82 protein-coding genes and 3 tRNA genes (1 of these 85 only partly in view) are annotated in these 115,343 nt (G+C 73.8%); 49 read left to right on the top strand and 36 right to left on the bottom strand.

Features of this window, described 5'->3' with window-relative positions; translation table 11 throughout:
• From ACIQUR_RS23620 to ACIQUR_RS23590, 7 genes are all read left to right on the top strand, one after another.
• Positions 1-17,673, top strand: the 3' portion of a protein-coding gene (locus ACIQUR_RS23620; RefSeq protein ID WP_403667528.1) for a non-ribosomal peptide synthase/polyketide synthase. 5,961 nt of this gene lie to the left of the window's left edge; the window shows 17,673 of its 23,634 coding nt (coding positions 5,962-23,634); the start codon falls outside the window, past its left edge; it ends in the stop codon at positions 17,671-17,673.
• A 77-nt stretch (positions 17,674-17,750) separates the two neighbouring features.
• Complete coding sequence (locus ACIQUR_RS23615) at positions 17,751-18,725, top strand: ornithine carbamoyltransferase (RefSeq protein WP_403667526.1); 975 nt, start codon at positions 17,751-17,753, stop codon at positions 18,723-18,725.
• A complete protein-coding gene (locus ACIQUR_RS23610; protein ID WP_403667523.1) occupies positions 18,722-20,158 on the top strand; it encodes an MFS transporter in 1,437 nt (478 codons plus the stop codon). Before ACIQUR_RS23615 ends, ACIQUR_RS23610 begins: the two co-directional genes overlap by 4 nt.
• A complete protein-coding gene (locus tag ACIQUR_RS23605; protein ID WP_403667520.1) occupies positions 20,155-21,099 on the top strand; it encodes a TauD/TfdA family dioxygenase in 945 nt (314 codons plus the stop codon). Before ACIQUR_RS23610 ends, ACIQUR_RS23605 begins: the two co-directional genes overlap by 4 nt.
• 57 nt (positions 21,100-21,156) lie before the next feature.
• Positions 21,157-21,954 (top strand): thioesterase II family protein, encoded by a 798-nt coding sequence (locus ACIQUR_RS23600; protein ID WP_403667517.1) that lies wholly within the window; start codon positions 21,157-21,159, stop codon positions 21,952-21,954.
• Positions 21,955-22,032: 78 nt separating this feature from the next.
• The gene (locus tag ACIQUR_RS23595; protein WP_403667515.1) at positions 22,033-22,830 is read left to right on the top strand and encodes a 4'-phosphopantetheinyl transferase family protein; all 798 of its coding nucleotides are present in this window, start codon (positions 22,033-22,035) and stop codon (positions 22,828-22,830) included.
• A 144-nt stretch (positions 22,831-22,974) separates the two neighbouring features.
• On the top strand, positions 22,975-23,469 hold the full coding sequence (locus ACIQUR_RS23590) for a hypothetical protein (RefSeq protein ID WP_403667512.1): 495 nt from the start codon (positions 22,975-22,977) through the stop codon (positions 23,467-23,469).
• Between the two features lie 68 nt (positions 23,470-23,537).
• Here ACIQUR_RS23590 and ACIQUR_RS23585 read toward each other — a convergent pair whose 3' ends face one another.
• Together ACIQUR_RS23585 and ACIQUR_RS23580 are read right to left on the bottom strand one after the other, a co-directional pair.
• The gene (locus tag ACIQUR_RS23585; RefSeq protein WP_403667510.1) at positions 23,538-24,248 is read right to left on the bottom strand and encodes a DUF4097 family beta strand repeat-containing protein; all 711 of its coding nucleotides are present in this window, start codon (positions 24,246-24,248) and stop codon (positions 23,538-23,540) included.
• A 109-nt stretch (positions 24,249-24,357) separates the two neighbouring features.
• Positions 24,358-26,181 (bottom strand): BTAD domain-containing putative transcriptional regulator, encoded by a 1,824-nt coding sequence (locus tag ACIQUR_RS23580; protein WP_403667507.1) that lies wholly within the window; start codon positions 26,179-26,181, stop codon positions 24,358-24,360.
• A gap of 240 nt (positions 26,182-26,421) precedes the next feature.
• On the opposite strand from ACIQUR_RS23580, the gene ACIQUR_RS23575 reads away from it, so the two are divergent.
• Both ACIQUR_RS23575 and ACIQUR_RS23570 read left to right on the top strand, forming a co-directional pair.
• Complete coding sequence (locus tag ACIQUR_RS23575; protein WP_403667504.1) at positions 26,422-27,204, top strand: ABC transporter ATP-binding protein; 783 nt, start codon at positions 26,422-26,424, stop codon at positions 27,202-27,204.
• Between the two features lie 168 nt (positions 27,205-27,372).
• A complete protein-coding gene (locus ACIQUR_RS23570) occupies positions 27,373-27,600 on the top strand; it encodes a hypothetical protein (RefSeq protein WP_403667501.1) in 228 nt (75 codons plus the stop codon).
• 99 nt (positions 27,601-27,699) lie between these two features.
• Here the strand turns inward: ACIQUR_RS23570 and ACIQUR_RS23565 are convergent, their stop codons facing one another.
• Entirely contained in the window at positions 27,700-30,699 is a 3,000-nt protein-coding gene (locus ACIQUR_RS23565; protein WP_403667498.1) for a BTAD domain-containing putative transcriptional regulator, read from the bottom strand.
• A gap of 256 nt (positions 30,700-30,955) precedes the next feature.
• On the opposite strand from ACIQUR_RS23565, the gene ACIQUR_RS23560 reads away from it, so the two are divergent.
• Positions 30,956-31,435 carry a phospholipase gene (locus tag ACIQUR_RS23560; RefSeq protein ID WP_403667495.1) on the top strand — a complete coding sequence of 160 codons (480 nt, stop codon included), beginning with the start codon at positions 30,956-30,958 and terminating at the stop codon, positions 31,433-31,435.
• A gap of 62 nt (positions 31,436-31,497) precedes the next feature.
• Complete coding sequence (locus ACIQUR_RS23555; RefSeq protein ID WP_403667493.1) at positions 31,498-31,818, top strand: hypothetical protein; 321 nt, start codon at positions 31,498-31,500, stop codon at positions 31,816-31,818.
• Positions 31,819-32,102: 284 nt separating this feature from the next.
• Here the strand turns inward: ACIQUR_RS23555 and ACIQUR_RS23550 are convergent, their stop codons facing one another.
• The 3 genes from ACIQUR_RS23550 to ACIQUR_RS23540 all read right to left on the bottom strand — a co-directional run bounded on the left by ACIQUR_RS23550 (position 32,103) and on the right by ACIQUR_RS23540 (position 33,659).
• A complete protein-coding gene (locus ACIQUR_RS23550) occupies positions 32,103-32,327 on the bottom strand; it encodes a hypothetical protein (RefSeq protein WP_403667490.1) in 225 nt (74 codons plus the stop codon).
• A gap of 32 nt (positions 32,328-32,359) precedes the next feature.
• The gene (locus ACIQUR_RS23545) at positions 32,360-32,947 is read right to left on the bottom strand and encodes a glycine-rich domain-containing protein (protein WP_403667487.1); all 588 of its coding nucleotides are present in this window, start codon (positions 32,945-32,947) and stop codon (positions 32,360-32,362) included.
• A 163-nt stretch (positions 32,948-33,110) separates the two neighbouring features.
• Entirely contained in the window at positions 33,111-33,659 is a 549-nt protein-coding gene (locus ACIQUR_RS23540; protein ID WP_403667484.1) for a hypothetical protein, read from the bottom strand.
• Between the two features lie 191 nt (positions 33,660-33,850).
• Between ACIQUR_RS23540 and ACIQUR_RS23535 the strand changes: the two genes are divergently transcribed.
• On the top strand, positions 33,851-35,080 hold the full coding sequence (locus tag ACIQUR_RS23535) for a transcriptional regulator (RefSeq protein WP_403667481.1): 1,230 nt from the start codon (positions 33,851-33,853) through the stop codon (positions 35,078-35,080).
• Here ACIQUR_RS23535 and ACIQUR_RS23530 read toward each other — a convergent pair.
• On the bottom strand, positions 35,061-35,726 hold the full coding sequence (locus tag ACIQUR_RS23530) for an HAD family hydrolase (protein WP_403667478.1): 666 nt from the start codon (positions 35,724-35,726) through the stop codon (positions 35,061-35,063). The two genes, ACIQUR_RS23535 and ACIQUR_RS23530, sit on opposite strands and share 20 nt — an antisense overlap.
• A 260-nt stretch (positions 35,727-35,986) precedes the next feature.
• A tRNA-Arg gene (locus ACIQUR_RS23525) sits at positions 35,987-36,059 on the bottom strand.
• Between the two features lie 333 nt (positions 36,060-36,392).
• Here ACIQUR_RS23525 and ACIQUR_RS23520 point away from each other — a divergent pair.
• The 7 genes from ACIQUR_RS23520 (at position 36,393) to ACIQUR_RS23490 (ending at position 44,606) form a co-directional block, all read left to right on the top strand.
• Positions 36,393-38,012 (top strand): dynamin family protein, encoded by a 1,620-nt coding sequence (locus ACIQUR_RS23520; RefSeq protein ID WP_403667476.1) that lies wholly within the window; start codon positions 36,393-36,395, stop codon positions 38,010-38,012.
• Between the two features lie 13 nt (positions 38,013-38,025).
• A complete protein-coding gene (locus ACIQUR_RS23515) occupies positions 38,026-39,813 on the top strand; it encodes a GTPase (protein WP_403667935.1) in 1,788 nt (595 codons plus the stop codon).
• Between the two features lie 118 nt (positions 39,814-39,931).
• A complete protein-coding gene (locus ACIQUR_RS23510) occupies positions 39,932-40,336 on the top strand; it encodes a single-stranded DNA-binding protein (RefSeq protein ID WP_403667473.1) in 405 nt (134 codons plus the stop codon).
• A gap of 161 nt (positions 40,337-40,497) precedes the next feature.
• On the top strand, positions 40,498-41,691 hold the full coding sequence (locus ACIQUR_RS23505; RefSeq protein WP_403667470.1) for a TQXA domain-containing protein: 1,194 nt from the start codon (positions 40,498-40,500) through the stop codon (positions 41,689-41,691).
• 121 nt (positions 41,692-41,812) lie between these two features.
• Positions 41,813-43,477, top strand: coding sequence for an energy-dependent translational throttle protein EttA (ettA, locus tag ACIQUR_RS23500; RefSeq protein ID WP_403667467.1), 1,665 nt, complete (start codon positions 41,813-41,815; stop codon positions 43,475-43,477).
• A gap of 2 nt (positions 43,478-43,479) precedes the next feature.
• Complete coding sequence (locus tag ACIQUR_RS23495; protein ID WP_399950550.1) at positions 43,480-43,911, top strand: acyl-CoA thioesterase; 432 nt, start codon at positions 43,480-43,482, stop codon at positions 43,909-43,911.
• The gene (locus ACIQUR_RS23490) at positions 43,908-44,606 is read left to right on the top strand and encodes a hypothetical protein (RefSeq protein WP_403667464.1); all 699 of its coding nucleotides are present in this window, start codon (positions 43,908-43,910) and stop codon (positions 44,604-44,606) included. The genes ACIQUR_RS23495 and ACIQUR_RS23490 overlap by 4 nt, the downstream gene beginning before the upstream one ends.
• Positions 44,607-44,666: 60 nt before the next feature.
• On the opposite strand, the gene ACIQUR_RS23485 is transcribed toward ACIQUR_RS23490, so the two are convergent.
• Entirely contained in the window at positions 44,667-45,068 is a 402-nt protein-coding gene (locus tag ACIQUR_RS23485) for a globin (RefSeq protein ID WP_403667461.1), read from the bottom strand.
• A gap of 90 nt (positions 45,069-45,158) precedes the next feature.
• On the opposite strand from ACIQUR_RS23485, the gene ACIQUR_RS23480 reads away from it, so the two are divergent.
• Positions 45,159-46,178, top strand: a complete 1,020-nt coding sequence (locus ACIQUR_RS23480) for a methyltransferase domain-containing protein (protein ID WP_403667458.1) — start codon at positions 45,159-45,161, stop codon at positions 46,176-46,178.
• Positions 46,179-46,353: 175 nt separating this feature from the next.
• Positions 46,354-47,100: a cytochrome c biogenesis CcdA family protein gene (locus ACIQUR_RS23475; protein WP_403667932.1), complete on the top strand. Its 747-nt coding sequence runs from the start codon at positions 46,354-46,356 to the stop codon at positions 47,098-47,100.
• A gap of 103 nt (positions 47,101-47,203) precedes the next feature.
• On the opposite strand, the gene ACIQUR_RS23470 is transcribed toward ACIQUR_RS23475, so the two are convergent.
• The 14 genes from ACIQUR_RS23470 to ACIQUR_RS23405 all read right to left on the bottom strand — a co-directional run bounded on the left by ACIQUR_RS23470 (position 47,204) and on the right by ACIQUR_RS23405 (position 66,753).
• Positions 47,204-48,409 (bottom strand): FHA domain-containing protein, encoded by a 1,206-nt coding sequence (locus tag ACIQUR_RS23470; RefSeq protein WP_403667455.1) that lies wholly within the window; start codon positions 48,407-48,409, stop codon positions 47,204-47,206.
• 47 nt (positions 48,410-48,456) lie between these two features.
• Complete coding sequence (locus ACIQUR_RS23465; protein WP_403667452.1) at positions 48,457-49,812, bottom strand: VWA domain-containing protein; 1,356 nt, start codon at positions 49,810-49,812, stop codon at positions 48,457-48,459.
• Between the two features lie 12 nt (positions 49,813-49,824).
• A complete protein-coding gene (locus ACIQUR_RS23460) occupies positions 49,825-51,225 on the bottom strand; it encodes a PP2C family protein-serine/threonine phosphatase (RefSeq protein WP_403667930.1) in 1,401 nt (466 codons plus the stop codon).
• Positions 51,226-51,708: 483 nt separating this feature from the next.
• On the bottom strand, positions 51,709-54,741 hold the full coding sequence (locus ACIQUR_RS23455; protein WP_403667449.1) for a tetratricopeptide repeat protein: 3,033 nt from the start codon (positions 54,739-54,741) through the stop codon (positions 51,709-51,711).
• Positions 54,738-56,042, bottom strand: coding sequence for a hypothetical protein (locus ACIQUR_RS23450; protein ID WP_403667446.1), 1,305 nt, complete (start codon positions 56,040-56,042; stop codon positions 54,738-54,740). Before ACIQUR_RS23450 ends, ACIQUR_RS23455 begins: the two co-directional genes overlap by 4 nt.
• A gap of 51 nt (positions 56,043-56,093) precedes the next feature.
• Positions 56,094-57,119, bottom strand: coding sequence for a glutamate ABC transporter substrate-binding protein (locus ACIQUR_RS23445; protein ID WP_403667443.1), 1,026 nt, complete (start codon positions 57,117-57,119; stop codon positions 56,094-56,096).
• A gap of 7 nt (positions 57,120-57,126) precedes the next feature.
• On the bottom strand, positions 57,127-58,497 hold the full coding sequence (locus tag ACIQUR_RS23440; RefSeq protein WP_403667440.1) for a hypothetical protein: 1,371 nt from the start codon (positions 58,495-58,497) through the stop codon (positions 57,127-57,129).
• 199 nt (positions 58,498-58,696) lie between these two features.
• Positions 58,697-59,683, bottom strand: a complete 987-nt coding sequence (locus tag ACIQUR_RS23435; RefSeq protein ID WP_403667438.1) for an N-acetylglucosamine kinase — start codon at positions 59,681-59,683, stop codon at positions 58,697-58,699.
• Positions 59,674-60,939 carry a 6-phospho-beta-glucosidase gene (locus ACIQUR_RS23430; RefSeq protein WP_403667435.1) on the bottom strand — a complete coding sequence of 422 codons (1,266 nt, stop codon included), beginning with the start codon at positions 60,937-60,939 and terminating at the stop codon, positions 59,674-59,676. The genes ACIQUR_RS23435 and ACIQUR_RS23430 overlap by 10 nt, the downstream gene beginning before the upstream one ends.
• 7 nt (positions 60,940-60,946) lie before the next feature.
• Positions 60,947-61,861, bottom strand: coding sequence for a carbohydrate ABC transporter permease (locus ACIQUR_RS23425; protein ID WP_403667432.1), 915 nt, complete (start codon positions 61,859-61,861; stop codon positions 60,947-60,949).
• A gap of 2 nt (positions 61,862-61,863) precedes the next feature.
• Complete coding sequence (locus ACIQUR_RS23420; RefSeq protein WP_403667429.1) at positions 61,864-62,805, bottom strand: carbohydrate ABC transporter permease; 942 nt, start codon at positions 62,803-62,805, stop codon at positions 61,864-61,866.
• Between the two features lie 5 nt (positions 62,806-62,810).
• On the bottom strand, positions 62,811-64,145 hold the full coding sequence (locus tag ACIQUR_RS23415) for an ABC transporter substrate-binding protein (RefSeq protein ID WP_403667426.1): 1,335 nt from the start codon (positions 64,143-64,145) through the stop codon (positions 62,811-62,813).
• 133 nt (positions 64,146-64,278) lie between these two features.
• Positions 64,279-65,511 (bottom strand): ROK family protein, encoded by a 1,233-nt coding sequence (locus tag ACIQUR_RS23410; RefSeq protein ID WP_403667423.1) that lies wholly within the window; start codon positions 65,509-65,511, stop codon positions 64,279-64,281.
• Between the two features lie 171 nt (positions 65,512-65,682).
• A complete protein-coding gene (locus tag ACIQUR_RS23405; RefSeq protein WP_403667421.1) occupies positions 65,683-66,753 on the bottom strand; it encodes a mechanosensitive ion channel family protein in 1,071 nt (356 codons plus the stop codon).
• A gap of 258 nt (positions 66,754-67,011) precedes the next feature.
• On the opposite strand from ACIQUR_RS23405, the gene ACIQUR_RS23400 reads away from it, so the two are divergent.
• The gene (locus ACIQUR_RS23400) at positions 67,012-67,542 is read left to right on the top strand and encodes an HNH endonuclease (RefSeq protein ID WP_403667418.1); all 531 of its coding nucleotides are present in this window, start codon (positions 67,012-67,014) and stop codon (positions 67,540-67,542) included.
• 89 nt (positions 67,543-67,631) lie between these two features.
• Here the strand turns inward: ACIQUR_RS23400 and ACIQUR_RS23395 are convergent, their stop codons facing one another.
• A complete protein-coding gene (locus tag ACIQUR_RS23395) occupies positions 67,632-70,601 on the bottom strand; it encodes a beta-N-acetylglucosaminidase domain-containing protein (RefSeq protein WP_403667415.1) in 2,970 nt (989 codons plus the stop codon).
• Between the two features lie 209 nt (positions 70,602-70,810).
• Here ACIQUR_RS23395 and ACIQUR_RS23390 point away from each other — a divergent pair, with 209 nt between their 5' ends.
• From ACIQUR_RS23390 to ACIQUR_RS23380, 3 genes are read left to right on the top strand one after another with little or no spacing between them, the layout of a single operon-like run.
• On the top strand, positions 70,811-71,032 hold the full coding sequence (locus tag ACIQUR_RS23390; RefSeq protein WP_403667412.1) for a hypothetical protein: 222 nt from the start codon (positions 70,811-70,813) through the stop codon (positions 71,030-71,032).
• Positions 71,033-73,114, top strand: coding sequence for a 4-alpha-glucanotransferase (gene malQ / locus ACIQUR_RS23385; RefSeq protein WP_403667408.1), 2,082 nt, complete (start codon positions 71,033-71,035; stop codon positions 73,112-73,114).
• 56 nt (positions 73,115-73,170) lie between these two features.
• Positions 73,171-73,410 (top strand): hypothetical protein, encoded by a 240-nt coding sequence (locus ACIQUR_RS23380; RefSeq protein WP_403667405.1) that lies wholly within the window; start codon positions 73,171-73,173, stop codon positions 73,408-73,410.
• Between the two features lie 145 nt (positions 73,411-73,555).
• On the opposite strand, the gene ACIQUR_RS23375 is transcribed toward ACIQUR_RS23380, so the two are convergent.
• Positions 73,556-74,077: a MarR family winged helix-turn-helix transcriptional regulator gene (locus ACIQUR_RS23375; RefSeq protein WP_403667402.1), complete on the bottom strand. Its 522-nt coding sequence runs from the start codon at positions 74,075-74,077 to the stop codon at positions 73,556-73,558.
• Positions 74,078-74,216: 139 nt separating this feature from the next.
• Here ACIQUR_RS23375 and ACIQUR_RS23370 point away from each other — a divergent pair, with 139 nt between their 5' ends.
• Genes ACIQUR_RS23370 through ACIQUR_RS23355 form a run of 4 tightly spaced genes read left to right on the top strand, consistent with a single transcriptional unit; the run spans position 74,217 to position 78,198 of the window.
• Positions 74,217-75,182: an EamA family transporter gene (locus tag ACIQUR_RS23370; protein WP_403667399.1), complete on the top strand. Its 966-nt coding sequence runs from the start codon at positions 74,217-74,219 to the stop codon at positions 75,180-75,182.
• Positions 75,183-75,238: 56 nt separating this feature from the next.
• Positions 75,239-76,165 (top strand): DMT family transporter, encoded by a 927-nt coding sequence (locus ACIQUR_RS23365; protein ID WP_403667396.1) that lies wholly within the window; start codon positions 75,239-75,241, stop codon positions 76,163-76,165.
• Between the two features lie 10 nt (positions 76,166-76,175).
• Complete coding sequence (locus ACIQUR_RS23360) at positions 76,176-77,090, top strand: LysR family transcriptional regulator (RefSeq protein WP_403667393.1); 915 nt, start codon at positions 76,176-76,178, stop codon at positions 77,088-77,090.
• Between the two features lie 46 nt (positions 77,091-77,136).
• Positions 77,137-78,198 carry a MerR family transcriptional regulator gene (locus ACIQUR_RS23355; RefSeq protein WP_403667390.1) on the top strand — a complete coding sequence of 354 codons (1,062 nt, stop codon included), beginning with the start codon at positions 77,137-77,139 and terminating at the stop codon, positions 78,196-78,198.
• Positions 78,199-78,306: 108 nt separating this feature from the next.
• Here ACIQUR_RS23355 and pepN (ACIQUR_RS23350) read toward each other — a convergent pair whose 3' ends face one another.
• A complete protein-coding gene (pepN, locus tag ACIQUR_RS23350; protein WP_403667387.1) occupies positions 78,307-80,883 on the bottom strand; it encodes an aminopeptidase N in 2,577 nt (858 codons plus the stop codon).
• A gap of 220 nt (positions 80,884-81,103) precedes the next feature.
• On the opposite strand from pepN (ACIQUR_RS23350), the gene ACIQUR_RS23345 reads away from it, so the two are divergent.
• Positions 81,104-81,601 (top strand): DUF1203 domain-containing protein, encoded by a 498-nt coding sequence (locus tag ACIQUR_RS23345; RefSeq protein ID WP_403667385.1) that lies wholly within the window; start codon positions 81,104-81,106, stop codon positions 81,599-81,601.
• Between the two features lie 58 nt (positions 81,602-81,659).
• On the opposite strand, the gene ACIQUR_RS23340 is transcribed toward ACIQUR_RS23345, so the two are convergent.
• A complete protein-coding gene (locus tag ACIQUR_RS23340) occupies positions 81,660-82,688 on the bottom strand; it encodes an aspartate-semialdehyde dehydrogenase (RefSeq protein WP_403667382.1) in 1,029 nt (342 codons plus the stop codon).
• A gap of 331 nt (positions 82,689-83,019) precedes the next feature.
• On the opposite strand from ACIQUR_RS23340, the gene ACIQUR_RS23335 reads away from it, so the two are divergent.
• A complete protein-coding gene (locus ACIQUR_RS23335) occupies positions 83,020-84,495 on the top strand; it encodes a M28 family metallopeptidase (RefSeq protein ID WP_403667379.1) in 1,476 nt (491 codons plus the stop codon).
• A gap of 117 nt (positions 84,496-84,612) precedes the next feature.
• Here ACIQUR_RS23335 and ACIQUR_RS23330 read toward each other — a convergent pair whose 3' ends face one another.
• Both ACIQUR_RS23330 and ACIQUR_RS23325 read right to left on the bottom strand, forming a co-directional pair.
• Positions 84,613-87,927 carry a S8 family serine peptidase gene (locus ACIQUR_RS23330; RefSeq protein WP_403667376.1) on the bottom strand — a complete coding sequence of 1,105 codons (3,315 nt, stop codon included), beginning with the start codon at positions 87,925-87,927 and terminating at the stop codon, positions 84,613-84,615.
• Between the two features lie 220 nt (positions 87,928-88,147).
• Positions 88,148-88,726 carry a CGNR zinc finger domain-containing protein gene (locus ACIQUR_RS23325; RefSeq protein ID WP_403667373.1) on the bottom strand — a complete coding sequence of 193 codons (579 nt, stop codon included), beginning with the start codon at positions 88,724-88,726 and terminating at the stop codon, positions 88,148-88,150.
• A 129-nt stretch (positions 88,727-88,855) separates the two neighbouring features.
• Here ACIQUR_RS23325 and ACIQUR_RS23320 point away from each other — a divergent pair, with 129 nt between their 5' ends.
• Positions 88,856-89,311, top strand: a complete 456-nt coding sequence (locus ACIQUR_RS23320) for a VOC family protein (protein WP_403667370.1) — start codon at positions 88,856-88,858, stop codon at positions 89,309-89,311.
• 69 nt (positions 89,312-89,380) lie between these two features.
• Positions 89,381-90,292: a pyridoxamine 5'-phosphate oxidase family protein gene (locus ACIQUR_RS23315; RefSeq protein ID WP_403667367.1), complete on the top strand. Its 912-nt coding sequence runs from the start codon at positions 89,381-89,383 to the stop codon at positions 90,290-90,292.
• Here ACIQUR_RS23315 and ACIQUR_RS23310 read toward each other — a convergent pair.
• Both ACIQUR_RS23310 and pepN (ACIQUR_RS23305) read right to left on the bottom strand, forming a co-directional pair.
• Complete coding sequence (locus ACIQUR_RS23310) at positions 90,268-91,314, bottom strand: hypothetical protein (RefSeq protein WP_403667365.1); 1,047 nt, start codon at positions 91,312-91,314, stop codon at positions 90,268-90,270. The genes ACIQUR_RS23315 and ACIQUR_RS23310 overlap by 25 nt on opposite strands.
• Positions 91,315-91,457: 143 nt before the next feature.
• On the bottom strand, positions 91,458-94,022 hold the full coding sequence (gene pepN / locus ACIQUR_RS23305) for an aminopeptidase N (RefSeq protein ID WP_403667363.1): 2,565 nt from the start codon (positions 94,020-94,022) through the stop codon (positions 91,458-91,460).
• Between the two features lie 132 nt (positions 94,023-94,154).
• On the opposite strand from pepN (ACIQUR_RS23305), the gene ACIQUR_RS23300 reads away from it, so the two are divergent.
• The gene (locus ACIQUR_RS23300) at positions 94,155-94,802 is read left to right on the top strand and encodes a DsbA family protein (protein ID WP_399950658.1); all 648 of its coding nucleotides are present in this window, start codon (positions 94,155-94,157) and stop codon (positions 94,800-94,802) included.
• Between the two features lie 129 nt (positions 94,803-94,931).
• Here the strand turns inward: ACIQUR_RS23300 and ACIQUR_RS23295 are convergent, their stop codons facing one another.
• The 3 genes from ACIQUR_RS23295 to ACIQUR_RS23285 all read right to left on the bottom strand — a co-directional run bounded on the left by ACIQUR_RS23295 (position 94,932) and on the right by ACIQUR_RS23285 (position 98,734).
• Entirely contained in the window at positions 94,932-95,588 is a 657-nt protein-coding gene (locus ACIQUR_RS23295; RefSeq protein WP_403667359.1) for a superoxide dismutase, read from the bottom strand.
• A gap of 171 nt (positions 95,589-95,759) precedes the next feature.
• Positions 95,760-97,166 (bottom strand): amino acid permease, encoded by a 1,407-nt coding sequence (locus tag ACIQUR_RS23290; protein ID WP_403667356.1) that lies wholly within the window; start codon positions 97,164-97,166, stop codon positions 95,760-95,762.
• Between the two features lie 173 nt (positions 97,167-97,339).
• Entirely contained in the window at positions 97,340-98,734 is a 1,395-nt protein-coding gene (locus ACIQUR_RS23285) for an amino acid permease (RefSeq protein ID WP_403667353.1), read from the bottom strand.
• A 233-nt stretch (positions 98,735-98,967) separates the two neighbouring features.
• On the opposite strand from ACIQUR_RS23285, the gene ACIQUR_RS23280 reads away from it, so the two are divergent.
• Entirely contained in the window at positions 98,968-99,552 is a 585-nt protein-coding gene (locus ACIQUR_RS23280; protein ID WP_403667350.1) for a biotin transporter BioY, read from the top strand.
• A gap of 95 nt (positions 99,553-99,647) precedes the next feature.
• Here ACIQUR_RS23280 and ACIQUR_RS23275 read toward each other — a convergent pair whose 3' ends face one another.
• The gene (locus ACIQUR_RS23275) at positions 99,648-101,078 is read right to left on the bottom strand and encodes an amino acid permease (protein ID WP_403667347.1); all 1,431 of its coding nucleotides are present in this window, start codon (positions 101,076-101,078) and stop codon (positions 99,648-99,650) included.
• Positions 101,079-101,308: 230 nt separating this feature from the next.
• On the opposite strand from ACIQUR_RS23275, the gene ACIQUR_RS23270 reads away from it, so the two are divergent.
• From ACIQUR_RS23270 to ACIQUR_RS23235, 8 genes are all read left to right on the top strand, one after another.
• On the top strand, positions 101,309-101,797 hold the full coding sequence (locus tag ACIQUR_RS23270) for a ribose-5-phosphate isomerase (RefSeq protein ID WP_403667345.1): 489 nt from the start codon (positions 101,309-101,311) through the stop codon (positions 101,795-101,797).
• Positions 101,798-101,956: 159 nt separating this feature from the next.
• Positions 101,957-102,766, top strand: coding sequence for an Fpg/Nei family DNA glycosylase (locus ACIQUR_RS23265; RefSeq protein WP_403667342.1), 810 nt, complete (start codon positions 101,957-101,959; stop codon positions 102,764-102,766).
• 117 nt (positions 102,767-102,883) lie between these two features.
• Positions 102,884-103,990, top strand: a complete 1,107-nt coding sequence (locus tag ACIQUR_RS23260) for a PP2C family protein-serine/threonine phosphatase (protein WP_403667339.1) — start codon at positions 102,884-102,886, stop codon at positions 103,988-103,990.
• Between the two features lie 112 nt (positions 103,991-104,102).
• The gene (locus ACIQUR_RS23255; protein ID WP_403667336.1) at positions 104,103-104,984 is read left to right on the top strand and encodes an ABC transporter ATP-binding protein; all 882 of its coding nucleotides are present in this window, start codon (positions 104,103-104,105) and stop codon (positions 104,982-104,984) included.
• On the top strand, positions 104,984-107,467 hold the full coding sequence (locus ACIQUR_RS23250) for an ABC transporter permease (RefSeq protein WP_403667333.1): 2,484 nt from the start codon (positions 104,984-104,986) through the stop codon (positions 107,465-107,467). Before ACIQUR_RS23255 ends, ACIQUR_RS23250 begins: the two co-directional genes overlap by 1 nt.
• A gap of 97 nt (positions 107,468-107,564) precedes the next feature.
• Positions 107,565-108,965: a pyridoxal phosphate-dependent decarboxylase family protein gene (locus ACIQUR_RS23245; RefSeq protein ID WP_403667330.1), complete on the top strand. Its 1,401-nt coding sequence runs from the start codon at positions 107,565-107,567 to the stop codon at positions 108,963-108,965.
• Positions 108,966-108,987: 22 nt separating this feature from the next.
• Positions 108,988-109,440 carry an HD domain-containing protein gene (locus ACIQUR_RS23240; RefSeq protein ID WP_403667328.1) on the top strand — a complete coding sequence of 151 codons (453 nt, stop codon included), beginning with the start codon at positions 108,988-108,990 and terminating at the stop codon, positions 109,438-109,440.
• Between the two features lie 161 nt (positions 109,441-109,601).
• Complete coding sequence (locus ACIQUR_RS23235) at positions 109,602-109,796, top strand: hypothetical protein (protein ID WP_399950698.1); 195 nt, start codon at positions 109,602-109,604, stop codon at positions 109,794-109,796.
• A gap of 45 nt (positions 109,797-109,841) precedes the next feature.
• On the opposite strand, the gene ACIQUR_RS23230 is transcribed toward ACIQUR_RS23235, so the two are convergent.
• A tRNA-Gly gene (locus ACIQUR_RS23230) sits at positions 109,842-109,915 on the bottom strand.
• A gap of 141 nt (positions 109,916-110,056) precedes the next feature.
• Between ACIQUR_RS23230 and ACIQUR_RS23225 the strand changes: the two genes are divergently transcribed.
• The 6 genes from ACIQUR_RS23225 to ACIQUR_RS23200 all read left to right on the top strand — a co-directional run bounded on the left by ACIQUR_RS23225 (position 110,057) and on the right by ACIQUR_RS23200 (position 115,207).
• A tRNA-Pro gene (locus tag ACIQUR_RS23225) sits at positions 110,057-110,133 on the top strand.
• 157 nt (positions 110,134-110,290) lie between these two features.
• A complete protein-coding gene (gene tig, locus ACIQUR_RS23220) occupies positions 110,291-111,673 on the top strand; it encodes a trigger factor (protein WP_403667325.1) in 1,383 nt (460 codons plus the stop codon).
• Positions 111,674-111,980: 307 nt separating this feature from the next.
• Positions 111,981-112,598, top strand: coding sequence for an ATP-dependent Clp protease proteolytic subunit (locus tag ACIQUR_RS23215; protein ID WP_403667322.1), 618 nt, complete (start codon positions 111,981-111,983; stop codon positions 112,596-112,598).
• Positions 112,599-112,645: 47 nt separating this feature from the next.
• Positions 112,646-113,314 (top strand): ATP-dependent Clp protease proteolytic subunit, encoded by a 669-nt coding sequence (locus tag ACIQUR_RS23210; protein WP_399950707.1) that lies wholly within the window; start codon positions 112,646-112,648, stop codon positions 113,312-113,314.
• Between the two features lie 152 nt (positions 113,315-113,466).
• Positions 113,467-114,753, top strand: coding sequence for an ATP-dependent Clp protease ATP-binding subunit ClpX (gene clpX, locus ACIQUR_RS23205; RefSeq protein WP_007264060.1), 1,287 nt, complete (start codon positions 113,467-113,469; stop codon positions 114,751-114,753).
• A 178-nt stretch (positions 114,754-114,931) separates the two neighbouring features.
• On the top strand, positions 114,932-115,207 hold the full coding sequence (locus tag ACIQUR_RS23200) for a hypothetical protein (RefSeq protein ID WP_403667319.1): 276 nt from the start codon (positions 114,932-114,934) through the stop codon (positions 115,205-115,207).
• Positions 115,208-115,343: the final 136 nt, after the last annotated feature.

Below are 115,343 nucleotides of genomic sequence, written 5' to 3'. Positions count from 1 at the left end.
AACGGCGACACATGGCTCGTGGGCTACGTGATCCCGGCCGACGGACCCGTCGGGCAGGCCGTTCTCCGCGCCCACCTGCGGGAGGAGCTGCCGGACTACATGGTCCCGGGCGCCTTCGTGGAGCTGGAGGCCTGGCCGCTGAACACCGCCGGGAAGCTGGACCGCACGGCCCTGCCCGCGCCGGCCGAGTCCGGCGGCGCGGCGGTCGAGCACGTCGCCCCGCGCAACGACACCGAGGCCCGCCTCGCCGCCGCCTGGGCCACCGCGCTCGGCCGGGACGAGATCAGCGTCGAGGACAGCTTCTTCGACCTCGGCGGCGACTCCATCCGCGCCATCTCCCTGGCCGCGGAGGTCCGCGCCGCGGGCTTCCAGGTCACCGTCCCCGACGTCTTCGCCCACAACAGCGTGGCCGCCCTGGCCCGCCACGTGGGGCAGGGCGCCCCCGGTCCGGTCGCCGAGGCCGCGTACGCCGCCCCGTTCGAGCTGATCACCGAAGCCGACCGCGCGGCCCTGCCCGAGGGCGTCACCGACGCCTACCCGGTCTCCCAGGTGCAGCTCGGCATGCTCGTCGAGATGGACCTGGACCAGGACCGGGCGGCGTACCACAACGTCGACGGCTTCGAGGTCCGCGACGACCAGCCGCTGGTCCCCTCCGCGCTGCGCGCCGCCGCCGAGGAGCTGGTGGCCCGCCACGAGGTCCTGCGCACCGGCTTCGACCTCACCGGCTACAGCACCCCGCTCCAGCTGGTCCACGCCACGGCCCCCGTGCGGGTGGCCGTCGCCGACCTGACCGCCCTCGGCGCGGAGGCCCGGCGGGCCGCAGTGACCGCCCACGAGCAGGCCGAGCGCAGGGCGGGCTTCGACACCGCGCGCCCCTCGCTGGTCCGCTTCTCCGCGCACCTGCTGCCCGGCACCGACTGGCACCTCACGATCACCTACGCCCACCCGGTCCTGGAGGGCTTCGGCTACCACGCGCTGCTCACCGAACTCCTCGCCGTCTACCGGGAGATCCGCGACACCGGCCGCCCGGCCCCGCTCCCGGCCGGACCGGCCCGCGGCGGGCGCTACGCGGACTTCGTCGCCGGCGAGCTGGCGGCCCTGGCCGACGGCTCCGACGAGGCCTACTGGCAGGACGTGACCGACCGGTACGCCGCCTTCGCCCTGCCCGCCGGCTGGGGAGGCGAGCCCGGCACCTTCCGGGTTCCTGTCCCGTACGGGGACCTGGAGGACCGGCTGCGCGAACTGGCCGCCACCGCACGGGCGTCGATGAAGAGCGTGCTCCTCGCCGCGCACCTCAAGGTGCTGAGCCAGCTCACCCCCGAGGCCCGTTTCCACAGCGGCCTGGTCGGCGACGCACGGCCCGAACTCCCAGGCTCCGAGCGGGTGCTGGGCATGCACCTCAACACCCTGCCGTTCGCCCACGACCGCACCGCCGGCACCTGGACCGAGCTGGTGGCACAGGTCTTCGCCGCCGAACTGGCCGTCTGGCCGCACCGCCGCTACCCGCTGCCGGCCATCCAGCGCCTCGCGGGCGGCCGCCAGCTGCTCGACGTGTACTTCAACTACCAGGACTACGGCCGCGTGACCTCCGGCGACCTGCACCACGCCGGCGCCAACGCCGACCTCGCGGACGCGCAGGAGGGCCCGACCGAGTTCCCGCTCACCGTCGCCACCCGGACCGGCCACCTGGTCCTCACGGCGAACGGCGCGGTCCTCTCCCGCGCCCACACCGAGCGCCTCGCGGCCATGTACCGGTCGGTGCTGGAGGCCATGGCGGCCGACCCGGCCGGCGACGCCCGGACCGTCCTGCTGCCCGCGGGCGAACGGACCCTGGCCCTGGAGGAGTGGAACCCCGCCCCGACCGCCGTCCCGGCGGGCACGGTGCCGGAGCTGTTCGCGGCCCAGGTCGCGGCCACGCCCGACGCCGCCGCGGTGACCGCCGCGGGCGGGACGCTCACGTACTGGCAGCTGGACGCGGCCTCGAACCGGCTGGCCCGCCGGCTGGTCGCCGAAGGCGTGCGCCCGGGCGACGTGGTCGGCGTCCTGCTGGAGCGGGGCGTGGAACTGCCGGTGGCGCTGCTCGCCGTACAGAAGACGGGCGCCGCCTACCTGCCGCTGGACGCGGCCCACCCGGCCGCCCGCCTCGCGGGCATCACGGCCGACGCACGGCCCTCGCTGCTGGTCACCCAGCAGTCCCTGGCCGCCGTGGCCGCCGAGGTGCACACCGGGGCGCGGGTGCTGGTGGACGGGCCGGACTCGGCGCTCACCGACCGCCAGGCCTCCGACGACCTGCCGGACGCCTACGCGGCCGCGCCCGGGGCGGTGGCGTACGTGCTGTACACCTCGGGTTCGACCGGCCGCCCCAAGGGCGTGCAGGTCACGCACGGGGCGCTGGGGAACCTGCTGACCGGCATTCGCCGCGTGCTCGGTGCCGGGCGGGACGAGTCCTGGCTGGCGTCCACGTCGGTGTCCTTTGACATCTCCGGGCTGGAGCTCTACCTGCCGCTGGTGGGCGGGCACCGGGTGGTGCTGGCGGAGACCGGTGCCGATCTGGTGGAGCTGGTGCGGGCGGAGGGCGTGACGCACGTGCAGGCCACGCCGTCGGGCTGGAAGCTGCTGCTGGAGGGCGGGTTCGCCGGGCCGGGCGTGACGGCCCTGGTGGGCGGCGAGGCGCTGCCGGTGGAGCTGGCGCGCGAACTGCGCTCGCGCGTCGGGCGCTTGGTGAACGTGTACGGCCCGACCGAGACCACCATCTGGTCCTCCGCCTGGGAGGTGCCCGAGGAGCCCGCGGCCGTCTCGATCGGGGCGCCGATCGACAACACCCGGTTCTACGTGGTGGACGCGCTGGTGCAGCCGGTGCCGCTGGGTGTGGTGGGTGAGCTGTGCATCGCGGGTGACGGTGTGGCGCAGGGTTACCTGGGCCGGCCGGACCTGACGGCGGAGCGGTTCGTGCCGGACCCGTTCGGGCCGGCGGGCAGCCGCCTGTACCGGACCGGTGACCTGGCGCGCCGCCTGGAGGACGGTGCGCTGGAGTTCCTTGGCCGGACCGACCACCAGGTGAAGATCCGGGGTTACCGGATCGAGCTGGGGGAGATCGAGTCGAGGCTGCTGTCCCACCCGGGGGTGCGCGATGCCGCGGTGGTGGCCCGTACCGAGGAGTCCGGCGACACCTGGCTGGTCGGGTACGTGATCCCGGCCGGCGGACCGGTGGAGCAGGCCGGTCTCCGCAGTCACCTGCGGGAGGAGCTGCCGGACTACATGGTCCCGGGTGCCTTCGTGGAGCTGGAGGCCTGGCCGCTGAACACCGCGGGCAAGCTGGACCGCACGGCCCTGCCCGCCCCGAGCCGGAGCACCGGAACGGCATATATAGCTCCCCGCACAGACGCCGAGGCGAGGATCGCCCGTGCCTGGGAATCCGCTCTCGGGCTCGAACGCGTGAGCGTCGAGGACAGCTTCTTCGACCTCGGCGGCGACTCCATCCGCGCGGTGTCGGTCGTCGGCTCGCTCAAGGCCCTCGGCCACCGCCTCTCCGTTCGAACGATCTTCACGTACCAGACCGTCGCCGAGCTGGCGGACCACCTCGCGGCGCAGGCACCTCAGGAGGACAACGTGTCACCGACGGACATCTCCAGCCGGACGGCCGGAGCCGACGCGGCGGAGGCGCTTGCCGGTGCCCTCCAGGCGGCGGGCCTCGACCTCTCGGGCGCCGGCATCACCGAGCAGACCTCGGTGGCCGACCTGCTGGCGCTGCTCCGCGCCCAGTCCGGGGCCGCCGCGCCGCAGCAGGAGCAGGAGCAGGCGCGGGAGGAAGCGGGCACCGCCCCTTTCGCCCTGATCTCCGATGAGGACAGGGAACGGATACCCGACGGGATCGCGGACGCCTATCCGCTGTCCCAGGTGCAGACCGGCATGGCCGTCGAGGCCCTGGTCGAGGACTCCGGGGACGACTACCACCGGGTCACCTGCTTCCGCGTCCGCGACGGACACCCCTTCTCCCTGACCGCCCTGGAGACCGCGGCCCGCACCGTGGTGGCCCGCCACGAGGTGCTGCGCACCTCCGTCGACCTGACCGGCTACTCGGTGCCGATGCAGCTGGTGCACGCCGACGCGGTGCCGCCCGTCGCCGTCGAGAACCTGTCGGGCCTCGACGAGGCCGGACTCAAGCGGGCCGTCGCGGAGTTCGCCGCCTGCGAGGAGGCCCGCCCCTTCGCCCCCGGCCAGGCCCCGCTGCTGCGCGTCGCCGGCCTGGTCGAGAGCGACGAGGCCTGGTGGCTGGGGCTCACCCACAGCCACCTGATCCTGGAGGGCTGGAGCCACCACTCCCTCCTGATGGAACTCCTCGACGTCTACCGCACGGTGCGGGACGGCGGCGACCCGGCCGAGGGCCACGAGCCCGTCCCGGCCCGGTACGCGGACTTCGTCGCCGGCGAGCTGGAGTCCCTGGCCGACGAGGCCGACCGCGGCTACTGGCAGCACACCGTGGGCACCTACCCCGCCCTGTCCCTGCCGGCCGGCTGGGGCGAGCCCACGGCCGCCGAGGGAGCGGCCTACCGGCTGCCCGTCGCCTACGCCGACCTGGAGCCCGGGCTGAAGACCCTGGCCGAGCGGGCCCGCACCTCCCTGAAGAGCGTGCTGATCGCCGCCCACCTGAAGGTGCTGAGCCAGCTCACCGAGGAGGCCCGGTTCTCCGTCGGCCTGGTCACCGACGCCCGCCCCGAGACGCTGGGGGCCGAGCGGGTGCTGGGCATGCACCTCAACACCGTGCCGCTCGCGTACGACCGGGGCGCCCGCACCTGGCAGGACCTGGTCCGGTCCGTCTTCGAGCGGGAGATGGAGCTGTGGGACCACCGCCGCTACCCGCTCCCCGCGATCCAGCGGCTGGCCGAGCCCGGCCGGCCCGTGGTCGAGGTGCTCTTCACCTACCAGAACTACCACCAGGTCGACACCGACCTGATCGACGTCGAGGACAGCCTCGGCGACGCGACCTCGCAGTTCCCCCTGGCCGTCACCACGCTCGCCGGGCACCTGGTGCTCACCGCGAACGAGCGGGACCTCTCCCGCGCCAACGCCGAGCGCGTGGCCGCCATGTACCGGTCGGTGCTGGAGGCCATGGCGGCCGACCCGGCGGGCGACGCGCGCGCCGTGCGCCTGCCCGGCGGGGAGGACGTGCTCGTCGTCTCCGGCTGGAACGACACCGCCACCGCCGTCCCGGCCCGTACGGTCCCGGAGCTGTTCGCGGCCTCCGTCGCGGCCGCGCCGGACGCTGTCGCCGTGACGAGCGGGGACGCGTCCCTCTCGTACGGGGAACTGGACGCGGCCTCGAACCGGCTGGCCCACCGCCTCGTGGCGGCGGGCGTGCGGCCCGGCGACGTGGTCGGCGTCCTGCTGGAGCGCGGCACCGGCCTGCTGGTCGCGCTGCTCGCCGTACAGAAGGCCGGCGGCTCGTACCTGCCGATGGACGCCGCCCACCCGGCGGCCCGGCTGGCCGGCATCACCGCCGACGCCCGGCCGGCGGTCCTGGTCACCCAGGACTCCCTGGCCGCGGTCGCGGCCGAGGTGCACTCCGGCACCCGGATCTCCCTGGACGGCGACGCCGCCCTCATCGCCGGCGAGCCGGCCACGGGGGAGTGGCGGGTGCCCGAGCGCGACGCGGTGGCGTACGTGCTGTACACCTCGGGTTCGACCGGCCGCCCCAAGGGCGTGCAGGTCACGCACGGGGCGCTGGGGAACCTGCTGACCGGCATCCGCCGGGTGCTGGGCGACTCTCCGGCCGGCACCGAGCACTGGCTGGCGTCCACCTCCGTGTCCTTCGACATCTCCGGGCTGGAGCTGTACCTGCCGCTGGCGGGCGGGCACCGGGTCGTCGTGGCCCGCTCCGGGGAGGACCTGGGCGCGCTGGTGGCGGCCGAGGGCCTCACCCACGTGCAGGCCACGCCGTCGGGCTGGAAGCTGCTGCTGGAGGGCGGGTTCGCCGGCCCGGCCGTCACCGCCCTGGTCGGCGGCGAGGCGCTGCCCGTCGAACTGGCCCGTGAACTGCGTGCCGGCGTCGGCCGGCTGGTGAACGTCTACGGCCCGACCGAGACCACCATCTGGTCCTCCACCTGGGAGGTCCCGGCGCTCCCGGCGTCCGTCTCGATCGGCGCCCCCATCGACAACACGCGGTTCCACCTCGTCGACTCCTTCATGGAGCCGGTGCCGCTGGGTGTGGTGGGCGAGCTGTGCATCGCGGGTGACGGTGTGGCGCAGGGTTACCTGGGCCGCCCGGACCTGACGGCGGAGCGGTTCGTGCCGGACCCGTTCGGGCCGGCGGGCAGCCGCCTGTACCGGACCGGTGACCTGGCGCGCCGCCTGGAGGACGGTGCGCTGGAGTTCCTGGGCCGGACCGACCACCAGGTGAAGATCCGGGGCTACCGGATCGAGCTGGGGGAGATCGAGTCGAGGCTGCTGTCCCACCCGGGTGTGCGGGACGCCGCGGTGGTGGCCCGTACCGAGGAGTCCGGCGACACCTGGCTGGTCGGGTACGTGATCCCGGCCGACGGACCGGTGGAGCAGGCCGGTCTCCGCGCCCACCTGCGCGAGGAGCTGCCGGACTACATGGTCCCGGGCGCCTTCGTCGAGCTGGAGGCCTGGCCGCTGAACACCGCGGGCAAGCTGGACCGCAAGGCCCTGCCCGCCCCCGCGGAGTCCGCCCCCGCCGCCGAGCACGTCGCCCCGCGCAACGACACCGAGGCCCGCCTCGCCGCCGCCTGGGCCACCGCGCTCGGCCGGGACGAGGTCAGCGTCGAGGACAGCTTCTTCGACCTCGGCGGCGACTCCATCCGCGCCATCGTGCTCGTCGGCGCCATCCGCGCCGCCGGGTTCGCCGTCTCCGTCCAGGACGTCTTCGAGCACCGGACCATCGCCGCCCTCGCCCTGGCCGTCGGCGGCCCGGCGGAGCCCGAGGCCGTCACCGAGCGGTACGCGGCCCCGTTCGAGCTGATGACCGAAGCCGACCGCGCGGCCCTGCCCGAGGGCGTCACCGACGCCTACCCGGTCTCCCAGGTGCAGCTCGGCATGCTCGTCGAGATGGACCTGGACGACCACCAGGCCGCCTACCACAACGTCGACGCCTTCGCGGTGCGCGACGAGCGCCCCTTCGAGCTCACCGCCCTCCAGGCGGCCACCGAGGAACTCGTCGCCCGCCACGAGATCCTGCGCACCGGCTTCGACCTCACCGGCTACGGCACCCCGCTCCAGCTGGTCCACGCCACCGGCACCGTCCCGGTCGCCGTCACCCTCACCGACCTCAGCGCGGTCGCGGCCGGCGAGTTCCCCGCCGCCCTGCGAGCGGTCAACGCCGAGGAGAGCGGCCGCCCCTTCGACCCGGCGCGGCCCCCGCTGCTGCGGGTCCGCGCCGTCCTGGAGGACGACAGCTCCTGGTGGCTCGTCCTCACCCACGCCCACCCCATCCTGGAGGGCTGGAGCTACCACTCCCTGATGGACGAACTCCTCGCCCTCTACCGGGAGTACCTCACCACCGGCGGCTTCGCCGACCCCGTCCGCCCGGCCGGGCGGTACGCGGACTTCATCGCCGCCGAACTCGCCTCCCTGGAGGACGAGTCCGACCGCGCCCACTGGCAGGGCGTCGTCGACGGCCACGCCGTCCTCGACCTGCCGGCCGCCTGGGGCGACCCGCTGGGCGACGCGGCCCCCGCGTACGAGCCCGTGCGCGCCAACGTGCCGGTGGCCGACCTGACGCCCGCCCTGCGCGAGCTGGCCACCGCCACCGGCGTCTCCCTCAAGAGCGTGATCCTGGCCGCCCACCTGAAGGTGATGAGCCAGCTCACCGAGGAGTCCGCCTTCCACACCGGCCTCGCCGTCGACGCCCGCCCCGAGACCGCGGGCGCCGACAAGGTCGCCGGCATGCACCTCAACACGGTGCCCTTCCCGCACACCCGCACCGCCGCCACCTGGCGGGAGCTGATCCGCGAGGTCTTCGAGCGCGAACTCGCCCTGTGGCCGCACCGCCGCCACCCGCTCCCCGCGATCCAGCGCGCCGCCGGCGGCCGCAGGCTGCTGGGCACCGTCTTCAACTACCTGGACTTCCACCAGGTCGACACGGAGGCCGTGGACGAGGAGGCCAGCACCGGCATCGGCTCCACCGAGTTCCCGCTCGCCGTGATCTCCCGCGGCGGCTGGATCGGGCTGCGCTCCGACACCCGCCACCTCACCCCCGGCCAGGCCGAGGGCCTGGCCCAGATGTACCGCCAGGTGCTCAAGGCCATGCTGGCCGACCCCGACGGCGACGCCCGCGCCACCTTCCTGCCGGCCGCCGACCGCGCGGTGGTGCTGCGCGCCCCCGCCCCGGCCCGCCGGAGCGGCACCACCCTGCACGCCCTCTTCGAGGAGCAGGTCGCCGGCCGGCCCACCGCCGGGGCCGTCACCGCCGCCGGCACCACCCTCTCGTACGCCGAGCTCAACGCCCGCGCCAACCGGATCGCGCACCACCTGCGGTCCCTCGGCGTCGGCCCCGAGGACGTCGTCGGCCTCTGCCTGGCCCGCGGCCCCGAGCTGGTCCCCGCGCTCCTCGGCGTCCTCAAGGCCGGTGCCGCCTACCTGCCGATGGACCCCGCCCAGCCGGCCGCCCGCCTCGCCTTCATGGCGGAGGACCTGGCCCCCAAGGCGGTGATCACCGAGACCGCCCACGAGGCGGCCGCGGCCGCCGTCTTCACCGGCCCCCTGCTCGTCACCGACGGCACCGGCGCGGCGCAGCTCGCCGCCGCCCCCGCCACCGACCCCGAGCCGCTGGCCGGCCCGGACAACCTCGCGTACGTCATCTACACCTCCGGCTCCACCGGCGTCCCCAAGGGCGTCGGCGTCACCCACGCCAACGTGGTCCGGCTGATGCGCGCCACCGAGGAGCGCTTCCCCCTCGACGCCGGGCACGTGTGGCCGCTGGTCCACAGCTACGCCTTCGACGTCTCCGTCTTCGAGCTCTGGTCCGCGCTGCTCTACGGCTCCCGCCTGGTCGTCGTCGACGCCGACACCGCCCGCAACCCCGACGAGCTGCTCGACCTCGCGCTCGCCGAGGAGTTCACCGTCCTGCTCAACAGCCCCTCCGCCTTCCGCGGCCTCGCCGCGGCCGTCGAGCAGGGCGACCCGCGGACCGACCGGCTGCGGCTGCGCGCCATGTTCTTCGGCGGCGAGAAGCACGACGGCGCCGCCCTGGCCCCCTGGACCGCCCGGTTCGGCCTGGACGCCCCCCAGCTCGTCGAGCTGTACGGGCCCACCGAGGCCACCGTCCAGGTCACCCACCACCGCATCACCGGGGCCGACCTGGACGACCCGCACGGCATCCCCCTCGGCCGCCCCCTGGCCGACACCCGCGTCCTCGTCCTGGACGAGGAGGGCCGGCCGGTGCCGGTCGGGGTCCCCGGCGAACTCTGCGTGGGCGGCCCCGCGCTGAGCCGGGGCTACCTCGGCCGCCCGGCGCTCACCGCCGAGCGCTTCGTCCCCGACCCGTACGGCGAGCCCGGCGCCCGCCTCTACCGCACCGGCGACCTGGCCCGGCTGCGGCCCGACGGCGGCCTGGAGTTCCTCGGCCGCACCGACAACCAGATCAAGATCCGCGGCTACCGCGTCGAACTGGGCGAGATCGAGGCCCTGCTCGCCGAGCACCCGGCCGTCCGGGAGACCGCCGTCGTCACCGACGACTCGGCCCCCGGCGACCCGCGCATCGCCGCCTACCTGGTGCCGGCCGACCCGGCGGCCGGGCTTCCCGCCCCCGCCGAGCTCGCCGAGTTCTGCCGGGGACGGCTCCCCGAGTACATGGTCCCGGCCGCCTTCACCGCCCTGGCCGCCATCCCGCTGATCTCCAACACCAAGCTCGACCGCAAGGCCCTGCCGGCCCCCGACTGGTCGGCCCTGGGCGCCGACCGTGCGTACGTCGCCCCGCGCACCCCGGACGAGGAGCGGATCGCCGCGGTCTGGGCCGAGGTGCTGGGCCTGGAGCGGGTCGGCGCCGAGGACGGGTTCTTCGACGTCGGCGGCGACTCCATCCGCGCGGTCTCCCTGGTCGGCGCCCTGCGCGCGGCCGGGTACGGGCTCTCCGTGCGCGACGTCTTCGACGCCCGCACGGTCGCCGGCCTCGCCGCGCTCGCCGCCGCCGGCGGCACCGGGCAGGCGTACCGGGCCGTCGAGCCCTTCGCCCTCGTGTCCGACGCCGACCGGGCCCTGCTGCCCGCCGGCCTGACCGACGCCTACCCCGTCTCCCAGGGCCAGCTCGGCATCCTCGTCGAGATGCTCGCCGAGCCGGCCGGCCACAAGTACCTCAACGTCAACGCCTTCCGGATCCGCGACGACCGCCCCTTCGACGCGGCCGCGCTCCGCCGGGCCGTGGCCGTCCTCGCGGAGCGGCACGAGGTGCTGCGCACCGGCTTCGCCCTCGACGGCTACGGCACCCCGCTCCAGCTCGTGCACGGGGCCGTCACCATCCCGGTCGACGTGCGCGAACTCGGCGGCCTCGACCAGTCCTTCGTGGACCTCGCCGTCTCCGCCTACCTGGAGGAGGAGCGGGCCACGCCCTTCGACCTGGCCGTGCCCTCCCTGCTGCGGGTCTCCGCGCTGGTCCAGGACCCCGCGGACGGCAACCACGTCTGGTGGCTCGGCATGGCCGAGTGCCACGCGATCACCGAGGGCTGGAGCCACCACTCCATGCTCATGGAACTCCTGGGCCTCTACCGCGACTTCCGCGATCACGGCACCACCGCCGACCGGACCGCGCCCGAGGTGCGGTACGCCGACTTCGTCGCCGGCGAGCTGGAGTCCCTGGCCTCCGACGCGGACCGCGCGTACTGGCAGGACGTCACCGCCCGCCACGAGCCCTTCGCCCTCCCCGAGGGCTGGGGCGCGGCCCCCGGCGGCACCCCCGAGCCCTACCTGGTCCGGGTGCCCTTCGCCGACCTGGAGCCGGGCCTGCGCGAACTGGCCCGGCGCGCCCGGGCCTCCATGAAGGCCGTCCTGCACTCCGTGCACCTCGCGGTGCTGGCCCGCCTCACCGACCGGCGGCAGTTCGCCACCGGCCTGGCCACCGACGCACGCCCCGAGGCGCTGGGCGCCGAGCGGGTGCTGGGCATGCACCTCAACACCGTGCCCTTCGCGTACGACGGCACCGCCCGCACCTGGCGCGAGCTGGTGGCCTCGGTGTACGCCCGGGAGGCGGAGATCTGGCCGCACCGCCGGTACCCGCTGCCCGCCATCCAGCGCCTCGCCGACGGCCGCAGGCTGGTCGACGTCGCCTTCAACTACCAGGACTACAAGCAGCTCGACACCGACCTGGTCGACGTCGGCGCCAGCGCCGGAGCGGCCGCAACCGAGTTCTCGCTGATCGTCACCACGCTCAACGGGCACCTCAGCCTGGCCACCCACACCGGCGTGCTGCGCCGCGAGGAGGCCGAGCGGATCGCCGCCATGTACCGCGCGGTCGTCGAGGCCATGGCCGCCGACCCGGAGGGCCCGGCCCTCGCCCCGCTCCCCGCGGGCGAGACCGAGCTGCTCACCGCCCGGGGCACCGCGGGACCGGCCGCCCGGGAGGACGGCGAGCCGCCCGTCACGGGCACCCTCACCGAGCTGTTCGCCGCCCGCGTCGCGCAGACCCCCGACGCCGTCGCCGTCTCCCACGCCGGGCTGACCCTCACGTACGCCGAACTCGACGCCCGCGCCGGGCGGCTGGCCGCCCGCCTCACCGCGGCCGGCGCGGGCCGCGGCTCCGTCGTCGCCGTCGGCCTCGACCGCAGCGCCGAACTCCCGGTCGCCCTCCTGGGCGTCCTCAAGGCCGGCGCCGCCTACCTGCCGCTCGACCCGGCCTACCCGCCCGACCGGCTCGCCTTCATGCTGGCCGACTCCGGGGCCACGGCCCTGGTCAGCACGGGGCGGCTGGCCGACGGCCTGCCCGCCTGGGAGGGACCGCTGCTCCTGGTCGACGCCGGCGCGCCCGACGGGGGACCGGCCGCCGTGGCGCCGGTACAGCACCCGGACGAACTCGCGTACGTGATGTACACCTCCGGCTCCACCGGCACCCCCAAGGCCACCGCCGTCACCCACCGGGGCGTGGTGCGCACCGCGCTGCACGACGCACTCACCCGCGTCGGCCCCGACGACGTGGTCGCGCACGTCGCGAGCGTCTCCTTCGACGGCGCCACCTGGGAGATCTGGAGCGCCCTGCTGGGCGGCGCCCGCCTGGAGGTCCTGGACCGCGACACGGTCCTGGACGCCCAGCTGCTGGCCGCCGTGGCGGCCGAGCGCGGGATCACCGCGATGATCCTCACCACCTCCCTCTTCAACCACCTGGCCAGGACCGTCCCCGAGATGTTCCGCGGCCTGCGCACGGTGATCTTCGGCGGGGAGACCGCCGACGCCGGCACCGTCCGCGAGCTGCTCCGCTCCGGCGGCCCGGCCCACCTCGTGCACGGCTACGGACCGACGGAGAACACCACCTTCTCCACCGTCCACGACGTGACCGAGGTGCCGGAGGGCGCCACCTCGGTGCCCATCGGCGGCCCCGTAGGCAACTCCCGCCTGTACGTGGTCGACGACGAGCTGCGGCTGGTGCCCCGCGGCGTACCGGGCGAGCTGTGCGTCGCCGGCGAGGGCCTGGCCCGCGGGTACCACGGACGGCCCGCGCTGACCGCCGCCCGGTTCGTGCCCGACCCGCACGGCGAGCCCGGCACCCTGATGTACCGCACCGGCGACATCGTCCGCCTGCTGCCCGACGGCACGATCGACTTCATCGGCCGCGCCGACCACCAGGTCAAGCTGCGCGGCTACCGGATCGAGCTGGGCGAGATCGAGGCCGCCCTCGGCACCCACCCCGCCGTCAGCCACGCCGCGGTCGTCCTGCGCCAGGACACCCCGGGGGACAAGCGGCTCGCCGCGTACGTCGTCACCGCCCCCGGCACCGGGACCGCACCGGCCCCGGCCGAGCTGCGCGACCACCTCCTGGAGACCCTGCCCGACCACATGGTCCCGGCCGCGTACGTCACGCTGGACCGGATGCCGCTGACCGCCAACGGCAAGCTCGACACCCGCGCGCTGCCGGTGCCCGGCGAGGACGCCCTCGCGGCCTCCCGCGGCGGTGCCGCCCCGGCCACGCCCGACGAGATCGCCATCGCGGCGGTCTGGTGCGAGGTGCTGGGCGTGGCCTCCCTCTCGGTCACGGACAGCTTCTTCGACCTGGGCGGTGACTCGATCCGCGCCGTCACCCTGGTCGGCGCGCTCAAGGCGGCCGGCTACAGCGTGGCCGTCAGCGAGGTCTTCGAGCACCGCACGGTCGGCCGGCTGGCCGCCGCCATCGCCGGCCGCGAGCTGCGCGAACTGCGGTACGTGGAGCCCTTCGAGCTGATCTCCGCCCAGGACCGGGCACTCGTCCCCGAGGGCGTCACGGACGTCTACCCGCTCTCCCAGCTCCAGACCGGCATGCTGGTCGAGCTGCTCTCCGGCGACGGCGGCGGCGACGGGGACGGGGACGCGAGCGGGAGCGGGAACGCCGGGAACAACTACCACAACACCACGTCGTTCGACATCCGCGACGGGATCCCCTTCGACCCCGCCGCGATGCGCGAGGCGGCCCGCCGGGTCACCGCCCGCCACGAGGCGCTGCGCACCTCCATCGACCTCGACACGTACTCCGTGCCGATGCAGCTGGTCCACGCCCACGCGGAGATGCCGGTCAGCGTGCACGACCTGACCGGACTCGACGAGGAGGGCTGGCACCGGAGGGTCCTGGAGATCAGCCGCGGCGAGCAGGAGAACCTCTTCGACACCACCCGGCCGCCGTTCGTCCGCCTCGCCTTCGCGGTCGGCGACCGCGGCTGGCGGATGTTCCTCAGCCTCAACCACACCATCCTGGAGGGCTGGGGCCACTACAGCCTGTGGATGGAGCTGCTCACCACCTACGCCGCGATCCGCGACGGGCGGGAGCCGGCCCCCGCCGAACTGCCGCGCCTGCGGTTCGCCGACTTCATCGCGGGCGAGCACGAGTCGCTGGCCTCGGCGGAGGAGCGCGCCCACTGGCGCCGCACCGTCTCCGAGTACGCCCGCTTCACCCTGCCGGCCGCCTGGCGGCAGCCGCAGGAGCCGGCGAAGTCGTACTCGGTCACCGTCTCCCTGCACGACCTCCAGGACGCCATCCGGGCGACCGCCGCCCGGGCCGACGTACCGGTCAAGAGCGTGCTGCTGGCCGCCCACCTCAAGGTGATGAGCCAGCTCACCGAGGAGCGGGACTTCCACACCGGACTGGTCTGCGACACCCGGCCCGAGGCGCCCGGCGCCGACCTGGTCTACGGCATGTACCTCAACACCCTGCCGATCCACCACCGCGGCGGCGCCCGCACCTGGCGTGAGCTGCTCACGCAGGTGTTCGCGCAGGAGACCGAGCTGTGGCCGAACCGGCGCTTCCCGCTGCCGGAGGTGCAGCGCGAGGCGGGCGGCGGCCGGATCGTCGACGTCTTCTTCAACTACCTGGACTTCCGTCAGATCGACACCGACCTGATGGACCTGGGCACCAGCCTCCGCGAGGGCGGCACCGAGTTCGACCTGGCCGTCACCACCATGGCCGGCGAGCTCGGACTCCTCACCAGCACGCAGGTGATGAGCCGCGAGCAGGCCCGCAGGCTGGGCCGGACGTACCGGCTGGTGCTGGAGGCGATCGTCGCCGATCTGGACGGGGACGCCGGCGAGGTGTTCCTGGCCGAGGAGGACCGCGAGCTGCTGCTGGGCGACTGGGCGGGTGCGGACGGCACCTCGTACGACACCACCCCGGTCCACCGGCGGTTCGCCGCCCGGGCCGCGGAGGCGCCCGGCGCCCCCGCCGTCGTCACCGGCGACGAGGTGCTCACGTACGGCGAACTGGACGAGCGGGCCAACCGGTTCGCGCAGCACCTGACCGGACTCGGCGTGCGGCGAGGCCAGTTCGTGGCCGTCCTGCTGGACCGCGGCCCGGACCTGCTGGTGGCCGTCCTCGGCGCGCTCAAGGCGGGCGCCGCGTACCTGCCGCTCGACCCGGAGACCCCGGCCGAGCGCCTGGCGTACCAGCTCGCCGACAGCGCGGCGCCGGTCCTGGTCACCCAGGAGGCGCTGGTGGACTCCGTACCCGGGCACCGGGCCCGGCTGGTGGTCCTGGAGCGGGAGGCGGCGGAGATCGCCGGACGGCCCGCCACGGACCCGGGGGTGGCCGTCGACGGGGACGACCTGGTCTACACCATCTACACCTCCGGCTCGACCGGCCGCCCCAAGGGCGTGCTGATCACCCACGGCGGACTGGCCAACTACCTGGACTGGGCGCTGGCGTACTACGGGATGGACGGGGCCAACGGCGCGCCGATGTTCGGCTCCATCGCCTTCGACCTGGCCGTACCCAGCTTCCTGCTCCCGCTGATCTCCGGCCGCGACGTCACGATGGTCCCCGGCGACCGCGGCCAGGAGGCCCTGCCGGCCCTGCTCCGCGAGGGCGGCGACTACAGCATCGTCAAGATCACCCCGGCCCACCTGGACCTGGTCGCCACCGAACTCGGCGACACCGCCGTCGACTCGGTGCGCACCTTCGTGGTCGGCGGCGAGGAGATGAAGCCCGAGATGGTGGCCGCCTGGCGGCGCACCGCCCCCGGCGCCCGGATCATCAACGAGTACGGCCCCACCGAGACGGTCGTCGGCTGCGTCGTCCACGACGCCACCGGCACCGCCGACGAGGCCGTCCCGGTCCCGATCGGCCGGCCGATCACCAACACGGAGGTGTACGTCCTCGACCGGGAGATGCGCCCGGTCCCGGCCGGCGCCATCGGCGAGCTGTACCTCGGCGGCGCCGGGGTGGCCCGCGGCTACGGCGGCCGGCCCGCGCTCACCGCCGAGAAGTTCGTCCCGCACCCCTTCGCCGCCCGCCCCGGCGCCCGCCTCTACCGCACCGGCGACCTCGCCCGGTTCCGCGCCGACGGCACGCTCGACTTCCTCGGCCGCGGCGACGACCAGGTCAAGATCCGCGGCTACCGGGTCGAACTCGGCGAGATCGAGGCCACCCTGCTGCTCGCCCCCGGCGTCAAGGACGCCGTGGTGCTGGCCCGCCAGGACCGCCCCGGCGAGCGCAGGCTGACCGGCTACGTCGTCCCGGAGCCGGGCCACGCGCCCACCCCGGCCGACCTCGCCGCGCACCTGCGCCGGACCCTGCCGGCCTACATGGTGCCGCCGGTCTTCGTCACCCTGGACGAACTGCCCCTGGCCGTCTCCGGGAAGGTCGACCGCAAGGCCCTGCCCGCCCCCGGGCAGGACGGCCTCCCCGACGCCGGGCGGCCGCCCTACGTGGCACCGCGCGAGGGCACCGAGGAGGTGCTGGCCGCCATCTGGTCGGACGCCCTCGGCATCGAGAAGATCGGCGCCGACGACAGCTTCTTCGCCCTCGGCGGCGACTCGATCATGGTGCTCCCGGTGATCGCCGCGGCCCGCAGGGCCGGCCTGACGATCTCCCTGCGCACCCTGTACGAGAGCGAGACCCTCGCCGAGCTGGCCCGGGCCGTCGCCCCCGCACCCGCCCGCACCACCGCGGCGCCCGCCGCCCTGCCCGCCCCGGCCGAGGCGATGATCGAGCACCGCGTGCCCGGCGTCAGCGTGGCCGTCATCCGCGACGGGGCCGTCAGCGAGGTCCGCGGCTTCGGCGTCACCGCCTTCGGGGGCGGTGCCAGGGTCACGCCCGACACGCTGTTCCCGGCCGGGTCCATCAGCAAGTACGTCTCCGCGCTGGGCGTGCTGCGCCTGGTCAAGGACGGGCTGATCGACCTCTCCGAGGACGCCAACCGGTACCTCACCGGCTGGCGGGTGCCCGGCGACGCCCCGGTGACGGTGGAACAGCTGCTCCGCTTCACCTCCGGCGTCACCCACCCGCCGACCGAACTGGAGCACCACTTCTACCGGCGCTCCGAACCCCGGCCGAGCGCGGCCGAGATCCTGCACGGCCGCGCCCCGGCCAAGACCCCGCCGGTCGTCGTCGACGGCGTACCCGGCCAGGTCTTCCGCAAGAACAACGTCGGCTACACCGTGCTCCAGCAGCTCATGGAGGACGTCACCGGCACCCCGTTCCCGCAGCTCATGCGTGAACTCGTCCTGGACCCGCTGGGCATGACCGCCGGCGGCTACGAGGCGGACCACGCGGAGACCGCGGCCGGCGCGGGCCGCACGGTGGCCGTCGGCCACGACGAGCACGGCGTGCCCGTGGAGGGCGGCAGCTACGCCCACCCGGACGTCGCCGCCGCCGGCCTGTGGACCACCGCGCAGGACCTGGCCCAGGTCTCCCTGGAGATCCGCCGGGCCCACCGGGGCGAACCCTCCGAGGTCCTCACCCCGGAGCTCGCCCGGCGGATGCTCACCATCGTCGAACCCGGCCGCTTCTACGGCATGGGCTCCATCGTCGACACCACCGGCGGCGACCTCGAGTACGGGCACACCGGCCGCACCACCGGCTTCCACGCCCTCACCCTCAGCCGCCTCGGCTCCGGCACCGGCGTGGTCGTCCTGACCAACGCCGACTCCGGGCGGGCCGTGCTCAAGCAGGTGCTGGCCTCCGTACGCGAACACGACGCGGCGTGGACCGGCGAGGGCGAGATGACCCGCCTGTGGGAGCAGGGCCGGATCAACCCGCAGGCACAGGACTGACCGGCAGCAGCCGCAACGGCGGCGCGCCCCCGCCGGGCGCGCCGCCCCCACCCCGACCACCCCGGAAGGAGCCCCCGATGGCACCCCCGTCACCGCACGCCCGGCAGCTGCTCTCGATCGACGGACTGACCGACGAGGACCTGCACTCGATCGTCGCCCGCGGCGTCCACTTCGCCTCCGGCGCCGGCGCCGGCGAGCGCCCCCTGGCCGGCTGGGTCGCCGGCATCTACTTCAAGAAGACCTCCACCCGCACCAGGACCGCCTTCACCGCCGGTGCCCTCCGGCTCGGCGCCCGGACGGTCACCTACGGGCCCGGCGACCTCCAGGTCAACACCGGCGAGACCGTCGAGGACACCGGGCACGTCATGGCCCGGATGCTCGACGTCCTGGTGGCCCGGACCGCAGGCCCCGACGAGGAGCTGCGCGGCCTCTCCGGCGGCGGCCGGCTCCCCGTGGTGAACGCCATGAGCGCCGCCGAGCACCCCACCCAGGGCCTCACCGACCTCACCACCCTCCAGCTGCGGTTCGGCCGCGTCGAGGGCCTGAGCGTGCTGTACGTGGGGGAGGGCAACAACACCGCCTCCGCCCTGGCGCTGGCGCTCAGCCGCTACCCCGGCACCCGGCTGGAGCTGCGCACCCCGCCCGGCTACGGCGTGGACCCGGCCATCCTGGCCCGGGCCACCGCGCGGGCCGCGCGCAACGGCTCGTACGTCGGCGAGGCCCACCACATGGACGGCCTGCCCGAGGACGCCGACGCGATCTACACCACCCGCTGGCAGACCACCGGGACCAGCAAGCCGGACCCGGACTGGCGGCGGGTCTTCGCCCCGTTCCAGGTGACCGCGGACCTGTGGCGGGCCAACCCCAAGGCCGCGTTCCTGCACGACCTGCCCGCGCACCGCGGCGAGGAGGTCACGGCCGAGGTGCTGGACGGCCCGGCGAGCATCGCCTTCGACCAGGCCGAGAACAAGATGCACAGCGCAATGGCCGTCCTGGAGTGGATCCGGCACGGCGCGCTGACCGGACCCACCCCGGAAGGACGGCCGGCATGACCGCCATCGAGACCACCCCCGAGACGACGCCGGGGACCGCGCCCGGGACCGCCTCCCTGACCGCCTCGGGGACCGCCCCCGAAGCCGTCCCCGGGACCGCCCCGGAGCCCGCCTCCGAGACCGCACCCGGGCCCCGCGCCGGGGCCGGACCGGCCGGGAAGGCCGCGCCACGGGGCCCGTCCCTGCGCCGCAACCGGGACTTCGTCCTCCTCTGGGTCGGCGCCGGTGCCACCGCGCTCGGCGCCCGGGTCAGCTCCATCGCCTACCCGCTGCTGGTCATCTGGGCCACCGGCTCCGCGAGCGCGGCCGGCCTGGTCGGCTTCGCCGCCGCCCTGCCCAACCTGGTGGTGCAGCTGCACGCCGGCGCCCTCGTCGACCGCTGGGACCGGCGCCGCACGATGATCCTCTGCGACCTCGGCTGCCTCCTCGCGGCCGCCGCCGTCGGCGTGTCCGTCCTCGCCGGGCACGTCTGGATCCCGCTGCTGATGGCCGCCGCCTTCGTCCAGGGCAGCCTGGCGATCTTCTACCGGCTGGCCGAGCGGGCCGCCGTACGCCACGTCGTGCCCGAGCACCAGCTGCCGGCCGCCATGGCGGGCAACGAGGCGCGCGGCCAGGCGGCCGGCCTGCTGGGCCTGCCCGCGGGCAGCGTCCTCTACACCGTCGCCCGCTCCTCGCCGTTCCTCTTCTCGGCGGTCGCCCACACGGTGTCGCTGGTCTCCCTGCTGCTCATCCGCAAGGACTTCCAGGACGAGCGCACCGCCGCCCCCGCGAGCGTCACCGCGGAACTCCGCGAGGGCCTCGCCTGGACCTGGAAGCAGCGCTTCCTGCGCTTCGGGATGCTGCTGATCAGCGGCAGCAACCTGCTCTTCCAGGCCCTCTCCCTGGCGCTCATCGTCATCGTCAAGGAGGCCGGCGGCTCGGCCGCGAGCATCGGCGTCATCACCGCGGTCAGCGGCGTGGGCGGCATGTTCGGCGCCCTCACCGGCACCTTCTGGATGCGCCGGATCAGCCTGCGCGGCCTGCTGGTCGGCGGCTCCGTCGGCTGGGCCCTGCTGATGCCCCTGGTCGCCCTCACCGGCCACCCGGTGCTGCTCGGCGCGATCTTCCTGGTCGCCGCCATGATCGGCAGCGTCACCAACGTCGCCGGCGGCGTCTACCAGGTCGGCATCACCCCCGACCGGCTCCAGGGCCGCGTCGGCGGGGCGATGGGCCTGATCGGCTCCGGCGCCGCCTCCCTCGGCATGCTCGGCGGCGGCTTCGCCCTGGAGGCCTTCGGCGCCACCCCGACCGTGTACGGGATCGCCGCCGCGATGGCCGCCCTCGCCCTGCTCTCCCTCTTGCTGCCGCACACCGACTACCCCGAGTCGATGCGCCGGCCCGCCCCCGGAGACGCCCCCGACCCCACCACACAGGAAGCGAACCAGCCCGCATGAACACCACCGTGACCACCTGGACCCCGTACGAGATCCGCCCCGCCGACACCGGCACCCCGGCCACCCCCGAGGGCCTGGCCGCGTACCTCGCGGACACCGCGCTCGCGGACCGGCTGCTCACCGAGCGGAAGGCCCTGGTCTTCCGCGGCTTCCACCTCACTCCGGACACCCTCGGCCCGGTGCTCGACCTGCTGCTGCGCAACCGGCTCGCGTACGTCCACGGCAACTCCCCGCGCACCAAGGTCGGGGACAACGTCTACACCTCGACCGAGTACCCGGCCGAGTTCACCATCTCCATGCACAACGAGCTGTCGTACGCCGAGAGCTGGCCCTCCCGGCTCGCCTTCTTCTGCCAGCAGGCCCCCGAGACCGGCGGCGCCACCCCCATCGTCGACGGCACCCGCTGGCTCGCCTCGCTCGACCCCGAGGTCCGGGAGGCCTTCGCCGCCGGAGTCCGCTACACCCAGAACCTCCACGACGGCATGGGCCTGGGCAAGAGCTGGCAGGACACCTTCGAGACGCGCGACCGCGCCGAGGTGGAGGAGTACCTGCGCGGCACCGGCGCCGACTGGGAGTGGCGGCCGGACGGCGGGCTGCGGGTCAGCCTGCTGCGCCCGGCCACCGTCCGCCACCCGGTGACCGGCGAGGAGGTCTGGTTCAACCAGGCCGACCAGTGGCACCCGGCCTCCCTGGGCGACGAGACCGCCGCCGCCCTGGCCCGGCTGCTGCCCACCGACGAGCTGCCGCAGTACGTGACCTTCGCGGACGGCTCGCCGATCCCGGACGCGTACGTGGTCCAGGTCCGCGACCGGGGCCTCGACCACGCGGTGGACGTCGACTGGCACACCGGCGACCTGATGGTCATCGACAACGTGGCCGTGGGCCACGGTCGCCGCCCCTTCACCGGCCCGCGCCGCGTCCTCGTCGCCATGACCGACTGACCGACTGACCGACTGACCGACTGCCCGACCGACCCACCAGATGGGAGCACCGACACGATGTCCCCCGCCACCCAGGGCGCGCTCCTCGCGCCCCCGGCACCGGCGGACGACGCCGGCCGCTGGTTCCGCAGACAGCCCCGCACCGCCGTGCCCCGCGTCCGCCTGGTCTGCTTCCCGCACGCGGGCGGCGCGGCCAGCCTCTACCGGGACTGGCCGGACGGGCTGCCCGCCGGGATCGAGGTGCTCGCCGCCCGCTACCCGGGCCGGCAGGACCGCTTCCACGAACCCCCGGTCGAGCACATGGCGGAACTCGCCGACCGGATCACCGCCGCCCTCCGCCCCTACCTGGGCGCGCCGCTCGCCTTCTTCGGCCACAGCCTCGGCTCCGACGTGGCCTACGAGGTGACCCGCCGCCTGGAGGAACGGTTCGGCGTCAGCCCGGAGCGGATCTTCGTGTCCGGCGCGGCCGCCGCGTACGTGTCCGAGCCCGTCGACCTGACGGGCTGGACCGACGCCGAACTGGCCGCGGAGGTGCGCCGGCTGGACGCGCCGCACGCGGAGATCCTCGACGACCCCGAGCTGGCCGCGCTGCTCCTGCCGGCCCTGCGCGCCGACTACCGGCTCAACGCCCGGTACCGGCCGACCCTGGCCGAACTGGGCACCGTACGCGCCCCGGTCACCGCACTGACCGGTGACGCGGACCCGCTGGTGCCGCCCGAGGACGTGCTCTGCTGGGGCGAGCTGACCACGGGCGGGTTCACCCACCGGGTGTTCTCCGGCGGTCACTTCTACCTGGAACAGCACCGGGCGGCGGTGCTCCGGACGGTCACCGCCGCCCTGCTCCCGGCCGGCTAGGCCACGCCCCGCCGCCGTATAGCTCCCTGCATGCCCGACATGCGCTCAATGAAGAGACGCAGCAAGAAAGGAGATGCCATGCCCGTACCGCACGGTTCGCCGGGCAGCCTGACCCTGGACCCCGCCCTCCGCGCCGATGCCGACCAGGCCGTACGCGTCCTGCGGGCCTCGGGCGAGGTCCACGTGTGGTGGTGGGACCTGCCCGCCCGCACGGACCCCGACGACCTGGCGCTGCTGAACACCGCCGAGTACGAGAGGGCGCTGCGGTTCCACGCGGAACGCGACGCCGCCGGCTTCGTCCGGGCCCACGCCTCCGCCCGCCGCGCCCTCGCCGGACTGCTGGGCGTCCCGGCCGCCGAGGTCGACCTGGGCCGCCGGGTCTGCCCCGGCTGCGGCGACGGCTCGCACGGCCCGCCGAGCGTGCTGCGCCCGGCGGTGCCGCTGGCGGTCAGCCTCTCCCGCACCGACGGCCTGGGCGTCCTGGCCGTCCGGGCCGGGACCTGGGTCGGGGTGGACGTGGAGGCGCGGCGCGACGTCCGCGCCGACACCCTCGCCGAGCTGGTCCTGTCGGAGTCCGAGCGCCGGGTGCTGGCCGGGCTGGCGCCGGGACCGGACCGCGACGCCGCCTTCCACCGCTGCTGGACCCGGAAGGAGGCGGTGGTCAAGGCCGTGGGCGTGGGCCTGATCGGCACCGAACTGACCGCGCTGGAGGTCCACATGGAGGACGACGGCCCGGTCGCCGTCAGCCACAGCCACCAGGGCGTGAACACCCTGTGGTCGGTGTCCGACCTGGACGTCGGCGCCGGGTACACCGCGGCGCTGGCCCGCCCGGACCGCTCCGCGACCGGCCCGGTGGTCCTCCACCCGCCGGTCTAGCGCCCCCGGGCCGGCCGCCCGCTCCGGCGCGCCGCGTCCCGCCGCCGGCGGGCACCCCGTACCGCACGCAGCACCCCGGCGCTCCGCACGGCGCACCCGCTCCGACCTCCGCAGCACCATCCCCGCCACGAGAGAGGCCCGACCATGACCCTGGAAGCCACCGAGAACACCGCACTGCCGGCGCTGGACGACGAACTCTGGCTCGACTACCACCGGCTCCTGGAGACCGTGGTCGAGCAGGCCGACCCCGGCCCGGCGGCCGACGGCTGGGAGTACCGCGAGCGCGAGCGCGTCTCCGCCTGGGTGCGGCACGTGTACGAACACCCGCTCTCCCCGGCGGTGTTCGCCGCGCCGGTCAGCCGGGTGCGGGCGGCGGCCGAGCGGGTCGAGGCCGCCGAACTGGGCCACCGGATGGACGTCGGCCGCGGCGCGGCCCGCCCCTCGAAGCCCAGCGCCGCCACCCGGGCCGTCGCCGCGGTCGCGGCGATGCGGGCGATCACCGCCGACGCGCTGGCCCAGTCCCCGCGCCCGGGCCGCGAGCGCGTGGTCTCGGACGTCTGGACGGTGGTGCGGGAGACCATCGCGCCGCCCTCCGAGCGTCATGCCCTCCCCTTCCACCGGACCCGAAGCACTTGGTGATCCCGCGGCCCCGGGCCGCGGAGGCGGGGGGACCAGGTCCGTACGGACCCGGTCCCCCCGCCGCGTTCTCAGGTGGTGACCGAGACGCTGCCGCCGGTCGTGGACACCTTGATGCGGTTGCCCGACGCCGGGTCGGTGCGCACGTCCACCTTCTCGCTGCCGCCGATGGCGCTGGCGTCCACCGCGTACGCGGCGCTGTTCGGCACCTTGACCGTCACGTCGCCGCCGTCGGTGCCGGCCTCCACGCTCTTCGGGGCCGCCGCGAACGTGGCGGACACGTCCCCGCCGCTGACCCTGGCCAGCAGCTTGCTGCCGGCCAGGCCCTCGGCGTGCACCGAGCCGCCGGTGGTGCGGGCCTCGACGTCACCGGTGAGCTTGCGCACGGTGATGTCGCCGGCGAAGCCGACCAGCTTCACCGAAAGGCCGCTGGGCACCTCGACCTTGTAGCTGATGACGCAGTCCGAGTCGTCCTCGGGACCGCAGTCCGGGCCCGCGCTCAGGCTCAGCTCGCCGCCGGAGACGGTCTGGCCGGTCCGCGGGCGCTTGCCGCTGTACGTGACGGTCTCGGTCACCTTGACGACGCTGCCGGAGCCGCCGGTCACCTCGATGTCGCCGCCGGGCGACTCCACCGAGAGCGCGGTCACCTTGTCGGTCACCGTGTACGAGCGGGTGGCGGTCTCGTCGCCGAGGCCCACCGAGGAACAGGCGGTCAGCAAGGAGCCGCAGAGGGCGGCCGCGACGACGGCGGCACCGGCGGTGGTGGTGCGGGTGAGCTTCACGGGTACTCCTGGGTTCGGTGCGAGGGGTGTGATCGGTCGGGTCGTGGGTGAGGGGCCGGCGGCCGCCCGAGGGAGCCGTGCCGGGCGGTGCCGGCCGGTGCCGGGCCGGTCAGAGGGCGTGCACCGGCGCCGTGTCGAGTGCGCCGGACTCCGTGGCGGCGAACAGCCAGACCAGCTCGTGGCAGCGGTACTGCGGCCGGCCCTCCCGGTCGACGCCGACGATGTCCAGGAGCGCGGCGTCCACCAGGCTCTCCAGGCCGCGTTCCGCCAGGTCCTCCGGTACGCCGAGCACCCCGGCCATGGACTGCGCGGAGAACGGCTCGGGACCCAGGTCGGCCAGGCCGGCCAGCGCCGTCTGCGCGCGCGGGTCCAGCAGCCGTACGGAGGGCAGCAGCGCGTCCCGGACGCGCAGGTCCCCGTACCCCAGCTCGGCCAGCCGGGTCTCCGGGTCGGCCAGCCGCCGGGCGAGCCGGGCCGTCGGCCACTGCGGCCGGGCGGCGAGCCGGGCGCCGGTGATGCGCAGCGCCAGGGGCAGCCCCGCGCAGTAGGCGACCAGGTCGTCCGAGGCGTCCGGGTCGGCGGTGATCCGCGAGCGGCCGGCCGCGGAGGCCAGCAGCTCCAGCGCGGAGTCGTCGTCCAGCGGGCCCAGTGCCACCGTGTACGCGCCGGCCACCCGGGCCAGCTGGGTGCGGCAGGTGACCAGCACGGTGATGTCCGGGTTGCCCGGCAGGAGGGGGCCCAGCTGGAGGTCCCCGACCGCGTTGTCGAGCAGGATCAGCAGCCGCCGGCCCGCGGTGCGGGTGCGGTAGCGGCGTACCAGCTCCTCCAGGTCGTCCTGGTCGCCGGGCTCGTCGAGGTCCTCCTCGCCCAGCGCGCGCAGCAGCCGGACCAGCACGGCGCAGGGGTCGCGGGGGGTGCCGTCGGGCTCGCACAGGTCGGCGTACAGCTGGCCGTCGGGGAAGAGGGCCGAGGAGACGTGGGCGGCGCGGACCGCGAGCGCCGTCTTGCCGATGCCGGCCATGCCGGTGATCAGGAACCGCCGGGGGCGCCAGGTGCCGTCCTCCGGTACGGGGCCGATCATCGAGGTGAGCGTGGCGAGTTCGGCGTCCCGGCCGGTGAAGTCGTCCGTGTCGGGCGGCAGCATCGCGGGCGTCACCACCGGGCGCCGGGCGCCCGCGGTGATCGGCGCGGGGGACTCCAGCCCCAGCTCGCCGGTGAGCACCGCCCGGTACGTGTCACCGAGCGCGGTGCCGGGGTCGACGCCGAGCTGCTCCGCCAGCGCCTTGCGCCCCTCGTGGTAGGCGTGCAGGGCGTCCGCCTGGCGGCCGCAGCGGTAGAGGGCCGTCATGAGCTGGGCCCGCAGCCGCTCCCGGGTGGGGAACCGCGCCACCAGCCCGGTGAGTTCGCCGGTGATCCGCTCGTGCCGGCCCAGGGCCAGATCGGCCTCGATCCGGCATTCCAGGGCCCGGTTGCGGGCCTCCTCCAGCGGCTCGCGCTCCACCTCCAGCATGTACTCGGTGACGTTGGCGAGCGCCGGGCCGCGCCACAGCTCCAGGGCCCGGCAGAGCAGCTCCCCGGCCTTCTCGTACTCGCCCCGCTCCAGGCAGGACCGGCCCTCGCGCTCCAGCCGCTCGAAGCGGTCGAGGTCGATGCGGCTGCCGTGGGCGGCGAAGAGGTAGCCCGGCGGCTGCCGGATGATCTCCACGTCCTCGCCGAGGTGCTTGCGCAGCCGTGACATGTACGTGTAGATCTGCGCGCCGGCCGTGGCGGGAGGGTCCCACCCCCACAGCAAGGTGCTCAGCCGTGCGTCGGAGACCACGCGGCCGCGGGCCAGGAGCAGCGCCGCGAGCACGGTGTGCACCTTGGAACCGGACAGCGCGATCCGGGTGTTGCCGCGTCGTGCCTCGACCGGGCCGAGGATTCGGAAGTCCATACGTCACCCCGTTGATCTGGTTAATGTGCTGCGAGCTCAGTCAACGAAGCTAGAAGTCGAGGCTATTGGCGGGATTTCGCTTCGATTTCGGCCCCGGTCGGGGGTGTTCCGGCCGAACTGCGGCCCGGGGGGCGGCGCGGAATAGCTCCAGCAGAGTCGTGGAAGGCACTCTGGGGAGGCCGTTCCGGCTGCGGGCGGAACCGGCAGTTCACGCCCCCACAGTGAGAGGACCCCTCGCCGATGAGGACCCAGACCAGCGGCCGAGCGCCCCAGACCGGCGAAGAGACGAGGGGGCACGCGCTGCGCCTGGACGCGGTGACCAAGGTGTACGGCAAGGGCGGCAGCGAGGTGCGGGCCCTGGACGGGGTCTCCCTCGCGGTGGACCGCGGCTCGTTCACCGCGGTGATGGGACCGTCCGGCTCCGGCAAGTCCACCTTCCTGCATTGCGCCGCCGGTCTCGACATGCCGACCACCGGGTCCGCGTACATCGGCGGCACCGAACTGAACGGCCTGAACGAGACGCAGCTGACGAAGCTGCGCCGCAAGCGCATCGGCTTCGTCTTCCAGGCCTTCAACCTGGTCGCCTCGCTGACCGTGCGGCAGAACATCGAGCTGCCGATGCGGCTGGCGAAGGAGAGGCTGGACCCCGCGTGGCTGGACGAGGTGCTCACCCGGGTCGGACTGGCGGGCCGCGCCGCGCACCGGCCGGGCGAGCTGTCCGGCGGCCAGCAGCAGCGCGTGGCCATCGCGCGGGCGCTGATCACCCGCCCGGACGTGATCTTCGGTGACGAGCCGACCGGCGCGCTGGACACCGTCACGGCCAAGGAGATCCTCGCGCTGCTGCGCACGAGCGTGGACGAGACCGGGCAGACGGTGGTGATGGTGACCCACGATCCGGTGGCCGCCTCGTACGCCGACACCGTGGTCTTCCTGGCGGACGGGCGGATCGCCGACCGGATGGAGGCTCCGACTCCGGACCGGGTCGCGGAGCGGATGACGCACCTGGGCGCCTGGGGGAGCTGAGGAGACCCGCGGTGACCTGCGGTTTCATCGGGGAACATGACATACGCACCTGCCAGAACTTGACAGAAATCGAAGCAACATCGCCTCAATAGCGCTCCTTCCTAACGTTCTTCTCGTCGCAGAACGACGGCGGCAGTCACGCAGACCGGAATCGACGAGGAGTTCACGATGCGCAGCACCCGCACCGCTTTCGCAGCCGTTCTTGCCACCGTTGTCGCGGGCTTCGCCCTGACCGTGGGCACGGCGGGTCAGGCGGCGGCGAGCGAGCGCCCGTCCACCGCCGTGGTGTCGGCCACGCAGGACGAGGTGCCCTGGACCGGCCCGATCCACGGGGTGATCGGCGAGGCCGTCGGCGTGATCAACGCGATCACCGACGGAGAGGTCCCCTGGACCTGACCGCACCGAGCACGACCCGCCTCACACGACGCGAAGGGATCCCGGCCCCCCAGGGGGCGCCGGGATCCCTTCGCGTTGCGGGCACGCGGCCGGCCGGGCCTAACGGCTCTCGAGGATCTCCACCAGCACGGCGGGGGCTAAGGCACGGCCCTGCCCCGCGGCCACCGAATCCCGCGCCCGCCGGGCGCGGTCGAGCCACACCTTCGCCCCCAGCTCGCGGAAGGCGGCGCCGGCGGCCGAGAGGGGGGCCTCCGCGCCGGCGGAGCCGCGTACGGCCGCCGCGCAGCCGAGGTCCAGCTCGATCCTGGCGTACAGGAAGCGGTCGCCGACCTCCTTCGCCGCCTCCAGCGCCTGCTCCAGCACGATGTCGGCCTCCGCCCACTCGCCCTGCCGCCAGCGCGCCTCGCCGATGCCGCGCAGCGCGTGCGCCTCCCCGAGCCGGTCACCGTCCTCGCGGGTCAGCTCCAGCACCGTGAAGCAGGCCTCCTCCGCAGCCGCGGGATCACCCCGCCGCATCAGGGCCTCGGCCAGCCGGTAGGTGTTCTGGGTCTCGCCCCGCACGGAGCCGGCCTCGCGGCTCTTCGCTATGGCCTCCGTGCACAGGGCGATCCCCGCGGCGATGTCGCCCCGCTCCAGCTCCAGTTGGGCGAGCAGCCCCAGGACGTGCGACTCGCCCGCGACGTCCTCGGCCGTACGGAAGCCCTCCAGCGCCTCCCGGGCCATCCGCAGGGCCAGCTCCACTTCCCCGGAGAAGCGCGCGCACAGGGCGAGGTTCCGCAGGGTCACCGCCCGGCCGTGCACCTCGCCCGACCCGTCGAAGAGCGTCAGGGCGCGGTCGAGCCAGCCCTGCGCCTCCTCGTACTGGCGCTGGTAGATGGCGAGCGTGCCGAGGGAGCGGAGCATCGTGGCCTCGCCGAGCCGGTCGCCCACCCGCTGGGCGGCGGCCAGGGCGTGCTCGGCGCAGGAACGCCAGTCCTCCAGGTAGTTGTGCGCCTCGAAGAGGGTGGTGCTGTTGACGGTCAGGCCCCAGGCGTACGCGGAGTCGTCCGCCGCGGCCGCCTGGTCGATCACGTCGGCCAGCGCCGTCCGCTCGGACTCGAACCACTCCATGGGGTCGGCCAGCAGCTCCTCCACCAGCTCGTCCGGCAGGGTCAGGCGCTCCACGCCCTCGCCGTAACCGACCGCGTGGGAGCCGCCGTACGTACGCCTGCGCGCGCAGTCGGCGAGGGTGAGCCAGCCGCTGTACGCGCGCTTGAGGGCCGTACCGCGCGCCTCCGGGCTCTCCTCGGCCTGCGCGCACTCCCACGCGAACAGCCGCAGCAGGTCCTGGAAGCGGTAGCGGGTGACCGGCCCCGAGCCCGGGGCGACCTCCAGCAGCTGCGCGTCGACCAGCTGCTCGATGAGGTTCTCGGCGTCCAGGATGTCGGTGTCGACCAGCGCCGCCCCCACCCAGGCCGCGAAGTCGGGCACGGTCAGCAGCCCGAGGCGGCGGTACAGCTCGCGGGCGCCGGACGACAGGTCGCGGTAGCTGAGCCGGAACCCGGCCCGCACCCCGCCCTCACCGGGGCTCAGCTCGTCGAGCCGGCGGCGCTGGTCCTCCAGCCGGGACACCAGGTTGCGCACCGACCAGTGCGGCTTGGCGGCCAGCCGGGCGCCGGCGATGCGCAGGGCCAGCGGCAGGCGGTCGCAGAGCATGCCGAGGCGCTCGGTGGCGATCGGATTGGCGCCGATGCGGTCCGGGCCCGCGATTTCGGCGAGCAGGGCCGTGGCCTCCTCCGGGGCCATGGTGTTGAGGCCGATCTGGAGCACGGCGTAGTCGCCGATCAGGTCGTCCATCAGGTCGCGGCCGGTGATCACCACGCAGCAGCGGCCGTTGCCCGGCAGCAGGGGCCGGATCTGCTGGAAGGAGCGCGCGTTGTCCAGCACGATCAGCACCCGCTTGCCGCCCAGCACGCTGCGGTAGAGCGCGGCCCGCTCCTGCGGGTCGGACGGGATCTGCGGGGCCGGCACGCCGAGGGCGCGCAGGAAGCGGTCGAGGGTGGTCGCCGGTGTGACCGGCTCGTCCTTCTCGTCGTACCCGCGCAGGTCGGCGAAGAGCTGGCCGTCCGGGAAGCGCGCGGCGATCTGGTTGGCCCAGTGGACCGCCAGCGCCGTCTTGCCCACGCCGCCGATGCCGCTGATCGCGGCCATGGCCAGCGGCGACTGGCCCAGGCGCTCGTCGAGCATCCGGTCGAGCTGTCTGAGCTCCTTGTGGCGGCCGGTGAAGGAGGCCGACTCGACGGGGAGTTGGGCGGGCACGTTGGTGGCGGGCGCCGGCGCCGGGTCGCTGGGCGGCTGGGACAGCTCGGGCGAGTCGCGCAGCACGAGGTCGTGCAGGCCCTGGAGCACCGGGCCCGGCTCGATGCCGAGTTCCTCGACCAGCAGGTTGCGGCCCTCCCGGAAGGCGGCCAGCGCGTCCGCGCGGCGGCCGGACCGGTACTGCGCCAGGATCAGGTGGGCGCGGGCCTGTTCGCGCAGCGGGTGCTGGGCGACCAGGGCGGTGAGCTCCGGGATCAGCGCCTGGTGGCGGCCGAGCTGGAGGCGCAGCCCGGCGCTCTCCTCGTGCACGTCGAGCCGGAGTTCGTCCAGCCGCGCGGCCTCCTGTTCGACGGGCGGGCCGGTGACCCCGTCGAGCGCGCGCCCCCGCCAGAGCGAGAGCGCCTCGGAGAAGACGGCGCAGGCCTCGGCGGTCTGGCCGCCACGGGCCACCTCCCGGGCCCGGCCGATGAGTTCCTCGAACTCGACGATGTCGATGCGGTGTTCGCCTGGGTGCAGGGTGTAGCCCGGGTGGGAGGTGACGATCAGGTCACTCACCCCGGCCTCGTCCTTGAAGACCTTCCTGAGTCCGGCGACGCAGATGGCGATCTGGTTACGGGCGGTGGTCGGCGCTCCGCCGGGCCACACCGCGTGGATCAACGTGTCCACCGAGACCACCCGGCCCGGTGAAAGAAGAAGCATGGTCAGAACGGTGCGCTGCCTGGCTCCCCCCAGCCTGCGCAGGCTGTTCCCGCCAATCTGGACGTCCAGCGGCCCCAATAGTCTGAATACGACCTGATGCATTCGGCTCCATCCCCCTGTTGCAGCCAGCACCTCACGGTGCGCGTACATTCTGATCACTTACTGATGGGTAGATCCACCGCCGTCCAGCCGCGAACCCTGCTGAAATTCGGTCAAAGAGGCTCATAGCCTTTTCCGTTGGGCGGCCTCACGTGGTATAGACCCAGGCAAGCGCGGCGATAGTTCCTCCGAGAAACCTGGAGTCCGCCGCCGGGAAGTCCGGCCGGCTCGACCGGATCCACTTCCCGGAGGTACTCCGATGCGCACCCGTCTCGCCACCGTGCTCGCCGCCGCCGCCATGACCGGCATCGTCGCCTTCGCGGGTCCCGCCGCGGCGGCCCCCGCCGACAAGCCGCAGGTGCTGAGCAGCTGGACCCAGACGAGCGCCGCCAGCCACAACGCCTGGGTGTCCGCACGGGGCAACCAGGGCGCCTGGTCCGCGTACGGCTTCGACTGGTCGACGGACTACTGCACCACCTCGCCGGACAACCCCTTCGGCTTCCCCTTCCAGACCGCCTGTGCGCGCCACGACTTCGGCTACCGCAACTACAAGGCGGCCGGCAGCTTCGACGCCAACAAGTCCCGCCTCGACGACGCCTTCTACGCCGACCTGAAGCGCGTCTGCGCCCAGTACGGCACCGTGAAGAAGGCGTCCTGCGACTCCACGGCCTGGACCTACTACCAGGCCGTCAAGGCCTTCGGCTTCTCCGCCGCGGTCGACGGGGCGGCCGTGGCCTGAACCCGCCCGGTCCCGCGCGCCGCCGAGGCGCGCGGGCCGGACCGGTACCTAGGCTCGACCCCATGACCGAGAACGAGATCAAGCTCAAGGCCATCGCGGCGCTGACGGCGCTGCGCGGCGGCGTCGACGAGGGCCTCGTCTCCGAACTGCTGGGCGAGGTGATCCCGACGCAGTTCACCGTCCCGGCCGAGGCGGGCGCGGAAGCGGTCGGCATGGCGGTCCTGGAGCAGCTGTCCGGTCCCCTCAGCGCCCTGGTCACCGGATTCATCCTGGCCTTCGAGTCCCTGGCGGAGGCCCACGACGCCTCGGGCGCCGAACCGGGCACCGACCAGATCCTCCAGGAAGTGGCCCTCACCCTGGCCCGCGACAACCAGGAGGAATGACGAAAGCCCTCCCAGAGGAGGGCCCGTGAAGCAGAGGAGAGGAGTGACTGGCCGGGGCCGAGGCCCATGGTGGCACCGTGGAGCTTTGGGATCGTGGCTGGCCACGCGCCGCAGACACGCGGAACCCCCGCTGCCAGCGCGCCCCGACCTGGCGCACACTCTGCGGTGGGGACACCTCCGTCATGCCCGGTCCCCGTGGGCGGACTGCGACTCGCCGCCGTCGCGCTACGACGTGGTCGGGTACCGAGCCCCGACCGATCTCGGCCGGGGCCTTTCCGGTGGGGTCAGCACACCTGCGGGATGACGAACCCCCGTCGCGGCTGTCGCAGACGCGCGGCCTCGACTGCCGACCGGGCCTCCTCGGTGACATCGAGCAGGGTGCCGTCGGCGGCGGTGCGGTAGATGCCCCACTCGCCGGCCGGGTCCGTCGGCGACACCGGGGCCGGCGCGCCGGGAACGCCATGCCAGCTCATCGCCTCGTGCAGCTCCCGTGCCTCGTCTGCGGTCATGATCTCACCCTCTCGCCGATGGTGCCCGGAGCCTACTGCTCCTTGCCTCCGCCGTGCGTCGCGCACTTCCCGGGGTTGATCGGGCCGCACCCGCCGGGGACCGGGGTGTGCGAGCAGCTCGCGACGACGGTGACGATGGCTTGCTCGGGGGCCACCCACAGGTCGCGGTCCGGTGTGTAGCCGGTCTGCTCGATCAGGGCGACAGTGCGGGTGAGGATGCTCGCGTCGAATCGCCCGGAGTCGGGCCGCTCCGGGTAGTGGTGGACGTGCCGACCGAGCCGCCGGCACAGGTCGTGGTACAGGTGGGTGTGCAGGATAAGGGCGTGCCAGCCCTCGTCGACCTCGCGGGTCGGAGCGATCGGCACGTCCGGGAACGTCGCGGCGGCGGCCACGAATTTCAGGGCCTCGACGACGATCCGGGACGCCATCGTGATGTCCATGCCCGGGTTGTTGTCGAGGACGGTCCGCAGCACGTCCGTGAACTGTGCGTCGGACAGCAGGGCGCGGGCCTCCTTCGGACGCGTGGTCGTTGCGCTCCCGGTGTTGCCCTCGTGAGGCTTGGTGCCGCAGGGCGGAATCGGTCCAGACGGCTGGTTCTTGCAACCCATGTTCGTTCCCATCGTGAGGTTGATGGTGCGGACGGCCCGTCCCGGTCGTGGTCTTGGCAGATGCCGGCCGGGACGGGAGCTTGTGGGCCCGCGTCAGCGGGCGGTGATGCCGAGCCAGAGGGAGCACAGCAGAGCGAGCAAGGTGACGACGTACGCCACCTGTGGCTCCGGTTGCTCACTGGGGCTCGTCCGTGGCCTGCTCGGCCGTCAGCGGCGGCATGCCGGGACGCCCGACGAACGCGGCCGGTAGGCGGGCCTGGGCCAGTCGGGCGGCTCCGACGCGCACGAGCATCGCAAGGGCCGCGAGGTCGCAGTACGACGGCCGGATCACAGGGACAGCCCAGTAGATCGGCGTCGCCGCGGTGTATTGGCACAATCCGGGGGCCGGCACGCCGAGGTGCGTACGCGAAGGGAGGTACTCGACCCCCGGTGCCGTCGTGCCCCACGCGAGGCGGTCCTCGGGGCGGAGCAGCGCGTAGTAGTTCCGGCCCCGCCCGTCGTGGAGGACCGGGCCGTCCAGCTGCTCGCCGAGGACGTAGCCGACGTGATCGTTGTCGGTGGACTCGACGGCGGCCTGCACGAGGGCCTCGGGGAGACGTACGGCGCCGAACACGCCCCCGGTGGGGAGCACGGCGATGCCACGCTGCGCCCACTCCGTGTGGGCCTGCTCGGGGTTGTCGTGGCTCTGGGCGAGCCACTCGGCCGCAGCCGTTCGCCTACTCACGCTGTGCTCCCTACGTCGTCAGCGGGTGGTGAGGACACTTTGGACGCAAGGAAGTCCTCTTACGAGGACTTTGAAAAGGACTTCTTGAGCCCTCAAAGGGGGCTTCCGTGCCCCCGTCTCGGTGAACGCTGGCCGTCAAGGGGGCGTCCTGGAACACTGGCCATCTACCTGCCGCTCCATGGAGGTTGCAGATGCCGCGGCCCACCGGAAACACCCGCCTGCGAGCCGCCCGCCTCGCTGCGGGATACAGCTCCCAGCAAGACCTCGCCAACGCCCTCACCGCCCGAGGTGTGCCCGTAGGCACCCGACAGGTGCGCCGCTGGGAGTCCGCCAACCCGCCGCTGCCGAACGCGGAGGTGCGCCACGCCCTGGTGGAGCTGCTCGGCCAAGACCTCGGCGCGCTCGGCTTCCAAGTACCTGAGGGCAGCACTGCCGGCGGCCGCCCCTTGCGAAGCCTGATCGCCCCCGCAAACCGAGGCCCGGTGCGCACGCCGAACGCCGTCCAACCCGCCACTGCCGGAGCTGACTTCCTGGCGGTCACCCGCGCCCACCGCCGCCTGTACTGGACGGTGGCCCCCGCCACCCTTCACCCGGCCGTGAGCGCCCACGCCACGCTCGGCGGACAGCTGCTCGACGTGACGACCGGCCGAACCCGGCAGACCCTCGCGGCCGCCCTCGCCGAGTCCTGGCTGCTCGCCGGCCGCATGGAGTTCTTCGACCTCCGCGAGCCCGACCGGGCGGGCGACACCTGGGTCCGCGCCCTCCAGGCTGCCGGGGAAGCCGAGGACGCACTGCTCGGCGCGGCGATCCTGGCTCACATGGCGTTCATCCCCGGGTGGGCCGGCAGCCGGGACCAGGCCGCCGAGCGGATGATCGCGGCGCGCGCCTACGCCCGGAAGGGCCCCGCCTCGGCCGAGTTCCTCGCGTGGCTGGACGCAGTCGAGGCCGAGTGCGAGACGCGCTGCGGCAACACCAGGACCGCGCTCAATCTGATCGGGCACGGCGAGGACGTCCTCGCGGCCGGCGGCGAGTACGCCTCCCCGGAGTGGATGGACTGGTTCAGTCCGGTGCGGCTGGCCGCGTTCAAGGGCAACACGCAGCTGAAGGCCGGCCACCTGCCGCAGGCCCGCGAGACGCTGCTCGACGTCCTGGAGGCGCTTCCGCAGGACGCGGACAAGCAGCGGACCGTGGTGCTCGGGGACCTGGCGGCGGTCGAGGCCGCGGCCCACGACCCGGTGGCCGCGGCCGCGTACGCGGTGCGCGCGCTGGAGCTGCTGGAGACGCACTGGTACGCGACCGGGCTGGAGCGGGTCCGCGAGGTGCGGCGCGCGCTCGCTCCGTGGCAGAACGAGCCGTGCGTCCGCGACCTCGACGACCGGCTGTACGGGTGGGGAACGACGCTCAGCGCGCTCGCGAATTGAACTCCGCGATCAGGCCCGGCAGCTCGGCCAGACTCTCCACACGGAACGTCGGCAGGGACCGGGCCTCATCCGTGTTCCACTGGATCGTCGCCCACGGCCCGCGGCGAACGAGAGCCGTGCGCATCCCGGCGGCGGCGCCCGGCCGCAGGTCGTTGTCGACCCGGTCGCCCACGTACAGGATCTCCTCCGGGGCGAAGGGCACGACCGCGGCGACGCGCTCGAAGAACGCAGGGTCGGGCTTGCTGGCGCCCCAGTCGTCGGAGGTGCCGATCAGGTCGACGTCGCCGGTGAACAGGTCCCGCAGCAAGCCGCCGGCGCGCACGGTCTGGTTGCCCGCGATGGCCAGCCACAGGCCGTCCGCGCGCAGCTTCGCCAGGGCCGGGCGGACGTCCGAGTACAGGTCGTCCTCGCCGAACCACTCGGGCTGGCCGGCGGCCGCGCGGGCCTCGCGCTGCTCGGTCAGGTCGAACCCGGGCTGGAACTCCTGGAACGTCTCGCGGTAGTCGCGGCCCTGCGCGATCACCGCACCGAACACCGCGGCGAACGTGTGCCTCGGAACGCCGAGCCAGTCCGCCCACGTGCCGTACTCGCGAGTCTCGTCGACCAGGCACTCACCGACATCGAACACCACAGCGCGAATCGTCATGAGCTCACCCTAGGGGCGACCGGATGCAGGAAGCCGCCCCTTCCCAGCCCGGAGGCCGGGGGGCGTTGTGCGTCTGTGCGATGTGGGTGAGCTTCGGGTATGCGAACGGTGGTGCACCTCGGGTTCCACGGTGGGTCCCTCGGGGTGTGGCAGCACGCCACGCCCGATTCGCGAACTGGGCCAAGCGCTTGGCCGATTTGCGCTGTGGGGAGTCGCGGAAAAGGGAAAGGCCAGCAAAGATGCTGGCCAGAAGGGGTAAGCGCCCCCGGCAGGACTCGAACCTGCGGCCAAGCGCTTAGAAGGCGCCTGCTCTATCCACTGAGCTACGGGGGCCGGAAAGGTGGCCGTGGGTGGCCAGGAGCCCCGGGGTGGGGGTGGGACCGCGTCCGGGCCGGGTCAAGGATAGGGCTCCGGTTGCCTTGTCCCGGTTGCTTCACTCGCGTGCCACGATGTGGAGGTTCGGTGAAGCGGTCCCGATAATCGCAGGCAGGTGCGATTCTCGCACCGCTTTTGCGCGGCCGCGCCCCGGGTGTTGTGCACTCGTTATGCCTGCGCCCCAGTCATCCCATCTGTCCATCGTGTCCGCTCGGAGTCGCGATCGGCGCGCGCAGGGCGTATAAGCTTCAAAAAGGCATCAAAAACGGGCATTCTTCGCATGTGGTGACCTTGGATGTTCGGCCTCAGCTGCTCGATGCCCTCTCCGCCCTGCGCGACCGGGTCGCCTCCGTGCGTCTGCCGCTGCCCCTCCCCGGCGCGCCCCGCGCCCGCCAGACCAGAGCCGAGCTGCTCGCGCAGCTCGACGACTACCTCGTACCGCGGCTGAAGGCCCCCGAGGCCCCGCTCCTCGCGGTCGTCGGCGGCTCGACCGGCGCCGGGAAGTCCACCCTGGTCAACTCCCTGGTCGGCCGCCAGGTCAGCGAGGCCGGCGTGCTGCGCCCCACCACCCGCACGCCCGTGCTGGTCTGCCACCCCGACGACCACCACTGGTTCGCCGGCATGCGCGTGCTGCCCGACCTCATGCGCATCTGGCAGCCGCAGGACGAGGTCGAACTCGTCCCCCTCTCCGAGAAGCCCAAGGCCCTCCGGGCCCCCAAGCCCGCCCCGCAGACCGGCCGCGAGCTGCGCATCGAGACCGTCAGCAGCCTGCCCCGCGGCCTGGCCCTCCTCGACGCGCCCGACATCGACTCCCTCGTCGTGGAGAACCGCACCCTCGCCGCCGAACTGATCTGCGCCGCCGACGTCTGGGTCATGGTCACCACCGCCTCCCGGTACGCAGACGCCATCCCCTGGTACCTGCTGCGCACCGCCAAGGAGTACCGGGCGACCCTGATCACCGTCCTCGACCGGGTCCCCCACCAGGTCCTCGCCGAGGTCTCCCGGCAGTACGGCGCCCTGCTCACCCGCGCCGGCCTCGGCGACGTGCCCCGCTTCACCGTCCCCGAACTGCCCGAGTCCGCGGGCGGCGGCGGACTCCTGCCCGCCAGCGCCGTCGCCCCCCTGTACGACTGGCTCAGCCACCGCGCCCTGGACCCCGCCGCCCGCCAGCAGGCCGTGGGCCGCACCGCCATCGGCGTACTCGACTCCCTCGGCCGCCGGATGCCCGAACTCGCCTCCGCCGTCGCCGCCCAGCACGCCGCCGCCGTCCGCCTCACCACCGCCGTCGAGGACGCCTTCCAGCGCGAGGGCAAGCGCGTCCGCGCCCGGCTGCAGAACGGTGCCGTCCTCGCCGGGGACGCCCTGACCCGCTGGCGCGGCTACCCCCTCGACACCACCGCCGACGAACTCCTCGACTCCCTCGCCGAGAGCCTGACCGCCCTCCTCCAGTGCGCCGTCGCCGCCGCCGACGAACGGATCACCGGAGCCTGGCGCCGCGAACCCGCCTCCGGGGCCGTCACCCTGCCCTCCCCGGACCACGAGGCGGGCGAGCGGATCGGCGTGGCGGTACGCCACTGGCGCCGGGTGCTCGAAGAGCTCGCCGAGGAGGAGGTGGGCCTCATGGACAAGCAGTCCGCCCCCGCCGCCGACGCCGTGGCCGCCCTCCTCGTGGCCGCGCTGCTCGGCGGCAAGCGGGCCCGGGCCGCCGGCGACCGGCTGGCCGAGCGGATCGGCGTCCACGCCGCGGTCCGGCTGCGCGACCGCGGCAACGAACTCGTCAGCAGCCACCTCGACAAGGTCCTGCAGGCCGAACGCGACCGCAGGCTGGCCCTCCTCGACGCCCTCGAAGTGACCCCGGAACCCCAGGCCGAGCTGATCGCGGCGCTGTCCGTACTGCAGAAGGAGAGGTGACGCGTTGACCGCCATGACCGACCGCACCGACGACCGCTGGGACGACGGGCTGATCGCCCGCCGCGCCGCCACCGGCGCGGCCGGGAACGCGGACGGCGCACCGGACACCGACCTCGACGGCGACCCCGACGAGACCGGCGCCCTGGCCCGGGCCGTCTCGGGAGCAGGCAGCCCCGCGCCCGCGCCCGTCCCCGCGCCCAGCCCCGAGAACCAGGCCCTGCGGGTACGCCTCGACGCCCTCCGGCAGCTCGTCGGCCTTTCCCGCACCCGCCTCGACGGCAAGACCCTCGCCGAGGCCGGCCGGGTCCTCGACGAGGCCGCCGCCCGCCGCGGGCTCTCCCCGCGGCACACCGTCGTCGCCATCGCCGGCGCCACCGGCAGCGGCAAGTCCACCCTCTTCAACGCGCTCGCCGGCGTGCAGATCTCCGAGACCGGGCTGCGCCGCCCCACCACCTCCGCGCCCATCGCGTGCAGCTGGACCGACGGCGCGGCCGGACTGCTCGACCGGCTGGAGATCCCCGGCCGGCTGCGCCGCCGGCCGCGCGACGGCGGCGACCGCGACGACGCCATGAACGGCCTGGTCCTCATCGACCTGCCCGACCACGACTCGGCCCTCACCACCCACCGCGAGCACGTCGACCGGGTCCTCGCCCTGGTCGACGCGGTCATCTGGGTGGTCGACCCCGAGAAGTACGCCGACGCCGTGCTCCACGAGCGCTACCTGCGGCCCCTGTCGGGCCACGCGGAGATCACCTTCGTCGTCCTCAACCAGATCGACCGGCTGCCCGGCGAGGCCGCCGACCTGGTGCTCGACGACCTGCGCCGGCTCCTCGACGAGGACGGCATGGCGCTCGGCGAGCACGGCGAGCCCGGCGCCACCGTCCTCGGCCTGTCCGCCCTCACCGGCGAGGGCGTGCCCGAGCTGCGGGAACTGCTGGGCCAGTTCACCCAGGAGCGCGGCGCCGCCACCCGCCGGATCTCCGCCGACGTCGACCGCGCCGCCCTCCGCCTGCGGCCGCTGTACGTGGCCGACGGGCACCCCGAGATCAGCGAGCGCAGCCGCGCCGAGTTCGAGGACCGGCTCGCCGAGGCCGTCGGCGCGCACGCCGCCGGCCTCGCCGCCGAACGCGCCTGGCGGCGCAACGCGGGCCGTGCCTGCGGCACGCCCTGGCTGCGGCTGTGGCGCTGGTACGACGACAAGCGCACCCCGCAGCTGCTGCGCCGGTCCGCCCCCGAGCCCGAACAGCCCGCGGAGGACGAGGTCACCGCCCGGCAGCGGGTGGAACAGGCCGTCCGCACCGTCGCGGACGACGCGGCGTCCGGACTGCCCGAGCCCTGGGCGCTGGCCGTGCGCGAGACCGCCGTGCGCGGCGCCGAGCAACTGCCCGAGGCCCTGGACGAGCTGGCGGTCACCGCCGGAGTGCCCGCGGGCAAGCCGCCGCGGCCAGCCTGGTGGCCGGCGGCGGTGCTCGCCCAGGCGTCCATGACGCTGCTGCAGATCTACGGCGGGCTCTGGCTGGTGGGGCAGATCGCCGGGGTGCTCGAACCCCGGCTGATGCCCCCCGTCCTGCTGATGGTCGCCGGCATCGTCGGGGGTCCCCTGGTCGAGTGGATGTGCACCGTCGCCGCGCGCGGCCCCGCACGCCGGTACGGCCAGGAGGCCGAGCGGCGGCTGCGGCAGGCGGCCGCCGGCTGCGGCCGGGCCCGGGTGCTGGAGCCGGTCGCGGCCGAGCTGCTGCGGTACCAGGAGGTGCGCGAGCAGTTCGCGACGGTGGCGCGGTTGTCCACAACCGGCCGGTAGTCCACAGGCCCCGGCGGCCTCCCGCGATCCGGTCCAGCATGGGTCCGGACGAGGGAACCGGCCGGAGCGCCGGACGGACTCCCGGCCGGAGGGCCGGGCCAGGAAGGGGGCGGCCGGGGTGAACGACACGCTGGTGACGCTGGTGGGGAACGTGGCGACGCGGATCGACTACCGCGAGGCACCGACCGGGGCCGTGGCGCGGTTCCGCTTCGCGGTGACCTCGCGGTTCTGGGACCGGCAGAAGGAACTCTGGGCCGACGGGCCCACGAGTTTCTACACGGTGTGGGCGCGGCGGGCCCTGGCCGTGAATCTGGCCGGTTCCGTCTCGGTCGGAGAACCGCTGGTGGTGCACGGAAGACGGCGTGTGAAGGACGAAGAGGAAGAGGACGGCAAGCGCTGGTTCTCGGCGGACGTGGACGCCATGGCCGTCGGGCACGACCTCAGCCGGGGCACCTCCGCGTTCCGCCGTGTGGTCAAGGGCGAGGGCACGCTGACGGCACCTCAGAAGGCGGCGGTGGTCTGAGTGTTCGAGACCGCTAGGATTCCCCGGTACTCGTGGGCACTTGGGGCTCCGGCCCGAAGGGGAAAACCGTGTCTTTCGCCGTTTCCGCTTCACTTCTTTCAGCATTTACATCTCGTCCGGCAGTCCAGCCTGCTCTGGCGCCTGCGCGGCGGCCGCTCGCCGTGGTGCTGCTCACGGCCGCGCTCGCCGGTTCCGCTTCCGTGGCCGGGGCGGGCGCGGCGCACGCGGCCGGAGCGCCCCGCGCCGCGGGGGCGGCGGGTGCCGCCGGGGCGGCGGGCGCTCCCCGGGCCGCGGGTGCCGCCGGCACCCCGCGCCTCGCGCCCACACCCGCGGCCGGCACGAGCGCCGTGCTGGCCGGGCCCGCCGCCTCCGGCGAGGCCCTCCTCCACACACCCGACGGCCCGCGCACCATCGCGGCCGGGCTCAACGAGATGCGGGTCGACGGCGGGGGCACGCTCCAGACGTACGGCGTGGGCATCGCCATCCAGTCGCAGCAGGAGGCGCGGTACGCGGAGACCGCCTGGAGCGGCAGCCCCCTCGACGCCAACAGGGACGCCGGCCGGATCCGCTGGATCCTCCAGCACTCCTATCCCCAGCTGAACGACCTGGCGGGACTCGCCCGGCGGGCCGGGGCCGGCGCGCTGACCGCCGAGACCGCGGCGGCCGGCACCCAGGTGGCCATCTGGCGGCTCTCGGACCACGTGCAGGTGGAGGCGGTGGACCCGGCGGCCGAGAAGCTGGCCGACTACCTCCAGAAGGCGGCCCGCACGCTCGCCGAGCCCCCCGCCTCGCTCAGCCTGACCCCCGCCACCGTCACCGGCACCTCCGGCAGCCGGATCGGACCCGTCACCGTCCACACCGGCGCCCAGAGCGTCGCCGTCGCCCCGGACGCGGCGGCCCGGGCCGCCGGCGTGCGGATCGTCGGCGCGGACGGCGCCCCGGTCGCCACGGCCGTGCCCGGCGCCCTGCTCTGGTTCGACGTGCCCAAGGGCGCCACGGACGGTGCCGGCGCGGTCACCGTGCAGGGCTCCACCAAGGTCCCGGTCGGCCGGGTGCTGATCAGCGACGGCAGCAGCCAGGCGCAGATCGTGGCCGGTTCCAGCGAATCCGCGGCCACCGCCACGGCCACCGGGGTCTGGGCCCCCACCCGCCTGGCGGCCCGTACCTACGCCGACGCGCTCCCGCTGCCCGCCGCCGAGGAGAGCGCCGACGCCTCCGACACCCGCCTCGCGGCCAGCGGCAGCTCCAGCGCCACCCCCGTGATCGCCTCGCTCGCCGTGGGCCTGGTGGTGCTGGGCGCCGGAGTCGTGTTCCTGCTGCGCAAGCGCCCCACGGACACCGAGTCCCCCGAGTGATCCACCGGCGCCGGGCGCGCCCCGCGGGGGGTGACCGGCGCCATACGGGTTTCCGCCCGGGGATGGACGTACGGCAAGATGGGGTGTATCTGCCCATCATCGATCTGCCGGACGGTTTCTCTTGGCTGAGTTCATCTACACCATGCGCAAGGCGCGCAAGGCGCACGGCGACAAGGTGATCCTCGACGACGTCTTCCTGAACTTCCTGCCGGGAGCGAAGATCGGCGTGGTCGGCCCGAACGGCGCCGGCAAGTCCACCGTTCTGAAGATCATGGCGGGCATCGAGCAGCCGTCCAACGGTGACGCCTTCCTCACGCCCGGTTACAGCGTCGGCATCCTCATGCAGGAGCCCAAGCTCGACGAGTCCAAGACCGTCCTGGAGAACGTCCAGGACGGCGTCGCGGAGATCAAGGGCAAGCTCGACCGGTTCAACGCCATCGCCGAGGAGATGGCCACGAACTACACGGACGAGCTCATGGAGGAGATGGGCAAGCTCCAGGAGGACCTGGACCACGCCAACGCCTGGGACCTCGACGCCCAGCTGGAGCAGGCCATGGACGCGCTGGGCTGCCCGCCCGCCGACTGGCCGGTCACCACCCTCTCCGGTGGTGAGAAGCGCCGCGTCGCCCTCTGCAAGCTGCTGCTGGAGGCCCCCGACCTGCTGCTCCTCGACGAGCCCACCAACCACCTCGACGCCGAGTCGGTGAACTGGCTGGAGCAGCACCTGGCCCAGTACAAGGGCTGTGTCGTCGCCGTCACCCACGACCGGTACTTCCTGGACAACGTCGCCGAGTGGATCCTCGAACTCGACCGCGGCCGCGCCCACCCGTACGAGGGCAACTACTCCACCTACCTGGAGAAGAAGGCCGAGCGCCTCAAGGTCGAGGGCAAGAAGGACGAGAAGCGCCAGAAGCGCCTCAAGGAAGAGCTGGAGTGGGTCCGCTCCAACGCCAAGGGCCGCCAGGCCAAGTCCAAGGCCCGCCTCGCCCGTTACGAGGAGATGGCCGCCGAGGCCGAGAAGATGCGGAAGCTGGACTTCGAGGAGATCCAGATCCCGCCGGGCCCGCGCCTGGGCTCGATCGTCGTCGAGGTCAACAACCTCTCCAAGGCCTTCGGCGACAAGGTCCTGATCGACGACCTGTCCTTCACCCTGCCGCGCAACGGCATCGTCGGCATCATCGGTCCGAACGGCGCGGGCAAGACCACGCTGTTCAAGATGATCCAGGGCCTGGAGGCCCCGGACTCCGGCGACATCAAGGTCGGCGAGACCGTCAAGATCTCGTACGTCGACCAGGGCCGCGCCAACATCGACCCCAAGAAGACGCTGTGGGCCGTCGTCTCCGACGAGCTGGACTACATCAACGTCGGCCAGGTCGAGATGCCGTCCCGCGCCTACGTCTCCGCGTTCGGCTTCAAGGGCCCGGACCAGCAGAAGCCGGCCGGGGTGCTCTCCGGCGGTGAGCGCAACCGCCTGAACCTCGCGCTCACCCTGAAGCAGGGCGGCAACCTGCTGCTCCTCGACGAGCCCACCAACGACCTCGACGTCGAGACCCTGTCGTCCCTGGAGAACGCGCTGCTGGACTTCCCCGGCTGCGCCGTGGTCGTCTCCCACGACCGCTGGTTCCTGGACCGGGTCGCCACGCACATCCTCGCCTACGAGGGCGAGTCGAAGTGGTTCTGGTTCGAGGGCAACTTCGAGTCGTACGAGAAGAACAAGGTCGAGCGGCTCGGCCCGGACGCCACCCGTCCGCACCGCGCCACCTACAAGAAGCTGACCCGAGGCTGAGCATGGCCCGTCACCTCTACAGCTGCCCCCTCCGCTGGTCGGACATGGACGCCTTCGGGCACGTCAACAACGTGGTCTTCCTCCGCTACCTGGAGGAGGCCCGGATCGACTTCATGTTCCGGCTGGCACCGGGGAACGGCTCGCAGTCGTTCCAGGGCGGGTCGGTCGTGGCCCGCCACGAGATCGACTACGTCCGGCCGCTGGTCCACCGGCACGCGCCGGTGACCGTCGAGTCCTGGGTCAAGAAGATAGGCGCGGCCTCGCTGGTCATCGCCTACGAGATCAAGGACCCGGAGCAGGTCTACGTACGGGCCGAGACCGTGGTCGTGCCCTTCGACCTGGAGGCCCAGCGGCCCCGCCGCATCACCGAGGAGGAGCGCTCGTTCCTCCAGGAGTACGTCGACGACAGCGCCGAAGGGCGCGCCGCCGCATGACGCTCCGCCTGCGGCTGGCCGACTCGGGGGAGGCGGCGGACCTCGCCGCCTTCCTCGGCCGCCTCGTGCACTACGACCGCGCCGCCGCCGTCCGCCTCCAGGGCGGCGGCGGGGCGCTGGCCGTGTTCGGCCGCCCGCCGTCCTTCGAGGTCCTCGCGATCCGCACGGCCCGGCTCGCCGAGCCCGTGACGCTGGACCTCACCGTCTCCGCGGGCGAGCTGCTCGAATCGGTCGACGAGGCCGCCGGCACCGCCGTGGTGCCCGCGCCCGTCACCGGTCCGCCGTGGGCCGGCGTGCTGCCGCCCCGCGGCGGCTGGCAGCGCATCGCCGGCCTGCCGACGGCCGACGAGATGCGGACCGCCGTCGGCGTGGCCGTGGCGGAGTTCCGGGCCCGGGACGAGGCCCTGCCGGCCGCGTCCAGGACCCGCGCCGAGCGCGACCGGATCGGCCGCGAGATCTGGTCCCGCACCCTCGGCGGGACCGAACTGCCGCTGCGCGCCGTGCACGCCGCCCAGTCCCTGGGATTCCTGCGCCCCGTACGGGCCGCCGCGGGCACCGGCACCGGCTCGTCCGAGCCCGGTTCCGTCGCCCTGCTCGCCTCGGGCGGCTGGCTGCGCCTGAGCACGCCGTACGGCTCCGTGGCCCTGCGCCGCCCCGGTGGCGGCCTGGGCGCCCTCCAGGTCCGCCCCGTCTGACCCGCCCGGCGCGCCCGACGGGCACCGCCCCCCTACGCCCCGCCCCGTCGCCCGGCCCCGCTACGCGGTGTTGATCATCGAGGCGGCGGCGTAGGTCAGGTACCGCCAGAGCTGCGCCTCGTGCTCGGGCGCCAGGCCCAGCTCGTCCACCGCGTCCCGCATGTGCCCCAGCCACGCGTCGTGCGCCGCCTTGTCCACGACGAAGGGCGCGTGCCGCATCCGCAGCCGCGGGTGCCCCCGGTGCTCGCTGTACGTCGTCGGACCGCCCCAGTACTGCATCAGGAACAGCGCGAACCGCTCCTCGGCCGGGCCGAGGTCCTCCTCCGGGTACATGGGACGCAGCAGCGGGTCGCCGGCGACCCCTTCGTAGAACCGGCGCACCAGGCGCCGGAAGGTCTCCTCGCCGCCCACCTGCTCGTAGAACGTCTGCTCCGGAAGCGTGTCCTGGGGAATCTCATTCACCCGACCATCGTCTCAGACGCCCGGACGGAGGACCCCGGTCCCAGGACCGCCCCGTTGGCCGGGAACCGCCGGCGGCAGGACAGTGGAGTCATGGGCGCACGGAGCGCGCACCGGGCACACAGGGCGCACGAGGCACCGCACGCGGTGGAACGGGAGACGGCGCACGCGGCGCAGGTCCGCGAGCTGGTCGCGGCCGGCGACCTCCGCGACCCCGCCTGGCGCGCGGCGTTCTCGGCGGTGCCGCGGCACGTCTTCGTCCCGTACTTCTACACGGGCCGCGGCGCCGGGTACGAGCGCCTGTGGGGCGAGGACCCGGACCCAGAGCGGCGGGCCCGCTGGCTGCGCGGCGTCTACACGGACACCCCGCTGGCCACCCGGCTGCGCGACGGCGAGCTGGTCTCCTCCAGCAGCCAGCCCTCGCTGATGGCCCGGATGCTGACCGCGCTCGACGTCCGCGAAGGGCATCGGGTGCTGGAGATCGGCGCCGGCACCGGCTACAACGCGGCCCTGCTCTGCCACCGGCTGGGCGACGGGAACGTGACCACCGTCGACCTCGACGAGGAGATCACCGAGTCGGCCCGCGCGCACCTCGCCCGGCTCGGTTACCACCCCCTGGTGGTGACCGGCGACGGGGCGCGCGGCTGCCCGGCCCGCGCCCCGTACGACCGGATCATCGCGACCTGCACGCTGCCGCTGGTGCCGCACGCCTGGCTGGGCCAGTGCGTGCCCGGGGCGCGGATCCTGGCCCCGCTCTCGACCGGGCTGCTGGCGCTGGCGGTCCACGGCGCGGGCTTCGCGGAGGGGCGGTTCCTGCACACGCCGGTGTACTTCGTGCCGCTGCGCGGCGGGATACGGGGCGCGGCCGGTCCGGAGGTGTCCAGGCCGCCGTACGACCTGCCGTACGACCTGCACGAGGACGACCGGTTCCGCTTCATGCTCGGGCTGACCGGTACGGCGCTGCACCCGCGCGAGGCGCTGGACCTGTGGCGCGGCGAGGGGCGCCCGGGGCGCGAGCGCTTCGGCGTGACGGTGAACGCCGAGGGGGAGTGGTCCTGGCTGGACGATCCCCAGGGGCCCTACGTGTGGCCGCTCGGGAGCGGGCCCGGCTGACGGCTGTGGAGAAGGGCCCGCCGGGCCCCGCCGGTGCCCGGGGCCCGCACGAAAGGGCCCGAAAGCCCCGTGCCACACTTGTGGGCGATATGTGCCCGGGAGCCGTGGCCGGGCGGAACGCGGCGGGAAAGTAGGAGGCCCTGTGGTCCTGGCGGCAACCGCCGACTCGGTGGTGATGAACGGTGCCCTGGTGCTGGCCGTACCCGTCGCCCTGCTGGCCGGTCTCATCTCCTTCTTCTCGCCCTGCGTGCTGCCGCTCGTCCCGGGATACCTCGGCTACGTCACCGGCCTGTCCGCCGCGGAGGCGGGCCCCGGCGGCGGTGGGCCCGGTGGGGCCAAGCGCGGCCGGATGCTCCTCGGGGCGTTCCTCTTCGTCCTCGGATTCTCGGCCCCGTTCATTTCGCAGGGCGCCTTCTTCGGGTACTTCGGCAACACCCTGTCGCAGTACAAGGAGACCCTGGAAATCGTTCTGGGCTCGCTGACCGTGCTGTTCGGCCTGGCGTTCATGGGATTCCTGCCGGGACTGATGCAGCGCGACATCAGGATCCACCGGAAGCCGGCCGCGGGCCTGCTGGGAGCCCCGGTCCTCGGCTTCACGTTCGGGCTGGGATGGACGCCGTGCATGGGTCCGACGCTCGGCGCGGTGATGGGGCTCTCCATGGGGCAGGACAGCCCGGGGCGCGGGGCGCTGCTGATGGTGTTCTTCTGCCTGGGACTCGGGGTGCCGTTCATCCTCACGGCCCTGGCCTTCCGCCGGTCGATGGGGGCGTTCGGCTGGGTCAAGCGGCACTACAAGTGGGTGCTGAGGATCGGCGGGGGATTCCTGGTCGCGGTCGGCGTGCTGCTGATCACCGGCGCGTGGAGCCAGCTGGTCCTCCAGCTGCAGTCGTGGCTGCCGACGACGAACGCGGTCGGCATCTGAACCGTCCGGTCCGCACGCGCAGGGGCCCCGCCGACCTCCCGGTCGGCGGGGCCCCTGCGTTCACGTCGAGCTGTCGCCGAAGGCGTCAGCACCGGCGCCGGTGCTAGCCGCGCCGGATGGTGATCGTGGTCCAGGCGCCCACGTGCACGCGGTCGCCGTCGCCCAGCGGCACGGGCACGTACGGCTGGATCGGGTCGTCGCCGCCGTTGACCGTGGTGCCGTTGGTGGAGTTCTGGTCCACCACGGCCCAGCTGCCGTCCGGCTGCTGCACCAGCACGGCGTGCTGGTGGGAGACGCCCGGGTCCTCCGGCGGCACCGAGAGGTCGATGTCCGGGGACTCGCCCGTGGACTGGCGGCGGCGGCCGATGGTGATCTGGCCGCCGGTCAGCGGCAGGTGCTGCTCGGGGGAGTACGCGGGCAGGTTCAGGCCCGCGGCCTCCGGGCCGCTGCGCTGCATCATCGCCATGAAGTACGAGCGGTCGGGACCGATGGTCGCCGACCAGGCGCCGCCCTGCGCGGGGAAGGGGGCGTGCTGGCCGGGGTGTCCGCCCTGTCCCGGGTGGCCCTGCTGACCGGGGTGTCCGCCCTGGCCCGGGTGACCCCCCTGCGGGTGCATGCCGGGGCCGGGCGCGCCCGGGTGCTGGTGCTGCTGCGGCGGGCCCTGCTGGTACGGCGGCTGCTGCGACTGCTGCTGGCCGGGCGGCGGGAGCATCCAGTCGTCGCCGCCGGTCTGGTGCGGGGCGGGCGCGGGAGCCGGCGGGCCCTGGTGGCGCTGCTGGAACGCCCCCGGCGGCGGCGGGCCGGGCTGCTGGTAGCCGCCCGCGGGGTCGCCGTGCAGCGGCTCGGCCGGCCGGTTCACCTGGGAGGGCCGGGAGCCCTGGTAGTCGAAGTGGTCCTGCTGCGGCTGGTAGCCGGGCGGCAGGTTCATGCCGGGGCCCGGGCGTCCGCCGGGACCGGGCGGGGGCACGGGGACCCCCGCGCCCGTGCCGTGCGGCGGTACGGGCGCACCCGGGCCGGGACCGCGGCCGCCACCGGGCTGCTGCGGGCTGTAGCCGGTGGGCTGGCGGGTCAGGAAGTTGTAGCGGCACTCCTCGCAGAACGGCGCCATGGCCTCGCGGGGGGTGCGGCACTGCGGGCAGAGCTCGGCCTGCATGGTGGCGTCGCCCCCGGGACCCGGGTAGCCGTAGCCGCCGTAGGAGGGCCCCGGCGCGGGAGCCCCCGCGGGCGCACCCGGTCCGGCCATGCGGTGGCCGCAGACCTCGCACCAGTCTTCGGAGACCGATTGGTGTCCGTTCGGGCAGGTCGGCATGTCGGCCCTTCCCCCTCTCCCTGTCCAGCCCCCGTCAGGGCCGCAATTCAGGACTTCTTCACTCGAACGGTCTGCGTCGAACGCGTTTCGAGAGTCATCTCGTCCGCATCCGTGACCTTCGCCTTCAGCCGCACAGTACCGGTCGCGGCGTCGACGACGTCGACCACCTTCGCAAGCAGTTTCGCAGTGTCCTCGTTCCCGGACGCACTCGCCAGTTGTACGGCCCGTCCCAGCTTGGCCGTCGCACCATCGAAATCTCCCGATTTACGGGCTTCCAGGCCCTGCTGGATGGCCCTGGCCAGCTCCGCCTGGCCTGTGTAATGCGCCACTTGCGCGTTGATCGCCGTCGACGCGGCCAGGTCGTCCGTCCACACCGCCCGTACCAGCCCCTGGGACAGCACGACCGGTCCCGCGCCCTCCCCCGCGGGGCCGGGGGCCACCAACGAGGCCCGCGCCGCGAGCATTTCCTGCCCGATCCCGGCGCCGGGTACGCGTACGCCGACGTGGTAGTCGCGGGATTCGTCGCCCCAGGAACCGGTCGGGTAGTCCCCGGCGCGCGGGCCCGCCTCGGTGCGGCGGTCCGTGAGATCGACCACGCTCGGCGCGACCTGCTTCACGAAGAGGACCTCGGCGCCGACCGGGGTCCACAGCCGCAGCGCGACGTCGCCGACCTCCTTGTCCATGGCCCGCGCCATCATCGCGGTGAAGTCGGCCCGCAGGCCCGCCGGGTCGGCCACGATGTCGGCCCGGCCCAGCAGCGCCTCGGCGATCCCGGTGACCTCCTTGACCTCCCAGTCCGTCCCGACGCCACGGGCGTCACAGGTGAACCTCCCCGCGCAGTGCTCCAGCGCGGCCGCCAGCGCCTCCGGCGTCTCGTGCTCGTTCCGGCCGTCGGTGAGCAGGATGCCGTGCCGGATCGCCGTCCCGTCCGTACCCGAGAACAGGCTCTCGGCCAGCCGCAGCCAGGTGCCGATCGCGGTGCCGCCGCCCGCCGTCAGCCGGCGCAGGGCCTCCTTGGCCGCGGCGCGGGTCTCCGGGCCGGCCACCGCGAGGCGGCCGCCGCCCGGGTACACGTCCCGGGCCACGTGCGTACCGGCGACCACGGCGAAGGAGGTGCCGTCCCGGAGGGTGTCGACGGCGGCGGCCGTCGCCTCGCGGGCGTTGCGCATCTTCTCCGGCGGGTAGTCCATGGACCCCGAGCAGTCGACCATGATCACGACGGCCGACCCGCCGGCCGGGCCGCCGGCACCCGTGGTGCCGGCGCCGGTCCGGCTGACGCTGCCGCCGCCGGTCGAGGTCACGGTGACGATGGCGCTGACGTCGCGGCCGCCCTCGGGCAGGTACTCGTTCTGGTAGACCTCGACGTCGAAGCGCGGAGCGCTCGGCTTGGCGAAGTTGGCCATCGGTTCTGCTCCTCAGGAATGCGGACGCGGGGCCACGGGGAACGGCACGACGGCCACCGTGACGTTGTCGTGCCCGCCGCCGTCGAGGGCGTGGCCGACGAGCACCTGGGCGCTGTGCAGGGGCCGGGCGGCGGCGTCGGCGGGCAGCACCCGCGCCATCTCCTCCGCGCTCTCCGCGTAGTTCCACAGGCCGTCGGTGCAGACGACGACCACGCCGGGCCGGTCGGGCTTGAAGGCGGCGGTGTGCGGTTCGAGCTCGTACGCGTCGGCGCCGAGCCAGCCGGTGATCGCGTGGGCGCGTACGTCGGCGTACGCCTCGGCCTCGCCCATCAGGCCCGCGGCGACCATCTGGGCGGCCCAGGAGTCGTCCTCGGTGAGCCGGGCGGGCGGGGCGGAGCGGTCGTCGGGCACCCAGTAGGCGCGGGAGTCCCCGACCCAGCCGATCACCAGGATGCCGTGGGTGACCACGGCGCCGACCAGGGTGCAGGCGGGGGCGTTCTGGTGGCCGGGGGCCGCGGCGAGCGCGTTGACGGCGTCCGCCGCCGACACGATCGCCTCGTGCATGGCCTGCTGGGGGTTCGCCCCGCGGGGGAGCGCGGACAGCAGCGACTCGTTGGCCGCCGCGGCGGCCGCGGCGGAGGCGTCGTCGGGCCGGCTGGCCGAGGAGACGCCGTCGCAGACCACGGCGACGGTGGCGGTCGTGCCGTCCGGCAGCGCGGTGGCGGCCACGGCGAAGGAGTCCTCGTTGCGGTGGTGCCGCAGGCCGCGGTCGCTCACGGCCGCGACGCTCTCCAGCGCCTCCTCCTGGTGGTCCCGCTCGCGCGGCTGGGCGTGCCCGCAGTTCTCGCAGTACCCGTCGGTGTCCACCTGCCCGCTGCGGCAGGCGACGCAGACCCGTGCCCCCGCGGGCCGCGGGCCCGCGGCGGGGGCGGGCGGCGCGGGGGGAGCCGAGGGCGGTGCGGGCACCTGCACGGGCTGGTGACCGGGGCCGTCGTGCAGCGTGGGCTCGTGCCCGGGGCCGTCGTGCAGCGTGGGCTGGTGACCGGGGCCGTCGTACCGCGTGGGCGGGTGGCCGGAGCCGTCGGGCAGCGTCGGCGGGTGGTCGGGGCGCGGGGGCACGCCGGGGGCGCCGCCGGCGGCGGACACCGGCCCGCCGTACGCCCCGTCCGTGCCGGGACCGCCTCCGGCGCCGGCCGAGGCGTCGCCGGCCGCGGCTCCGTGCCCGCCGGACCGGGAGGCCGGGACCCCGAAGCCCGCCCCGGGGTCCGGGGCGTTCGGGCCGGGCGCGGGGGCCGGGCCGCCGGAGGCGGGAGCCGTGGCCGGCCGGGCGGGAAAGCCGGCGGGGTCGGGCGCGGGGGCGGCGGCGTGGCGCGGGGCCGGGGCGCCGAAGTCGTGGCGGGGCTCGCCGGGCAGCGGTACCCCGGCCCCGGGGGTCCGGCCGGCCGGGTCGTCCCGGTACGCCGCCGGGTCCGGGCCGGAGGCCGCCCCGTACGCGGCGGAGCCCGCGCCCGGCGCCGGGTGGGCCGGCCAGGACGGGTCGCCGAACCCGTGGGCCGTCGGGGCGGCTCCGGGCGACGGCTCGCCGGTGCGCGGCACGGGACCGCCGGGGAAGCCGCCCGCGGCCGGCACGGGTCCGCCCGGGTGGCCCGCGGACGGCACCGGGCCGCCCGGGTGGCTGCCCGTGGCCGCCACGGGCCCGCCCGGGAGGCCACCGGCGGCCAGCCGGCCGCCGTACGCGTCCGGGGCCGTGCCCGGCGCCAGGGGGACCGTCGGACGGTCGGCGGACGGCGCCCCCGCCGTCACGGCACAACCGCACCGGCCGCAGAAGCGGTCACCCTCCTCCACCGGCTCCTCGCAGCTGGGGCATCCCGACAGCCATGGCATCCGCGACATCACTCACACCCACGTCCGGGGACGGAAACGGTTTGCCCGCTCCACCAGTTCGATCCTCTCCTCGCCACGCTGCGCGAGCCGCGCGAGGACGCGGAACGAGCGCTCAAGGCCGAACCGCAGCCCCCGCTCGTCCAGTTGACTGCCCAGCAGCGAGGCGTGCCCGGGGGCCGCCCCCCGGCTACCCGACAGTACCCAGTCCAGGGCGGAGCCCAGAACTTCGGTGGTCAGGTACTCCAGCCGCACCGCGTCCAGCCCGAACTGCCGCAGCACCTCGACCTGTCCGGCCGCGGCCGTCAGGTCGTCCAGCAGCGCCTCCCGCGGCGCGCGCTCGCGCAGCCGGGCCCGCACCGCCGCGACCCGGGCGGCCGTGTAGTGGATGGACGCCTCCGGTACGGACTCCAGCGCGCGCACGGCACCGGCCCGGTCGCCGGTCGCCAGCCGCACCCGGGCCAGTCCGAACGCGGCGCTCACGAAGCCCGGGTCGGTGACCCACACCAGCCGGTAGTACTCCGCCGCGTTGTCCAGCTGCCCCAGGATCTCCGCGCACAGGCCCAGCGCCAGCTTCGGCGCCGGCTCGCCCGGGAAGGCGTCGTACACGGCGTCGAAGGACAGGGCCGCGACGGCGTCGTCCCCGGTGGCCAGCGAGGAGACCCCGCGCGCCCACACCACCCGCCAGTCGTCCGGGTGGGCCTCCTCCAGCTCGTCCAGCAGCCGCGCGGCCGCCCGCGCCTCGCCCAGTTCGAGCCGGGCCCGCAGCTCCCGCAGCCGCAGCTCCGCCGAATCGGCCGGCGCGGCACCGAGCGCGCCCAGCAGCTCCGCCGCGCCCGAGCCCGTCAGGCCGGCCAGGAAACCGGCGTTCGGGTCCGTCGGGTCCACCAGCGGCAGCGGCAGGGCCAGCGCGTGGCGTACGGCGTCCAGCCGGGCCAGCCCGGGCACCCCGGGAGCGAAGGCCACCGGTTCCGCGGGCCCGGGTGCGCGGGGACCCGGCACGAAGGCGGCACCGGAGGCGGCCGGCGCGGCGGCGGGTGCCCCCACCGCGTGCGTGGCCGCCGTACCGAGGGACGCGACGGGACCGGCCCCGTGCGCGGCGGCCGGCACCACCGGCACCGCGAGGGGCGGTCCGGCCGGGCCGACCGTACCGCCGCCCGGCACCTCGCCGGACCCCGACCCGGCCCCGGCCGCGGACCCCGACCCGGATGCGGCCCCCGCACCGGCCCCGGAGCGGGACCCCGGAGCGGAACCCGGACCGGAACCGAGCACGGACCCGAGTACGGACCCCAGGAGCCCGCCCCCGGACCGCCCGGACCCCTCCCGCGCCCCCAGCAGCGACACCTCGGCCGCCCGCTCCGCGAACAGCTCCGTGTCCGGTACCCGCAGTTCGGGCCCGAAGAGCGTGGACAGCTGCGGCCTGGGCTTCCCCGTCTGGAGGGCGACCACCTCCCGCAGCACGCCCGTCAGCTGCTCGGCCATCTCCTGCGCGGAGGCGAACCGGCGTGCCGGATCGGGGTCGGTGGCCCGGACCAGCAGCCGGTAGAAGGACTCGTACCGCCGGAAGACCTCGATGTGCCCGGGGTCGGGCAGCGAGTCCACGAAGACGTTCGTGTAGCCCTGGAAGTCGAAGGTCAGCACGGCCAGCGTGCGCGCCACCGTGTACAGGTCCGAGGCCACCGAGGGGCCGACCTCCGCCACCTCCGGCGCCTGGTAGCCGACCGTGCCGTAGATGGCCGACTCGTCGTCGTCCATCCGCCGGACCGCACCCATGTCGATCAGCTTGAGCTGGTCCTGCTGCTGGATGGCGTTGTCGACCTTGAAGTCGCAGTACAGCAGGTTGCGGCTGTGCAGGTGGCCCAGGGCCTCCAGCGCCTCGATCCCGTACGCGCAGGCCTGCTCGACCGGCAGCGGGTCGCGCCGCCCGTCCGGCCGCCGCCGCTCGTTGGCGATCTCCTTCAGGGACTTGCCGCCGACGTACTCCATGACGATGTAGCCGTCCAGCGAGCCGGAGCGCTGGTCGAGGTGCTCGACGAAGTTGTAGATCCGGACGATGTTGGAGTGCTCGATCTCGGCGAGGAAGCGCCGCTCGGATATCGCGGCGGCCATCGCGTCCTGGTCCCCGGTGTCCAGCAGGCCCTTGAGGACCACCCACCGGTCCGAGACCGCGCGGTCCACCGCCAGGTACACCCAGCCCAGGCCGCCGTGCGCGAGGCAGCCCGCCACCTCGTACTGGCCGTGCACCACGTCGCCCGCGCGCAGCTTCGGCACGAAGGAGTACGGGTGACCGCACTTGGTGCAGAAGCCCTCCGTGCGCCCGGGCCGCTCCCCGCGCGCCCGCCCGACCGGAGCCCCGCAGTCCGACCGCGAGCAGAATCGCTTCCGCTCCGGTACCTCCGGGTTCTCCAGCACCGCGGCCGACGGATCGGGCCGCGCCACCTCCGGTACGGACACCAGACCGGCGCCCAGCCGGCCGCGGGCCGAGGCACCGGAGGCGGAACCCGAACTGCGCACCGACACCGAGCGCGTGGAGCCGCCGGTGCCGGACATGGCGCGCGACAGCCGCCCCGACACCGACCGGCGCGAACTCGACGACCGGGAGGAACGCGAGGACCGCGCCGAGGCGGAACCGCGCCCGGACCCCCGTGACCCGGACGAGCCGTGGGACCCCTGGGAACCGTGCGAGCCCTGTGAACCCCGGGCGCCGCGCGCGGCGCTGGTCATCCCGGTGGGCATCGTCTCGACCTCGCCGGCACCCGGCCCCTGGCCGCCCGTCGCACCCGACCCGGCCGAGCCGACCAGCCCGGCCGAGCCGACCAGCCCGGCCGAGCCGACCAGCCCGGCCGAGCCGGCCAGCCCGGCCGAGCCGACCGCACCGCCCGGCCCGGCGGCCGCCCCGGCCCCCGAACCGCCCGCGGGCGCCAGCCCGCACGTGTCGCAGTACAGCCCACCGCCGCCCATGTCCTCGTACGCCCCGGGACAGCCGGGACGCTGACACGCGCCCCCGGCCGCCGCCGCGCCCGACCCGGTCACACCCACCTCGTTCATCGCCCGTCCTCAGGGCCGTACTGCCGGGGCACCAGCACCTCGGCCGCCGCCCGCTGGTACCGCAGCACCGCCTCCTCCGCCGCGCGCAGGTCGCACGGCGCGCTCCACAGCATCCGCCGGGCCGCGTCGTACCGCTCGATCAGCAGCGGGTCCTCGGCCATCCCGTGCCGGGCCACCTTCGCCCGGTACGCGTCCAGCCTGCCCCGCAGCTCCGCCCGCACCGCCAGCGGGGCGGTGACCGCGGTCAGCGAGGCGCGGGCCCGCTCCAGTTCGTCCTCCGCCCGCCGCTCCAGCGACTCCAGCAGCGGCGAGAGCCGGTGCCACTGCGCCTGCCTGCGGTACTCGGCCGCCGCGGCCAGCTGCTCCTGGAGCGCGGTCGGCGGCCCGCTCACCGCGGGCACCTCCGAGGCGGCGATCTTCGCGAGCACCTCCCCGCGCGCCGTGCGCGCCTCGGCCAGCGTCCGGTCGGCCCGCGACAGCAGGTCGCGCAGGCCGATCAGCCGCCGCTCGGCGTCCTGCCGGACCAGCAGCACCGCCTCGATCTCCCGGCGCACGTCCTCCAGGGCGCGCGCCGCCCGGTCGTACCGCCCGGTGTCGGGACGGCCGCCGCCCGGCGCCGAACTGCCCGGTGCCGGCTGCCAGAAGGCCAGCGGGTCCGTGATCACCTCGGCCCGCAGCGCGGTCAGCTCCTCGGTGATCGCCTCCAGGTCGTCGCCCGAGGGGTGCTCGCCCGGCCGTACGCCCACCGAGTGCGCCAGCGAGCGGGTCCGGCGCAGCTCGGCCGCGAGCAGGTCGATGCGGGCCGGCAGCGCCGACCACACCGCGTCCGCCGCGACCACCGTGTCCAGCGACTCCGCGTACAGCTCGTTCATCCGCGCCACCAGCCCGGCGAGGCTGAACCGCTCGGCCAGCGCCGAGCCCTCCACGCCCGCGCCCGGCACCGTCACGCTCCGCCCGCGCAGCCGCTCCGTCAGCTCCGCCAGGTCCTCGCGCGAGGCCCAGCGGCGCCGCGCCCGCGCGTCCCTCGCCGCGGTCAGCGCCGCCGTGTACGCGTCGAAGTAGCTCCACAGCAGGGAGATCCGCGCGTCCGTGACCGCCCACCGCTCCTTGGTGTGGCCGGTCAGCTCCGCGCCCTCCAGGAGCCGGCGGCCCGCGTGGTCCTGGAGCGCCAGCAGCGAGGTCTCCACGGCCTCGTGCTCGGCGCCCAGCCGGGCCAGCGCACGGTCCACCTCGTCACGGTCCATCACCGGACCGCCCGGCCCGTCATCGGAGCCGGGGAAGCCGGCAGCCGTGCCGCCCATCGATGCCCTCTCTGCCGTCGCCTCGCCCCATGAGCCGTCCCATGGGATCGGTCAGCCCCGGTACTTCGGCGCCGGGGGCGCCGTGATGTCGGGGAGGTCGGCCGCCAGCCACTTGCGGTAGGCCGCCATCCAGGGGCTGCTCGCACCGCCCTGGCGGTACGCGTCGAGGACCTTGTTGACCCTCCGTACCAAGTCACTCGCGTCCTTGTTCATCGCCACGCCGTAGAACTCCGTGGCGAACGGCTGTCCTACCAGCTTCACCGAGGGGTCCTGCGCGGCCAGGCCGGCCGCCAGCGCGTTGTCCGTGACCATGCCGTCCACCTCGCCCAGCTGCAGCCTGACCAGGCAGTCCAGCTGGTTGGGAACGGTCCGCGAGATGTCCGCGCCGAAGGACTTGGCCTTCAGCTGCGTCTCCGCGGTCGAGCCGCTCGCCGAGCAGATCCGGCGCCCCCTGAGCGAGGCGTCGTACCCGGTGATCGGGGACCCCTTGGGGACCAGCACCTGGGGTCCGGTCTCGAAGTACGCGGTGGAGAAGGCCACCTCCTCCAGCCGCTTGCAGTTGATCGTCATGGTCCTGACGACCACGTCGACCCGGCCCTCCTTGAGGGCGGGGATCCGCTGGCTGGTCGGGATCGCACGGTAGATCACCGCGTCCTCGTCGCCCAGGATCTCCCGCGCGATGGCCTTCACCAGGTCGATGTCGAAGCCCTCCAGCTGCCCGGTGGCCGGGTTGCGGTAGCCCCAGCGGTAGCTGTTCTGGTCGACGCCGGCGACCAGCTTGCCCGCCGCCTTGATCCGCGCGATCGTCGGGCCGTCCGCCCCGGACGGGGTCAGGCTGGCCTCCGGCTCCTTGCAGGTGTCGGCGGCCGGCGCGGCCGGCCGCCCGGCCGTGCCCTGCGCCACCGAGCCGGCCGGCGCGCCGTCCGCGCCCGGGTGCCGGGACAGCGGTACGAGCACCGCCGCGGCCGTCAGCGCGCAGGCGACGGCCATGCCGGTCACCCCGCCCCAGCCGCGCAGCCGTCCGGCCCGCACCTTCTCGCGCCCGTCCGCCGCGCGCCCGCCCCGCCCTATCGGCATCCGCATCTCACCTGTACTCCGAAAGCCTGCGCCCGATACCGAGCAACGCCGCCACCGCGCCCAGCACCGCCAGCACCGCCGCGCCCTGGGCGAGACCGCCGAACGCGCCGAGACCGTTCCCGGCCGCCGTCGTGAACTCCCGCTGCTCGTGGGCCACGGCCTCCTGGAGCGAGGCGTCCACCTTGTCGAAGGAGGCGCCCGTGCTGTTCCCCCCGCCGATCACCTGCGTCAGGGCGCCCTCGTAGTCGCCGCTCACGTCCGTGGCCCGGGCGGCCGAGTGCCGGGCCCGCCACTCGCGGAAGCCCGCCAGCGCCCGGGCCACCGGCTCGGCGCCGGCCGGGTCGTCCGCGAGCCGGCCGGCCCGCTCCAGGCCGTCCTGCAACGCCGTCATGTCCGAGGCGAAGTCCACGTCGTACTTGTCGGACTTCTTGTCCGCGGCCAGCACCGCGCCGCGCGACACCAGCGTCAGGTTCTCGTTCGCCCGTGCCTGGAGCGAGGCGATCCGGGCGTCGTTGAGCACCTTCAGCGACTCCTGGCCGCGGGCCCGGGACTCGTGGAGGTGGGCCCGCGCCACCATGTGCCCCACGCCCAGCCACAGCAGCACCACCAGCGAGGCCGCGGTGGCGGCCAGCAGCCCGTGGTTGAACACCCGGTTGGTCCGGCGGAAGTTGCGGTACTGCGCCCAGCCGAGCAGCGCCAGCGCCGCCAGCCCCGCGGCCAGGGCGGCCAGCGGCCACGACGCCGCCCGCGCGTAGTCGGTGTGGAGCCGGCCGGTCTCGGCCTCGTACAGCCGTTGGGCGGCCGGCAGCAGTTGCGTGCTCATCCGCTCGTTGGCGTACCGCAGGTAGGCGCCGCCCAGGGGCAGGCCCTGCCGGTTGTTGGCGCGGGCCTGCTCGATCAGGCCGGTGTAGCGGGGGAGCTGCTCGTTCAGCAGGGCGATCTGCCGGGCCGACTCCGCGGAGCCGCCGGTGTTCGCCGCCGCCTTCACCAGCAGCCGCGAGGCGTTGGCGATGTCCCGCTCGTACCGCTCGCGCACGGCCCGCGACTCGCCGCTGCCCGCGAGGAAGCCGCTGGAGGAGGCCGTGTCGGCGTCCGCGAGGGAACGGTAGATGCTCGCCGCGTCCGCGCTCAGCGGCTGGCTGCGGCTCACCACGTCCTCCGCGGCGGCCGATCGGTCGGCGATCTGCCAGGCGGTCACGGCACCGAACAGCACCACGAGCGCCGCCAGCACCGCCCCGATGATCCGCAGCCGGCCCGGCTCGGTCGTCGCGGCGGCACGCAGCCGGTCCACGCCCTCCGACCAGGCGGTACGCCGGCGGGGCGGCGGCTCCGTGCCCGGCTCCGGCGCAGCCGTCGGCGCGATCGACGCGTATGTCACCCGGCCTCTCCCCCCTCAGGTCCTGGCCAGAAGTATGGACGCAGTGGCCGACGAGCACAGCATCAACGGCTGGATCTTGACCGAACCAGCCGTGCCGCCGTTACCCGCGCCCCCGCCACGCCCCACGTTCCGCTCCCCCCGGGCAGACGGCCCCGCGCCCCGCCCCGGTTCCAGCCCTTCCCCGCGGCGGCCCGCCGAATCACCCGAACCGGAGCCGGAGTTCCCCGTACGCCGGTTCGCGCGCCCCCACCGCGTCGAGCCCCAGCAGCGCCGCCCCCAGCACCGGGGCGGCGGTGACCACCGTCACCCGGGCCAGGGGCGCGCGGTCGGCCAGCCGGGCCGCCAGCCGGTCGTGCAGCCGGGGGTGCCCGGCGGCCAGCACGCTCCCGCCGAGCACCACCGGCACCTCCTCGGCCAGCAGCCCGAGCCGCTCCAGGGCGACCGAGGCCATCGCGACGACCTCGTCGGCCTGCCGGTCGACCAGGGCCTGCGCCACCGCGTCGCCCCGGTCCGCCACCGCGAACAGCACCGGGGTCATCTCGTGCCGCCGCTCCCGCGGGATCCGCCCCAGGTGCAGGGCCTCGACCAGCTCGTACACCGAGCCCAGCCCGAAGTGCGCCGGCAGCGCCTTGGCCAGCTCGGTGGGTCCGCCCCTGCCGTCCTCGGCCCGGGCCGCGAACCACATCGCCTCGTCGGCCAGTCCGCCCCCGCCGCCCCAGTCCCCGGAGATCTGGCCCACCGCGGGGAAGCGGGCCGTCCGACCGTCCGGGGTCATCCCCACGCAGTTGATGCCGGCCCCGCACACCACCGCCACCCCGCGCGGCTCGGCGCCCGCCGGCAGCCCGGCGCGCAGCAGCGCGAAGGTGTCGTTGTGGACGGCGGTGCCGCGGCCCCAGCCGCGCCGCTCGATCTCCCGGGCCAGCTCCCGCTCCTCCTGCGGGAAGTCCGCGTTGGCCAGGCAGGCCGACACGTGGCCGGCGAGCGGGCCGCCGCCGTCCGCCGCGGCCCCGCTGGAGGCCAGCGCCTCGGCGATCACGTCCACCGCCGCGGCCACCCCGGTCACGGCGGGCTGGAAGCCGCCGGCCCGGCCCCGGGCGGCCACGGACCCGTCCGGGGCGACCAGCGCCACGTCGGTCTTGCTGTTGCCGGCGTCCACCGCCAGGACGGCGTACGGGGTCACAGCCATGGGAGGTGCTCCTCGTTGTGGGCGAGCAGCCGGTCGGTGAGGCCCTCGGCCCGGTCGTACTGGCCGACCAGCGGGTGGGCCAGCAGGGCCCGGAAGACCCGGTCCCGGCCGCCGCGCAGGGCGGCGTCCAGGGCCAGTTCCTCGTAGGCCGTGACCTGCGCGACCAGCCCCGCGTACAGGGGGTCGAGGCGCGGCACGGGCAGCGGGACGGCACCCGAGGCGTCCACCCGGGCCGGCACCTCGATCACCGCGTCGTCGGGGAGGAAGGGCAGCGTGCCGCGGTTGAGGGTGTTGACCACCTGCACCGGGCTGCCGCCGTCGCCCAGCAGCGCCGCCGCCAGGTCCACGGCGGCCTCCGAGTAGAAGGCGCCGCCCCGCTTCGCGAGCAGCTCGGGCTTCTCGTCCAGGGCCGGATCGGCGTACAGCGCCAGCAGTTCGCGCTCCATCGCGGCCACCTCGGCGGCCCGGGAGGGCTTCTCGCGCATCTCCCGCACCACCTCGTCGTGCGCGTAGAAGTAGCGCAGGTAGTACGAGGGGACGACGCCCAGCCGCTCCAGCACCTCCTGCGGCAGCCTCAGGTCCGCGGCCACCGCGGCGCCGTGCCGGGCCAGCAGCCCGGGCAGCAGGTCGGGCCCGTCCGGGCCGCCCTTGCGCACGCCGAGTTCCCAGGTGAGGTGGTTGAGCCCGACGTGGTCCAGGTGCAGTTCGGCGGGCGCGAGCCCCAGCAGGGCGGCGAACTTCCGCTGGAGCCCGATGGCCACGTTGCACAGGCCGACGGCCTTGTGGCCGGCGGCGAGCAGGGCCCGGGTGACGATGCCGACGGGGTTGGTGAAGTCGATGATCCAGGCGTCGGGGTTGGTACGGCGCACCCGCTCGGCGATGTCGAGCACCACCGGCACCGTGCGCAGCGCCTTGGCGAGCCCGCCCGCGCCCGTGGTCTCCTGGCCGACGCAGCCGCACTCCAGCGGCCAGGTCTCGTCCTTCTCGCGGGCGGCCTGGCCGCCCACGCGCAGCTGGAGCAGGACGGCGTCGGCGTCCGCGACCCCGGCGTCCAGGTCGGCGGTGGTGGTGATGCGTCCGGGGTGGCCCTGGCGGGCGAAGATCCGCCGGGCCAGGCCGCCGACGAGTTCGAGCCGCTCGGCGGCCGGGTCCACGAGGACGAGTTCGCTGATGGGCAGGGTCTCGCGGAGCCGCGCGAACCCGTCGATCAGCTCGGGTGTGTAGGTGGATCCGCCACCCACGACGGTCAGCTTCATGGTGCTGTCAGCCCTTCACTCCGGTCAGGGTGACGCCCTCGACGAACGCCTTCTGGGCGAAGAAGAAGAGGACGATCACGGGGGCCATGACCAGCGCCGTCGCGGCCATGGTGAGGTTCCAGTCGGTGTGGTGCGCGCCCTTGAAGGACTCCAGCCCGTAGCTGAGGGTCCAGGCGGCGGGGTTCTCCGAGGCGTAGATCTGCGGGCCGAAGTAGTCGTTCCAGCAGGCGAAGAACTGGAAGAGGGCCACCGCGGCGAGGCCGGGCTTCGCCATCGGCAGGACCACCCGCAGCAGGGTGCGCAGTTCGCCGCAGCCGTCGACCTTCGCGGAGTCGAGGTACTCCCGGGGGATGGTCAGCAGGAACTGGCGCAGCAGGAAGATCGAGAAGGCGTCGCCGAAGGCGAGCGGCAGGATGAGCGGCCACAGGGTGCCGGACAGGCCCAGCTGCTTGGCCCAGAACAGGTACATGGGGATGACCACGACCTGCGGCGGCAGCATCATCATCGACACCACGAGCAGCAGCGACAGGTTCCGGCCCCGGAAGCGGAACCGGGCGAGTGCGTAGGCCACCGGCACCGAGGACAGCAGGGTCAGCAGGGTGCCGAGGCCCGCGTACAGCAGGGTGTTGCGCCACCAGGTGAGGAAGCCCGGGGTGCGCCAGACCTCCGCGTAGTTCCCCCACTCCCAGGTGCGCGGCCAGAGGTCCCGGGTGAGGGCCTGCTGGTCGCTCATCAGGGAGGTGAGCAGGAGGAAGACGAAGGGGAGCACGAAGAACAGGGCGGCCGCGACGCCCAGCGCGTGGACGCCGATCCAGTGCAGCACGGCGGTGCGGCGGGCGGCGGCCCGGGCGGCCGGCCCGGCGGCCGGGCCGGAGCCGGTGGTCCGGTCGCCGGCCGGGGGAGCGGTCAGGGAGGTCGTCATCGTCAGTCACCCGTTCCCACGAGTCCGCCGCGGCGCCGCATCAGCAGCGCCGTGAACGCCATGGCCAGTGCGAAGAGCACCAGCGCGACCACGCAGGCCGAGCCGTAGTCGAAGCGCTGGAAGCCGAGGTTGTAGACCAGCTGCGGCAGGGTCAGCGTGGACTTGTCGGGGTAGCCGGGCTCGAACTGCTGGCCCGAGCCGCCGATCACGCCGGCCGCGACCTTCCCCGCCACCAGCGGCTGCGTGTAGGCCTGCATGGCCTGGATCACTCCGGTGACCACCGCGAACAGCACGATGGGCGAGATGTTGGGCAGCGTGATGTGACGGAACCGCTGCCACGCACCGGCGCCGTCCAGCTGGGCCGCCTCGTACTGCTCCTTCGGTACGTCGAGCAGCGCCGCCATGAAGATCACCATCAGGTCGCCGATGCCCCACAGGGCGAGCAGCGTCAGCGCCGGCTTGGACCAGGACGGGTCGGTGAACCAGCCCGGCGCCGGCAGGCCCAGTGCTTCGAGGACCGTGTTGGCGGGGCCGGTGCCGGGGTTGAGCAGGAAGACGAAGCCGAGGGTGGCCGCGACGGGCGGGGCCAGGTACGGCAGGTAGAAGAGCGTCCTGAAGAGTCCGGCCCCGGTCTTGATCCGGGTCACCAGCAGGCCGATGCCGAGCCCGAACACCACCCGGCAGGTGACCATCACCAGCACCAGCCAGAGCGTGTTGCGGACCGCCGGCCAGAAGAGCGGGTAGTCGGTGAGGACGTACGACCAGTTGGCGGCGCCGTCGAAGGCCGGGGGCCGGATCCCGTCGTAGTCCATGAGGGAGAAGTAGGCGGTCGACAGCAGCGGATAGGCGAAGAACACGCTGAAGCCGACCAGCCAGGGCGACATGAAGGCCGCGGCGGTGAGCGCGGCCCGCCGCTGCTTCGCCCGCAGGGTGTGCGTGGCCATGGGGGCTACTTCGCCTTCGCGATGTCGGTGTCGATCTGCGCGGCCGTCTTCGCCAGGCCCGCGGCCAGGTCGGGCACGGCGCCCTTCTCCACCTGGTACGCGAAGTCCGTGAAGGTCAGCTGGTAGGTGCCGCCGTCGGCCTGGGCGGGGGTGGTGTTGGACTTGGGGTGCCGCGCGATGTCGAGGAAGGTGCGGAAGCCGGGCTCGGTCACGAGCTTCGGCGAGGCCAGGGCGGCCTTGGTCGAGGGCACGTTGTGGATGGCGTTGGCGAAGGCCACCACCGCCTCGGTGTCCGTGGTCAGGTACCGCACCAGCTCCCAGGCGGCGTTCTGCTTGGCGCTGGTGGCCGCGATGCCGACGATGGTGCCGGAGAGGTAGCCCTTGCCGTAGTCGGCGAGGCGGTCGTCCGGGACGGGCAGCGGGGCGGTGCCGATCTCGAACTTCACCCCCGCCTCCCGGGCCATCGCCAGCCGCCATTCGCCGTCGATCTGCATGGCGACCCGGCCCTGGTGGAAGGGGTGTTCGGCGCCCCACTCGTCGCCGAAGGTGCTGCGGAACCGCTCCAGCTTCGCGTACCCGCCGAGCGCCTCGACCAGGCCCTTCTGGTAGGTCAGCATCTGCGCGAAGGCCGGGTCCTTCGCGAGGTTCGACTTCCCGTCGGCGTCGAAGTACGCGGGGCTCCACTGGGCCGCCAGCCGCATCGGGGTGGTCTCGTAGCCGTGGAAGGTGGGCATGACGCCGACCCGCTCGTAGCCGTCCCCCCTGGCCTTGGTGAGCTTCTTGGCCACCTCGGTGAACTGGCTCCAGGTCTTGGGGGGTTCGGTGATGCCGGCCGCCTCGAAGGCGTCCTTGTCGTAGTAGAGCCCGTACGCGTCGTTCAGCAGCGGCAGGGCGCACTGGTTGCCGCGGAACTGGGTGTAGTCCAGCAGCGGCTGGGGGAAGACGGCCTTCTTGTCGACCTTCGACTTGGCGAGGAAGGGGTTGAGGTCCACGAAGGCGCCCGAGGCGCAGAACTTGCCCACGCTGTCGGTGGTGAACGAGGACACCACGTCCGGTGCCGCGTCGCCGCCCGCCCGCAGCGCCTGGTTGACCTTGTCGTCGGTCATGTTGCCGGTGACCTTGACGTGGATGTTGGGGTGGGCGTCCTCGAAGCGGGCGATGTTCTGCCGGATGGCCTGCACCTCGCCCGGGGCGCTCCAGCCGTGCCAGAAGGTGAGGGTGACCTCCTTCCCGGGGTCGTCCTGGGCCTGGCCGCCGGACTGTCCGGTGCACGCGGTGGCGAGCGCGGATATCGCGGCGGCGACGGCGACAGCCGCGGTCAGACTGCGGGTCCTGGGCATGGCTGTGTCTCCCTGAGGGGTGGGGCGGGCAGGGGCGGGGTGCCGGCGGGGTGCGGGTGCGCCGGGCGGGTACGGCTGTACGTGTGCGGGCGGGGGCGTGGGGGCGTACGTACGAGGGCGGGGCGGGCGGTGGTCAGCGCGAGGTGTCGAACACCTCGTCGCGGGTGGCCGAGAGGGCGCTCTCCAGCGCGCCGCGCAGCACGGGCTGGTCCTGGACCTCGCCGGTCACCAGCCGGGGCCGGGCCGCGGCGAGTTCGGCGAGTTCGGCCCCGACCAGTTCGCGCAGGGCCTCACCGCCGGCGGTGACGGCGGCGCCGGACAGCACGACGACCTCCGGGTCCAGTACGGCGACCACCGCGGCCAGACCGGTGGCGAGCGCCGTCGCGTACCGCTCCAGCAGCTGCCGGTACGGCCCCCCGGTCTCCTGTGCGGCCCGGCCGAGCAGGGCCAGCGCGGGCCCGAGGTGCGGATCGCGGCCGGGCGCGGCCTCCTCGTGCGGGGGGAGGTCGGTGATGCCCAGCTCCGCGGCGAGCGCGGGCAGCGCCTGTACGCCGGCCAGCTCCTGGTAGCCGCCGGAGCCGACCCGGGTCACCTGCCGCACCAGGGGGGCGCCGGGCACCGGCAGGAAGCCGACCTCGCCGGCGCCGCCGGTCCAGCCGCGGTGCAGCCGGCCGCCGATCACCAGGGCGGCGCCGATGCCCTCCTGGTTCCAGAGCAGCACGAAGTCCTCGTGGCCCCGGGCGGCGCCGAGCCGCTGCTCGGCGACGGCGGCGAGGTTCACGTCGTTCTCGTATTCGACCGGCATCGGCAGCACCGCGGCCAGCTCGTCCAGCAGGGTGGGGGAGTGCCAGCCCGGCAGGTGGCTGGCGTACCGCAGGCGTCCGGTGTGCGGGTCGAAGGCGCCGGGCGTGCCGATCACCACGCGGTGCAGCGCGGAGCGGGTCAGGCCCGCCGCCGCGACCGCGCCGTCGAGCGCGGTCACCACCCGCTCGACCGCGCCGGGCGTGCCCGGGCCCCGGCGGGCGGGGGAGGGCAGCTCGAAGGTGCCCACCGTCTCGCCGGCCAGGTCCGCGACGGCGGCCACGATCCGTTCGGGGGTCACGTCGAGGGCCCCGACGTGCGCGGCGCCCGCGTTGAGCGCGTACAGCTGGGCGCTGGGTCCCGGCCGCCCGCCGTCCGTGCCGGTGGCGACGACCAGCCCGGCCGCCTCCAGCCGGGCCAGCAGCTGGGAGGCGGTGGGCTTGGACAGGCCGGTCAGGCGGCCGATGCGGGTGCGGGAGAGGGGGCCGTGTTCCAGCAGCAGGTCCAGGGCGGCCCGGTCGTTCATGGCCCGCAGCACGCGGGGGGTTCCTGGGGTACCTGCCATGGGTGCGCTCTCTCCCGAAACTGTTAGGAAACTTTCCTATCGGCTGCGGAGCAACGTAGTGCGCAGCTCAGGGGCGCGTCAACGGTCCGCGCGCAGGCCGCGGAAAACACCGCGCCCCCGTCGGCGGGACCGGCGGGGGCGGGGGGCGTACGGCGGGGGACGGGCCCCGGGCTACTTGGTCATCCGGGGACCCTGCGGCTGCGGTATCGGCGCCGTGGCCAGGGACTGCGGGGAGGCGGGGTTCGCCAGCGCCGACGGCGGCGCCACGGACGCGGCCGGGTCGGGGGCCGGGGCGGCGTCCTCCTCGGCCGGCGCCACCCCGCCGACGATCCGGATGCCCGCGTCGTCGAAGGCCTGCTTGATCCGCCAGCGCAGCTCGCGCTCCACGGAGAACTGCTGGCCCGGCATGGTCTTGGCGGAGACCTTGACGGTCATCGAGGCCAGCAGCACCTCGTCCAGGCCCAGGACCTCGATCGGGCCCCACAGCCGCTCGTCCCAGGGGGACTCCTTGGACATCGCGTCCGCCACGTCGGTGATCACCCGGCGCACCTGCGCCAGGTCCTCGGTCGGCTTGACCTGCACGTCCACCCCGGCGGTGGCCCAGCCCTGGCTCAGGTTCCCGATCCGCTTGACCTCGCCGTTGCGGACGTACCAGATCTCACCGTTGTCGCCGCGCAGCTTGGTCACGCGCAGGCCGACCTCGATCACCTCGCCGGACGCGACGCCGGCGTCGATCTTGTCGCCGACGCCGTACTGGTCCTCCAGGATCATGAAGACGCCGGACAGGAAGTCCGTGACCAGGTTCCGGGCGCCGAAACCGATGGCCACACCGGCCACACCGGCGCTCGCCAGCAGCGGGCCGAGGTTGATCTCCAGCGCGCCGAGCACCATCAGCCCGGCCGTGCCCAGGATGAGGAACGACGCCACCGAGCGCAGCACCGAGCCGATCGCCTCGGAGCGCTGGCGCCGCCGCTCGGCGTTGACCAGCAGCCCGCCGAGCGCGGTGCCCTCCACGGCCTCGGCGCTGCGGTTCATCCGGGTTATGAACTTGGTGATCGCCTTGCGGATCACCGACCGGAGCACTCCCGCGATCACCAGGATCAGCAGGATCTTCAGTCCCGTGTTGAGCCAGTCGGCCCAGTTCTCCTCCACGAATCCCGCGGCGTTCGTCGCGGTCTCGTGGGCCTCTTGCAGCGTGGTCGGCGCATCGGGGGCCGTCAGGGCCAGCACGGGCCAGGACACGACAGGAACCTCCAGGTGTAGCGGTCCGCCCGCGGGGTGTGGCGGGACAGGCCCTCCACACTAACGGCGCATTCCGCCTTACCCCGTCGCCTTGTTCGAGGGAGAGACCAGTCTCACCGGGGGATGACACCCGTGTGGTCGAAAACACCTCCGGCCCGTTACAGCCGCGTGGTGGCGCTTCGACCTGCAGTGAGGAGAGACTGAGAGCAGATCGTCCCGGCGCGAGCCACGCGCCGCCGGCGTACAAGGAGGCAGTCCGTGCCGCACGTCCTGGTCCTCAACGCGTCGTACGAGCCCCTCGGCGTCGTACCGCTCCGCCGCGCGCTCGTCCTCGTCCTCGAGAACAAGGCCATCTGCCTCGAGGAGTCCGGCGCCTTCATGCACAGCGCGACCAGAGTCGTCCCCGCCCCCAGCGTGGTACGCCTGAAGCGGTTCGTGCGGGTCCCCTACCGGGGGCCCGTTCCTCTCACCCGTCGCGCCCTGTTCGCCCGGGACGGCGGCCGCTGCATGTACTGCGGCGGCGTCGCCACCAGCGTCGACCACGTGATCCCCCGCAGCCGCGGCGGCCAGCACGTGTGGGACAACGTCGTGGCGGCCTGCCGCCGCTGCAACCACGTCAAGGCCGACCGGCACCTGGTCGACCTCGGCTGGCGGCTGCGCCACCAGCCGGCTCCGCCGTCGGGTCTGGCCTGGCGGATCATCGGCACGGGTCACCGGGACCCGCGCTGGATGCCGTACCTCCAGCCCTACGGCGCGGAGGACGCCCTGGCCCGCACGGCAGCGTCCTGACCCCTCCAGTACCGATCCCGTGCCGGGTGCGGTTGCGTGCCGCACCCGGCACGGGACCCGCGGCCGGTGCGGGGCCGGGCGGGGGCGGGTTACGGCGTGACCGCGTACGCCTCCGCGGCCCACAGCGAGCACCCGTACCGCGTCGCCCGCTCGTCGCACAGGACCCGGACGAACCGCGTCCCCGCCTCGTCCATCCGCACCGACTCGCGCCCGCCCGCCGACGCGACCACGGCCGCGGTGCGCCAGGTCACGCCGTCCCCCGAGACCTGCACCCGGTAGGAGGAGGGGTACGCGTCCTGCCAGTGCAGCACCAGCTGCCCCAGCCGCACCGGTCCGGCCAGCTCGCCCTGCCACCACGCGCCGTCCTCCGGCAGGGAGGACCAGCGGGTGGCCGGGTCCGCGTCCGTCACCGCCGAGGCGGGGAAGGCGGGGGTCTCGTCCCCCGACGACGCGGCCGGACGCCCGGCCAGCAGGTCGGCGCCGCCCGTCCGCGGGAACGCCCGCACCGTGAGGGTGCGCGACTCCGTGCCGAAGGACACCGGCACCTCGTACACGCCCGGCGGCGTGCCCTCCGGCACCACCACCTCCACCGGCACCGAGGTCTTCCCGCCCCGCGGCACCGTCGTCCTGGCCGGCACCTTCACCTGGATCCCGTGCGGCGCCCGCGCGGTCAGCGCGCCCTGCACCTCGCCGGGCTTCAGCGCCGCCAGCTCCGCGGTCACCCGCTGCGCCGACCCGCCGATCTCCGCGTCCGCGCGCCCGCTGCCCGCGAGCTCGAAGCGGGCCGAGGGGTCGTCCGCGAACCACGGCACCACCTTGTGCACCGCCGGGGCCTCGCCCGCCCACACCAGTCGTATGGCGTCGGCGCGCAGCCCCGTGGCGTGCGCCTGCGTCCAGCCGCTCGGCGAGACGTCGCCCACCTTCCGCCAGCCCTCGCCCGGCACGTGCGCCTCCACGGCCGCGCCCCGGCCTCCGGCCGGCGCGTCCGTGCGGGGCCCGGTCATCACGGTGACCGCCTCGACCGGCCGTACGCCGCCCAGCTGCACGGTGTAGGAGCGGTCGTCCCGGGACACCGTGCCCACGGGCCGGCGGCTCGCGCCGGTCCACTCGTCGGCCGCCTCGGCCACCTCGGCCAGGAACGGCCCCAGCACACCCTTGCCGACCACCGCGGAGGAGTCCGCCGTCCCGACGGCCCTGCGGGCCTCCGCCAGCGCCAGCTGCGCCTTCCAGGCCGCCGCGCCGTCCCCGTGCGCCTGCGCCCGGAGCAGGTCGACGGCCAGTTCGCCGGCCGCCCCGTACCGGGCCAGCTGCTCGATCCAGGGCCCCGCCTCGATGCCCAGCGTGCCGTCCGCCGGGCCCCGCAGCCGCTCGGGCGCCTCGCGCATCACCGTGAACGCCGCCCGCAGCCGGTCCGCGGCCCGGTCCTGGGCCGCCCGGTCCGCACCGCCGCGCGCCGCCCAGAACTCGGCGAGCAGCGGCCGCAGGTACGCGGACTCGTCCGCGCCCAGCACGGAGGACGCGGTGTTCCCGGCCAGCGCGCCGAGCGCCTCGCGGGCCCGGGCGTCCCCGCCCGCCAGCTCGTCCAGGGCCGCGGCCCAGGAGGCGCCGGCCTGGTACCCGCGCGGGTTCCACGCGTAGTCGGCCGCGGTGAACAGCGGTACGCGGGAGAGCGCGGCCTGCTGCATCGCGTTGCCCAGCACGGCCGCCGAGCCGTTGGCCACCGCGGGCTCCCGGCCCTGGTAGGGGCCGAGGAACAGCCGCTCGGGCGCGTAGTCGTTGACCGGGTAGTTGTCCATGGTGACCAGCGCGTGCCCGAAGACCGCGCGCGTGCCGGCCAGCTCCCGGCCCGTGATGGTGCGCGGCACCACGCCGACGCCGGTCCACGCGACCTCGACCCGCTCGTCCAGCGCCCGGGCCAGCGCCGTCCGGTACTTCGTGGCCCCGTCCTGGTAGAACTCCGTCGGCAGCAGCGACAGCGGCTCGGCGCCCGGGTGACGCCGTGCCAGCTCCGCGGCCACCGTGTTCGCCAGGTCCGCGTGGGCCCGCGCCGCGGCCTCGGGCCCCTTGCCGTACCGCTCCCGGTCCGCCCGGCACTGCCACTCGGTGTAGCTGACGTCGGGGAACTGGAGTTGGAAGGCGCGTACGCCCAGGGCCCACATGGCGTCGAGCTTGTGCAGCAGGGCGGCCCGGTCGCCGGCGGAGGACAGGCAGAGGTTCTGGCCGGGGGCCACCGCCCAGGCGAGGGTCACGTGCCGGGTCCGGGCCCGGTCGGCCAGGGCGCGGAAGTCCGCGCGCTGCTCCTCCGGGTACTCCTCGCGCCAGCGCGCGCCGCGGTACGGGTCGTCGCCGGGGGCGTAGAGGTAGCGGTTCTGCTTGGTGCGGCCCAGGAAGTCGAGCTGGGCGAGGCGCTGTTCGCGGGTCCACGGCTCGCCGTAGAAGCCCTCGGTGATGCCGCGCACGGCGGCCGCGGGCCAGTCGCGCACCAGGACGCCGGGCACCCTGCCGCCCGCGGGGACGAGCTGGCGCAGCGTCTGGGCGGCGTGGAAGAGCCCGTCGCTGCCGGTGCCGACCAGGGCCACGGTGTCCCGGCCCGCGTACGAGCCGACGGCGAGCCGGTAGCCGCCCGCCGGCAGGTCGGCCGCCTCGGTGGCGCCGAGCGCGCGCAGGGCCTGTTCGGCGTCGGGGCCCTGGAGGCGGAAGACGGTGCCGCCGGCGGGCAGCGGCGCGTCCGGACCCGCCTCGTGCAGGGTCCGTACGCCGGCCGCGCGCAGCGCCGTACGGACGACCTCGACGGCGTACGGGTCGGTCCCCGCCGGTGTGACGAGCACGGCCTCGGCGCCCAGGGGCACGCCGGGTCCGGAGGCGAGCAGGGACTGGGGGCGGGGCCAGAGCGAGGGCAACGCGGCGCCGCGGGCGGGCGGCTGAGCGCCCGTCGGCCCGGCGGCGGGGCCGGTCACGGGTGTCGGAGCGGGGGCCGCCAGCGCCCCGGGCGCCGCGAGCAGCCCGCCCACGACGGCGATCGCGACGGCGGTGGTGCGCTTCCTGCCCCGGATCGGCACCCGGGCCTCCTTCGTGTCGAGACGGCCCCCCCGCTCGTACGAATGAGCCCGAGCCCACCACCCGTGCGGCTGAAGTGTCAACGCCCCCGGCCGTTGTGACCGTTATGCCCCGGGATCATGGCGCCCGAAGCCGCCTGGAGTGCAGGAATGCGCGGTGAAGGGCCGGGGTAGGCCCCCGATGTTCCGATTCGGCACGAAGGAGTGCGCACATGTCCGGAAGGACCCGTTCCAAACAGGCCCGAGCGGTTTCCGCCGCCCCTCTCCTCCCGCACCTGCCGCGGCAGGCCTCCCTGCCGCCCCTCACGAGCGAGCCGCCGCTCGCCGACGCCGCACCACTCACCAGCGAGCCGCCGCTCGCGGAAGCAGCCCCTCTGACGAGCGAACCCACCGCCCCCGGTGCGGCCTCGGACCAGGGGCCGACAGGGGTCTAGATGGGCCTTGCCCGGCTCGCCGCAGTCCATGGAGTAGCCACCTCCTACGAGCCCTCCGAGGGCGTCAGCGTCCCGGTCGCGGACGCCACCGTCGTCGCGGTGCTCGCGGCCCTGGGGGTCGACGCGTCGACCCCGGCCGCGGTCTCCGCCGCCCTCCGGGCCGCCGGGGACGAGGCCGGAGCCCGGCTGCTGCCGGCGACGCTGGTGTGGTGGCGGGCCGGGCCGCCGGTGCCGCTCCCGCGCGGGGTGCCGGGCGGGGTGCCGGCCGGGCCGGACGCCCCGCCGCCCGCCCTGGCCGGGCTGCCGCCCGGCACGCGGATCCGGGTGGAGCTGGAAGAGGGCGGGAGCGTCGAGTGGCTCGCGGGCGGCTCCGGTGACGATCCGTCCGGCGGGCCCGGCGACGTGCCGCTCGGCGTGCACCGGGTGCGGGTGGACACGCCCGACGGGCGGCACGGCGGGGCCACGCTGGTCGTCGCGCCGGAGCGGGCGCCCGCGCCGCCGGAGCGGGCGCACGGGCTCCTCGTACAGCTGTACTCCCTGCTCTCGCACCGCTCCTGGGGCATGGGGGACCTCGGCGACCTCGCGGAGCTCGCCGCCTGGGCGGGCCGCACCCACGGCGCCGGCTTCGTGCAGGTGAACCCGCTGCACTCGGCCGTGCCCGGCAGCCCCACCGACCCCTCGCCCTACCGCCCCTCCTCGCGCCGCTTCCCCGACCCCGTGCACCTCCGCGTGGAGGACGTCCCGGAGTACGGGCAGGCCGGCCCGGAACGGCGCGCCGTGCTGGCGGAGCTGTCCGCCCGCGCCGCCGTCCTGCGGCAGGAGGTCCTCGACAAGGGCGGGCTGATCGACCGGGACGCCGTCTGGGCGGTCAAGGCCGAGGCCCTGCGGGTGCTGTACGCCGTCCCGCGCGCGCCCGGCCGCGAGGCCGAGCACCGGGAGTTCCTCGCCGCCCAGGGCCGGGCCCTGGAGGACCACGCCCGCTGGAACGCCCTGGCCGCCGCGCACGGGCCCGACCCGGCCGCCTGGCCGGACACCGCCCCGGAGGCCGAGGTGGCCTTCCACCGCTGGCTCGCCTGGCTGACCGACGGCCAGCTCGCCGCCGCCCAGCGGGCGGCCCGGGAGGCGGGGATGCCGCTCGGGCTGGTGCACGACCTCGCGGTGGGCGTCCACCCCGAGGGCGCCGACGTGTGGGCGCGGCCCGGGGCCTTCGCCGCCGGGATGTCCGTGGGCGCGCCGCCGGACGCCTTCAACGCCCGGGGCCAGGACTGGGGCCTGCCGCCGTGGCGTCCGGACGCGCTGGCCGCCTCGGGGTACGCGCCCTTCCGGGGGCTGCTGCGCGGGCTGCTGCGGCACGCGGGGGCGCTGCGCATCGACCACGTGATGGGCCTGTTCCGGCTCTGGTGGGTGCCGGCCGGGCGGCCGCCGACCGACGGCACGTACGTCTCCTACGACGCCGAGGCGATGCTCGCCGTCCTGGTGCTGGAGGCGCACCGGGCGGGCGCGGTCGTGATCGGCGAGGACCTGGGCACGGTGGAGCCCTCGGTGCGGGAGGCGCTGGCGCGCCGGGGCGTGCTGGGCACCTCCGTGCTGTGGTTCGAGCGGGACTGGTCCGGTGACGGCCTGCCGCTGGCGCCCGAGCGCTGGCGGTCCGACTGCCTCGCCACGGCCACCACCCACGACCTGCCGCCCACGGCCGCCCGCCTGACGGGGGAGCACGTGGAACTCCGCCACCGGCTGGGCCTGCTGACGCGCCCGCTGGCCGAGGAGCGGGCGGCCGATCGGGCCGAGACCGCCGAGTGGCTGGCCGTCCTGGACCGCCTCGGACTCGGCGCGGACGACGAGGAGGCCGCCGTACGGGCGCTGTACGGCTTCCTGCTGCGCACCCCGGCCCGGCTGGTCGGCGTCTGGCTGCCGGACGGGGTGGGGGACCGGCGCCCGCAGAACCTGCCGGGCACCTGGGACGAGTACCCGAACTGGCGGCTGCCGGTCGCCGACGCGTCGGGCCGGCCGCTCGCGCTGGAGGAGGTGGTGGCCTCGCCGCGGCTGAACGCCCTGATGAGAGCCCTGCGGCAGGGGGTGTGACCTCGTACGGCACCCCCGGGCGCGCGGGCCGATCGGGTGTTCGCTACTTTTGCACCGTGGACAAGAAGAACGCTCTGCGCGCCGGTGCCGTCGCGGCCGGCTCGACGCTGATGATGCTGCTCATGACGTCTCCCGCGCTCGCGCTGACCCGCGACGACGGTGACGACCCCGGCACGGGCCTGAGCGTGGGTGAGACCCTCGGTCTGTTCGTGTTCGCGCCCATCGTGCTGTTCCTGGTCATCGCGGGCCTCGTGATGGTCGGCGACAAGTCCCGCAAGCAGGCCAAGCAGGGCTGAGCCACCCCCTTTTTCGAGCCGGGGCGTCCCGGTCCGTGCCCGCACGTCCGTGTGCCGGTACGGGCCGGGGCGCCCCGTTCCCGTTTCCGGGGAGCCGCCGGTCCCGCCGGCCGGCCGGCCGCCGGGCCGCCGCCGGCCGCGGAGGCTACCGGGGGAGGCCGGCGAGCAGTTTGCGCAGCAGGCCGGTGAGGAGCGCGGTCTCGTCGGGGTCCAGCCCGGCCAGGCAGGCGTGCTGGGTTTCCAGACCGGCCACCACGGCGGCCTCGACCAGCTCGAAGCCGCGCTCGGTCAGCGTGACCTGGAGCGCCCGGCGGTCGGTGGGGTCGGGGCTGCGCGAGAGCAGTCCGGCGCGCTCCAGCTTGTCCAGGCGGCCGGTCATCCCGCCGGTGGTGAGCATCAGGGTGGCCGAGAGCTGCCGCGGCGAGAGGGTGTAGGGCTCGCCGGAGCGCCGTAGCGTCGCCAGCACGTCGAACTCCCCGCCGGAGATCCCGTGGCGGGCGTACGTCTTCTCCGCCGCGTCCGCGACGGCGCGGCTGATCCGGTGGATCCGGCCGAACACCCCCATGGGCGAGACGTCGAGCTCGGGGCGGACCGCGTGCCACTGGGCGCCGATGGCGTCGACCGCGTCCTGGGGGGCCGGCGGGTCCGGAGGGGGGCTTTCGTCCATGCGCCGCAGTATCCCCCGGGGCCCTCCGGGGGACCGGGCGGACCCGCCTCCCGATTTAGCTTGCTACTAAGTAACTGAGTGCTAAGGTATTTCCAGCGACCTGCTCGATCACCTCCACAGGGGAAGCCGAGGTCCCGCCATGAACCGCGCCGCCGTCGTCGCACTCACCGCTCTCGCCCCGGTCGCCTGGGGCAGCACCTACGCCGTCACCACCGAGTTCCTGCCGCCCGACCGGCCGCTCTTCACGGCCACCATGCGCGCCCTGCCCGCCGGCCTCGCCCTGCTCGCGGTCTCCCGCACCCTGCCCAAGGGCTCCTGGTGGTGGCGGTCCGCCGTCCTGGGCGCCCTCAACATCGGCGCCTTCTTCCCGCTCCTCTTCCTCGCCGCCTACCGCCTGCCCGGCGGCGTCGCCGCCGTCATCGGCTCCATCGGCCCGCTCCTCGTCGCCGGCCTCGCGGCGCTGCTGCTGGGTGAGCGGGCGACCACCCGGACCCTGCTGGCCGCCGTCGCCGCCGCGCTGGGTGTGAGCATGGTCGTACTCAAGGCCGGAGCCGCGCTCGACCTGGTCGGTGTCCTGGCCGGCGTCGCCTCCTCCGCCTCCATGGCCGCGGGCACCGTGATGACCAAGCGGTGGGGCCGCCCCGAGGGAGTCGGCCCGCTCGCCATGACCGGCTGGCAGCTCACCGCCGGCGGCCTGCTGATCCTGCCGGTGGCCGCCCTGGCCGAGGGGGCGCCGCCCGCCCTCGACGGCCGCGCGCTGGCCGGCTACGGCTACCTCGCCCTGGTCAACACCGCCGTCGGGTACTGGCTCTGGTTCCGCGGCATCGGGCGGCTCACCGCCACCTCCGTCACCCTGCTGGGCCCGCTCTCCCCGCTGACCGCCGCCGTGATCGGCTGGGCCGCCCTCGGCCAGGCCCTCTCGCCCGTGCAACTGCTGGGCATGGCCGTCGCCTTCGGGGCCACCGTGGTGGGTCAGCTGCCCGCGAGGCGGCGGACCGGGGCGGTCGCCTCGCCGGTGGTCGCCCGCCACGAACCGTTCAGTCCAGCTGAACAGAACGATCGAAAGTTTTCGATGGACCTGAGCAATGGCGGGGTGCGACCGTAGGGCGCAGGCACCCACACGACACCCCAGGGGAGAAGGGAAGGCGAACCGTGGCCGTCATGGACCGCGTCCGCACCGCACCGCAGCAGGCCGCCGGAGGGAAGGGGGCCCGCACCAGGAAGCGGGCCGCCGGCCTCGGGCTCCTCCTGGCCCTGGTGGCGACGGTCGTCTGGTCCGGCAGCTTCGTCGCCTCCCGGGGACTGGCCGACAGCGTCCCGCCCGTCCAGGCCGCCTTCTGGCGGTGGCTCGTCGCCCTCGCCGCGGTGGCGCCCTTCACGGCGCGGGAGGCCTGGCGCCAGCGGGCCCTGATCCGCGCCCACCTCGGCTTCGTCACCCTCGCCGCCCTGCTCGGCGTCACCGTCTACAACACCCTGGTCAACCAGGCCGGCCTGACCACCGCCGCCTCCAACATGGGCATGATCATGGCCGCCTCCCCGGTGGTCATGGCCCTCTTCACCCGGCTCGGCGGCGAGCGCCTCGGCGCCCGCCGCACCGCGGGACTGCTCATCGCCGCGCTCGGCGTGCTGCTCCTGGTCGGCAAGGGCTCGCCCCGCATCGACCTCGCCCCGGGCGACCTGTGGATGTTCGGTGCCGCCCTGTCCTTCGCTTCCTACAGCGCCCTGGTCCGCCGCAAGCCCTCCGGGATCGGCGGCCCGGCCTTCCTGTTCACCACCTTCGTGCTCGGTGCCCTGATGCTGGCCCCCGCCTACGCCGTCTCCGTCGCCGTCCAGGGACCCTTCGACGCCACCCCCGGCACCGTCGGACCGCTGCTGTACGTCGGCGTGTTCTCCTCCGCCCTCGCCTTCTTCGCCTGGAACAAGGCGATCGCGCTGATCGGAGCCGCCCGCGCCGGGGTCGTGTACTACCTCCAGCCGGTCTGCGTCGCCGTCCTGTCCTTCGCCCTCCTCGGCGAGGCCACCGGCCCCTTCCAACTGCTCTGCATGGCGCTGATCCTGGGCGGCGTGACGCTGGGGGCGCGCAGGTAGGTTGCGCTCCATGACCGAGTGGGACCTCAGGAAGCTCCGGATCCTGCGCACGCTCAGCGAGCGGGGGACGGTGACCGCGACGGCCGAGGCGCTGACCATGACGCCCTCGGCCGTTTCGCAGGCCCTGTCCGGGCTCGCGAAGCAGCTGGGGGTGACGCTGCTGGAGGCGCAGGGGCGCCGGGTGCGGCTCACGGACGCCGCGCACCTCGTACTCCGGCACACCGAGGCGGTGTTCGCGCAGCTGGAGCGGGCGGACGCCGAACTCGCCGGGTACGCGCACGGGGAGGCGGGCGAGGTGCGCGTGGCCGCCTTCTCCACCGCCGTACCGGCGCTCGTCGTCCCCGCCGTGGTGGCGCTGCGCCGCTCGCACCCCGCCCTGGAGGTGCGGGTGCGCGAGTCCGAGGCGGCCGAGTCGTACGCACTGCTCGCCTCCGGCGAGGTCGACCTCGCCCTCTCGCTCGCGGCCCACGCCCCCACCGCGGCCGACCCGCGCTTCACCCGCGTACCGCTCCTCGCCGACCCGCTGGACGTGGCGCTGCCGCCGGGCCACCCGCTCGCCGGGGCCGGGGAGCTCCGGCTGGCCGACCTGGCGGGGGACCCCTGGATCTTCGGGGGCAGCGGCCCCTGGTCCGAGATCACCCGGGCCGCCTGCGAAGCGGCCGGCTTCGTGCCGGAACAGGCCCACTCGGCGGCCGGCTGGACCGCGATCCTGGCCATGGTCGAGGCGGGCATGGGCGTCGCGCTGATCCCGCGCATGGCCGCCGCCCGGGCCGCCGCCGTCGCCGTCCGGCCCCTCCCGCACGACCGGCCGCAGCGGCACGTCGTCGCCGCCACCCGCCGGGGCGCCGACTCCGCCCCGGCCCTCGCCCGCGTCCTGACGGCCCTCCGCGAGGCGGCCGCGCCGGACGGGAACCCCGGTGTTTGACCCTCGACCTGGTGCAGGCCACAGGGTTCCGGGTGTGGAGAGCGAGATGCGCACGATCGGCGAGCTGGCCCGCGACGGCGGACTGGGCGTGAGCGCCCTGCGGTTCTACGACCGGGCCGGCGTGCTGGTCCCCGCCTGGGTCGATCCCGTGAGCGGCTACCGCTGGTACGGGCCGGAACAGCTCGACGAGGCCCGGCTGCTGGCCCGGCTGCGCCGGGCGGGCATGCCCCTGGCGGACGTCCGGCTCGTCCTGGCCGGCTGGTCCGGCACGGACTCCGGCGTCGTACGGGAGCTGCTGGACGCCCACCTGCGGTGCCTCGAACGGGGCCTGGCCGACGCGCGCGCCGAGTTCTCCGCGGTCCGAGCACTGCTGGAGCACAGGGAGAACCCGATGACCGCACGCCCCGCCACCCTCCGCCTGTCCGTCCCCGCCGCCGGGCTGGCCGCCGCGCTGGACGCCGTACGCTTCGCGGCCGGCACCGACCCGGACCTGCCGGCGCTGGGCGGCGTCCTGTTCGACGCCGAGGGCGAGCACCTGCACGTGGTGGCCACCGACCGGTTCCGGCTGGCCGTCGCCCGCACCGGCGCCACCCGCCACGACGGGCCCCGCACCCAGACCGTCGTACCGTCCCCGCTGGTGGACGCGATGCGCTCGCTGCTGGGCGACGGCGCCGCCGGGGCCCGGCTCACCGTGGACGGCGACCGGGTGACCCTGGAGACCGGCGACCGGCAGGCCGCCGGCCGGGCCCTGGCCCACGACTTCCCCGACTACCGCCGGCTGGTCAGGCTGCCCGGGGGACGCCGCGCGCTGGTCGACGTACCGGCCTTCCGGGATGCGCTCGCGGCGGGGCCGGTCCGGGCGGGGGACGGTGACGGGGACGTCAGCGTGCTCACGGTGTCGGACGGCGCGGTCGCCGTGTGCGCGGACGGGGACGACGAGCCGGAGCGGGTGGGGGTCAACCGGGAGTTCCTGCTGGAGGCGCTGGCCGCCGGCGGCTCGGACCGGCTGGTCCTGGAACTCGGCGCCCCGACGGCCCCGGTGGCCGTCCGCCACCCCGCCGCCGAGTACCCGTACTCCCTCCTGATGCCGGTCCGGCTGGACGGCTGACACCCCGCCCCGCACCGTCCCGCTACGGAGCGGGCCGGAAAACGGCCGGTGCCCCGGCCCCGCTGCGGCAGCGGGGACGGGGCACCGGGGTGCTCCACGGGAGCGGCGTCAGGAAGCGGCGGCGTCGGCCGCCTGCGCCTTCAGCGCCCGCTCGACGCCCGAGCGGGACTCGGACACCAGCCGCCGCAGCGCGGCGTTCGGCTCGGCCGAGGCCAGCCACGCGTCCGTCGCGTCCAGCGTCGCCCGCGACACCTGGAGCGACGGGTACAGCCCGACCGCGATCTGCTGCGCGATCTCGTGGCTGCGGCTGTCCCACACGCCCTTGACCGCCGCGAAGAACTTCTCCGTGTACGGGGCGAGGAGCTCCCGCTGGTCGCTCTGCACGAAGCCGCCGATCACCGCCTCCTGCACCGCGTTCGGCAGGTCGCCGGCCTCCACCACGGCGGCCCACGCCTCGGCCTTGGCCTCGGCGGTCGGACGCGCCGCGCGGGCCGTGGCCGCGTGCCGCTCGCCCGCCGCGGTCCGGTCCCGCTCCAGCTCGGCGGCGATGGCCTTCTCGTCGGCCCGGCCGGTGGCCGCCAGCCGCTCCACGAAGGCCCACCGCAGCTCGGTGTCGACGGCCAGGCCCTCGACGGACTCGGTGCCGTCCAGCAGCGCCGCCAGCAGGTCGAGCTGCTCGTCCGTACGGGCCGTGGCCGCGAACGCCCGCGCCCACGCCAGCTGGTGGTCGCTCCCCGGCTCGGCCGCGCGCAGGTGCTCCAGCGTGGCCTCGGTCCAGGCCGCCAGGCCCGTCTCGCGCCAGGCCGGGTCCGCGTACAGGTCGATCGCCAGCTTCACCTGGCGGTGCAGCGACTGCACCACGCCGATGTCCGACTCCTTGGCGATGCCCGACAGGACCAGCGCCAGGTAGTCGCGGGTGGCCAGCTCGCCGTCGCGGGTCATGTCCCAGGCCGAGGCCCAGCACAGGGCGCGCGGCAGCGAGGCCTCGAAGTCGCCCAGGTGCGCCGTGACGTTGGCCAGCGAGACCTCGTCCAGGCGGACCTTCGCGTACGACAGGTCGTCGTCGTTGAGCAGCACGACGTCCGGGCGGCGGTGCCCCACCAGCTCCGGGACCTCCGTCAGCTCGGCGGCCGCGATGTCCAGCTCGATCCGGCGGTCGCGCAGCAGCTTGCCGCTCGCGTCGTCCAGGTCGTAGCAGCCGATCGCGATGCGGTGCGGCCGCAGCACCGGCTCGCCCTGCGCGCCGGCCGGCAGCGCCGGGGCCTCCTGGCGCACCGCGAACGAGGTGATCACACCGTGCTCGTCGGTCTCGATCTCCGGGCGCAGCACGTTGATGCCGGCGGTCTCCAGCCACGCCTTCGACCAGGTCTTGAGATCGCGGCCGGAGGTCTCCTCCAGCGCGCCCAGCAGGTCGGACAGGCGGGTGTTGCCGAAGGCGTGGGCCTTGAAGTACGCCTGGACGCCCTTGAAGAACTCGTCCTGGCCGACGTACGCCACGAGCTGCTTGAGCACCGAGGCGCCCTTGGCGTACGTGATGCCGTCGAAGTTGACCAGCACGTCGTCCAGGTCACGGATGTCGGCCATGATCGGGTGCGTCGACGGGAGCTGGTCCTGCCGGTACGCCCAGGTCTTCATCGAGTTCGCGAAGGTGGTCCACGCGTGCGGCCACTTCGAGTCCGGCGCGTAGGCCTGGCAGGCGATCGAGGTGTACGTCGCGAACGACTCGTTCAGCCACAGGTCGTTCCACCACTCCATGGTGACCAGGTCGCCGAACCACATGTGCGCCAGCTCGTGCAGGATCGTCTCGGCGCGCACCTCGTAGGCCGCGTCCGTCACCTTCGAGCGGAAGACGTACTGGTCGCGGATGGTCACCGCGCCCGCGTTCTCCATCGCGCCCGCGTTGAACTCCGGCACGAAGAGCTGGTCGTACTTCGCGAACGGGTAGTCGTACGCGAACTTCTCCTGGAACCAGTCGAAGCCCTGCCGCGTGACCTCGAAGATCGCGTCGGAGTCCAGGAACTCGGCCAGCGAAGGACGGCAGTAGATGCCCAGCGGCACGCTCTGCCCGTCCTTCTCGTAGGAGCTGTGCACCGAGTGGTACGGGCCGACGATCAGCGCGGTGATGTACGTCGAGATCCGCGGGGTCGGCTCGAAGACCCACACGTTGTCCGCCGGCTCGGGGGTCGGCGAGTTGGAGATGACCGTCCAGCCCTCGGGGGCCTTCACGGTGAACTGGAAGGTCGCCTTCAGGTCGGGCTGCTCGAAGGACGCGAACACGCGGCGGGCGTCCGGCACCTCGAACTGCGTGTAGAGGTAGGCCTGGTCGTCGACCGGGTCGACGAAGCGGTGCAGGCCCTCACCGGTGTTCGTGTACGCGCAGTCGGCGACGACCTTCAGCTCGTTCGGGCCCTCCGCCAGGTGCGGCAGCGAGATGCGGGAGTCCCGGAAGACCGCGGCGACGTCCAGCGACTTCCCGTTCAGGACGACCTCGTGCACGGCCGGCGCGACCAGGTCGATGAAGGTCGTCGCCCCCGCCTCGGCGGACGAGAAGCGCACGGTGGTCTCGGACCGGTAGGTCCCGCCTTCCTGCGCGCCGCTCAGGTCGAGACCGATCTCGTACGACTCGACGGTGAGCAGCTCAGCGCGCTGCTGCGCCTCTTCACGGGTCAGGTTCGTGCCAGGCACGCGTTCATCTCCTTCGATGGTGACGTTCCGGGCCATCCTTCCATGCCGTCACGCCCACTCGCCTGCGGTAATCGGCCCGGGCGGACGGACCCCGGCCCGCGCGGCCGTCCGACCCCGGCCGGCCCGCGACCGCCCCCCGCCGGCCCGCGACCGCCCCTTCGCGAACGCGAGGTCGGATTCCCGCCGGACGGCATCCGGTCCGGCGGGCAGGGTGGGGCGCATGGACCACCACACGGCACTTCCCATCCACCCCGCCGCCCTGCGCGAGCTGCGGGACCGTGACGACGCGGGCCGGCCCTGCGTCCCGTACCGGGACCCGGACGGCGGGCAGCCGCTCCGCTGCTGCCTGCGCCGCAGCGAGGCCGGCGAGGAGATCGCGCTGGTGACGTACGCGCCGCTGCGGCGGTGGGCGGCGGAGACCGGGGCGGCGCCCGGCGCGTACGACGAGCAGGGGCCCGTCTTCATCCACGCCGAGGACTGCGGGGGCCCCGGACCGGAGGCGGGGCGGCACTACGCGCGGCCCGGCGCGCTGCGCACCGTACGCCGCTACGACGCGGCCGGGCGCATCGCGGGGGGCCGGCTGGTGGAGCTGGGGGAGGACCCGGAGGCCGATCTGGACCGGGCCCTCGCCGAGGCCTTCGCCGACCCCGGGGTGGTCCTGGCCCATGTGCGCGCCGTCGAGTACGGCTGCTTCCAGTTCGAGGTGCGCAGGCACTGAACGCGCGGGAGGGGCGGCACCGTGACGGTGCCGCCCCTCCCGCGCGTCGGTCGGCGGATCAGCCGCGCAGCTCCTCGGCGACCAGCTCCGCGATCTGCACCGCGTTCAGTGCGGCGCCCTTGCGGAGGTTGTCGTTCGAGAGGAAGAGCGCCAGGCCGTGCTCGGCGGTCTCGTCCACGCGGATGCGGCCCACGTAGGAGACGTCCTTGCCGGCGGCCTGGAGCGGGGTCGGGATCTCCGAGAGCTCGACGCCCGGGGCGTCCTTGAGCAGCTCGTAGGCGCGCTCGACGCTGATCGGGCGGTCGAAGCGGAGGTTGACCTGCAGCGAGTGGCCGGAGAAGACCGGGACGCGCACGCAGGTGCCGGAGACCTTCAGGTCCGGGATCTCCAGGATCTTGCGGGACTCGTTGCGGAGCTTCTGCTCCTCGTCGGTCTCGAAGGAGCCGTCGTCGACGATCGAGCCGGCCAGCGGGAGCACGTTGAAGGCGATCGGACGCTTGTAGACGCCCGGCTCCGGGAAGTCGACGGCCCCGCCGTCGTGGGTCAGCTCGGTGGCGCGCTCGGAGACGGCCTTGACCTGGCCGTCCAGCTCGGCGACGCCGGCCAGGCCGGAGCCGGAGACGGCCTGGTACGTGGTGGCGACCAGCGCGGTCAGCCCGGCCTCCTCGTGGAGCGGGCGCAGCACCGGCATCGCGGCCATGGTGGTGCAGTTCGGGTTGGCGATGATGCCCTTGGGGCGGTTCTTCACCGCGTGCGGGTTCACCTCGGAGACGACCAGCGGGACCTCGGGGTCGCGGCGCCAGGCGGAGGAGTTGTCGATCACGACGGCGCCCTGGGAGGCGACCTTCTCGGCGAGGGCCTTGGAGGTGGCGCCGCCGGCGGAGAACAGCACGATGTCCAGGCCGGAGTAGTCGGCGGTCGAGGCGTCCTCGATCGTGATCTCCTGGCCCTCCCACTCCAGGGTGGAGCCCGCGGAACGGGCGGAGGCGAACAGGCGGAGCTGGTCCACCGGGAACTTGCGCTCGGCGAGAATCCGGCGCATGACTCCGCCGACCTGACCGGTGGCTCCGACGATTCCGACCCTCACGGTGACTCCTTCTGGTGCTGTGGCGCTGGCTGACCAGCTCCATCATGCGTGCGACCCGGGCAGGCTTGTCCAATCCTTTGTCCGCGATACGGGACGTGTGGCGGACGTCTCGCGGTTCCGGCGGCCCGCGCCGCGCGCCGCCCGGCGGATCCGGGTCTTCTCGTCGCCGAACATGACAGCTCATGACAAATGTGTGGCAGGTGTGTTTCCGGGGCCCCGTACGGGCTTTTCGGGGCAGCCCGAGTGATTACGGTCCGACCAGTCGTGATCGTTTTCCGGACGCGACGTACCGATTTCCGAACCTCACGCACACCATCTGGAAGGATCCGTCGTGCCTGCCCACCGTCAGCGGTCCCGCGCCGCCGCGGCCCTCGTCACCGCCGCGGCCGTCGCCGCCCCGCTCGCCCTGGCCGCCGCCCCGGCCACCGCCCACCCCCGGGACACCACGAAGCTGGCCCGCACCCTGGTCAAGGAGGTCTCCGGCAAGGGCGCCTACCGCCACCTGAAGGAGTTCCAGCGGATCGCCGACGCCCACGGCGGCAACCGCGCCGCCGGCACCCCCGGCCACGACGCCTCGGCCGCGTACGTCCACCGGACGCTGAAGAAGGCCGGTTACCGGGTCTCGTACCAGGACTTCGACGTCTTCGAGGCGAAGACGAAGACCGAGAAGGCCACCGTCCTCACCCCCGAGGCCCGCGAACTGGCCACCGCCGCCTTCACCTTCACGAAGTCCACCCCGGCGGGCGGCCTGACCGCCCCCGTCGCGCTCGCCCGGGTCGACGAGACCCCCGGCTGCGACGCCGCCGACTACCCTGCGGGTGCCTTCGCCGGGAAGATAGCCCTGGTCAAGCGGGGTGCCTGCACCTTCGTCGAGAAGCAGCGGGCGGCTGCCGCCGCCGGCGCCGCCGGTCTGATCGTCTACAACCACAGCGGCACCACCCCGGTGCGCGGCTCCTTCAGCACGCCGGCCGAGGGCCTGATCCCGAGCGCCGGCATCACCCTGGCCGACGGCGAGGCCCTGGCCGCCGCGGCCGCCCGGGGAGAGGTGGAGATCCGCCTGGACCTGGACCAGGAGCACGTGCGGAAGACCACCCGCAACGTCATCGCCGAGACCCCCGGCGGCCGTGCCGACCGGGTCGTCACCGTCGGCAGCCACCTGGACTCCGTACCCGAGGGCCCCGGCATCAACGACAACGGATCCGGCTCCGCGGGCCTGCTGGAGGTCGCCCTCAAGCTGGCCGAGCAGACCCGCAAGGGACACGGGCAGCCCGTCAACAAGGTCCGCTTCGCCTGGTGGTCGGCCGAGGAGCTGGGCCTGCTGGGCTCAGAGCACTACGTCGCGAGCCTGACGGAGAAGCAGCGCAAGGACATCGCGCTGTACCTGAACTTCGACATGATCGCCTCGCCGAACCCGGCCCAGTTCGTGTACGACGGCGACGACTCGGACCGCACCGGCGAGGGGGCCGGCCCGGCCGGCTCGGCGCAGATCGAGGCCCTGATCAACGGCTTCCTCGACCGGCGCGGCAAGGCCCACGAGGGCAGTGACTTCGACGGCCGCTCCGACTACGGCCCGTTCATCGCCACCGGCATCCCGGCCGGCGGCACCTTCACCGGCGCCGAGGGCATCAAGACGGACGCCCAGGCCGCCCGTTACGGCGGCACCGCCGGGCAGCCGTACGACCCGAACTACCACGGCGCCGGCGACACCCTGGAGAACCTGGACCTCAAGGTCTTCGACACCAACGTGGACGTCATCGCCCACGCGGTCGGCACCTACGCCCAGGACCTCCGCTCCCTGGGCAGGTAGTCCCCGGGCCCGAGGGGGAGACGGGGGACGCCGGGAAACGGGAAGGGGCGGTGCTCCGCAGAGCACCGCCCCTTCGTCGTGCATCGATCCGCCGGTGTCAGCGGAGCGCGGTGACGGCTACGGCAGGACCTTGTCGATCTTGACGTTGCCGGTGCCCGCGGCGGTGCCGCGCGCGTTCAGCAGCTGGACCTGGCCGAAGAGGCTGCGGCCCTCGGGGGCCGCACCGTTGACCTGGACCTGCGCGGAGACCTGGGCGGAACCGCCGTTGGCCACGTCCACCGTCTGCGCGTCGTCCACCAGCACGGAGCCGAGGGCGTCCGAGTAGTACACGTCGCGGTAGTCGTACGCGGTGCCGGCGGCGCCGACCGCGTAGCCGATGACCTTGATCGTGTAGGTGCCGGCGGCCGGGTTGACCAGGCTCACGGCCTCCTCGGAGTCGCCGTCGGCGGCGGAGCCGACCTTCACGCCGTCGCGGTAGACCTCGAGGTCGAGGTCGGCCGAGACGTCGGAGACGTTGCCGATGGCGACGTCCAGGCGGGAGACGCCCGCACCGATGGTGACCTGGGTGGTCTGGGTCTCACCCTCGGCGATGGTGGGACGCTGCACGTTCGCGGAGCCGAGGGCGCCGCCCTTGAGCTTGCCGCCCGTGATGCCCGCGAAGGAGTTCTTCACGGTCCACTGGACCGGCGCCGGGGTGCCGACCTTGACCTCGGGCAGCTCCTTGACCGCGGGGTCGAAGTCCGCGCCCAGGACGCTGACGTCCAGCTTGTACGGGTTGTCGAGCAGCGGCGACGTACGGCGCGACTCGACCTCGATCTCCCAGACGCCCGGCTGCGGGTTCGGGTACGAACGCAGGTCGGGGCGGCAGGTGTTGGCCGGGTTGTTGTAGTTCGGGTAGCACATGGTCGTCGCGCTCGGGTCCAGCGCGACACCGTACGGGTGCAGCGCGATGAAGCGCGTCTGGCTGCCCTCGGCCAGGCCGCCCAGGGCGACCTCAAGGGTCTTGGCGCCCTGCGGGACCGTCACGAAGTACGACTTGTGGCTGTTCCGCTGCACCGAGGAGGCGGCGGAGAGGGCGAAGCCCGGCTTCACCAGGTCGGAGGCGACCACGACGGTCGACAGGACCTGCTTGTCGATGCCCTCGGTGGACTCGTCGTCCAGCTCCAGGATCGCGCTGTGCACGCCGGCGGTCTTCGGGGCGGCCTGGACCTTCACGGTGACCGGCTTGTTCAGCGGCAGCGTGATGTAGTCGTAGTCCGTCAGCGCCTTGAAGGTGCCGTCGTTGTACTTCCAGGCGAGGTTGTGGCGCACGCCCCACTTCGGGCCCGTGGTACGGGTGATCGTGACGTCGTACGTCTTCTTCTTGCCGGCCTTGAGGCCGCCCTCGCGGTCGTACACGCCGGTGCCGAAGCCCGGCGTCTTCAGGAGCTGGTCGATCGCGGTGTCGACCGGCGCCTTGACGGTGTAGTCGTGGGCCTTCGCGCCGCGCTGGATCGAGTCCCACGCGCCGACGATGTTGATCAGGCCCGCGCCCTGCTCGTGCGCCTGGTAGCCGGCGATCTTCTTCGCCGTGCTGGTGAGCGCGGTGCGCAGGGTGGCCGGGGTGAGCGCCACGCCCTCCTGCTTGGCGGCCGAGATCAGCAGCGCCGAGGCGCCCGCGGCCTGCGGGGAGGACATCGAGGTGCCCTGGAGCATGCCGTAGCCGGCCGGGAGGGCGTAGCCCGCCTCGGCGACCGGGGCACCCGGCAGCCAGGTCTGGATGGTGTTGATCGAGGCACCGGGGGCGGTGATGGTCGGCGTGAAGCCGCCGTCCTCACGCGGACCGCGCGAGGAGAACGGGAACATCGCGTACTTCTTCTCCACCACGGACCCGTAGTTGGCGGCCCAGGTCTCCTTGGAGACCGCGGCGCCGACCGAGATGACCTTGTCGGCCAGGCCCGGGTCGCCGATGGTGTTGATGCCGGGGCCGGAGTTGCCCGCGGAGATCACCAGCTGGACGCCGTAGGTGTCGATCAGGCGGCCGTAGAGCTCGGCGCGCGCGTTGTTGCCGTCGTTCAGCGCCGGGAGGCCGCCGATGGACATGTTGACGATGTCCACGCCGCGGTTCACGACGAGGTCGATCATGCCCTCGGTCAGCGCGACGTTGGTGCAGCCGCCGCTCCAGGAGCAGGCGCGCGAGGAGACGATCTTGGCGCCGGGGGCGGCGCCGTTCATCTTGCCGCCGAACAGGCTGTTCGCCGCGGTGATGCCCGCGACGTGGGTGCCGTGCTCGGACTCGATGATGCCGATGTTGACGAAGTCGGCCTTCTTGCCGACCCAGTCCCCGCCCAGCGGGTCCATCGGGACGTCCTTGCGGATCTCGATCACGAACGGGATGCGCTCGGCGACCTCGGTGGCCGGGTTGTCCGTACCGAAGTAGCCGATCTGGAAGCCGTCCTTGTACGGCTTCATCGGCTCGTTGTTCGTGAAGTCGAAGTCCTGGTCGGTGTCGACGCGGACGGTCCCGGCGGCCGGGTCGTACAGCATGCCGAACCGGTCGGTGGTGTCGCCGTCGCGGTTGACGTCGCCCGCCATGTCACCGGTGGCCGTGATCGACTCGGTGAAGCGGCTCCACTGGAAGCTGCCCTCGGGGGCCTTCCAGGTCGCGCCGCCGACGGTGAACGCGGCACCGGTGACCGGGGTGATCTGGGCGCGCCACGTGGCGTCGGCGTCCGTGAGCGGGTCGGTCGCGGTGACCCAGTCGACGATCTTGCGCTCGCCGGTGGTGGTCTTCTGCAGGGCCGGGTGGCCCAGGTCGACGCCGGAGTCCAGGACGCCGATGGTCACGCCGCGGCCGTCGGCCTGCGGGTGGGCCTTCACGAAGTCCACCGCGCCCGTCTCGAAGGACGGGTTGTACGGGTTCTTCGCCGGGGTCTCCTTGCCGGGCGCCGGGTAGCTGCCGCTGGTCGCACCAGCGGCCCCCGACTTGCGGTCCCCGGCAGGGGTGGGGTCGTCGAGCTTGATCTCGTGCTTGACGTCGATCCCGTGGACCGAGGAGAGCTTGGCGGCGGCGTCGACGGCCGCCTTCGCCTTGGCGGTGGGCAGCGTGGCGCGCACGTAGCCCAGCTTGTCGTCGGCGCGGCCGACGGAGGCGCCCTGCACCGCGTCGAGCTGGCCGGCGACCTGCTCGGTGGCGCCCGGGGCGGTGGCGACCATGACGGTGACGGTCTTCTCGCCCTTGGCCTCGGCCTCGGCGATCAGCTCGGCGTCGGCGGAACCGAGCTTCTCGTCGGCGGACTTGGCCGGTGCGGAGGACGCCGGGTCGTCGGCGGTGACCGCCGCGAACGCCGGGACGGGTCCCGTCGCCGCGAGAGCGGCCACCAGGCCCGCGGCGGCCGCGATGCGCGCGACGCGTCTCGGGCCGGATATGGAGCTAGGGGATTCGAGGGTCATCAGCATCCCTGCATAAGTGAAAGAAACGGTCCGGATTTCGGTGCCGGATGACCGGTCAGCTTTGCGCAAGGGAGTGCTGTTTGGGGAGTGTTGTTATTGACGCGTGCCCGTCATGGCGGAGACCCGCCACGGCGCCCGATGCGTCAGGCGGAACGTACCGGGAGGAAACCGGGCGATTCCCAGGGCCGTGGCGGGCCTCGAATGTCGACTTGTCTACGGGCTAATGATCCCGCGACCGGGCGTAGTGACGGGACGCCTTGGCGCGGTTTCCGCAGGCAGCCATGGAGCACCAGCGCCGCGTGCCGTTGCGCGAGGTGTCGAAGAAGTGCAGCACGCAGGCCTCGTGGGCGCACTTCCTGATGCGGTCCGGGGCGGTGTCCAGAAGGTCCAGATAGTTCCGTGCCGCCAGCCAGGCCGGACCCCAGGCGCGGTCGTCGAACTCGGGCCGCTCGCCGGGTCCTTCCGGGTCCAGGGTGAGTCGTACCCGGCCGTGCTCCAGGACCGCGTCGACGACCTCCCGGGCCTTCGGGTCCCCGTGGTCCTCGACCACCCGGGCGAGCGCCTCGCGGGCGGTCAGCAGGTGGATCAGGGTTGGCGCGTCCGCCCGGAACGGGGCCGAGAGGCCCTCCGTCTCCAGGCCGTTGGCCGACAGCCAGACGCCCAGCCCCTCCAGGCGGGTCAGGCCGGCCGCCCCCGCGAAGAGGTCCTGGAGCGCGCCCTCGTGCATCCAGCGCGTGTTCAGCAGGTCCAGTGCGAGCGGCTCGCCGGTCAGCGGGCGCGGGTCGGCGGTCGGGGTCATCCCTGTCTCCTCCTCTTGCTAACCACTCAAGGGTAGGTCACCGGTTGACGTCCGTCGCCCTAACCTCTAAAGTCAATTTCAGAGGTTAGAAAGCAGTGACAGGGCAAGGCAACGAGAGAGGGGGCAGCCATGTCGGCTGTCAGCACGCTGAGCACCGGCCACATCGGCCTGAACGTCACCGAGCTGGAGCGCTCGCTCGGCTTCTACCGCGACACGCTGGGCTTCCGGCTGCTGGGCGAGGGCAAGGAGGAGGGGCGCCGCTTCGCCTTCCTGGGCCAGGACGGCGCGCTGGTCCTCACGCTGTGGCAGCAGGCCGAGGGCGGCTACGCCCCGGCCGCCGCGGGTCTGCACCACCTGGCCTTCACGGCCGGGTCCGTCGAGGAGGTCCGCGCCTTCGAGGAGCGGCTGCGCGCCGCCGGCGTCGACTTCGCGTACGACGGGAGCGTGGCCCACGGAGAGGGCGCGGCCTCCGGCGGCATCTTCTTCCACGACCCCGACGGCACCCGCCTGGAGATCTCCGTCCCGGCCGGCGCCGAGGACGCCCCCGCGCCCTCCGGAGCCGCCCCCACCTGCGGCTTCTTCTAGGAACCCGAGAGACCGGAGCCGACGGCTCCGAGCGTCCGGCAGGCCCGTGCGAACCGGAAGGCGAAGAACGTGACGATCACGGCAGGCCCCTACCACCAGGGGTCACGACAGGTGCAGGACCGGGTCGGCGTGCGCGAGCTGGCCGACCACGTCGGCCGCAGCATCGGCCCCGGCATCCGCGAGGTGGCGGCGGCCTTCCTGGCCCGCCAGCCCACCCTCGTGGTCGGCGCGGCCGACGCGGCGGGCCGGATCTGGGCCTCGCTGCTCACCGGCGCCCCCGGTTTCGTACGGGCCACCGGCCCCGGCCGCGTCTCCGTCGCCGGCGGTGTCCCGGACGGCGACCCGCTCGCCGAGGCCCTGGCCACCCCCGGCACCCCCCTCGGGACCCTCGCCCTCGACCCGCGGACCCGGCGCCGGATGCGGCTCAACGGCGTCCTCGAACCCACCCCGCGCGGCTTCGCCGTCGAGGCGGGCGAGGTCTTCTCCAACTGCCCCAAGTACCTCCAGCAGCGCGAGCCCGTCGAGGTGCTGTGGGACGGACCCGGTGTCGTGCGGCGCGGCGGCGCGCTCACCCCCGGCCAGGCGCGCGGCGTCCGCGCCGCCGACACCTTCTTCATCGCCACCGCCGCCGGGGACGGCGCCGACGCCAGCCACCGCGGCGGCAACCCCGGCTTCGTCGAGGTGCTCTCCCCGACCGAGCTGGCCTGGCCCGACTACGCCGGCAACGCCATGTTCCTCACCCTGGGCAACCTGGTCGAGGAGCCCCGGGCCGGCCTGCTCTTCCCGGACTGGGAGACCGGCCGCACCCTCCAGCTCACCGGCCGGGCCCGCACCGAGTACGGGCCGGACGGCGCCCGCACCGTCCGCTTCACCGTCGAGGGGACCGTCGAGAGCGAGCACCCGGGCCGGCTGCGCTGGAGCGCCCCGGACTACTCCCCGGCCAACCCTCCCGTCCCTCACCGGGGCAGGACGACCACGTAGGCGGCGGGCTCGCGGTCACCCGAGGCGGTCAGCGCGGTGCGGATCACCGTGGCCTGCTGCTCCGGGTGGTCGCGCAGCTTGCGCGGGGTGACGTACACGACGGTGAGTCCGAGGCGCTCCAGGTGCTCGCGCTTGCGGGCGTACTCGGACCACTGCTCGTCCTCCCCCTGGCGGGGGGCCCGGGTGTCCAGCTCCACGGCCACCGCGTGGTCGGGCCAGTACGCGTCCACCCCGCCCAGGTGCGGCCCCCCGGGCAGCCGCAGGTCCACGTTCCAGACCGGGTCCGGCAGCCGGAACTCCCGCACCAGCCGGTACAGCCGGTCCTCGGCCATCGCCCGGCCCTCCGCCAGCAGCGAGTCCACCGCGTCCACCACGTGCGGCCGGTTCAGCAGCCGGGCCAGCGTCAGCTCCCGCACCGCCGCGGCCGGTTCGCAGTGGCCCCCGCGCACCGCCTCGCTGAGCAGCCTCCGCACCGTGCCCGCGTCGGCCAGCTGTGCCACCGCGTCGGCCAGGGCCCGGGCCACCGGCGCCACCGGCACCCCGGTCACCTCCTCCGGGACCGGCGGGGTGTGCGCCCGGACCAGCCGTACGCAGCCGACCGAACGCAGCCGGCGGGTGCTCGGCACGATCACGTCGATGTGCTCCAGCGCCGGCAGCGGGGGCGCGGAGGAGAACCCGTACAGCGCCAGCGCCGCCAGACCGGTGATCATGGCGTCCCCGAACCCCTTCTGCTGCGGCACCGCGGTGCCGGCCGGGCGGCCCGCGTACAGCAGCGCGGCGTGCAGCCGCTCCTCGCTGGTGGCCGGGCCGGGGTGGAGCAGGAACACCCCCGGCAGGAACTGCTGCCAGGGTCCGCCCGCGCGGCAGCGCTCGGCGGTGGCGGCCGCGGTCACGCCGTGCTCGCGCAGCTGCGCGACGCTCAGCACCCGGCGGGTGCCGGAGAGGTGGTGCAGGGGGCGGGGGGAGACCGGCGGGACGGGGGAGGGGGTCTGGCCGCCGTAGGTGGGGGAGTTGTGGTTCATGCCGGGGATGTTCCCGCCCCCGGATCCCCCGCTAACCGCTGTTACAGCCCCGTCGACAAACCCGAACAACCCCGCACTAAAGTACGGGCGTTCGAGAGCCGATGGGGGCCGGCACCGCCGGCCCCCATCGGCACCCGTGCGGGCTACTCCGCCGCGTCGCGCGCCTGCGCGCGCAGGGCGCGGGCCAGGTCGTCGCGGGCCTCCAGGACCAGTCGGCGCAGCGCGGGCGCCGCGTCGGCGTGCGAGGAGAGCCACGCGTCCGTGGCGGCCAGCGTCGCGTCGGAGCTCTGCAGCGCCGGGAACAGCCCCTGCACGATCAGGATGCCGATCTGGATGGACCGGTCGGCCCACACCCGGTCGATGGCCTCGAAGTACTTCGGCGCGTACGGCGCGATCAGCTCCCGCTGCCCGGCCTGCTGGAAGCCCGCGATCGTCGCCTCGACCAGCGCGTTCGACAGCGCGTCCGACTCCACCACCGACGCCCACGCCTGCGCCTTCACGGCCTCGGAGGGCCGTGCCGCCAGGCAGCGCACCGAGTGCCGCTTGCCCGAGGCGGTGTCGTCCCGGGCCAGCTCCGCCGCGATCCGCGCCTCGTCGGCCAGCCCCTCGGCCGCCAGCGGCTCCAGCAGGTCCCAGCGCAGCTCCTGGTCCACGTCCAGCCCGTCGATCCGGGCCGTGCCGTCCAGCAGCCCGGCCAGCAGCCCGAGGTCGGCCTCCGTGCTCGCGGTCGCGGCGAAGAAGCGCGCCCAGGTCAGCTGGTGCTCGGAGCCCGGCTCGGCCTGCCGCAGCTCGTGCAGCGCGCCCGCCGCGAGCTCCCGGCCACCCTGCTCCCGCCACTCCGGGGCGGCGTAGTGGGTGACGGCCATGCGCGCCTGCCGGTGCAGGATCTGCAGCACGCCCACGTCCGACTCGCGGCCGGCGAAGGCCAGCACCATCGAGACGAAGTCGCGCGCCGGCATCAGGCCGTCCCGCGTCAGGTTCCACAGGGCCGACCAGCACAGTGCCCGGGCCAGCGGGTCGCTCAGGTCGCCCAGGTGCTTGCGCAGCGCGGCCAGCGAACCCTCGTCGAAGCGGATCTTGCAGTACGTCAGGTCCTCGTCGTTGACGAGCACCAGCTCCGGCCGCTCCGCCCCGGCCAGCTCCGTCACCACGGTCCGGGCCCCGGCCACGTCCGCCTCGGCGCGGGCGTACCGCACCAGCGCGCCCTGCTCGGTCCGGTACAGGCCCACGGCCACCCGGTGCGGGCGCAGCTCGTCGCCGTCCTGGACCACGGCCAGCTCGGCGATCCGCCCCGCGTCGTCGTAGGTGAGGACCGGGGTCAGCGCGTTCACGCCGGCGGTCTGCAGCCAGGCCCGGGACCACTCGGCCATGTCCCGGCCGGACACCTCCGCGAGTACCGTCAGCAGGTCGTCCAGGCGGGTGTTGCCGTACGCGTTGGCCTTGAAGTAGCGGCGCGCGCCCTCCAGGAAGGCGTCCCGGCCCACGTACGCGACCAGCTGCTTGAGCACCGACGCGCCCTTGGCGTAGGTGATGCCGTCGAAGTTGAGCTTGGCGTCCTCCAGGTCGCGGATGTCGGCCGTGACCGGGTGGGTCGAGGGCAGCTGGTCCGCGCGGTAGGCCCAGGACTTGCGGTTGTTGGCGAAGGTCACCCAGCCGTTCTTGAAGCGGGTGGCCTCGGTCATCGAGAAGGAGCCCATGAAGTCCGCGAAGGACTCCTTCAGCCACAGGTCGTCCCACCACTTCATGGTGACCAGGTCGCCGAACCACATGTGCGCCATCTCGTGCAGGATGACGTTCGCCCGCGCCTCGTACGAGGCCTGCGTGACCTTGCCGCGGAAGATGTACTCCTCGCGGAAGGTGACCATGCCCGGGTTCTCCATGGCGCCGAGGTTGTACTCGGGCACGAAGGCCTGGTCGTACTTCCCGAAGGGGTAGGGGAAGTCGAAGTTGTCGTGGAAGAAGTCGAAGCCCTGCTTGGTGATCAGGAAGACGTCGTCCGCGTCGAAGTGCTTGGCCAGCCCCTTGCGGCACATCGCGCCGAGCGGGATCTCCAGCTCGGTTCCGTCGGCGAAGGTCCGGCGGTAGGTGTCCGTCACGTAGTGGTACGGACCGGCGACCACGCAGGTGATGTACGTGGAGATGGGCTCGGTCACCGCGAAGCGCCGGGTCAGGCCGTCCCGGGACTCCTCGGCGCCGTTGCTCCACACCTGCCAGCCCTCGGGCGCGGTGACCTCGAAGCGGTACGGCGCCTTGAGGTCGGGCTGCTCGAAGTTGGCGTAGACGCGGCGCGCGTCGGCGGGCTCGTACTGCGTGTAGAGGTAGACCTCGCCGTCCTCGGGGTCGACGAAGCGGTGCATGCCCTCGCCCGTCCGGCTGTACGCGCAGTTCGCGTCCACCACCAGGACGTTCTCCGCGGCCAGGCCGTCCAGCGCGATGCGCGCGCCGTCGAAGACCACGTCGGGGTCGAGCTCCCGCCCGTTGAGGGTCACCGAGTTCACCGACGGGGCGATGAGGTCGGCGAAGGTGGCGGCGCCGGGCCGGTTCGCGCGGAACGTGACCGTCGTCACCGAGCGGAAGGTGCGCGGCCCGTCCGCCGGTTCGGCCTCGTCCACCGCGGAGCGGAGGTCGAGCGAGACCTCGTACGCGTCGACGGACAGCAGCTCGGCCCGCTCGTGGGCCTCGTCGCGGGACAGATTCTCACCGGGCACCGGCACTCCTTCGTGCGTGATCGCCTTTTGACGGACGAATCCTCCCACGGGGAATGTCCGGGCATTCCGGCTGGTTGGCGGGAAGGATGCGCCCGCACGGGCGTGCGAACGTGACGGACTCGAAGGAGAGACATGTCTGACACCCAGGTGGCCGAGAAGACTCCGGTCGACTTCTGGTTCGACCCGATCTGCCCCTGGGCCTGGATGACGTCCCGCTGGATGCTGGAGGTCGAGAAGGTCCGTGACGTCGAGGTCCGCTGGCACGTGATGAGCCTCGCCGTCCTCAACGAGAACAAGCTGGAGGAGCTCCCGGAGCGCTACCGCGAGCTGCTCGGCCCCAAGGGCTGGGCCCCCGTCCGCGTGGTGGTCGCCGCCCAGCAGAAGCACGGTGACGAGGTCACCGGCAAGCTCTACACCGCCCTCGGCACCCGGATCCACAACGAGGCCAAGGGCGCCACCCGCGAGGTCATCGCCGAGGCCCTCGCCGAGGTCGGCCTGCCGGCCGAACTGCTCGACTACGCCGACTCCGACGAGTTCGACGTCGAGCTGCGCGCCTCCCACAAGAACGGCATCCAGCGCGTGGGCGAGGACGTCGGCACCCCGGTCATCTCGGTGCCCGGCGCCGACGGCTCGGACGTCGCCTTCTTCGGTCCGGTCGTCACCCCGACCCCCAAGGGCGAGGCCGCGGCCCGCCTGTGGGACGGCACCCTGCTCGTGGCGTCGACCCCCGGCTTCTACGAGATCAAGCGCACCCGCACGCAGGGCCCGTCCTTCGAGTAGGCCGCCGCTGCACCGCACACAGCAGACCCCCACGAGTCACGTCCTCGTGGGGGTCTGCCGCTTGACACGCCCGCACGCGAAGGCTGAGAAGACGATCACGAGGCGGGCGGGCTTGCGATGCCGCGGGCGTCAGCCCTTGGCGGGGATGAGCAGCGGCGTCTTCGCCTTGGCGTCGGCGTAGCGCTTGGCCACGTCCTGCCAGTTGACGACGTTCCACATCGCCTCGATGAAGTCCACCTTCTGGTTCTTGTACTGCAGGTAGAAGGCGTGCTCCCAGGCGTCGAAGACCAGGATCGGGGTGCTCGCGACGCCGACGTTGCCCTGGTGGTCGTAGATCTGCTCGACGATCAGGCGGCCGCTGACCGGCTCGTAGGCGAGCACGCCCCAGCCGGAGCCCTGGGTCGCGGACGAGGCGAAGGTCAGCTGCTTCTTGAAGGCGGCGAAGGAGCCGAACGACTCGGTGATCGCGTCCGCCAGCTCGCCCACGCCGTCCGCGGCGGTGGGCTCGCCGCCGCCCTCACCGGTCTTCGGGCTGGCCATGTTGTGCCAGTAGATGCTGTGCAGGATGTGGCCGGAGAGGTGGAAGGCCAGGTTCTTCTCCAGGCCGTTGAGCGCGCCCCAGTTCTCCTTGTCGCGAGCCTCCGCCAGCTGCTCCAGGGTGTTGTTGGCGCCCGTGACGTACGCGGCGTGGTGCTTGTCGTGGTGCAGCTCGATGATCTGCGGGTTGATCACCGGCTCCAGCGCCGCGTAGTCGTACGGAAGCTCGGGAAGTACGTAGACGGACATGGCGGTCGATCCCCTCCAGCTGCTTATTGCAAATAATACGCAACTGCACGCTAACAGTAACTGATCAAGCGTTCATCCAAGGTGAACCTCACTTGTGTCAGGTCCGTGAAGACGGAGGGCCGGCCCCACGCGCTCGCGTGGAACCGGCCCTTGAAGTGCCGTCAGGGGGATTCAGCCCCGGGGGAGCCGTCGCTGCCGCGCGTACCCCAGAGCCGCCAGGGCGACGGTCAGCCCGCCGGTGAACAGCACCTGCACGCGCGTGTCGTCGTCCCACACCATCAGCGCCAGCACGCCGGCCACCCCGGCGAGCGCCACCCAGGTCAGGTACGGGAAGCCCCACATCCGCACGACCAGCTTCTCCGGCGCCTCGCGCTCGGTCCGGCGGCGCAGCACGAACTGGGAGACCGCGATGAAGCCCCAGACGACCAGGATCACGCCGCCCACCATGTTGAGCAGCCAGGCGAACAGGGTCGTCGGGTACCAGTAGGACAGCAGCACGGTCACGAAGCCGAAGCCGGAGGAGGCCAGTACGGCACGGCGCGGGATCCCCTTCGAGACCCTGCCCAGCGCCCGGGGCCCCTGGCCGCGCGCCACCAGCGAGTACGCCATGCGCGAGGAACCGTAGATGTTGGCGTTCATCGCGGACAGCAGGGCGATCAGGATCACCACGTTCATGATCTGGCCGGCCCCGGGGATGCCCAGGTGGTCCAGCGTCGCCGCGTACGGGCCGTCCTCGGTGACCGCCTTCGCGTCCCACGGGACCAGGGTGACGATCACCAGCATCGAGCCGACGTACACGACCGCGATCCGCCACATGGTGGTCTTCACGGCCTTGGCCACGCCGCGCACCGGGTCCTCGGACTCGGCGGCGGCGATGGTCACCGTCTCCAGGCCGCCGTACGCGACCACCGACGCCAGCAGGCCGACCAGCAGCCCGTCCACCCCGGTGGGCAGGAAACCGCCGTCGCCCAGCAGGTTGGCCGTGCCGGGGGAGTCGGTGCCGGGCAGCACGCCGAGGACCGCGAGGGTGCCCAGGACCAGGAAGAGGCCGATGGCGCCGATCTTGAGGGTGGCGAACCAGAACTCGAACTCGCCGAAGTTGGAGACCGCGGCGAGGTTGCTGCCGCAGAACACCGCCATGAAGACCAGCACCCACATCCAGGAGGGGGTGCCCGGCAGCCAGCCCTGCACGATGTGCGCGGCGCCGATCGCCTCGATGGCCACGCCCACGCAGAGCAGCGTCCAGAACATCCAGCCGGCGGTGAAGCCGGCCCAGGGGCCGATCGCCCGCTCGGCGTGGACCGAGAAGGAGCCCGAGGCGGGGTTGGCGGCGGACATCTCGCCGAGCATCCGCATCACGAACATCACCAGCAGGCCCGAGGCCGCGTACGCCAGGACGATCGAGGGGCCGGCCGCGGCGATGCCCGCGCCGGAGCCGACGAAGAGCCCGGCGCCGATGACGCCGCCGAGGGCGATCATCGAGAGGTGGCGCTGCTTGAGGCCGTTGGAGAGGGCGGAGCCCTGGTGTGCCGGGGGTGCCTCGTGCGTCCGCTCTTCGGGCGTGACGGTCTGACTCATGGGGTGTTGCCTGTCCGTGTGCGGGGACGGGATGGGGCGCCCAGTCTGGCCGGAGCGTCCGGCACTCGGACGTGAACGCCCGTTATTCGGACACTCACCTCACCTGGCGTGACCGTCCCCGCACGAGCGGCGCGCGACCCGGCCGTGGCTCCGGCCGGGCCGGACCCGCGGCGTCAGCTCCGCCGGGCGCGGATCTCCCGTACCCACGCGACCAGCAGCACGAGCGCGGTCGCACCGGCCGACCACAGCACCTGCGTACGCGCCGAGTCGTCGAACAGCATCAGCACCAGCACGGCCGCCATGCCGGCCAGCGCCAGCCAGGTCAGGTACGGGAACGCCCACATCTTCAGCACCAGCCGCTCCGGGGCCTCCCGCTCGATCCGCCGCCGCAGCAGCAGCTGCGAGACGGCGATCAGCGTCCAGACGAACAGCAGCACCGCGCCGACCGCGTTGAGCATGTAGAGGAAGACCGACTCCGGCCAGAGCAGGTTCAGCACGACCGAGACGAAGCCGAAGGCCACCGACGCCAGCACCGCCCGCCGCGGCACCCCGCCGCCGGACACCTTCAGCAGCCCCTTCGGCGCCTCGCCGCGCTCGGCCAGCGAGAAGATCATCCGGGAGGAGCCGTACAGGTTGGCGTTGAGCGCCGACAGCAGGGCCACGAACACCACGATGTTCATGATCTGGCCGGCCGAGGGGATGCCGATGGAGTCGAGCACCGCCACGTACGGACTCTGTCCGGGCTCCAGGGAGTCCCACGGCAGCAGCGTCACGATGACGGCCATCGAGCCGATGTAGAAGAGGAGGATCCGCCAGACCGCGCTGCGCACCGCCCGGGAGACCGAGCGGGCCGGGTCGTCCGACTCGGCGGCCGCGATGGTGACGACCTCCAGACCGCCGAACGCGAAGATCACCGCGAGCACGCCGGAGACCACGCCCTCCCAGCCGTTGGGCAGGAAGCCGCCCTGGCCGGTGAGGTTGGTCAGGCCGACCGGGTCCGTGTCGGGCAGCAGGCCGAAGACCGCCAGGCCGCCCAGCGCCAGGAACGCCACGATCGCGAAGACCTTCAGCGCCGCGAACCAGAACTCGAACTCGCCGAAGTTCCGCACCGCCGCCAGGTTGCTGACCGTGAAGACCACCATGAAGATCAGCACCCAGGCCCACTGCGGGACCCCCGGCGCCCAGCCGTTGGCGATCTTCGCCGCGCCGGTGGCCTCCACCGCGAGCACCACCACCAGCAGGAACCAGTACAGCCAGCCCACCGAGAAGCCGGCCCAGCGGCCCATCGCCCGCTCCGCGTGCACGGAGAAGGAGCCCGACGCGGGCATCGCGGCCGCCATCTCGCCGAGCATCCGCATCACCAGCATCGCCAGGGCGCCGGCGAGCAGGTACGACACGATGATCCCGGGGCCCGCGACGGCGATGCCCCCGCCGGAGCCGACGAACAGACCGGCGCCGATCACCCCGCCGAGGCCGAGCATGGTCAGGTGGCGCTGCTTCAGACCGTGGCCGAGGGGTTCCTCCGGCAGGTCGGGCAGAGCGGTTTCACGGAGGGGTGCTTGTGGCATTCCAACAGTCTCCCTGAGTACGCGCCCGCCGTGCAAAACGGACGTGACGCACTATTAGTCCGAGTGATCCGCGTCACTTCGGGGCGTAAGGAACTCCCGTCGGAGGTCCTGGCTTTGTGCAATCCCCACCAAGGGAAGGAAGAGGGCTTTGTGCCCGGACGACGGTGATCATCCCGAGCGGCCGGGACTAACGTCCTGAGGGCAAGCCACCCCCTCACCCTCCCGGAGCACCGATGAGCACCGCTTCCGTCACCTTCCGGCCCGGCGCCGTCCTCGCCGACCTGCTGCCCGCCAGCCGTACCCGCGACGTCCTGCTGGTCTCCGGCGGCGCGGCCCTGATGGGCGTCGCCGCGCAGATCGCCGTCAAGGTGCCGGGCCTGGTCGTGCCCATCACCGGCCAGACCTTCGCCGCCCTGCTGGTGGGCACCGCGCTCGGCGCCCGCCGCGGCTTCCTCTCCATGGCGCTCTACACCCTCGTCGGCATGGCGGGCGTGCCGTGGTTCGCCGGGGGCACCTCGGGTGCGGGCGGCGCCACCTTCGGCTACGTGCTCGGCATGCTGCTGGCGTCGACGCTGGTCGGCGCCCTGGCCCGGCGCGGTGCGGACCGCTCGGTGGCCCGTACCGCCGGTGCGATGGTGCTGGGCTCGGCCGTGATCTACGCGGTCGGCGTGCCGTACCTGGCGCTGGCCACCGGCATGTCCCTGTCCGCCGCGGTGGCCGCGGGCATGACGCCGTTCCTCGTCGGCGACGCCCTCAAGGCCGCGCTGGCCATGGGCGTGCTGCCCGCCGCGTGGAAGCTGCTGGGCCGCAAGGGCTGACACCGGGCGCGTACGCCCGTACCGCGAAGCCCCGGTCCGCGAGCGGCGGACCGGGGCTTCGTCATGCGTACGGCCGGGACGGCGGCCGCGGGGGGTCAGGCCTCGACGGAGGTCTTGCGGGTCTTCTGCAGGACCACGCCGACCAGCGCCACGACCGCGGCGACGGCGGTCGAGAGGATGACGACCTTGCGGTTGCCGTCGTCGAAGAACATGTAGCCGATGACGAACATGATCATGGCGGCGGTGGCCCAGGTCAGCCACGGGAACAGCCACATCCGGACGGTGACCTTCTCCGGGTCCTCGCGCAGCAGGATCCCGCGCATCTTCAGCTGGGTGAAGCAGATCGCCAGCCAGACGAAGAGGGCGATGGCACCCGAGGCGTTCAGGAGGAAGTCGAAGACCGTGTCCTTGAACGCGTAGTTGAAGTAGACGGCGAGGAAGCCGAAGACCACGGAGCCGAGGATCGCGGCGGTCGGCACGCCCTTGGCGTTGACCTTGGCGAAGGACTTCGGCGCGTCGCCGCGCTCACCCAGCGAGAACGCCATGCGGGAGGCGGTGTACAGGCCGGAGTTCAGGCAGGACAGCACGGCGGTCAGGACGATGACCTCCATGATCGTGCCGGCGTGCGGGATGCCGATCGAGTCCAGGGCGGCGACGTACGAGCCCTTCTCGACGATCGACTTGTCGTTCCACGGCAGCAGGGTCAGGACGACGAAGATCGAGCCCAGGTAGAAGACGCCGATGCGCCAGATGACCGAGTTGGTGGCCTTGGTGACCGCGCGGCGCGGGTCCTCCGACTCACCGGCGGCCAGCGTGACGATCTCGCTGCCCATGAAGGAGAAGACGACCATCAGCACACCGGTGAGGATGGCGCCGGCGCCGTTCGGCAGGAAGCCGCCGGTGTCCGTCAGGTGCGCGAAGCCCGCACCCGGGTTGTCCGAGCCCGGCAGCACGCCGAAGACGGCGAGCAGGCCGACGATCACGAAGCCGCCGATGGCGACGACCTTGATGCCCGCGAACCAGAACTCGAACTCGCCGTACGACGAGACCGAGGCGAGGTTGGTGGCCGTCAGGACCACCATCACGATGAGGGCCCAGGCCCACTGCGGGACGGCCGGGATCCAGCCCTCCAGGATCACCGCACCCGCGGTGGCCTCCACGGCGAGTACGACGACCCAGAAGAACCAGTACAGCCAGCCGATCGAGAAGCCGGCCCAGCGGCCGAGCGCGCGGTCGGCGTACGCGGAGAAGGAGCCGGAGTTCGGGCTGGCCGCGGCCATCTCGCCCAGCATCCGCATCACGAAGACGACCATGGCGCCGACGAGCGCGTAGGAGATCAGGATGGCCGGACCGGCCTTGGCGATGCCGCCGGACGAGCCGACGAACAGGCCCGCCCCGATGACACCGCCGATGGCGATCATGGACAGGTGGCGGTTCTTGAGACCGGCCTTCAGACCGTCGGAAGACTGAGTGGTGCCGGGGTCACCGGAGCCGCCTGCCTTCTGAAGGGTCGTCGTGGAGCTCATGGACGAATCCTTAGGTTCTCGGGTTTCGAGCCCGGGCATTCAAACCCGGAGTGGTCCCGGGACGGAAGACCCCAATCCGGATCGTTGTCACATGACAATCGACCCGGGCGCGGCGGGACCAAAGTCCCGACCCCCCTCAACTGGGGTCTTAGGGATTACTTGAGCTTTCGACGTGACTTACGCGACACCCCGTCGCGGTCCGGCGAGACCCACGTGCCACACTCGGAGTCATGCGCGTGTACCTCGGATCCGACCATGCCGGCTTTGAGCTCAAGAACCACCTCGTGGACTGGCTCAAGAACCACGGCCACGAGCCCGTCGACTGCGGGCCCCACATCTACGACGCCGTCGACGACTACCCCCCCTTCTGCCTGCGCGCCGCGGAGAAGACCGCCGCGGACCCGGACAGCCTCGGCATCGTGATCGGCGGCTCCGGCAACGGCGAGCAGATCGCCGCCAACAAGGTCAAGGGCGTCCGTGCCGTACTGGCCTGGAGCGTCGAGACCGCCAAGCTCGGCCGCGAGCACAACAACGCCAACGTGATCTCCGTCGGCGGCCGGATGCACACCGAGGAAGAGGCCACCAGCTTCATCGAGGCCTTCCTGGCGACCCCGTACTCCGGCGAGGAGCGCCACACGCGCCGCATCGAGATGCTCTCCCGCTACGAGGTGACCGGCGAGCTCCCGCCCATCCCGGCGCACCACCCGCAGGACCAGTAGCACCCGCGTGCCGCCGGACCCCGCGTCCGGCGGCACCGCCGTGCCCCGCCGCCGGGCGGCCCCCGCCCGGCACCCCGCCGCGCCCGCCCCGCCGCGCCCGCCACCCGGCACGCGGCGCCGCCCCGCCGGCCGGGGCACGTCCGACCGAGGAGAACAGCCGTGCCCGAAGGGCATACGATCCACCGCCTCGCCCAGGACCACGCCGAGCGCTTCGAGGCCCGGCCCGTACGCGTCACCAGCCCCCAGGGCCGCTTCGCCGACGGCGCCGCCCTCGTCGACGGCCGCGAACTGGAGCGCGCGGAGGCCCACGGCAAGCACCTCTTCCTCGGCTTCCCCGGCGACGACTGGATCCACGTTCACCTCGGACTCTTCGGCAAGTACGGCTTCGGCCCCGCGCCCGCCCCGCCGGCCACCGACACCGTCCGCATGCGGCTCCTCAACGAGGACCACTACGCCGACCTGCGCGGCCCCACCGCCTGCGCCCTGATCGGCGCGGCCGAGAAGCAGGCGATACACGACCGGCTCGGCCCCGACCCCCTCCGGGACGGCGACGACCCCGACCGCGCCTGGCGCCGCATCTCCCGCTCCCGCACCACCGTCGCCGCCCTCCTCATGGACCAGAAGGTCGTGGCGGGCGTCGGCAACGTCTACCGCGCCGAGGTCCTCTTCCGGCACGGCATCGACCCGTACCGCGCCGGCAAGGACGTCACCCGCGCCGAATGGGACGCGATCTGGGCCGACCTCGTCCTCCTCATGCGCGAGGGCGTCCGGAACAACCGCATCGACACCGTCCGCCCCGAGCACACCCCCGAGGCCATGGGCAGGCCGCCGCGCGTCGACGACCACGGCGGCGAGGTGTACGTCTACCGCCGGGCCGACCTGCCCTGCCACGTCTGCGGCGGCGGGATCCGCACCGCCGGCCTGGCCGCCCGCAACCTCTTCTGGTGTCCCGCCTGCCAGCAGCGCTGACCGCCCCCGGCGGAGCCGACCGACGGATGTGCGGGGGTACCCCTGCGCGGACACAGGCTGGATGGATAGGGTCCCGAAGCAATGGCCGGAGCACGCGTGGAATCACTCGGGGCACGGATGCGCAAGGCTGCGCACCGGGCCAGGACCGGCCTGCGCAGATCCGCGGTCGACTACTTCCGCGGCGACGCCTCCGACTGGCTCGCCTTCACCGGGCTCTTCCTGACCGTCCCCGCCATCGCCTGCGGCACCCTCATGATGCCGGTCTGGTTCGCGCCCTCCGCCCTCGTCCTGCCCATCGTGGCCGGCGGCCTGCTCCTGCGGCCCGCATCCCTGCTGGGCCTGTACGCCGCCGCCGCGACCGCCCTCATCGTCGAGTCCGTGGTCCTCGGCCCGTACACCCAGGGCCCCGGCCGGGTCACCCCCGGAACCGTCCTCGTCGTCGCCGCCTGCGGCTTCTTCGGCCTGGTCATCGCCCAGTTCCGCAGCCGCGTCGGCGTCCCCTGGCGGCGCGGCGGCACCATGCTCTTCGACCTCCGCGAACGCATCCGGGTCCAGAGCAAGCTGCCCGCCCTGCCGCGCGGCTGGCACCGGGAGATGGCCCTGCGCCCCGCCGGCGGCCAGTCCTTCTCCGGCGACTTCGTCGTGGCCGCCCGCACCAACGGCGGCCGCACCCTGGAGATCGTCCTCACCGACGTCTCCGGCAAGGGCATGGACGCCGGATCCCGCGCACTGCTCCTCTCCGGCGCCTTCGGCGGCCTGCTCGGCTCCCTCCCGCCCCAGGACTTCCTGCCCGCCGCCAACGGCTACCTGCTCCGCCAGGACTGGGACGAGGGCTTCGCCACCTCCATCCACCTCGTCCTCGACCTGGAGACCGGCGACTACCAGCTCCTCTCCGCCGGCCACCTGCCCGCGCTCCAGCTCTCCGCGGGCACCGGCCGCTGGGAGGAGAAGAACGGCGAGGGCCCCCTGCTCGGCGTCTACGACGGCGCATGCTTCGAACCCGCCACCGGCAACCTGCGCCGCGGCGACGTCCTGATGCTCTTCACCGACGGGCTCGTCGAGACCGCCGACCGCGACATCAGCGAGGGCATCGACCGGCTCACCGGCGAGGCCGACCGCTACGTCGCCTCCGGCTTCGAGGGCGCCGCCTGGCACCTCATCGAGAAGGTCGCCAAGGACGTCAACGACGACCGCGCGCTGCTGCTCATCCGCCGGTCAGCCTGACCCCGGCCCTGGGGGTAACCCCACCCCCGGTCCGCCGGAGACCGTCATGGTCCCGCCCCCGCCCCGCTCCGTAGCGTCGGGAACGACAGCAGGACAGCGGAAAGGGACGGCCATGGGGCTGCGCAGGAACCGGCGGAACAAGGGCGAGGCGCAGGCGGCACCGGCCGCCGCCTCCGGACACGCGCCGGGCCCCGCGGGGTACGCCGCCACCGCCCCGGGCTCCGCACCGGGGTACGCGGTCACCGCTCCCGGCGCCGTGGAGCTGCGCGGCGTCCGGCGCGCGTACGGGCGCGGCGACACCGCCGTACACGCCCTGCGCGGCATCGACCTCAGCCTGCCCCGCGGCACCTTCACCGCCGTGATGGGCCCCTCGGGCTCCGGCAAGTCCACCTTCCTCCAGTGCGCCGCCGGGCTCGACCGCCCCACCGACGGCTCCGTCCGCCTCGGCGGCACCGAGATCACCGGAATGAACGAGAACCGCCTCACCGAGCTGCGCCGCAGCCGCCTCGGCTTCGTCTTCCAGGCCTTCAACCTGCTGCCCTCGCTCACCGTGGAGCAGAACGTCCTGCTGCCCATGCGGCTGGCCGGTGCCCGTCCCGACCGGCGCCGTGCCGCCGAGCTGCTGGCCCGCGTCGGGCTGGGCGGCAAGGGCGGCCGCCGCCCCGCCGAGCTGTCCGGCGGCCAGCAGCAGCGCGTGGCCATCGCCCGCGCGCTGGTCACCAGCCCGGACGTGGTGTTCGCCGACGAGCCGACCGGCGCCCTCGACACCACCACCGCGGCCGAGGTCCTCGGCCTGCTGCGGGACGCGGTGGACGCCCTCGGCGCCACCGTCGTCATGGTCACCCACGACCCGGTCGCCGCCGCCCACGCCGACCAGGTCCTGTTCCTCGCCGACGGCCTGATCGTGGACCGGCTGGCCGGCGCCGACGCGCCGCGGATCGCCGCCCGGATGACCTCCCTGACGGCCCCGGCGTACGCGGGGGCGGCAGCCTGATGATCCGTACCAACGGCCTCGCCCGCGCGGCCCTGCGCTTCCGGCCCGCCGCCTTCGCCGGCACCTTCCTCGCCCTGCTGACGGCGGTCGCGATCGTCTCCGCCTGCGGCATCCTGCTCGAAACCGGCCTGCGGGCGGGCGTCCCGCCCACCCGCTACGCCGGCGCCCCGGTCCTCGTCGCCGCCGACCAGCAACTGCACCAGCGCTTCGGCCGCGGCGAGGGCGCGTACGACGCGGCCGTCCGCGTCCCGGACCGCGCCCGCGTCCCCGCCGCCCTGCTCCCGCGGCTGACGGCCACCGGCGCCCGCGCCGTGCCCGACACGGTCTTCCCGGTCCGCACCGTCGCCGCCGGCCCGGCCGGCGCCCCGGCCCCCGGAGCCGCCCTGACCGCCTCCGGATGGGGATCGACCGCCTTCACCGGTGAGCGGCTCACCGCCGGCACCGCGCCCGGCGAGGGACAGGTGGTCCTGGCCGCCGGTACCGCCGCGGTCGGCGACCGCGTCACCCTCGACACCCCCGCCGGCGTCCGCCCCTTCCGGGTCTCCGGCCTGGCCGCGACGCCCGGCGCCGGACCGGTCCCCGCCGGCGGAGCCGTCTGGTTCGGGGACGCGCAGGCCCGCGTACTGTCCGGGCACCCCGACCGCCTCGACGCCATCGCGCTGCTGCCCGCACCCGGGACCACCACCGGCGAGCTCGCCGACCGGGCCGGCAGGGCCCTCGGCGGAGCCGCCCTCGTGCACACCGGCGACGACCGGGCCACCGACCCGGCGCTCACCGGCGCCCGGGAGCTCCTCACCGGCCTCGGCGGCTCCTTCGGCGGCGTGGCCGCCATGGTCGCCGTCTTCACCGCCGCCGGCACCGTCGCCCTCTCCGTGGGCCAGCGCGCCCGCGAGTACGCCCTGCTCCGCGCCATCGGCACCACGCCCCGCCAGATCCGCCGCACCATCGCCACCGAGGCCCTGCTCGTCGCCCCCGTCGCCGGAGCCCTCGGCTGCGTCCCCGGCACCGCCCTCGCCACCTGGTGGTTCGGACAGCTCAAGGACAAGGGGGCCATCCCCGGGGCCATGGAACTCACCGTCTCCTGGCTGCCGCTCGCCGTCGCCGTCGGCACCGGCCTGCTGACCGCCCTCGCCGCCGGGTACTTCGCCGCCCGCCGCCCCTCCCGCACCAAGCCCGGCCAGGCCCTCACCGAGGCCGCCGTCGAGCGGCTGCGCCCCGGCAAGGTCCGCACCCCCCTCGGCCTGGTCGCGCTGGCCGGCGGCATCGTCTGCGCCGGCCTGGCCGCCGCCGGCAGCGGCGAGGACGCGGCCAACGCCGCCCTCGGCGTGGTCATGCTGTTCATGCTCGCCGTCGCCCTGCTCGGCCCCCTGATCGCCCGCGCCGCCGCCGGGCTCTTCGGGCTCCCGCTGCGCGCGGCCGGCCCCGCCGCCTCGCTGGCCGCCGCCAACTCCCGTACCCACGCCCGCCGCCTGGCCTCCGCCATCACCCCCATCGTGCTGGCCATGGCCTTCTCGTCCGTCCTGGTCTTCCTGCACACCAGCGAGGACCGGGCCACCCGCGAGCAGCAGAGCGCCGGGATGCTCGCCGACCGCGTCGTCACCGGCGGCCTCCCCACCGACGCGGCGGCCCGGGCCGCCGCCCTGCCCGGCGTCACCGCCGCCGTGCCCGTCACCCGCACCTCCCTCGTCATCCCCGTCGACGGCGTGGAGGGGTACCTCCGCACCGCCTCCGCCCAGGCGGTCTCCGGAGACCTCGGCGCCGTCCTGGACCTCGGCTTCCGCACGGGGTCGCCGGCCGCGCTCCGGCCCGGCACCGTCGCCCTCCACGACTCGCTCGCCGACACCGCCGGCGTCCGCGTCGGCGACCGCCTCGACCTCCGGCTGCCCGACGGCACCCCGGCCCGCCCCACCGTCGTCGCCACCTACACCCGCGGCCTCGGCTTCGGCGAGGTCACCCTCCCGGCGGCCGACCTGCGCGGACACCTCACCGACCCCGCCCCGCACGAGCTGCTCACCCGAGGCTCCGCCCCCGGCCTCGCGGCCCTCGGCGGCACGGTCACCGACCGGGACGGCTGGACCACCGCCCAGAACCTCGACCGGCGCCTCAACGCCTGGGCCAACACCACCATGGCGGCCGTACTCGGCGGCTTCGCGGCCATCGCCGCCGCCAACACCCTGGTCATGACCGTCCTCGACCGGCGCCGCGAACTGCGCACCCTGCGCCTGGTCGGCTCCACCCGCCGCCAGGTGCTCCGCATGATCCGCTGGGAGGCCCTGCTGGTCGGCGCCGTCGGACTGACCCTGGGCACGGCCATCGCCCTGGCCACCCTCGTCCCGCTGGTCGGCGGCGTGACCGGCGGCTCCCCGTACATCCCGGTGCCGGTGTACGCCTCCTTCGCCGGCGGCATCCTCGCCCTGTCCCTGACGGCCACGGCCCTCCCGGCCAGACGCGCCCTGCGCCCGGGCACGGCCACGACGGCATGAGCCACGGGGGGTACCGGGCCATCCGGCCGGCACCCACCGGCCACCCGGCCCGGATTGGCCCGGTACCCCCCACGCGCACCACGCCTACCGTGCGGCCATGGACGCGCACCTCGCTCACGACCTCGACCGGCTCCCCGACCTGCTGGAAGCCACCCGCCGCCACGCCGTGGAGATGCTCGCCGGACTCGACGCCCGGCCGGTGGTCCCGGCCGCCTCCGCACCCCCGAAGACCGGGCCCCTGCCCGAGCACGGCTCCGGACTCGCCGCTGCCCTCGACACCTTCGCCGAGGACTGGGCGCCCCGGCTCTCCGGCAGCGCCGGCCCCCGCTACCTCGGCTTCGTCACCGGCGGCGCCACCCCCGCCGCCCTGGCCGGCGACTGGCTCACCGCCGCCTACGACCAGAACTCCAACTCCGCCCTCGACGGGGCCGGCCAGGACCTGGAACGCGCCACCGTGGGCTGGCTGCGCGAGCTGTTCGGCCTCTCCGACGCCCACCACGGCACCTTCGTCAGCGGCGCCACCATGTCCAACACCACCGGCCTCGCCGTCGCCCGGGAGTGGCTGGGCGAGCGGCTCGGCGTCTCGCCCGCGGAGGACGGCGCCGCCGCGCTGGGCCCCGTACGCGTCCTCTCCGGCGCCCCGCACTCCTCCGTCGCCAAGGGCCTGTCCGTGCTCGGGCTCGGCCGCCGCTCCCTCGTGACCGTCCCCACCCTCCCCGGGCGGGAGGCGGTCGACCCCGCGGCCCTGGAGCGGCTGCTGGCCGAGGGCGACGGACGGCCCTGCGTGGTCGTCGCCAACGCGGGCACCGTCAACACCGTCGACTTCGACGATCTCCGGGCCGTCGCCGCGCTCCGCGAGCGCCACTCCTTCTGGCTGCACGTCGACGCCGCCTTCGGCGCCTTCGCCGCCCTCTCGCCGGACCACGCCCACCTCGTCGACGGCCTGGACCTCGCCGACTCCGTCTGCGTCGACCTGCACAAGTGGCTCAACGTCCCGTACGACAGCGCCGTCCAGTTCACCCGCCGCCCCGACCTCCAGGCCCGGGTCTTCCAGAACGCCGCCGCCTACCTCGGACCGCTCGGCGCACACCCCGACCTGGTCCACCTCACCCCGGAGAACTCCCACCGGCTGCGCGCCCTCGCCGCCTGGTTCACGCTGGCCGCCTACGGCCGCGCGGGCCATCGGGAGGTCGTCGAGCGCGACGTCGCCGCGGCCCGGGCCCTGGGGGAGGAACTGGCGGCCGGGCCCGAGTTCCGCCTGCTGGCCCCCGTGCGGCTGAACGTCGTCTGCTTCACCCTCGCCGACCGGCCCACCCCCGAGCGCCTCACCGCCCTGCGCGAGGCCGCCGGTCCCGAGGTCTTCGTCACCCCCACGGTCTACGGTGGCACTGCCGCCCTGCGGGCCGCGTTCTCCAACTGGCGCACCACCGGTGCCGACGTACGGAGGGCCGCGCGCGCCCTGCGCGAGGCGGCCGCCGGGCTCGCCGGGCCGGCGTGACGCCCGTGAGGGGGAGACCCGCATGACGTACCTGAGCCTCGCCGAGGTCGAGCAGATCGCCCGTACCGCCCACGAGGGCCAGACCGACAAGGCCGGCCGGCCCTACGCCGAGCACCTCGCGGCCGTCGCCGAGGGCGTCCGCGCCCGCGGCGGCAGCGAGGCGCAGCGGGCCGCGGCCTGGCTGCACGACTCCGTCGAGGACGACCGGCTGTCCGCCGAGTGGCTGGATTCAGCCGCTCTCCCGGCGGAGGTCAAGGCCATGGTCCTGGCCGTGACCAAGCGCCCCGGCGAGCCCCCCGAGGAGTACGCCGCGCGCATCCTCGCGACCCCCGGCGCGCTCCTCGTCAAGGAGGCCGACCTCGCGCACAACGCGGACCCCGCACGGCAGGCGGTGCTCGACGCCGCGACCCGCGAGCGGCTCACCGCCAAATACGCCCGGATGCGCGCCCTGTTGGGCCTCCCGGTCGGCCCGTAGGGGCGAAATATGCCTGGAGCACGTCGAGTTGGCCGGATTCTGCTGTCCACGATTCGTCACGGGGCGGATAGCACCGGCCACTTGGTGGCACGATGAGGGCATGGGGGTGTGCGCGGCCGTATGCCCCGGGCCGACAGGGACGACCGAGGGTGTGATGAGTAATGGCCATTTCGCTGTCAGTGGTGGTGCTGTTGGCGATCATTCTGGTGGTGCTGATCCGTGGCAACCACCTCAAGGCCGGCCCCGCCGTCGTCGCGGTCCTCTTCGGCTTCTTCCTGGCGTCCAGCTCCATCGCGCCGGACGTCAACAGATTCCTGACCTCCCTCGCGGACACCATCGCCGGCATCAAGCTCTAGAACGCCGAGAGCCGGCCCCCGCGGGGGACCGGCTCTCGGCGTCATTGGAGCGGGCGACGGGAATCGAACCCGCGTAGCTAGTTTGGAAGACTAGGGCTCTACCATTGAGCTACGCCCGCACTGCGAAGCACCGCAGGTCACACGACCGCGGTACGCACTGCATCCTAGCGGGTCCCGGGCGCCGGGCGCACACCACATTCCAGGCGGCGGAACTCGCGCGTCGCAGCGTCCGCGGGCATGTACCCTACGTGTCGCACCGACGGGGTGTGGCGCAGCTTGGTAGCGCGTCCGCTTTGGGAGCGGAAGGTCGTCGGTTCGAATCCGGCCACCCCGACCACCTTGCACCACCTTGATCGCGTTGTGGGCCGACTCGTGCTTGCGGTTACTATGCAAGCTGCGTGCCCGTGTGTCTGATGTGCCGGGCCCGATCCGCTGATCCGCTGATACGCAGCATCGGCAGAACCCCCAGAAGTCAGCCACAAGGAGACCGAACCGTGAAGAGCGCCGTGGAGACCCTGAACCCGACCCGGGTTCGGCTCACTGTCGAGGTGCCCTTCGAGGAGCTCAAGGACAGCCTCGACGCGGCGTACAAGAAGATCAACCAGCAGGTCACGGTCAAGGGCTTCCGCAAGGGCAAGATCCCGGCCCGGGTCATCGACCAGCGCTTCGGCCGCGGTGCCGTCCTGGAGGAGGCCGTCAACGACGCCCTCCCGAAGTTCTACACCGCCGCGGTCAACGAGGCCGAGCTGAACGTCCTCGGCCAGCCCGAGGTCGACATCACGGAGCTGAAGGACGGCGAGACGCTGAACTTCACCGCCGAGGTCGACGTCCGCCCGGCCATCGAGATCCCGGACTACACGGGCATCGAGGTCGAGGTCGACGCGGTCGAGGTCACCGACGAGGACATCGAGAAGTCGGTCGAGCAGCTGCGCAACCGCTTCGCGTCCACCAACCCGGTCGAGCGCGCCGCCGCCGAGGGCGACGTCGTCACGATCGACCTCGAGGCCAAGGTCGACGGCGAGGTGCTGCCCGACGGCGTCGCCTCCGGCGTCTCCTACACCATCGGCTCCGGCGAGCTGCTCGACGGCATCGACGAGGCCGTGACCGGCCTGGAGGCCGGCGGCGAGGCCACCTTCACCTCGCAGCTGAAGGGCGGCTCCGCCGAGGGCAAGGACGCCGAGGTCACCGTCAAGGTCACCCAGGTCGCCGCCCGCGAGGTGCCGGAGCTCGACGACGAGTTCGCCCAGCTGGCGAGCGAGTTCGACACCCTCGAGGACCTGAAGGCCGACAGCCGCAAGCGCCTCGAGAACATGAAGCAGTACGACCAGGCCACGCAGGCCCAGGAGCGCGTCCTGGAGAAGCTGCTGGAGCTCGTCGAGGTGCCGATCCCCGAGAAGCTGCTCGAGGACGAGATCAACACCCGCAAGCACAACCTGGAGCACCACCAGCTCGGCCAGATGGGCCTGACCCTCGAGAAGTACCTCGAGTTCCAGGGCAAGACGGTCGAGGAGTTCGACGCCGAGACCAAGGAAGCCGCGGTCAAGGGCATCAAGACGCAGTTCGTCCTCGACGAGCTCGTCAACAAGGAGAAGCTGAACGTGAACCAGGAGGAGCTCACCGAGCACCTCATGCGTCGCGCCGCCTCCTCCGGCATGTCCCCCGACCAGTTCGCCCAGGCCGTCGTCGAGGGCGGCCAGGTCCCGATGCTGGTCGGCGAGGTCGCCCGCGGCAAGGCCCTCGCGGTCGTCGTCGAGGCCGCCAAGGTCACCGACACCAACGGCAACGAGGTCGACCTGTCCGACGAGGACGAGGAAGAGATCGCCGAGGCCGTCGTCGAGGCCGCCGAGGGTGCCTCCGACGAGGACGAGGCCAAGTAAGGCCCCGGGTCACGGCAGGCCGCACACGGCCCGCCGGAGCCCCGTACGGAGGGCCCGGACGCAGCAGCGTCCGGGCCCTCCGGCGTACCCCCTGCCGGGCGTCGCACGGGCGTCGCGCGGGCGCCGGGCGGTACGGAGCGGAAGCCGCCGCGGGCCGTACGCACCTTGCGCTCCCAGCGAACAGTTCGGGAAGCGGGATGGCGTTGTCCGACCTGCGCGTTAGGGTCCATGAATACGAGGGCACTGCCCTCTGAACGAGACGCTGAGACGGCCGACGACCGGCCGTCGGAGACGAGCAGGTGGATACGTGACGAATCTGATGCCTTACGCCGCGGGTGAGCCGTCCATCGGTGGTGGCCTCGGCGACCATGTCTACAACCGGCTGCTCGGCGAGCGCATCATCTTCCTCGGCCAGCAGGTCGACGACGAGATCGCCAACAAGATCACGGCGCAGCTGCTCCTCCTCGCGGCCGACCCGGAGAAGGACATCTACCTGTACATCAACAGCCCCGGCGGCTCCGTCACCGCGGGCATGGCGATCTACGACACCATGCAGTTCATCCCGAACGACGTGGTCACCATCGGCATGGGCATGGCCGCCTCCATGGGCCAGTTCCTGCTGACCGGCGGCACCGCGGGCAAGCGCTTCGCCCTGCCGAACACCGACATCCTGATGCACCAGGGCTCGGCCGGCATCGGCGGCACCGCTTCGGACATCAAGATCCAGGCCCAGTACCTGCTGCGCACCAAGCAGCGGATGGCCGAGATCACCGCGCACCACTCCGGCCAGTCCGTCGAGGCGATCATCCGCGACGGCGACCGCGACCGCTGGTTCACCGCGGAGGAGGCCAAGGAGTACGGCCTCATCGACGAGATCATCTCTGCCGCGTCCAGCGCGCCGGGCGGTGGCGGCACCGGGGCCTGATCCCGGCCCCGCGCCCCCAGCCGACAGCCCCCGCAGAACGCCACAGGATGGTGAACACCCACATGCAGAACAACTTCTCCGCGAGCGGCCTCTACACCGGCGCTCCCGTGGACAACCGCTACGTCGTCCCGCGCTTCGTCGAGCGCACCTCGCAGGGCATCCGCGAGTACGACCCGTACGCGAAGCTCTTCGAAGAGCGCGTGATCTTCCTCGGCGTGCAGATCGACGACGCCTCCGCCAACGACGTCATGGCGCAGCTGCTGTGCCTGGAGTCGATGGACCCGGACCGCGACATCTCGATCTACATCAACAGCCCCGGCGGCTCGTTCACCGCGCTGACCGCCATCTACGACACGATGCAGTTCGTGAAGCCGGACATCCAGACGGTCTGCATGGGCCAGGCCGCCTCCGCCGCCGCCGTCCTGCTCGCCGCCGGCACCCCCGGCAAGCGCATGGCCCTGCCGAACGCCCGCGTGCTGATCCACCAGCCGTCCGGCGGCACCGGCCGCGAGCAGCTCTCCGACCTGGAGATCGCGGCCAACGAGATCCTCCGGATGCGTGACCAGCTGGAGTCCATGCTGGCCAAGCACTCCTCGACGCCGATCGAGAAGATCCGCGAGGACATCGAGCGCGACAAGATCCTCACCGCCGAGGACGCGCTGGCCTACGGCCTGATCGACCAGATCATCTCCACCCGGAAGATGAACAACATCTGATCCTCGCGGCCCCTTGGCGTGGCCACTTCGCCGCTCCGGCGATGTGAACCACGTCAAGGGGGCCCCGTACCGGGGCCCCGGCAGGGTACCGTCGGATATGAGGCACCAGGAGCGCTGAACCAAGCGTCTCCCAGGCGAAGGGGAAGCACCTCGTGGCACGCATCGGTGACGGCGGCGACCTGCTCAAGTGCTCGTTCTGCGGAAAGAGCCAGAAGCAGGTGAAGAAGCTCATCGCAGGCCCCGGTGTGTACATCTGCGACGAGTGCATCGACCTCTGCAACGAGATCATCGAAGAGGAACTCGCGGAGACCTCCGAGGTCAGGTGGGAGGAACTCCCCAAGCCGCGCGAGATCTACGAGTTCCTGGAGAGCTACGTCGTCGGGCAGGAGCCCGCGAAGAAGGCGCTCTCCGTCGCGGTGTACAACCACTACAAGCGCGTCCAGGCCGGCGAGAACGGCGGCGCGCAGGGCCGGGACGACGCGATCGAACTCGCGAAGTCCAACATCCTGCTCCTCGGCCCGACCGGCTCCGGCAAGACGCTGCTCGCGCAGACGCTCGCCCGGATGCTGAACGTCCCGTTCGCCATCGCCGACGCCACGGCGCTGACGGAGGCGGGGTACGTCGGCGAGGACGTCGAGAACATCCTGCTCAAGCTGATCCAGGCGGCCGACTACGACGTCAAGAAGGCCGAGACCGGGATCATCTACATCGACGAGATCGACAAGGTCGCCCGGAAGAGCGAGAACCCGTCGATCACGCGTGACGTCTCGGGCGAGGGCGTGCAGCAGGCCCTGCTCAAGATCCTGGAGGGCACCACCGCCTCGGTTCCGCCGCAGGGCGGCCGCAAGCACCCGCACCAGGAGTTCATCCAGATCGACACGACGAACGTGCTGTTCATCGTGGGCGGTGCCTTCGCCGGCCTGGAGAAGATCATCGAGTCGCGGGCGGGTGCCAAGGGCATCGGCTTCGGCGCGACGATCCGCTCCAAGCGGGAGATCGAGGCGAGCGACCAGTTCCAGGAGGTCATGCCGGAGGACCTGGTGAAGTTCGGGATGATCCCCGAGTTCATCGGCCGCCTCCCGGTCATCACCAGCGTCCACAACCTGGACCGGGAAGCCCTCCTCCAGATCCTGGTCGAGCCGCGGAACGCGCTGGTGAAGCAGTACCAGCGGCTGTTCGAACTCGACGGCGTGGAGCTGGACTTCGAGCGGGAGGCCCTCGAAGCCATCGCGGACCAGGCCATCCTCCGCCAGACCGGCGCGCGCGGCCTGCGCGCCATCATGGAAGAGGTCCTGATGTCGGTGATGTACGAGGTCCCGTCCCGCAAGGACGTGGCCCGCGTGGTCATCACCGCCGACGTGGTCCGCTCCAACGTGAACCCGACCCTCGTCCCCCGCATCGTCCCCAAGGACCAGGGCCCGCACGAGAAGTCGGCGTAGCGCGTCCGGTATCGACAAACGCAAGGGGCGCCCTCCTGGCTTGGGAGGGCGCCCCTTGCGTTCGTGTTCCGGACATTCGCGCCATGAAACCGGTCAAACGTTCTAAATGGCCTTGATGTGGCGCGAGGTTCCTTGATCCACTCCGTGGTGGAAACCCCTGCGACGGAGGAACTAGGGAATGGGAAAGAAGCGCGCGTTCGGTGTCCTGGCGGCCACGCTTGTTGCTGCCGCGCTGCCGATAGTTGCGGCTCCGCCGGCATCGGCCTCGTCGTTCGACTGTATGGGCTACCTGCGGAACCTTGGCTACACCGTGGGCCCGAAGGTGAAGGCAGCGTGCGACATCGGTGCCGACGACAACATCTCGGGGCTTGACAACGTCATTTGCCAGCTTCACTTGGAGAACATTGGGGTGAGGCGCGCCCACGCCTACACAGCCTGCTACCAACTGGCCTGAGGGCGCAGGGCCGTGGGGGGGGGGCGGGGCCCCCCCCCCCGGCGCCCCCGGGCCCCCCCCGTGGGGCCGGGGAGGTAAATCATGGCCCCCGGCCGGGGGTAGTCATCCCCGGCGGCGCGGGCGCCGCCGCGCAGCG

It is taken from the genome of Streptomyces sp. NPDC101132, assembly GCF_044759225.1.
In the GTDB taxonomy this organism is placed as follows: Bacteria; Actinomycetota; Actinomycetes; order Streptomycetales; family Streptomycetaceae; genus Streptomyces.
Note: the sequence above shows the minus strand (reverse complement) of the source record. Positions and strands in the feature narration are given on the sequence as shown.

Excerpts from the sequence above, each read along its gene's own strand:
- ACIQUR_RS23480 (WP_403667458.1), top strand. The coding sequence starts at position 45,159 with ATGGGCGCACGGAGCGCGCACCGGGCACACAGGGCGCACGAGGCACCG.
- ACIQUR_RS23570 (WP_403667501.1), top strand. The coding sequence starts at position 27,373 with ATGCGCAGCACCCGCACCGCTTTCGCAGCCGTTCTTGCCACCGTTGTC.
- ACIQUR_RS23270 (WP_403667345.1), top strand. The coding sequence starts at position 101,309 with ATGCGCGTGTACCTCGGATCCGACCATGCCGGCTTTGAGCTCAAGAAC.
- ACIQUR_RS23375 (WP_403667402.1), bottom strand. The coding sequence starts at position 74,077 with ATGGACGAAAGCCCCCCTCCGGACCCGCCGGCCCCCCAGGACGCGGTC.
- ACIQUR_RS23365 (WP_403667396.1), top strand. The coding sequence starts at position 75,239 with ATGGACCGCGTCCGCACCGCACCGCAGCAGGCCGCCGGAGGGAAGGGG.
- ACIQUR_RS23250 (WP_403667333.1), top strand. The coding sequence starts at position 104,984 with ATGATCCGTACCAACGGCCTCGCCCGCGCGGCCCTGCGCTTCCGGCCC.
- ACIQUR_RS23475 (WP_403667932.1), top strand. The coding sequence starts at position 46,354 with ATGAACGGTGCCCTGGTGCTGGCCGTACCCGTCGCCCTGCTGGCCGGT.
- ACIQUR_RS23430 (WP_403667435.1), bottom strand. The coding sequence starts at position 60,939 with ATGAAGCTGACCGTCGTGGGTGGCGGATCCACCTACACACCCGAGCTG.
- ACIQUR_RS23590 (WP_403667512.1), top strand. The coding sequence starts at position 22,975 with ATGACCCTGGAAGCCACCGAGAACACCGCACTGCCGGCGCTGGACGAC.
- ACIQUR_RS23545 (WP_403667487.1), bottom strand. The coding sequence starts at position 32,947 with ATGGGAACGAACATGGGTTGCAAGAACCAGCCGTCTGGACCGATTCCG.
- ACIQUR_RS23325 (WP_403667373.1), bottom strand. The coding sequence starts at position 88,726 with ATGACCCCGACCGCCGACCCGCGCCCGCTGACCGGCGAGCCGCTCGCA.
- ACIQUR_RS23610 (WP_403667523.1), top strand. The coding sequence starts at position 18,722 with ATGACCGCCATCGAGACCACCCCCGAGACGACGCCGGGGACCGCGCCC.
- ACIQUR_RS23410 (WP_403667423.1), bottom strand. The coding sequence starts at position 65,511 with ATGGCAGGTACCCCAGGAACCCCCCGCGTGCTGCGGGCCATGAACGAC.
- ACIQUR_RS23450 (WP_403667446.1), bottom strand. The coding sequence starts at position 56,042 with ATGGGCGGCACGGCTGCCGGCTTCCCCGGCTCCGATGACGGGCCGGGC.
- ACIQUR_RS23355 (WP_403667390.1), top strand. The coding sequence starts at position 77,137 with ATGCGCACGATCGGCGAGCTGGCCCGCGACGGCGGACTGGGCGTGAGC.
- ACIQUR_RS23295 (WP_403667359.1), bottom strand. The coding sequence starts at position 95,588 with ATGTCCGTCTACGTACTTCCCGAGCTTCCGTACGACTACGCGGCGCTG.
- ACIQUR_RS23415 (WP_403667426.1), bottom strand. The coding sequence starts at position 64,145 with ATGCCCAGGACCCGCAGTCTGACCGCGGCTGTCGCCGTCGCCGCCGCG.
- ACIQUR_RS23470 (WP_403667455.1), bottom strand. The coding sequence starts at position 48,409 with ATGCCGACCTGCCCGAACGGACACCAATCGGTCTCCGAAGACTGGTGC.
- ACIQUR_RS23595 (WP_403667515.1), top strand. The coding sequence starts at position 22,033 with ATGCCCGTACCGCACGGTTCGCCGGGCAGCCTGACCCTGGACCCCGCC.
- ACIQUR_RS23280 (WP_403667350.1), top strand. The coding sequence starts at position 98,968 with ATGAGCACCGCTTCCGTCACCTTCCGGCCCGGCGCCGTCCTCGCCGAC.
- ACIQUR_RS23330 (WP_403667376.1), bottom strand. The coding sequence starts at position 87,927 with ATGACCCTCGAATCCCCTAGCTCCATATCCGGCCCGAGACGCGTCGCG.
- ACIQUR_RS23345 (WP_403667385.1), top strand. The coding sequence starts at position 81,104 with ATGGACCACCACACGGCACTTCCCATCCACCCCGCCGCCCTGCGCGAG.
- ACIQUR_RS23455 (WP_403667449.1), bottom strand. The coding sequence starts at position 54,741 with ATGAACGAGGTGGGTGTGACCGGGTCGGGCGCGGCGGCGGCCGGGGGC.
- ACIQUR_RS23435 (WP_403667438.1), bottom strand. The coding sequence starts at position 59,683 with ATGGCTGTGACCCCGTACGCCGTCCTGGCGGTGGACGCCGGCAACAGC.
- ACIQUR_RS23530 (WP_403667478.1), bottom strand. The coding sequence starts at position 35,726 with ATGACGATTCGCGCTGTGGTGTTCGATGTCGGTGAGTGCCTGGTCGAC.
- ACIQUR_RS23490 (WP_403667464.1), top strand. The coding sequence starts at position 43,908 with ATGACGCTCCGCCTGCGGCTGGCCGACTCGGGGGAGGCGGCGGACCTC.
- ACIQUR_RS23560 (WP_403667495.1), top strand. The coding sequence starts at position 30,956 with ATGCGCACCCGTCTCGCCACCGTGCTCGCCGCCGCCGCCATGACCGGC.
- ACIQUR_RS23605 (WP_403667520.1), top strand. The coding sequence starts at position 20,155 with ATGAACACCACCGTGACCACCTGGACCCCGTACGAGATCCGCCCCGCC.
- ACIQUR_RS23535 (WP_403667481.1), top strand. The coding sequence starts at position 33,851 with ATGCCGCGGCCCACCGGAAACACCCGCCTGCGAGCCGCCCGCCTCGCT.
- ACIQUR_RS23390 (WP_403667412.1), top strand. The coding sequence starts at position 70,811 with ATGTCCGGAAGGACCCGTTCCAAACAGGCCCGAGCGGTTTCCGCCGCC.
- ACIQUR_RS23370 (WP_403667399.1), top strand. The coding sequence starts at position 74,217 with ATGAACCGCGCCGCCGTCGTCGCACTCACCGCTCTCGCCCCGGTCGCC.
- ACIQUR_RS23495 (WP_399950550.1), top strand. The coding sequence starts at position 43,480 with ATGGCCCGTCACCTCTACAGCTGCCCCCTCCGCTGGTCGGACATGGAC.
- ACIQUR_RS23360 (WP_403667393.1), top strand. The coding sequence starts at position 76,176 with ATGACCGAGTGGGACCTCAGGAAGCTCCGGATCCTGCGCACGCTCAGC.
- ACIQUR_RS23300 (WP_399950658.1), top strand. The coding sequence starts at position 94,155 with ATGTCTGACACCCAGGTGGCCGAGAAGACTCCGGTCGACTTCTGGTTC.
- ACIQUR_RS23255 (WP_403667336.1), top strand. The coding sequence starts at position 104,103 with ATGGGGCTGCGCAGGAACCGGCGGAACAAGGGCGAGGCGCAGGCGGCA.
- ACIQUR_RS23575 (WP_403667504.1), top strand. The coding sequence starts at position 26,422 with ATGAGGACCCAGACCAGCGGCCGAGCGCCCCAGACCGGCGAAGAGACG.
- ACIQUR_RS23565 (WP_403667498.1), bottom strand. The coding sequence starts at position 30,699 with ATGCATCAGGTCGTATTCAGACTATTGGGGCCGCTGGACGTCCAGATT.
- ACIQUR_RS23515 (WP_403667935.1), top strand. The coding sequence starts at position 38,026 with ATGACCGACCGCACCGACGACCGCTGGGACGACGGGCTGATCGCCCGC.
- ACIQUR_RS23555 (WP_403667493.1), top strand. The coding sequence starts at position 31,498 with ATGACCGAGAACGAGATCAAGCTCAAGGCCATCGCGGCGCTGACGGCG.
- ACIQUR_RS23600 (WP_403667517.1), top strand. The coding sequence starts at position 21,157 with ATGTCCCCCGCCACCCAGGGCGCGCTCCTCGCGCCCCCGGCACCGGCG.
- ACIQUR_RS23260 (WP_403667339.1), top strand. The coding sequence starts at position 102,884 with ATGCGCAAGGCTGCGCACCGGGCCAGGACCGGCCTGCGCAGATCCGCG.
- ACIQUR_RS23200 (WP_403667319.1), top strand. The coding sequence starts at position 114,932 with ATGGGAAAGAAGCGCGCGTTCGGTGTCCTGGCGGCCACGCTTGTTGCT.
- ACIQUR_RS23445 (WP_403667443.1), bottom strand. The coding sequence starts at position 57,119 with ATGCCGATAGGGCGGGGCGGGCGCGCGGCGGACGGGCGCGAGAAGGTG.
- ACIQUR_RS23615 (WP_403667526.1), top strand. The coding sequence starts at position 17,751 with ATGGCACCCCCGTCACCGCACGCCCGGCAGCTGCTCTCGATCGACGGA.
- ACIQUR_RS23240 (WP_403667328.1), top strand. The coding sequence starts at position 108,988 with ATGACGTACCTGAGCCTCGCCGAGGTCGAGCAGATCGCCCGTACCGCC.
- ACIQUR_RS23235 (WP_399950698.1), top strand. The coding sequence starts at position 109,602 with ATGGCCATTTCGCTGTCAGTGGTGGTGCTGTTGGCGATCATTCTGGTG.
- ACIQUR_RS23285 (WP_403667353.1), bottom strand. The coding sequence starts at position 98,734 with ATGCCACAAGCACCCCTCCGTGAAACCGCTCTGCCCGACCTGCCGGAG.
- ACIQUR_RS23465 (WP_403667452.1), bottom strand. The coding sequence starts at position 49,812 with ATGGCCAACTTCGCCAAGCCGAGCGCTCCGCGCTTCGACGTCGAGGTC.
- ACIQUR_RS23275 (WP_403667347.1), bottom strand. The coding sequence starts at position 101,078 with ATGAGCTCCACGACGACCCTTCAGAAGGCAGGCGGCTCCGGTGACCCC.
- ACIQUR_RS23580 (WP_403667507.1), bottom strand. The coding sequence starts at position 26,181 with ATGGACTTCCGAATCCTCGGCCCGGTCGAGGCACGACGCGGCAACACC.
- malQ (WP_403667408.1), top strand. The coding sequence starts at position 71,033 with ATGGGCCTTGCCCGGCTCGCCGCAGTCCATGGAGTAGCCACCTCCTAC.
- ACIQUR_RS23425 (WP_403667432.1), bottom strand. The coding sequence starts at position 61,861 with ATGACGACCTCCCTGACCGCTCCCCCGGCCGGCGACCGGACCACCGGC.
- ACIQUR_RS23550 (WP_403667490.1), bottom strand. The coding sequence starts at position 32,327 with ATGACCGCAGACGAGGCACGGGAGCTGCACGAGGCGATGAGCTGGCAT.
- ACIQUR_RS23290 (WP_403667356.1), bottom strand. The coding sequence starts at position 97,166 with ATGAGTCAGACCGTCACGCCCGAAGAGCGGACGCACGAGGCACCCCCG.
- ACIQUR_RS23310 (WP_403667365.1), bottom strand. The coding sequence starts at position 91,314 with ATGAACCACAACTCCCCCACCTACGGCGGCCAGACCCCCTCCCCCGTC.
- ACIQUR_RS23320 (WP_403667370.1), top strand. The coding sequence starts at position 88,856 with ATGTCGGCTGTCAGCACGCTGAGCACCGGCCACATCGGCCTGAACGTC.
- ACIQUR_RS23210 (WP_399950707.1), top strand. The coding sequence starts at position 112,646 with ATGGTGAACACCCACATGCAGAACAACTTCTCCGCGAGCGGCCTCTAC.
- ACIQUR_RS23245 (WP_403667330.1), top strand. The coding sequence starts at position 107,565 with ATGGACGCGCACCTCGCTCACGACCTCGACCGGCTCCCCGACCTGCTG.
- ACIQUR_RS23420 (WP_403667429.1), bottom strand. The coding sequence starts at position 62,805 with ATGGCCACGCACACCCTGCGGGCGAAGCAGCGGCGGGCCGCGCTCACC.